Origin of the sequence: Micromonospora sp. NPDC005206, from assembly GCF_040608175.1 — a bacterium.
Taxonomy (GTDB): domain Bacteria; phylum Actinomycetota; class Actinomycetes; order Mycobacteriales; family Micromonosporaceae; genus Micromonospora.
Map to the genome: position 1 here is coordinate 1 of NZ_JBEXHU010000004.1, position 113,770 is coordinate 113,770.

Sequence of the window (113,770 nt, forward strand, 5' to 3'; positions counted from 1 at the left end):
ACGCCCGGTCACATTCCGAACCCGGAAGCTAAGCCCTCCAGCGCCGATGGTACTGCACTCGTGAGGGTGTGGGAGAGTAGGACGCCGCCGGACAAACATTGGTCAGGGCCACCCCGAAGGGGTGGCCCTGACGCATTTCCGCACCCAAATCTGCCGATCACCATTCGCTATCCGATCCGGGAGAGAGCCGCCTGGGCCCGCGGGCACTGCCAGCAGGCGACACCGTCGACCACAGCCGCGGTCGGCGGATGGGTGTCGCCGGCCGCACAGCCGGGCCAGACCGTGTCACCCTCGTCGAACTCCTTCTCCTGCAACAGGTCTGCCAACTCGACGACGGCCCGCTCGACGTCGCTCGTCACCGGGAGGCTGCCCAGGAGGGCATCGCCCGGCTGTCCCCGCCAGCGGTAACGGACCAGCAGGTTGTCGAGATCCCCCAGGTCCACGTCCAGCGGCTCCACGACGGCACCGCGCCGGGCAAAGTCGTCCGCCACCCGCCGTACCGCGCGCTGGTAGCACTCCAGCGCGCCGAGTACGCGCTCGACGTAGTCGTCGGGTTCCGACATGGCGCCCAGGCTACTCACGGGTGAGCGTGCTGGCCGTGGTCACGGCGGTGCGCAGCAGCACCCGGGTCCTGCGGTGGATCAGCGACGCTCAGGACGGCTTCGGGCCGCAGACGTAGCGGGGCTCCGCGTCGTAGCGCCAGGTGAACTTCTCCCGCTTGACCACCGCCCCGCCCTTCTTGATGACCCGGAAGGCGTCCTGGGTGAAGCCGTTGATGCCGTTGCTCGGGATGCACGTCGGGCCGGGTTCGAGGTGGATGAGCTTCGGCGTGGTGGTGTTGCGGCGTGGCCCGTACTCCGTCTTCACGCTGTCGTAGATCTTCGTGCTCCAGATCGACACGGTGATCGTGCTCGACGTGTAGGACGTGTCGATGAGCAGGCCGTACTGGGTGTTGTTGCGGAACTTGAAGTCCAGGTTCGGCCAGAAGATGGTCGACTCGATGACCGCCGGGTACCGGTCGAACCAGTACGAGTGCGGCTTGTGCTCGACGTCCTCCAGCCCCGCGTAGTAGGTGGCGTTGAACAGCGTGGTGGTGAACTGTGAGGTGCCGCCCCCGACACCGGGCACCAGCTTGCCGTCCAGGATCACCGGCGCGTCCCGGTAGCCCTGCGCGTAGCCGCGTTCGCCGGTGTGGCCGTTCAGCGAGAACGTCTTTCCCGGCAGCACGACCGTGCCGTCCACCTCCCTGGCGATCGTGGCGATGTTCTGGCTGCGCGACGAGGCCATGCCCCCGGTGAACCGGGTGGTGAAGGTGGAAACCCGCTCCTTGATGCCGAGACCGGCCAGCTTCTCCGCGGTCAGCTCGGGCGGTGTCGGCTTCAGTTCGCCGGTCACCTCGCGGCCGTCCGGCTTCGGCAGCACGGCGAGCAGATCACGGCCCAGGGTGGCGGTGTCCAGCTGCTGCCCGGGTCGCCCGTCGGTGACCTTCGGTCGGCCACCGGAAATGGTCATCGTCGCGTTCTTCGGCGGCACCTCGATGGCGTCCAGGTCGTCGCCGAGCGCCGAGCGCAGCCGCTTGACGTCCACCGTCGGGGTCAGCTTGCCGGCCTTGTCGGCGGTGAACCGCAGGCCCTTCGCGATGGCCGCGGGCGGGATCTTCAGCGAGCCGCGATCGGTGCGCAGGGTGACCGGTGCGGAGACGGCCGGCTTCGCCAGCTCGGCGACCAGCCGGTCCAAGTCCTCGGCGGTGGTCGCCGGCTGGCTCTCCACCAGCGGCACGGTGACCTGGGTGCCGGTCAGCCAGCCGGCGCGGACCGCGTCGGCGGAACGCTGCGGGTCGAACGCCAGCCCCGGCTTGGGCTGGACCACCTTCGGCGTGGTGCCCTTGTAGGTGATCGCCGGCATCGTCATCGGGCGGGCCTGGTCGCCGAGCACCTTGCGGAGCGCGACGTCCAGCCGATCCACGTCGACGGTGACGACCGGGTCGACGGTGCGGGAGCCGACCAGTCGGCTGACCGGGTGCGCGTCGGCCTCGGCTGCGGCCGCCACGGTGCCCTCGACGTCGACGTTCAGCCCCACGTTGGTGGGGTTGATCTCGGCCGTGCGCTCCCCGACGCTGACCCGCAGGGGCGCGGCGAGGGCCGCCGCCCGCCGGTCCAGCTCCGCGCGCAGCTCCCGGTGGGCGTCGGTACGGCTCCGGCCACCCAGCTCGGCGCCGAGCACACTGGTGCCACGGGGAACATCCCCGGCGTACGCCCAGGCGCCAGCGCCCGCCACGGCGGCGAGCACGCCGCCGGTGACGCCGGCGGCGAGGAGCATCCGTAGCCGGCGGGGGCTACGCCGGCCGCCCTCCGGCTCGCCGATGGGAGGTGGCGTGACCTGCCCCGGCCCGTTGTCGGGCCAGGTGACCGCGGTGACCTGCACGGTGGGCCGGTCGTCGGCGGGTGGACTTGTTTCGCCGTACAGCGTCACTGCAACCTCGATCGCCAGGTGCCGCGGGAGGTCCTCCCTCCCGGAGGCACCTACGGTAACGAATGCCCGGCCGTCCTCGTCGGCTGCACGCCCACCGGTGCCGATACCGCGTGTCGTCCCGGCGTGTCGCGCGGGGCGGGGGCGATGTCCGCGTGGGACCGCGCACGTGGCACGGTGGCGCTGTGAACACTGCGGAGCGGGTGTTGGCGTACGGCGGTGGGTGGCTGGACCGGGCGGGTGAGTTGCGCACCGATCCGGCCCGGCTGAGCGCACTGCTCACCGACGCGACCACCGTGGTGCTGCCGCTGTGGCGGGACCGCTGTCTCGTCGACGGGAACGGCCCGGTTCGGTTGACCGCGGAGCTGGCGTCTCTCGTCCGGTCCGCCGCGGGCGAGTCCGTATTCCTGGGGCTCGACGGGGACGCCGCCGTGTTCGCCGCGGACCTCTCCGCGCTCGGCGAGCAGTCCGCCGTCGAGATGGCCGGTGCGGCGCGGGCCGTCGACGTACGCGCACTGGTCGGCCGGCTGGACCCGGCCGAGGCGGCCGTCCAGGCGTACGCGCGGGGGTTGCTGCACTGGCACCGGCAGCAGCGGTACTGCGGCGCGTGCGGAGCGCCTGCTGTGGCTGGCGGCGGCGGGCACGTGCGGACGTGCACCGGCGGGGAGTGCGGGCGGCTGCTGTTCCCCCGGATCGAACCGGCGATCATCGTGCTGGTGGTGGCACCCGACGAACCGGGTGTGCCGGAGCGCTGCCTGCTGGCCCGGCACGCGGGCGCGGCGCAGGACGCGTACTCGACGCTGGCCGGCTTCGTCGAGGTGGGCGAGAGTCTGGAGGACGCGGTCCGGCGGGAGATGGCCGAGGAGGCCGGGATCACCGTGACGGACGTGGCCTATCAGGGGTCGCAGGCGTGGCCGTTCCCGGCCGGGCTGATGGTGGGCTTCCGGGCCAGCGCCGGATCGGACGAGGTCCGGGTGGACGGTGTGGAACTGCTGGAGGCCCGCTGGTTCACGCGGGCGGAGCTGCGGGAGCGGGTCTCCGCCGGTCGTCCGCTCGGCCGGGTCGACTCGATCGATCACCAGCTGCTGGGCGCCTGGCTGGCCGACGGCGACTGACCCTCGGCCACCGGTGGCCGGCCTTCCGGGGTCCGCCGCGGGTACGGCGAACGGTCAGCCAGATCATCACGGCGGCGGTCAGCGCGGCGGTGACCAGCGCGCAGCTGAGCACGCCCTCGACCGTGCGCGGCGCCACCAGCAGGGCCGCCCCGACCAGGCCGGCGGTGGCCACCCAGAGCGGCGCGGCCGGCCATCGGGCACCGGTCGCCACCCGGTCGTTGACCAGCATGAACACCACCGCGTAGAGAGCGCCGGTGGCGGCGAAGAGCGGGGCCGCGCCGGCCAGGTGCAGGTAGTCCGCGCCGCCCACCAGCCGGAAGGCCAGCCCACCGGCGAGGGTGGCGGCGGTCACCAGCACCGCACCGCAGGCCACGATCAGCGCCAACGCGAGCGCGCGAGCCCTCCGGTCGCCCCACGCCAACCTCGGCAGCACCAGCAGCGTGACCACCTGCGGCGCCCAGAGCGCGCCCTTGGTGAGCACCGACCCGACCGCGTAGCCGCCGGAGCCGGTGGCCGGTAGGAGTTGGCGGGCGAGGATCAGGTCGGCGTACGAGATGACGAGCATCGCCAGGGTGGCGCCGCACGCTGTCAGCACCTGCCGGCCGCTCAGTGTGCGGTCCTGCTCGCCGGCAGGGGTGGGCGCGACCCTCGGCTCAGGGGCGGCACCGCTGACGGCCGTGCTGCCGGGGGCGGCGAGCCGGGCCAGCAGCGGCAGGACGAGGAAGCCGGCGAGCATGCCGAGCAGCAGGGAGCCGACCGGTCCCCACCCGAGGGTGAGCCCGACGATGAGCCCGCCGTAACGCCCGGCGGCGAGCCCGGTCATCGCGCCCGAGAGCCGCAGGAACCGCTGGTCACCTTGAAGCTCGCCGAGCCAGCGACCGGCCAGCACAGTGGCGAAGGTGGTCGGGGCGAGCAGCAGGGTCAGTGCGACCGGAAGCCGGAGCGCCAGGGTGAGCACCGGTGCCGCGGCGAGGGTCACCCCGGCGGTGAACGCGGCGGTACGCAGCGCCAGTCGTGTCGTCCCGCTGGACCCCCACCTGGCGCGGTGGGCCGCCACCGCGATCTGCAGGCCGAACCCGGGCACTGCCGCGATGGCGCCGAGCGCGAGCACCGTGGCCAGCGCGCCGAGGTCGGAGGCGGTCAGCTGCCGGGCACCGAGCATGGGGACCAGGTAGGCCAGGCCGTTGGTCAGCATGGTGGCGGCGGTGACGGCCGCGCCCGCGACACCGAGCCGTACGACCCCCTTGTCGCGGGCCGGGCGCTTCGCCGCGTCGGGCCGGGTCACCTCCGCCACCAGCCGGGGCTCTTCGGTGGTCACTCGGGCTTCGGCACCAGGTCGCCGATGGTGATCTCGTTCGTGCAGAGCGTCAGGTCCGAGCCGGTCACCGTCAGCTCCACCGCGTCGTCACCGCCGGTGATTTCGAAGAAGCGCTGGTTCAGGCCCCTCTTGACCGGGAACGTGTGGCTGCCCTGCCCGAACCGCAGCACGGCCATGCCATCGGTCGAGCTCAGGTAGCCGATACGGACGATCCAGTCCCAGTGGTGCCGTGGCTTGTCCAGCGGCATCCGGACGGTCTGGCCGGGCGTCACCAGGTAACCGCAGCCCTCCTGCGGACCCGGAACGATGCTGCTGCCCTGAATGGTGGCCACCTGCACCCGCCCGAGGCCGTCCAGGATCGAGGCGTTCTCCGTCTCGGTCACGAACTCCGGACGCGAGCCGGCGGCCGCGAAGAACCGGGACTGGTAGTTGTACGGCCAGGAGAGATTCGACAGGACTTCGCTCGGGAGCGGCGTGTCGAAGAAGACGGTGCCGGGCGGGGCGCTGGCCAGCTCGATCCGGGCCGTGTCGAGGTAGGACCGGCCGTACTTCTTCGCCCACTCGTCGCCGTAGCGCGACGTGGTCCAGACCGTGCCGAACATCGCGGCCACCAGCAGCAGCGCCAGACCAGCCGTCACCACCTCGCGGTACCGCTCGGGCACCGGCCCCAGCCAGTCCGGCGGTGGGGGCGTCGACGGCCGCCGCTCGCCTCGACTGGCAGGGGACGCCGCGGTGGTTTCCGGCGCGCGCTCCGCCGGGGGCCTCGGCCCTGCCGTCGGCCGGGGCTCCGCTGCCTGCTCCGGGTCGAGTGGGGTGTCCGGCTCGGTCGTCGGTTCGCCGGCCGGGCCGGGGTCCGGGTCGTCCGGGGCCTCGGCGTGGATCACACCGGCCCGGGACGAGTGGGCCGCGACCACGGAGCGCGGTGCGGCCGGCGACGGCTCCGAGCGCGGCGCCCTGGGCGCCACCCCGCTCAGCGCCGCGGCCGGCTCCGCGTCGGCGGGCGGTGCCGGAGACCCCGCGGGCGGAGTTGACTCGTTGTCGGTCGGCTCGCCGCCGGAGGGCGTTGATCGGGCGATCCCGACGAGGGCCACGCCGACGCAGAGGGCGGCCACCACCACGGCGTCGCTGACGTAGCGGGGTACCCCGCCCGCGACGCCGGAGAAGACCGAGCCGAGCCGGGTGGCCGCCAGCAGCGCCGTGACGAGGATCAGGTAGCTGCCGAGCAGCACCCAGGCCCGGGTGGCCCGGCGGTCCCGCTTCACGGTCAGCACGATCAGCGCGGCGAAGACCGCCCAGGCGATCCAGCGACCGAGGTCGGGCGGTGCGACCACCGGCGACCCGTCTCCCGCGCCAAGCCAGCCCCAGGGGCCGCCCAACAGTCCGGGCACGAGCGTGGAACCGAAGAGTTGGGTGAAGAACGACAGCACCTCCTCCACCGACTCCGGCCGGCGTACGGACGACTCGGCGCGCCCCAGGTAGACCGCGGCGAACGCGCCGACCAGCGCGGTCAGCACCAGCCAGGACGGCCACCAGCGGCGCAGCGCCGTCAGCACCGAGCGGACCGGACCGCCGTCGGTGAAGAAGCAGACGGTGAAGAGGAAGACCAGGGGTACGGCCAGCAGCGCCTTCTCGAAGAACAGCAGACCCAGCAGCACGGAGAGGACCAGCGACAGCAGGTGGCGCTTGCGACCGGTGCGGACGTACCTGAGCTGGGCACCGAGGGCGAGCACCATGCTCAGCTCCATGGGCAGCATGTTCGCGCCCACCGCCCACCACGAGGTGGCCTCCAGAGTCAGCGGGCTGAACAGGAACATCCCGAGCGGGACGAGCAGCAGGCGGCTCGGTCGCAGCAGGTCCCGCAGCAGTCGGTAGAACGCGACGGAGAGCACCGCCTGACCGGCGGCCATCAACAGCACGTACGGCCAGTAGGTGAGCCCGAAGGCGTCGGTGACCAGCCAGGTGAGCAGCCGTCCGCCCGGCATGAAGTGGTTGTTGTAGAGGCTGAGCAGGAAATCCGGGGTGAGGGCCGATTCGGTGGACTGCGTGACCAGCACGTAGTCGTCGGCCGCGAGGTAGCCGCGGGAGGCGATCTGCGCCCGCCACAGCACGCTGACCACGATCATCGTGACGGCCAGGGGTCGGATCGGATCGACGCGTACCCGTCCGCCGGCCTCGCCGGTCTCGCCACGCGCCGCGTCCACCTCGGATCCGGTCAATGCCATGGCGGGAAGACTGCCACACCGGTGACGGGTGGCCCCATCAGGTCAACGGATGGTTCAGGGGCCGACGGCGGTCCGCGTACAGTGGCCGCCACCAGCGCGACGGGTGCTCGCGCCGGACCGGGGTGGGGTCGACGAAATGCGCGAACGGTTGGTGCCGCACGGTGTCGCCGCCGCCGTCACGGCGGTGGTCCTCGCGCCGCTGCTGCTCCCCGGATACGTGCTCCGCTACGACATGGTCTTCGTGCCCCGGCAGGCGCTTGGCTGGGAGGTGATCGCTCCGGCCTCGGCGCTGCCCCGGGCCGTCCCGCAGGACGCCGTGGTGGCGCTGGCCAACCAGCTGGTGCCGGGCTGGTTGCTGCAACGGCTGGTGCTGGTCGCGATCCTCTACCTCGCGGCCCTCGGCGCGGCCCGGCTGGTGCCGACCGAACGGGTCGCGGTGCGGGTGGTGGCCGCCCTCGGGTACGCCTGGACGCCGTACCTGGCCGAGCGGCTGCTCGTCGGCCAGTGGGGGCTGCTGGTCGCGTACGCCGCGCTGCCCTGGCTGGTCCGGGCGGCGATCGGGGTACGGACCGGCCGGCCCGGCGCGCTGCCGCGGCTGCTGCTCGCCGCGGCGGCGTCCGCGCTCACCCCGAGCGGCGGCGTGATCGCGCTGGTGGCGATCGCGGTGCTGCTGCCCGGCCGGTATCCGGGGGCGGCCCGGGCGGCCTCGACCGCGCTGGGCGCGACGGTGCTGCTCAACGCGCCGTGGCTGGTCGCCGGGTTCGCGAGCACCGGCAGCGGGAAATCCGACCCGGCGGGCGTGCTGGCCTTCGCGGCGCGGGCGGAGAACTGGGCCGGGCCGCTGGTGGCGCTCGCCGGTACCGGCGGCATCTGGAACGGGCAGACCACGCCCGCCTCCCGGGGCGCGCTGCTGGTGCCACTGGTCACCGTGCTGGTGCTGGCCGTCGCCGGGTTCGGCGTACCGCTGCTGCGCCGGCGCTGGCCCGCCCCGGTGACCGGCCGGCTCGGCCTGCTCGCCGTCGGTTCCTGGCTCGTGGCGGCGCTCGGCGCGCTGCCCGGCGGCGCGGACCTGCTCGGCTGGCTGGTCGCGACCCTGCCCGGAGCGGGGCTGGTCCGGGACGGCCAGAAGCTGCTCATCCCGTACGCGCTGGCCCTGGCGGTGGCCGCCGCGGTCGGCGCGGAACGCCTCGCCGACCGGCTGGCCGCCCGTTTCGACCCGGCCACCGGGCGGGTGCTGCTGGTCGGTGCCGCGCTGCTGCCGGTGGCGCTCCTGCCCGACCTGGCGTTCGGTGCGGCGGGTCGGCTCCGACCGGTGGCCTGGCCGGCGGACTGGACCACGGTGGCCCGGCTGGTCGAGCAGCGGCCCGGTGAGGTGATCTCGCTGCCGTTCCAGGAGTACCAGCGCTACGGGTGGAACCGGGACCAGGTGGTGATCGATCCGGCGCCCCGGTACCTCGGTGTGCCGGTGCTGATCGACGACACACTGCGGGTGGGTGGGCTGGCGGTGGCCGGCGAGGACCCGCGCGCCGAGCGGGTGCGGGAACTCCTCGACGCCGGGACGCCGGTTTCGGCGGCCGGCGCCCGCTGGGTGCTGGTCCAGCGGGCGGCGGGACCGCCGCCGCCGCCTCCGACGTCCCTGGCCGGACTGCGGATCGTCCACGATGGACCGGAGCTGACCCTGTACGAGAATCCGCGCTGGTCTCCGCCGCCTGCGCCGACCCGGCCCGGGCCGGTCGGGCTGGCCCACCTGCTCGCCGGAACGGTGGTGCTGGCCATCGGTTTTTCGGGCGCTGCGCGGGCACGCTACCGCGTGGTAGCGTCCCGGCACGCGAGTCCCGCGGAAGGAGAAGGTGGATGAGGAACCTGCCCGCGTTCGTCGCCGTCGGGGTGCTCGGGGTCGTGCTCGGCCTGCTCGGTAGCGTCGGTCTGGCGAATGTGCTCAGCCCGTCCGCCAAGGAGGCTGCCACCACCAACGTCAATGGTGAGCAGGGCGCCGAGCCTCCGCTGTACGGCACGCGCTAAGTCAGACCACGAAAGGGCGCCCGCTGGTCGCGGGCGCCCTTTCGTGGTGCTCGGGTCAGCCGGCCCGGCCCGTCGCCTGGGCCACCAGTTGGGCGAAGCGGGCCCCGGTCGCCGTCCAGGTGAAGCGGGACGCGTGGTGCAGCGCCGCCTCACCCATCGCCTTGCGCCGCACGTCGTCGGCGAGCAGTTCGCGGACCTGGGCGGTGAACTCCGCCTCGTCGTCGGCGAGCAGGCCGGTTTCGGTGTCGACCATCGCCTCGGCGACGCCGCCGGCGTAGCGGAAGGCCACCGTCGGGGTGCTGCGCGCGGCGGCCTCGACGATGGTGAGCCCCCAGCCCTCCTTCAGCGACGGGGTGAGCGCCACCCAGGCCGAGGAGAGCACGGCGTGCTTCTCCTCCTCGCTGATGAAGCCGGTGAACCGGACGCGGTCGGCGATGCCGAGCGAGTCGCACAACTCCCGCAGCGGCTGCTCCCACCAGCCCTGACCGGCCACCACCAGCTCCAGGTCGGGCAGCTCACCGACGAGTTCGGCGACGGCGCGCAGGGCGATCTCCACCCGCTTGTGCGGGACCAGGCGGCCGAGCACCAGCAGCGACGGGTGTGGCGTGCGCGGCAACGGCGGTCCGGTCACCGGCGGCGTGCCGTTGGGCACCACGTCGATCCGCTCGGCGGCGACCCCGAGCGCGGCCAACTCGGAGCGGCTGGCCTCGGAGACGGTGACGTACCGGCAGCGCCGGTAGAGCCGGACGGCCAGCCACGACTCGATCCACCAGCCGAGCCGGGCCATCCACGGGCCGAAGACGACCGGCCACTGCTCCCGGTGCACGTGGTGCACCAGCGCGATCACCGGTCGGCCGGCGTACAGGGGGGCGAAGAACGGCACGCCGTTGCAGACGTCGATCACCAGGTCGGGCCGGCCGAGACCGCGCCGGCCGAGCGGGCCCAGGCCGAACCGACCGGCGAGACAGGTCAGCGCGGCCCGAGCGTAGACGGTGTGCCGGGAACCGCGCCGCAGCACGCGTACACCCTCGGCGGTGGTGTCCGTCGGGCCGGCGTTGCCGTGCGCGGCGCAGAGCAGGGTCACCCGGTGGCCCATGGCGACCAGTTCGGCGGCGATCCGCTCGAGGTAGACCTCGGAGCCGCCGCCTTCCGGGTTGGTGGTGTCGCGCCAGTTGAGGAACAAGACGTGGCGTGTGGGGGTGCCGGAGGGGTCCACGCTGCTCCTACCGATGAGTAAGTGAGCACGATCGCGCCACCCTAGGGCGGCCCGGCCCGTGGGCGCAATGGGTCGCACCGGCAGCGAAGATCGGATAACCGCTCGTCGATCGGGGGTTTGCCGGCGGCGGAAAAGCTTGGCAGGGTGTGCAGCGCAACCGCGCGTGACGGCCGGCGTCCAGGTGACGCCGCCCGGCGGGCGCGATGGATTCCGACCTGCGCACGACGCGCCGGTACGTGACGAGGAGGTGGCCGGCGGTGTTGCGCGACGGGCTCGCGCCGGTGCGCTCCCTCTTCCGCCGATCCCCGGTGGTGCTGCTCAGCGCCGCCCTGGTGCTGCTGCTGACCGGTTGGGCCGCCGTGGCCTACGTGCGAGCAGACCGGGGTGTGCCGGAGTGCGCCGAGCGGGTCCAGCTGCGGGTGGCCGCCGCGCCGGTGATCGCCCCGGCCCTGGACCGGATCGTACGGGCCAGCGTCGGTCGGCAACCGTGCGTGTCGATCGCCGTGCAGGCCCGGGAGTCCGCAGCCGTGGCCGGGGAACTGGCCAACGCGGCGGACGTCGCCGACGCCTGGCTGCCGGAGTCCACGTTCTGGCTGCGCCGGGCCCGGGCCGGGGGCGCCTTCGAGGTGCCGGGCGAGGGCACCTCGGTGGCGAGCACCCCCGTGGTGCTCGCGGTGACCGAGCCGGCCGCGCGTCGACTGGGATGGCCGGCGAAGGCGGTGCCCTGGGCGTCGCTGATCGGACCGAAGGCCCGCCCGGCCCCGGTGGGAGTGCCGGACCCGGCCGCCGATCCGGCCGGGGTCGCGGCGCTGCTCGGCGTGCGCGCCCTGGTCGCCGGTGAGCGGCAACCGGCCGCCGCGATGGCGGCGGTGCTGCGCCGGCTCGCGGGTGAGACGTTCCCCGCCGGCGAGGGCGGGGGCGTGCTGGCACCCGGGGGCGGGCTGGCCGGTAAGGCCCAGGCGGTAGCGGCCAGCGAGAAGGCCGTGCTCGACCACAACGCGCTGGCCGGCTCCAACAAGCTGGTTGTCGCGTACCCGGAGATCGGCGTCCCGTCGCTGGACCTGCCGTACGTGGTGCTGCCCGCCGCCCGCGGCCAGGTCCGGGAGGCGGCCGCGGGCTTCCTGGCCAACCTGCTGACGGTCGAGTCCCGGGACGCGCTGCTCGGGTTCGGCTTCCGGACGGCGGCGGGCTTCCCGCCGGCCATCCCCGACGACCGCCGATTGCGGGCGGAGGAGCGCCGACCGGTGCCGTTGCCCGCCGAGGAGGCGGTCACCGAGGTGCTGAACGGCTGGAGCGGCGTGCAGCGCAGCGCCCGGATCCTCACCGTCATCGACGTCTCCGGCTCGATGGCCGCTCCGGTGCCCGGCACCGGCGAGACCCGGCTCGGGGCGACCGTCAAGGCCGCCCAGGAGGGCGCCGGTCTGCTGTTGGACAACAGCGAGCTGGGGATCTGGGTCTTCTCCACCAAGGTGGACGGGGACCGGGACTACCGGGAGATCCTGCCCGTCGCCCCGCTGCGCGCCCAGCGGGCCCGGCTGGCCGATCGGCTCGCCGCCGTCCGGGTCAAGACCGGCGGTGGCACCGGGCTGTACGACACGACGCTGGCCGCGTACCGGGACGCCCGGCAGCACTGGACGCCCGGCCGGATCAACCTGGTGCTGGTCATGACCGACGGGCGGAACGAGGACGAGGACAGCATCGGCCGGTCGAAGTTCCTCGCCGAGCTGACCCGGTTGCAGGACCCCCGCAAGCCGTTGCCGATCATCTTCATCGGGCTGGGCCGGGACGTCGACCCGGACGAGCTGACCGCGATCGTCAAGGTGGCCGGCGGGCGGGTGTTCCGTACCGAGCAGCCCAGCGGCATCCGGCAGATCTTCTTCTCCGCGCTCGCCGACCTGAGCTGCCTGCCCCCGGAGTGCCGCCGATGATCCGGCCGCGCGTCCCCCGGCCGGTGCGCTCGGCGCCCTGGACCGCGCTGTCGCTGCTGCTGCTCACCGCGATCGCCTTCGGGCAGCGGCCCGGCCAGGTCACCTTCGACACCAAGCTCGACCTGGCCGCGAACCCGATCCACTTCCTGACCCGCGCGCTGCACCTGTGGAACCCGGAGGCGACCTCCGGCGAACTGCAGAACCAGGCGTACGGCTACCTCTTCCCGATGGGGCCGTTCTTCGCGGGCGGGCAGCTGCTGGGCGTACCGTCGTGGATCACGCAGCGGGCCTGGACCGCGCTCCTGCTGGCGGTCGCGTTCTACGGGCTGCTCCGGCTCGCCCGGGCGTTGAACATCGGCACCGAACCGACCCGGTACGCGGCCGCGCTCGGCTACGCGCTGGCGCCCCGGATGCTCACCGAGATCGGCGCGCTCTCCTCGGAGACGCTCGCCGCGGCGCTCCTGCCGTGGGTGCTGCTGCCGCTCGTGCTGGTCCGCCGCATCGGCTCGCCACGCCAGGCCGCGGCGCTCTCCGCGCTGGCCGTGCTCGGCATGGGTGGCATCAACGCGGCGGTGGTCGTGCTGGCCCTGCTGCTGCCCGGGATCTGGCTGCTCACCCGACGCTGGGACCGAGCCCACCTGCGCCTGGTCGGCTGGTGGTGCCTGAGCGTCGCCGCGGTCTGCCTGTGGTGGATCGTGCCGCTGCTGCTGCTCGGCGAGTACAGCCTGCCGTTCCTGGACTACATCGAGTCGTCCACCACGACCACGGCGGTGGCGTCGCTCTTCCAGGCCGTTCGGGGCACCAACCAGTGGGTGGCGTACATCGTCCAGGGGGATCCGTGGTGGCCGGCCGGCTGGCTGCTGATCGACCACCCGGCGCTGATGGCGCTGACCGCGCTGGTCGCGTTGATCGGGCTGGCCGGGCTGGCCGGCAACCTGCTGCCCGAGCGGCGTTTCCTGGTGCTCGGCTTCCTGACCGGGCTGACCCTGCTCACCATGGGCTACGTCGGCAGCCTGGACAGCCCGCTCTCGGGGCCGGTCCGGGAGCTGCTGGACGGTCCGCTGGCCCCGTTGCGCAACGTGCACAAGTTGGACCCGATGTTGCGGCTGCCGCTGATGCTCGGGTTCGCGCACGGTGTGGACGCGGTGGTCACCCGGCTGCACAACGCCGCCGCTCGGCGCCGCCCCGGTGTCCGGCTGCGGCCGCTGGCGCTCGTACCGGTGCTGCTGCTGGTGCTGGGCGCGGCCGCGCCGGCCTGGCTGGGCCAGCTGCGGCCCGGGCCGGGCTGGTCGGACCTGCCGCCGCACTGGCGGTCCGCGGCCACCTGGCTGGCCGACCGGGACGCGCTGGCCCGGACGCTGATGGTGCCCGGGTCCGGCTTCGGCCAGTACGAGTGGGGGCGGACGGTCGACGAGCCGCTCCAGGCGCTCGCCGGAGCGCCCTGGGCGGTGCGGAACCAGATCCCGCTCGGCTCGGCCGGCAACACCCGGGTGATGGACACCGTCGAGACCGTCCTGGCCGGCGGCCGGGGGTCGGCCGGGCTGGCCGACTTCCTGGCCCGTGCCGGCTTCCGGCACGTGCTGCTGCGCAACGACATCGACCGGAGCCAGGTGGACGCCCCACCGGTCGCGGTGCTGCGCCGTGCGCTGACCGGATCGCCGGGCATCGCCCGGGTGGCGACCTTCGGGACCACCACCGCTCCCGGTCGCACGCCGGGCAGCCCGGTGGACGACGACGCCGGCCCGGTGCCGGCCATCGAGGTGTACGAGGTGCAGCGACCGGTGCCGGTCGCCTCGGCGGTGCTCACCGACGACGTGCCGACGGTCAGCGGCGGGCCGGAGTCCCTGCTGCCCCTGCTCGAACAGGGGCTGGTGGAGCGGGACCGGCCGGTGGTGCTGGCCGGGGACCGCGCCGAGGTCGGTGACGAGCGGTGGATCGTCACCGACGGGCTGCGCCGCCGGGAACGCGACATCGGCCGGGTGCGGGACAACGTCAGCCAGACGCTGACCGCCACCGAGGCCGGCCGGCAGGGCCGGGTCGCCCTCGACCTGCTGCCGTTCCTCGGCAAGCGACACCAGACCATCGCCACCTACCAGGGGGTGCGGGAGGTCAGCGCGAGCACCGCGACCAGCTTCGTGGACAACCTCGCCGCCGCCGACCCCTCGCACCTGCCGTTCGCGGCCGTGGACGGCGAGTACGCCACCGCGTGGCACTCGGCGCCGCTGGCCGGGCCGGTCGGCCAGTGGCTCCAGGTGGACCTGGACACCCCGCGTGCGGTGGAGACCGTGTCGTTGGCGTTCGTCGACGACCTCGGGGTCGGCTGGCCGGTGACCCGGTTCCGGATCACCACCGACCGGGGCTCGGTGGACCACGAGGTGGCCGACACGCTGGGCGGCCACTCGTACTACACGTTGCCCGGATCGACCAGCCGGGTACGGGTCACGATGCTGGCCGTCGCCGGGGAACGGCGCGACGGCGGGGTCGGCATCCGGGAACTCGCCATCCCCGGCACCACCGCCCGTCGGGCGCTCAGGGCGCCGAACGACCTGCCCAACGGGTTCGGTGGTCCGGTGGCCTGGTCGTTCAGCCGCGGCTCGGGCGACCGGCCCGCCTGCTTCCCGACCTCCGCTCCCGGCGCCGGTTCGGACGCGGCGGGGACGGGGAACGGGTCGGCGGGTGGCACCGGGACCCGGCCGGCCGGAGCGGTCGTACGGTGCGACCGCTTCCTGGCCCGCGCCGGCGAGGAACCGCTCGGCGTCGACCGGGTGTTCCGCAGCACCACCCCCGGCAGCTACCGGCTGGCGCTCACCGCCGTGCCACGGCCGGCCGGTCAGCTCACCCTGACCGGGGTGCCGGTGGTGGCCACCGTCTCCTCGTACCTGACCGGCGATCCGGCCGTCGCCGGCTACGCCGCCGTCGACGGCGATCCGGGGACGGCCTGGCTGGCGGACACCGGCGACCTGCGCCCCACGCTGCGGCTGCGGTGGCCCGGGCAGCGACGCCTCGCCGAGGTGCGGCTGCGGCCCGCGGAGTTGCCGGTCGGCTCGCTGCCCACCCAGGTCGAGGTACGGACCCCGGGCCGCAGCCTGGTGCTGCCGGTCGGCGCGGACGGAACGGTCCGCTTCCCGGCGGTCCGGACGGACCGGATCGAGATCGTGGTCCGGGAGACCGCCGCGCGGACCGCCGACCGGCGCGGTAACGGCTGGACCGCCACCGCCGGGATCGCCGAGGTGGAGATTCCGGCGCTGGACGACCTGCTCCGCCCGCTTTCCGGCGGCACCCGGGTCACCGAGAGGTGCGGCACCGGCCCGGCCGTGGAACTGGACGGCTACCGCTACGAGACGTCCGTGACCACCACGCTCGCCGACGTGCTGGCCGGGCGGCCGGCACCGGTGACGATCTGCGGCTCCACGGGGGCGGTGGTGGACCTCCCGGCCGGAGGGCACCAGCTCGCGACCGCACCGTCGGCCGGTTTCCTGGTGCAGGACGCCACGCTGCGCCCGGAGGCGGCGGTGCCGGCACCCCGTCACCGTGCGGTGACCACGCTCGACTGGGACCCGACCGACCGCCGGGTGCGGGTGGCCGCCGGCGGTGCGGCGCTGCTGGTGGTGCCGGAGAACGCCAACGCCGGCTGGACGGCCACGCTGGACGGTCGAAAACTGACCACGACCCGGGTGGACGGCTGGCAGCAGGCATGGGTGCTGCCGGCCGGTGACGCCGCGGAGGTCCGGCTGGTCTTCGCGCCGGACCGGACGTACCGCGGCGCTCTGGCGGCGGGCGCGTTCGCCGCGCTGGTGGTGCTCCTGCTGGCCGCATGGCCGGTCCGCCGCCGCGCCGGGGTGGACCGGACGATTCCGGCCGAGGGCCCGGCGTGGGCGATCGGCGTCCTGCTGGTGGTGCTGCTCGCCGCCCTGGGCGGGGTGCTGCCGGTGGCCATCGTGCTGGCCGCGATGCTGCTGCGGCAGCTCGCCATCCGGGCGTTGCCGGTGGTGGTGCTCGGCGGGCTGACGGTCGCCACGGTGACCGCGGTAACGGGCCGGTTGCAGGGCCACGGGCAGGAGTGGGCGTACGGCCCGTGGATACAGGCGGCGATGCTGGTCGCGGTCGCCGCGGTCACCGCGGCGGTGATCCCGGCTCCCGGCACGCCCGCCGAGCGACTCGTACCTGCGGGAGCGGGCGAGGCGGCGACGGACCCGTCTCCGCAGACGAACGACGGTGGGCCGGACGCGGCCGGCCCCACGGATCAGGACGAGGACGGGACGGTGGCGCGATGACCACAGCAGACGGGGTCGCTGGCCCGGCGGACCGCCGCCGGTTCGCCACGCTGGGCCGCTCGGTGACGCTGTTCCGGGCGTTCCTGGTCGAGCAGACCGACCCGGACCACTTCTACGGCCTGCTGGCCGGGGACTCGGTACGTCAGGTGTCCGGCTACACCGCGCTCGCCGGGCGGACCGTGCTCGACGTCGGCGGCGGTCCCGGCTACTTCGCCTCCGCCTTCCGGGACGCCGGTGCCCGTTACGTGGGCCTCGACCCGGACGTCGGCGACTTCTCCGCCGCCGGGGAGTCCGTCGCCGGCATGCTGCGGGGCAGCGGCACCGCCCTGCCGGTCCGGTCCGCCAGCGTGGACGTGACGTTCTCCTCGAACGTGCTGGAACACGTCTCCGAGCCGGCCCGAATGCTGGACGAGATGGCCCGGGTGACCCGTCCCGGTGGTGTGCTCTTCGTGTCGTTCACCCCGTGGCTGTCACCGTGGGGCGGACACGAGACGGCCCCCTGGCACTACCTCGGCGGCGACCGGGCCCGGCGGCGCTACCAGCGGAAAACTGGCCGACCGCCGAAGAACCGCTACCTTGAGACGCTCTTCCCGGTGTCCATCTCGGACGCCCTGCGCTGGGCCCGCGGCAGCCGCGACGTCGAGGTGCTCGAGGCGCTACCGCGCTACCACCCGTGGTGGGCCCGCTGGGTGATCCGCGTGCCCGGCGTACGGGAGATCGTGGCCTGGAACTTCGTGCTCGTCCTGCGGCGCACCGGTCCGGAACCGGGCGGCGCGGCGGAAAAACAGAGCTGACCGGGGGTCGCGTTGCGATGTGACCAGGTAGTAACCTCGCGGCCACATCACTGATCGATAGCGGCGAAATTAGCTCCTCCAGGGAGGAAACATGAAGCACCGCGCCATAGGTGCCGTGCTGTTCGGTGGCGGCGTACTGCTCTTGGCGTTGGCCGCCGGATTGGTGTTCGTCGTCAAGCCCGCGATGACCAAGCTGCCCTACGATTTGGAGGCGTCGACGTCCGTCGCCGAGGCGAAGGGTGCGACCTTCCTTCAAATCGCCAACGGCGCCATCGCCATCAACCAGGGTGACCTCAAGTCCACCGTCCTGGTCACGCCCAACCGCGAGCAGACCGCCAACCTCAGTGGCGACCTCGAAGGCGACACGGTGGTCTGGACGGTCGGTCAGACGGTCGACCGGACGGACACCAAGGAACTGGTCAACGCGTACGGCGCCACGCTGGCGCTGGACCGGGTCTCCGGTGCCGCCGTGGACTGGGACGGTCAGTACCTGGACGACACCGGCACGCGGGAGAAGGTGACGTTCGCCGGCCAGGTCTACAAGTTCCCGTTCAACACCGAGAAGCGGAGCTACGACGTCTTCGACCGTGATCTGCGGAAGGCGCTGCCGGCCGAGTTTAAGGGCACGGAGGACGTCAACGGGCTCGAGGCGTACCGGTTCGAGCAGGTGATCACCGACCAGCAGCTGAACCTGGCCGCCGACCGGATCGGCCTGCTGCTGGGGGCCCTCGCCCCCGGCGCGACCCAGGGCACGATGACCTACAGCAACACCCGGACGCTCTGGGTCGACCCGGTCACCGGGTCGTACGTCAAGGTGCGGGAGGTGCAGAGCAAGGCCCTGGTGCCGGACGTCGGCACCCCGATCTCGCTGCTCAAGGCCGACTTCACCTACAACGACGCCACCATCGAGGCTTCGGTGGAGCGGGCCGACGAGAGCCGCGGTCAGCTCACCATCCTCGGCGTGTGGGCCCCGATCGGCGTGGCCGTGCTGGCTCTGCTGCTGATCGTCGCCGGTCTGCTGGTGGCCCGTCGAGGCGGGGCTGTGCCGGCGGGCGAGGCGCGCCACCGGGCCGACCCGGTGCCCGTGGAGGACCCGACGCCGACCCGGGTGGACCAGCCGGCGGTGCGGGACGACGAGTCCGAGCGGGAGGGCGGTCCACTGACCGACGAGATTCCGCCGGCATCGACGAACTGGAAGTCCGAGGACCCGACGGTGCCGACCCAGCGCCCGGCTCCCGGCGAGGTGGAGCAGCGCTGACGCGCGTACGACCGGAAGTACGACGAAGGGGTGGACCGCAATGCGGTCCACCCCTTCGTCGCGTGACGGGGGTACCACTCGCACGTCCGCGACCTGCGTACTTTACATCTGTTACCTGATTGTAATCGGTCGATGTGACTGTGACTCTCCGTCGCCCTGTAGTGGGCATATGCCGGCTTTGTCGGCACTTCAGACCACTCTGCACGTGGAGGGCTCGACACTTCGTGACGCCCTGCCACCGTTCGATCGCCCGTCTGTTACCGCCGGGTAATCAGGGGGTTGTGAGCCGCGCCGCAACGGGTGCACGATCAGGCTCGATCGTTACCCGCCGGTAACAGGTGACGGGCCCGGTGCGGGCCGCCAGTCCGGGACCGGCCACCCGCGCGCATCCGCCCGAGGAGGAACCCGTGCAGGATCGGTTTGACAATCAGGGTCGTACCCGGTGGCGGCGGTTCGCCGCCATGATGGTGCCCGCCACGGCCGCCGCTGGCGCCATCCTGTTCGGGATGTCGACCGGTGCGATCGCCTCCGACATCACCGTGTCCGGGCAGACGTTCAAGATCGGCGCCGAGCGCCTCGAAGGCGACGGCTTCAAGCAGTACGGCGGCATCGTCCAGGAGAAGGGCAAGGACGGTAAAGCCGGCGAGGTCCACCCGGTCGCCCTCTCCGAGATCAGCAGCGCCGAGCTGTACAGCCTCTGCCAGTCGGTCCGCGCCGACCTGCCCGGACTGCCGGTGGTACTAACCATCAACGCCGGTGAGGGCAAGGAACCCGCCCGGGCCAAGGACCTGCTGATCGCGATGGACACGCTGAACGGCAACGCGACGTTCACCAACATCAAGATCGGCCGGGACGCGACCGACCTGAACCCGACGGCGAAGGCCGGTTCGTTCGGTCAGAACTCCGACCACGTCACCATCACCAACCTCCAGCAGGTGTCCCGGTACACCACGGCGGCCACCTTCAACCTGGTCGGACTCCGGCTGAAGGTCAACGTGGGCGACGACGCCAAGGGCAAGGAGTGCTTCTGAGGTGAGCCGTGGCCCGCGGTGGCCGGCCGCCGCGGGCCACGTCCGTGTCCCCGTCCCCGCTCCGCCAGGAGGAGTACGTGACAAGCGACAACCCGTCCCACGCCCGGCCCGGCGATCCGGCTCAGGCGTGGCGGATCTTCCGCCGTTGGCAGCGGAGCCGACCGTTCTGGGGAGGCCTGTTCATCGTCCTGGCCGGGGTGGAGATGTTCGCCTCCACCCGGATGACGCTGAACGGCCTGAGCCTCCACAGCGGAGCCACCGGCCTGCTCTCGCTGTTGATCCCGGTCATCCTGGTGACCTGTGGCCTGCTGCTCTGGCTCAGCCCGGCGCAGCGGCTGTTCTACTCGATCGTCGCAGCGGTCACCGCCGTCTACGCACTCATCGGGCTCAACCTCGGGGGCTTCTTCGTCGGCCTGCTGCTCGGCATGGTCGGGAGCGCACCCGCCTTCGCCTGGACGCCCACCCGCCCCGCCCCACCCACCGCCGAGCCGGCCGACACCGAGCAGTCCGACACCGAGCAGTCCGACGCTGAGCGGTCCGACGCTGAGCGGTCCGACGCTGAGCGGTCCGACGCTGAGCAGGTCGAAGCCGAGCAGCCCGGCGTGGTTGATGACCCCACGGTCGAGATCGCCGACGCGGGCGCGCCGCCCGAATTGCCGGGACGCTCCGCTGATCCGCGTACCTTCGCCATCGTCCTGGTGGTGCTCGGTGTCGCGGCCGCTGGACTGGCCACCCAACCCCGACCCGTGCAGGCCGCCCCCGGCCGGCCCGCCGCGACTGCCTGTCCCACCTCGCCCAGCGTGGTCACCCCGTCGCCCAGCCGGAGCGCGCCCACCGCGACGCCGACGGCCAGCCCGAGCCCGACGCCGGAGCGCGACCCGGACGGCAACCTGATCACCGACATCCTGGACGGGATCGGCGACCTGTTCACCGGTGGACGCCGCGACGACACCGCGACGCCGTCGGCGAACCCGACCGCGACACCGTCAGCGAAGCCGACCGGCACGCCGACCCGGCCACCGGCCAGCCGCCAAGAGCCCACGGACTGCCCGTCGCCGACCCCGACCCGTCCCGCCAAGCCGGGCGAGGCGGAGCCGGGTAAGCCGCTGCCGCGCCTCGCCGCCGACCCGACCCTGCCGAAGGTCGCGCAGACGCCGTCCAAGCTCACCGGCTCCAAGGTCATCATGACGGGGCTGCGGTTCGAGGGCACCACCGAGCTGCGGTCCGAGAAGGGCGACCTCAAGGTGCTGAAGTTCAGCATGCGCGAGGCGGTGACCGACGACTTCCTGCTCCGCGCGGACGGCCCCGAGGGACGCAGCCAGCGGTACGCGACCGACCGGCTGACCATTCGCGGTGACGTGGCCTTCTACGCCACCCGTTTCGTCGGCCGGCTGCTCGGCATCAAGGTCACTCTCACCCCGGACCTGCCGTTGCCGGACGGCATACCGGTCACCCTGCCCATCCCGGTCACGTTCACCGAGCCGGTCATCGACCTGGCGTACGTCACCAGTGACACGCTGACCGCCCGGCCGTCGTTGGCGCTGACGCTCGGTTAGGCCCTGGACTCACACGGCGACGGACGCCGGCGGTACGGGGCGTACCGCCGGCGTCCGTCGCCGTCGTGATCGGTGCCGGGACGGCTCAGAGCCGGGCCAGCGCCTTGCGCAACGGGTCGAGGCCCAGCGCACCCAGGTCCAACGCCTGCCGGTGGAACTCCCGCAGGTCGAAGTCCGCGCCCTTACGGGCCTTGGCATCCTCGCGGGCCTGGAGCCAGATCCGCTCACCGACCTTGTACGAGGGCGCCTGCCCCGGCCAGCCCAGGTAGCGGTTCAGCTCGAAGCGCAGGTTCTCGTCCGGCACCCGGCAGTGCGCCCGCATGAACTCCCAGCCCAGCTCGGGCGTCCACCGCTCGCCCGGATGGAAGCCGAACGGGTTGTCCTTCGGGATCTCCAGCTCCAGGTGCATGCCGATGTCGACGATCACCCGCGCCGCGCGCATCGCCTGGCCGTCGAGCATGCCCAGCTTGTCGCCCGGGTCCTCCAGGTAGCCCAGCTCGTCCATCAGCCGCTCCGAGTAGAGCGCCCAACCCTCGCCGTGCCCGGAGACCCAGCAGAGCAGGCGCTGCCAGCGGTTGAGCAGGTCGGCGCGGACCGCGGTCTGCGCCACCTGGAGGTGATGACCCGGCACGCCCTCGTGGTAGACCGTGGTCACCTCCCGCCAGGTGGAGAAGTCGGTGATGCCCTGCGGCACCGCCCACCACATGCGACCCGGGCGGGAGAAGTCCTCGCTCGGCCCGGTGTAGTAGATGGCGCCGTCACTGGTCGGGGCCAGGCAGCACTCGATCCGGCGAACCTGCTCCGGGATGTCGAAGTGGGTGCCGTGCAGCTCGCTGATCGCCTTGTCCGCGAGCGCCTGCATCCAGTCCCGGAACGCCTCCTTGCCCTGGATGGTCCGCGCCGGGTCGGCGTCGAGCGCGGCCACGGCCTCGTCGACACTGGCGCCGGGGCCCGCGATGCGCCCGGCGACGACCCGCATCTCCGCCTCCAGGCGGGCCAGCTCCGCGAACCCCCAGGCGTACGTCTCGTCCAGGTCGACCTTGGCGCCGAGGAAGTACTGCGAGGCGAGCTCGTAGCGTTCCCGGCCGGCGGCCTGCTTGTCCCGCCCGTGCGGTGCCAGCTCGGCGCGCAGGAACTGGCCGAACTCCGCGGTCGCCGCGGTGGCCGCCGCCGCGCCCCGGCGCAGCTCGGCGCCGAGCGTGCCGTCCGCGCCCAGCCGCTCGACCAGCCCGTGGAAGAAGTTGTCCCCGGTCGGGTCGACCCAGACGTCGCACTGCTTGGCCACCTCGACCAGCTGCACCTTCGAGCTGATCTGGCCGGCGGCGAGCGCCTCCCGCAGCGTGGTCTTGTAGCCCTCCAGCGCGCCGGGGAAGCCGTTGAGTCGGGCAGCGATGTTGGCCTGAGCGTCGGCCGTCGCGGTCGGCATCAGGTCGAACACCATGCGGATGTCGTGCAGCCCGCTGGCGATCACATTGACCTCGCTGGTGGCCTCGCCGGCGTCGTACCGGGCCAGGTCCAGGCCGAGCCGTTCCTGCATGGCCTCCTTGGCGGTCCGTTCCGCCTCGGTGTCCGGGTCGGTCACCTCCAGCTCCGAGAGCGTCCGGCGGGTCAGGTCCGCCCGCGCCCGGTAACCCTCGGGCGAGAGATCGTCCAGCTGGTCGTCATGGCCGGCGATGCCGACGTAGGTGGCGCCGGTCGGGCTCAAGGGCGCCCACTCGGCCACGTAGCGGTTGGCGAGTTCATCAATTCGTCCCACGGTGCGACCCTACGTGACCACCCCGCCCCGGTGTCGACGACGTTTGTCGTGTTCAGCTGGCAGTTGGCGGCACCGTGGTGGTCAGAGATGGTGTCCGAAAGTCGTGCGACTTTGTCGTACGCCTCGGGCAGAGTGTCAGGGGTGAACACCGACATCACTCCTGACAAGGCAGCGCTGCGCGCCTGGCTGCCGGGATTCATCGCCCTCGCCGCCATCTGGGGCTCCAGCTTCCTGTTCATCAAGGTCGGGGTGGCCGAGCTGCACCCGGTCCAGCTCACCCTCTACCGGGTCCTCGCCGGCGCGCTGACCCTGCTGGTGGTGCTCGCGGTGCTGCGCGACCGGCTGCCCTCCGAGCCCCGGGTCTGGGCGCATCTCTTCGTGGTCGCCGCGTTCGGCGTGGCCGTGCCGTTCACCCTCTTCGGCTACGGCGAGCAGCGGGTCGAGTCGATGCTCGCCGGCATCTGGAACGCCACCACGCCACTGATCGTGCTGCCGCTGGCGGTGTTGGTCTTCCGCACCGAGCGGCTGACCGTACGCCGCGCGGTCGGGCTCGGGCTGGGCTTCCTGGGCGTGCTCGTGGTGCTCGGGGTCTGGGAGGGCATTGGCGGGGCGCACTTCATCGGGCAGCTGATGTGCTTCGGCGCGGCCGCCTGCTACGGCCTCGCCATCCCGTACCAGAAGCGGTTCGTCGCGGGCAGCAGCCACTCCGGCCTGTCGCTCTCCGCGGCGCAGTTGCTGCTCGCCGCCGGCCAGTTGGCCATCGTCACCCCGTTCGTCGCGGGCGCGCCACCGCTGCCCACCGACCTGTCGCCGAAGGTGGTGGCCAGCGTGCTGGCCCTCGGCGCGCTCGGCACCGGGCTCGCCTTCGTGATCAACATGCGCAACATCCGGGTGGCCGGGGCGAGCACCGCCTCCACCGTCACCTACCTGATCCCGATCTTCGCGGTGCTGATCGGGGCCGTGGCGCTCGATGAGCGGCTCAACTGGCACCAGCCGGTCGGCGCGCTGATCGTGCTGCTGGGGGTCGCGGTCTCGCAGGGCGTCTTCGGCCGGCGGCGGCCGCGGCCGCTGGTTGGCGTCGGCGCGCCCGCCGCCCCCGCTGCCGAGCCCGCCGCCCAGCGCTGACCCACGGCGGCCGCCGATCCGTCAGGGCCGGTCGGCGGCCCACTTCACGAGTTGTTTCGCAGACCAGGTGTTGACCACCCGGTCGGCGGGGACGCCGCAGCGGGCCGCCCGCTCGCAGCCGAACCGCTGCCAGTCGAGCTGGCCGGGCGCGTGCGCGTCCGTGTTGATCGCGAACCGGCAGCCGGCCTCCAGGGCGCGGCGGATCAGCCGCTTCGGCGGGTCCTGCCGCTCCGGCCGCGAGTTGATCTCGACGGCGGTGTCGTGCTCCGTGCAGGCGGCGAAGACGGCGTCCGCGTCGAAGTCGCTCTCCGCCCGGGTCCGGGCCCGGTGCCCCCGGTCGCCCGGCCCGGTCACCCCGGCCGGGCGCGACGACACCATCCGGCCGGTGCAGTGACCGAGGATGTCCAGATGGGGGTTGGCGACCGCGGTCAGCATTCGCCGGGTCATCTTCGCCCGCTCGTCGTTCAGGCCGCTGTGCACCGATCCGACCACCACGTCCAGCCGGGCCAGCAGCTCCTCGTCCTGGTCCAGTGAGCCGTCGGCGAGGATGTCCACCTCGATCCCGGTCAGGATCCGGAAACCCTCCGGCAGCGCCGCGTTGACCTGCGCCACATGGTCGAGCTGACGGCGCAGCCGATCGGCGGTCAGCCCCCGGGCCACCTTCAACCGTGGCGAGTGGTCGGTCAGCACCATGTACTCGTGACCCATCTCCACCGCGGCCAGCGCCATCTCCTCGATCGGGGAGCCGCCGTCGGACCAGTCCGAGTGGGTGTGACAGTCGCCGCGCAGGGCGGTGCGCAGCGCCGTCGCCTCGGCGTCCAGGTCGCTGCCCTCGGTCGCCACCAGCCGGCGCAGGTAGACCGGCTCCTCACCGGCCAGCGACTCCGCCACACAGCGGGCCGTGACGTCACCGACCCCGGCCAGCTTGGTGAGCGTGCCGTTGCCGGCCCGCTCGGCCACCTCGGCCGCAGGCAGACCGGCCAGTGCCTTGGCCGCCGACCGGAACGCCCGTACCCGATAGGTGGCCTCGTTCGCCCGCTCCAGCAGGAACGCGATCCGGCGCAGGTCGGCGATGGGGTCCCGGGCCTTCATCCCACCGAACCTAGCCGTTGCGGGGCCCGTCAGGGAGCCTTCGGGCAGCCGTGTTTACGCTGCCACGCCGTCACCTCGGCGGCCGGTTCCCGATTGCCGCCACGCCGCCAGGAGTCCAGGTAGCGCGCCGGCCAGAGCACCCCGCGCCGGATCCACCAGCCGTCCCGGCCCGTACACGGCGGCGAGATGCCGAAGTGCACGTGGCAGACGTTGTTCGCGTTGCCGGTGCGACCCACCTTGCCGAGCTGCTGCCCGGCGCGCACCCGGGCCCCGGGGTCGACGCCGCTGGTCACCACGCTCAGGTGCGAGCCGTAGTAGCGCACCCCGTCATCGCCGAGCAGGGCGACCGACAGGCCCCCGTTGTCCGGACCCTGCGGCCCGCGCTTGTCGTACCGGTCGGTGCGACTCACCTCGAGCACCGTCCCGTCGGTCACCGCGACGAACCGCTCACCACAGTCGGCGAAGATGTCCGTCGCCGGGTAGGCGCCGTGCGTCGGGTGGTACGCCACGTCGTCGGCGCGTACCGGGAAGACATGTCGCAGCTCGGCGCGGGGTGCGGCTGTCGACGGCCGGGCCGACGACGGCGCCGTGCTGGCCGGACCGGTCGCCGTCGGCGTGGCGGATGGCGCCCCGGGCTGGTCGGCCGTCGCCCAGACCGCCGGCGGCGTCGGGGCGGCGCCATCCGCTGGCACTCCCGGCCGGGTCGTCGCGCAGCCGGCGGCCAGCACCGGGGCGAGCAGCAGCAGGATCGGGTACGCCGGACGCGTGCGGCGGCCGATCGTCGGCGAGGGCATCCGGTCATCCTGGCAGACCGGTACCGTGGGCACGAGCGACGCGTGTAGGGGAGGGCAGCGACGGTGACCATCGCCCGGCCCGATCCCGGCCCGGATCCCGACGCCGTCGCGCGCCCGGCCGCGCGTACCCCCTCGGGGCTCTTTCCGGCCGGGCCACCGACCCGCCCCACCTACCGCGAACCGCACCCGGTCACCGGCGGCGGTGTCGCCGCCGGCGGCGGTGCGGCAGCCGCCTGGCTGGTGCTCTTCGGTCTGCTCGGCACCGGCGTGGCCAGCTACGCGTGGTGGACGGTGGTGGCCGGTCTGCTGGCCTGGACGACAGCCCTGGTCCTCGTGCGCCTCGGCGACCGTGGGGTGGCCGCCGGGGTGGCCATCGTCACCGCCGGTGGCTGGAGCATCGCCGCCGCCGTGGTGGCGGTCAAGTGGGCGACCGGTGGTGACTGGCCGCTCTGGTGAACGGGCCGGCGGGCCTCGGTTCGGGTCGACGGTGACTGCGCCGCGTGCCCGGTTGGCTGCACAGCGAACGCCGTCTTGACGTGGCCGCCGAGACTGGGCACGCTCGGCACTATGGCCTGGACCACCCAGCGGCAGGACCCCGATCGAAGCCGCCGCCGCCTGCAGCTGCTCGCCGAACTGGCGGGGGCCCGGCAGGTACGTCAGCGCACCCGGCCCCAGCGGCTGCGCACCGAGCGTCTGCGCCAGCTCATCGCCACCCGCCGTCGGGTAGCCGGCTGATCCGACTTTGTCAGGAATGACCGGCCCTTCGGGGCGTTGACCGGTCGCCTGCCGACCCGACCGGCTAACGTGCACGCGTAACGAGTCGGCGCTGTGCCGAGGGCTATTGGGGGGACCGTGTCGTACTTCGCTGCGGCCGTGGTGCGCGACGACAGCGGCTGGACCGCCGCAGAGGTCAACCTGCGCGGCGCCACCGACATCGACGAGGTCGCCGACCGGCTGCGTGACGTCGACCAGGAGGCCGACATCTCGCTGCTCTTCGTCGAGGCGGACGACGCCTACCTGGTGATCCTGCGGCTCGACGAGGGCGAGGACCTGCGGGTGTTCGGATCGGACTCCGCGTACGCCGAGGAGTCGCGGCTGGGTTCGCTGCTGGTCGGTGATCTGAAGACCTCGGTCACCGGGCTCGACGGCGACGACGAGCCGCGCCCGGCGGCCAGCGGCGACGAGGAGAGCGAGCAGCCCGTCGTCGACCCGGAGGCCGACCCGGTGGGCGACGCCGACCTGCTCGCCAACCTGGGCATCCCCGCGCAGAAACTGCTGGCCCTGTGCACGCACGAGGGGATGATGCCGGCCGACGTCACCGCCGAGATCTGCGAGGTGCTCGGCTGCGCCGACGAGGTCGAGGACCTGCGTGAGGTCTGATCCCACCGGGTCTGACGGTGGGATGCCGCCGGTGGGCGGCGGGGAGCCCGCCGACGCCACCGATCCCCTGCTCGAGACGATCCGGCCGGGGCAGCCGACCCCCCGCGCGGTCGGCCGCGCCGGACCGGGCGCCCACGAGGGGCTGGCCGACCCGGGTGAGGTCGGCCGGCGCCAGCGGCACGAGCTGTGGATGCGGCGTGCGCTGGAGGTCGCCGTCACCGGCCCCGCCGTGGACGACGCGGGCGCTGTCGACGTGGACGACGTGCCGGTGGGTGCGGTGCTCTACGGCCCCGACGGGACCGAGCTGGCAATCGGGCGCAACGAGCGGGAGCTGACCGGCGACCCCACCGCGCACGCCGAGGTGCTGGCGCTGCGCAGGGGCGCCGAGCGGGCCGGCCGGTGGCGGCTGGACGACTGCACCCTCGTGGTCACCCTGGAGCCGTGCACCATGTGCGCGGGAGCGCTCGTGCTGGCCCGGGTCTCCACCGTCGTCTTCGGTGCCTGGGAGCCGAAGACCGGGGCGGCGGGCTCACTGTGGGACGTGCTGCGCGACCGCCGACTCAACCACCGCCCCGAGGTCTACGGCGGCGTGCTGGAGGCCGAGACCGCGGCCGTGCTGCGCGCCTTCTTCCGCTGACCCGCAGCGCGTCAGGCGGAGGTGGCGGTGGTACGGAGGAGGGTGGCGGCCACCGCCCGGGCGGCCTCGGTCCACGGCGCGGGCCGCAGCGTCGCCGGGTCGAGGCGGACGATCGCCCGCCGCCCCTCGGCGTGCACGGTGTCGCCGTCGACGGAGCGGAACTGGAAGGCGTACTCGGCGCTGCTGGTGCCGAAGTGTTCGAGCCAGAAGTGCACGGCCACCGGGCCCGTGGCGGCGATCGGCGCCCGGTAGGTGATGGTGAACTCGCGGACCGCGTGGAACAGGTCCGGCGGGGTGGCGCTGCCCCGGTAGGCCAGCCCCCGCTCGGTCCAGTACGGCGTCAGGGCCCGTTCCAGCAGCACCGCGTAACGCGCGTTGTGCAGGATGCCCATCGCGTCGAGGTCGTCGAAGTGCACCGTGACGTGCTCGACGTGCCCGAACTCGGCGGTGGGCTGGTCGGCGACGGCGTGGGTCATGAGGTGCCTTCCGTTAGCAGGGTGGGGTTGGGGCAGAGCGCCCGCAGGCGGTCCAGCAGGCCGGCGCGGGCGTAGCGGTAGGCGGCGTCCGGGTCGAGCAGCCGGGACTGCATCGCGGCACCCATCCCGAGCGCGTCGATTTCGTACGCCAGCTGTGGGACGTTCAGGTCGGTGGGGAGTTCGCCGGCGTCGACCGCCTGCTGGACGAGGAGTTCGAGGAACGCCGTCCACTGGCTGTACGTCTCGGCGAGCCGGTCCCGGACCGGGCCGGGGCGGGCGTTGAACTCGAACTGGGTGTTGGCGAAGAAGCAGCCACCGGGGAGCACCCGGCTGGCGTAGAAGTCGATCCGTGCCTCGTGCAGGGCGCGAAGCCTCCGTACGCCCCGGGGGGCGAGCAGCGCCGGCGCGACGATCCGGTCCTGCCAGAGCGTCACCGCACGGTCGATCGCGGCGAGCTGGAGCGCCTCCTTCGACCGCCAGTGCGCGAAGAGGCCCGACTTGCTCACGCCGAGCGTGTCGGCGAGCTGGGCGAGGCTGAGACCGTCCAGGCCGGACTGGGTGGCGAGCACCACGGCCGCGTCCAGCGCGGCGTTCCGGCTGCGCTCGCCCCGAGCGAGGCGTCCGTCGACGGTCATGGGGACACCGTACTAATAAAGCACGACCGGTCGTGTTGTTTTCTGTCGTGATCGTCATCACCCCGCCACCCGACCGACAGCACACCGCCCCGCCGTCCAGACGGACGACGGGGCGGCGGGTGCGCCAAAGGGTCAGGCGATGATGGTGTCCAAGGCGATCTCGACCATCTGGCTGAAGGTCTGCTCCCGCTCCTCGGAGGTGGTCTTCTCGCCGGTCTTGATGTGGTCGCTGACGGTCAGCACGGTCAGCGCGCGGGCCTTGAACCGGGCGGCGATCGTGTAGAGCGCCGCCGACTCCATCTCCACCGCCAGCACGCCGTAGTCGGCGAGGGTGTCGTAGAGGTCCGGCCGGTCCGTGTAGAAGGCGTCCGCGGCCAGGATCGGCCCGACGTGCATGCTGATGCCGCGCCGCTCGGCCACCTCGACCGAGGTACGCAGCAGCCCGAAATCGGCCACCGGGGCGTAGTCGATCAGACCGTCGAAGCGCATCCGGTTCATGTTCGAGTCGGTGGACGACCCGATCGCGGCGACCACGTCGCGCAGTTGGAGGTCGGTGCTGAGGGCACCGCAGGAGCCGACCCGGATCAGCGTCTTCACGCCGTACTCGTTGATCAGCTCATGGGCGTAGATGGAGGCGGACGGCATGCCCATGCCGGAGCCCTGGACGGAGACCTCGACGCCGTTCCAGCGGCCGGTGAAGCCCAGCATGCCCCGGACCGTCGAGTAGCAGGTGGCGCTCTCGAGGTAGGTCTCCGCGATCCACTTGGCCCGCAGCGGGTCGCCCGGCATCAGGACCCGCTCGGCGATCTCTCCCGGCTTCGCGCCGATGTGCGTACTCATGGCAAAGATCCTGCCAGGCCGCTGCCGGTGATACCGGTTCGGCGTCGGAACCAGCGGTCCTGTACCCTCGTCGGCGGTGGCGTGTCCGAGCGGCCTAAGGAGCACGCCTCGAAAGCGTGTGAGGGTTAACGCCCTCCGAGGGTTCAAATCCCTCCGCCACCGCTCCTGAAATGCAGAAACGCCCGGACGATCCGTGAGGATCGGCCGGGCGCTTTCGTTTCTGATTCCGGGCAGGCGTCAGGACTGCGGCAGGATGCCGACGTCCACCGGGGTCTCCGCGCCGTCACGAACCTCGACGAGGGCGCTGAGCCCGTACGGGTAGTAGCCGCCGACGTAACTGACGATGTCCGAGTCGGTGGCGTCGTCGCCCAGGTCGGGCGTGCTGAACTGGGTGCTGCTGCCGTCCGGCAGGATGACCTTGACGGTGTACCGGCCCGGCTTCAGCCGTCCGCCCCAGTACGTCCCGCTGACCGTGTTGGTGTAGATGCCCTGCCAGTCCCACGGCAGCGAGCCCGTCTCCGGTACGACGGTCAGTCCGGCAATCTTGTCGAAGGCCATCGGCTCCCCGGCGTCACGCTGGCCGTCCCGGTCGAGGTCGAGCCAGACGCGGCCGGTGACGGCGCCCTCGGCGACGTAGGTGACGGTGTCCGAGGCGGTGTTGTTCTCCGTCGACGACTCCGGCGTGCTGGCGGACCCGGTCACGGTGAAGGTCAGCTGGCCGGCCGGCGTGCGGGGCTGCGCCCGCAGCTTCACCCGCACGTTGAGCCCGTCGGTGGCGATGTCCCAGTGGTCACGGGTGCACTCGACGACCCGCTCAGTCGTCTCCTCCAGCCGGCAGGCCCAGGCGGGGCCGCCAGCGTCGACCGAGAGGAACTCGACGGTTGGCGGGAGCGGGAGCCGGACCACGACGTCCTCCGACGGGCTGCCACCCTCGGTGTACACGTACGCCGACACCTCGAACTCCTGGTTCGCCCGCAGCTCATCCGTGGCGACCACGTCGAGCCCGTAGACGTTCAGATCGCCCGGAAGCGGCACGGCGTACGTGAAGGTGGTCGTGTCGCTGTTGTTGGCCAGCGACCGCTCGATCGCCGGGGTCGACACCGAGCCGGTCACCGTCCGGGTGTCGCCCGCCGTACCGGCCGGGAAGTACGGGTAGAGGTTGAACTGGGCCGCCTCGCCCGGGCGGATCTCCTGGTCGTTCTCACAGACCCAGGTGGAGGTGGAGAAGTCGCACGTCCACGATGGGTCGCTCTGGGTCCAGGCGCCGGCGAAGGCGCCCGGTGGCATCTGGAAGGTGAAGCGGGCACCGGGGGCGCTGACGGTGCCCTCGTTGACCGCCCGGGCCCCCACGGAACCCCGCGAGCCGTTGCCGCCGAGGGTGGAGATCTCGCCCCCGTCCCATTCAACGAAAGAGAAGCTGAGGTCCGGCTTCACCACGTACTCCACCGTGGCCGTGCCGGTGTTGTTGGTGGTGGACGACTCGCGGCTTTCGGTGGTGGCGGTGGCGGAGACCGTCACCTTCCGGCCGTCGGTGCCGGGAGGCAGGGTCGCCCAGACGTCGAGCTCGGCGGTGGCGCCCGCGGCGAGGTCGCCCCACTTGCACTTGGCGGCGGCCGCGTCGCACCTCCAGCCATTGAGTCCATCGCCCCAACCGAGGGTGGCGTCGGCCGGCAACTTCAGTTTCACGGTGATGTCGGTGGCCTCGGCGCCCCCCGCGTTGCGTACCGAGACGTGGAGGCGGACGCGGCCGCCGTCCGGGCCGACCTCGCCGGGGTCGGCGACCAGGCCGAGGACGACGTCGGCGGGGCTGGGTGCGGCCACCGCCGCGCCCGGGAGGGTGGTGAGCATCGACGCGACGACGGCGGCCGCGAGCGAGCCGGTCCGCAGCGCGCGGCGGAGCGTTGGTCGGAACAGGTGGTTGACCATGGGTTCCTATCGTGGTCGGGATGGGACGTGGGGCCGGGACCCGCGCTGGAGACGGTCACCGGCCCGGCCGGCATCTGGCCCGGTCGATAGGTCAGGCGTCCCTCCGGCCGAAAGGGTTACATCGCTCACGAACAGGCGACACGCCCGGTTGATCCGCACGGATCGGCCGGGCGTTCATCGTTCGAGCAGAGCCGCCACCCCGTCGAGCAGCCGTTGCAGACCGAATTCGAAGAGGCTCTCGACGTTGAGGTCGACCGCGGACCGGGTGAGCCGGGCCAGGTGGGGAAACTCGCCCGCCGTGAGCAGCGCGGTCAACACCTCGGCCTGGGCCGCCATCCACTCGTCGTCGGTCAGGCCGGTGTCCTGTTCCGCCTCGGCCTCCCGCTCCAGGCTCACGGCGGTGCCGCGTACGTGGTTGGCCAGCGCGGCCACCAGGTGGAGCTGGGTGTGCTGGTCCAGGCCGTGCCCGGCCAGGGCGCGCAGGGCCCATTCGGTGTGTGCGACGGCGTGCGGCGCCATGAGTGGGCGGGTCAGCGAGATGACCTGGGCCAGCCAGGGATGCCGCCGATAGATCGACCACTGGAGCCGGCAGAGCAGTTCCAGTTGGGCTCGCCACCCGGGCGGGAGGGTGTGGGGCAGTCGATGCGCGGCGAAGGCCGCGTCCGCCATCAGCAGTAGTAGCTGCTCCTTGCCGCGGACCTGCCGGTACAGCGACATGGTCGGCACGTCGAGTTCGGCCGCGATGCGCCGCATGCTCAGCGCCGCCAACCCCTCGGAGTCGGCGATGCCGGTGGCGGTCCGCACCACCTGATCGCGGGTCACGCCGCGGGCGGAGCCCCGCCGGGCGTCGACCCGGGCACCCCGCGCGGCCGAGGTCGGCTCCGGGCCGGTCACCACCATGCCCACACCGGGTAGCGCCCGGACCAGGTCCTCCTGGCGGAGCACGGTGAGCGCCCGGCTGGCGGTCGCCATCGCGACCCCCCATTCCCGGACGATCTGCCGGGTGGACGGCAACCGGTCGCCGGGGCCCAACTCGCCTGCGGCGATGCGCCGCCGCAGCTCCCCGACGATGCGCAGGTACGGGGGTGTCGACTCGTCGATCTCCGTCACGGTCGGCCTCCCGCCGGTAGGGCTGTGACGGTAGCGCACTAGAGCACCGACAGTCGGCCCGTCGGTGTTCGTCGGCCCCGGCGGTCGGGCGTACTAGAGCTCCCTGGTCGCGTGGTTGCCAGGTCGGCATGCTCGCCGCAGCACGGTGCGTACGCCGTACCGGCTTCGACGAATGGAGGAAACATGGCCAGCATCCCGTACCTCGGAACGGGTTCTCCGAAGCGGTGGGTCGCCGCGCTGGGTGCCGTCGCGCTGCTCGTGCCGATGGTGGCCGTCGGCCCGGGCGCCTCGGCAGCCACCGGCCGGAGCGCGGCCGTCGTGCGGACCGACCAGGGCGCGGTGCGAGGGACCGTGGCGGCGGACCACCGCTCTTTCCAGGGCATCCCGTACGCCCGCCCGCCGCTGGGCGCGCTGCGCTGGGCCCCGCCGCTGCCGGGTGCCGCCTGGACGGGCGTACGCGACGCGACCCGACCGGGCGACGCGTGCGCCCAACTCCAGGGTCTGCCGATGGACGATCCGTCGGAGTCCGAGGACTGCCTCTACCTCAACGTCACCACGCCCCGTGCCGCCGCGCGGACGCCCCGCCCGGTGCTGGTGTGGCTGCACGGTGGCGACTTCCGGTTCGGCAGCGGGGACGTGTACGGCGGGCGGCGGCTGGCGACCGGCGGTGACGTCATCGTCGTCACGCTGAACTACCGGCTCGGTGCGCTCGGCTTCCTGGCGCATCCTGCGCTGGCCGACGGGGGCGGGTCCGTCGGCAACTACGGCCTCCAGGACCAGCAGGCGGCGCTGCGGTGGGTGCGACGCAACGCGGCGGCCTTCGGCGGGGACCCCGGCAACGTCACCCTGTTCGGCCAGTCCGCCGGGGCGACCAGTGTCTGCGCGCAGCTGGCCGCGCCGGCCTCCGCCGGCCTGTTCCACCGGGCGGTCATGCAGAGCAACTCGTGCGCCAACCCGGTGCAGACGCGGGCCGGCGCGACCGAGGCGGCCGAGGAGTTCGCGCGCGGGGTCGGCTGCGTCGATCCGGGTACGGTCGCCGCCTGCCTGCGCGGGCGTGACCCCTCCAGTCTCATCGAGGCGGCCGGCTACCCGGGTGCGGGTGTCGACCTCGGTCCGGTCGTCGACGGCCGCACGCTCCCGGTGGACCCGGCGGACGCGCTGGCCACCGGGCGACTGCATCCGATGCCGGTGTTGACGGGGATGAACCGGGACGAGTCCCGACTCCTGGTGTGGGGGATGGAACGCAGTGGGATGAACTGCCCGACGCCACCGGAGCCGGGTGAGCAGCCCGAGTCGTGCCCGCTCACCGACGAGCAGTACCGCGAGCAGGTGCGGGCCGCCTTCGGTGACCGGGCGGGGGAGGTGCTGGCCCGCTATCCGCGCGACGCCGCGCGATCGGCGAGCGAGACGTTGGCCGCCGTGCTCACCGACCGCGACTACGCGGAGCCGGTCTACTCCGCCGCGCTGGAGTTCGCCCGGCGGGTGCCGACGTACGCCTACGAGTTCGCCGACGACGACGCGCCGTTCTTCGCCGACGGGCCGGAGTCGACCTACCCGACCGGCGCGTACCACTGCGCCGAGCTGCCGTACCTGTTCACGGTCGACTACGCCGAGGCGCTGACGCCGCCCCAGCGGCGGCTGTCCGACGAGATGGTCCGCGCCTGGAGCGACTTCGCGCGGACGGGCCGGGCGGACTGGCCTCGACTGCGCAGCGGTTCGCCGTACGTGCGGGTGCTGGGCGGCGGCGGGTCGGGCACGAAGGGTTTCGGGGAGGCCCACTCGTACGACTTCTGGCGGTCGTTCCGCGGCTCAGCAGGGGCCGGTGCCCTCGTCGAACATGCGGCGGGCCCAGTCGGCGTACCCGGCGATGGTCTTGCGGACCGTGCGCCCGTCGTGCAGGAAGAGGTACGCGCGGTCCCCGCTGCGGGCGAGCAGCCCATCGAGCCGGTACGTCCCCTGTGGAGCTCGCAACCGGGTGACCGACGGATAGCGGGACCAGACCTGGTCGACGGGTGAGCCTGCCGTGATGCCCTCCGGTGTCCGCATCGGGTCGCCGACCCAGAGCAGCACCATTTTGTCCCCGGCGAAGACCGGGCTGACCGTGTCGTGGCCGGCGAGCATCGGCCCGCAGGCGTCCAGGTCGGTACGCAGGATGCCCCGGCGGGTCAGCTCGTCCTCGGTGTCGCCGAACTCGATGTTGCGCAGGCCGTTCAGGTCGATGATCTCCACGCTGCTGGCGGGCCGGCCGTCCGGGACCGGCCCCGGTGGTGGCACGCCGCTGCCGGCGATCGAGGCAGCCGTCAGCAACGCGGAAATAAAAGCAAATTGTCGCAATTTCATGGAATCCCCCAGTCCACAACGGAACCAGGGCGTCCAAGTTGCTGCCGGTCACCGGATTTCTGGTGGGCTGATCCTCGGCGGGCCGTCGTCAACCCTGCCCGTTCGCCTCATTTCGGTGATCCGACCGTCCGCCTACGGTGTCCAGGCGCCCAACGGAAGCGGGGTATCTATGCAGCGAGCTGCACCAATCTTAGTAGTTTCGACCGTTCTGGCCAGCCTGGCGCTCAGCGTCCCGGCACAGGCTGCGGGAGGCGTCCGGACCATCACCCGTGAGGGCATCGTTCTCCAGCACCACAGGGTCGCGGTGCCAAGGACGATCACCCCGGTACGGGGCAAGGGCGCCGGCCGCTCCGACTTCGACGGCGACGGCATCGACGACATCGCGGCCACCGGCGACCCGTTCAACTACAACCTGCCCCTGACCCCGGCTGGTGTGGTCACCGTGCGCTACTCGTCGGCCGCGCAGGTCGATTACCTCCTAGGCGTCGTGCCGCCGGACGGCGGCTGCGTCTGTTTCGGGATGGCTCTCGTGGCGGGAGACTTCAACGGCGACCGTTACGACGACCTGGCCATCGGCAACAGTGACGAGGTGAATCCCCGGACCAAGACCCGCGCCGGCGGGGTCTGGGTCATCCCGGGCAGCCGTACGGGCCTGGTGGTCGACTCGGCGATCCACTTCAACCAGGATTCGCCGGGCGTTCCGGACGACCCGGAGAGCTTCGACCAGTTCGGTGCTGCCCTCGCGGCCGGTGACATCAACGGCGATGGCCGCGAGGACCTCGCCATCGGCGCGTACGGAGAGTCGATCGGGAGCAAGAGTTTCGCCGGCGCGGTCACCGTCCTCTTCGGCGGGTCGACGGGCCTCACGGCCACCGGAGCGCAGCACCTCCACCAGGACCAGGCTGCGGTGCCCGGCGGGGCCGAGGGCAACGACCAGTTCGGCTTCTCACTCGCGATCGGGAAGGTCGACAACAACGGTTACAACGACCTGGTGATCGGCGCTCCTCGCGAGAACGACGGCGTGGCCTCGGACGGCAGCGGCATGGTCACCCTGATGTGGGGCTCGGCGAGTGGTGTGTCGTCCACCGGCGCCACCGCGGTCACAGGTGCGGCGGTGCGGCCGAAGGATCAGAGCGGCACCATCGCGTGGTACCTGGGTGACACGCTCGCGATCGGCGACGTGAACGGCGACGGGCTGGGCGAGGTGGTCGCCGGGGCGCCCGGCGCGCAGACCCCGCACATCAACGGCGGCCTCGTCGCGGTCTTCACCGGCCGCTCCGGCGGCCTGTCCAGCGGCGCGGCAAGAATCATCACGCAGAGCACGGCCGGCGTACCGGGAGATCCTGAGGACGACGACCGCTTCGGTGGTGCGCTGGCGGTCGGCGACGTGACCGGCGACGGCAGGGCGGACGTGCTGATCGGCGCCCCTGGCGAGGGCATCGGCTCGCAGACCGAGGCGGGCGGCGTCACCCTGCTCAAGGGCTCCGCCGCCGGGCTGACGGGGAGCGGTGCCCAGGCGTTCGACCAGAACCACCCGACCGTCCCGGGCGGGTCCGAGAGCCGAGACGTGTTCGGCGCGTCCGTCGCCCTGCTGAACCTCAACGGCGTCGGCGGGCTCGACGCCGTCGTGGCGGCGACCGGGGAAGAGGTGAGCGGTGACCTTGCCGGATATCCGTCCGGGACCATCATCCCGTTCCACGGGGCCGCCGGCGGGCTCGAACCGCTCAACAGGTCGTGGAGTGGGCTGACCCTGCGCACCCAGGTCGTCTGGCCCCAGCGCTACGGCCTCCGGATCGCCGGGCCGCAGAGTGGTGGCCCGCTGTTCTGAGCTGAACACGGCGACGCCCGGCCGGTCCGTCACGGACCGGCCGGGCGTTGTGCGCGGGTGCCGGGCCGTCAGGCCCCGTCGGCGACGGTCGATGCCGCTCGGCGGATCACCGGTTCTCCCACTGCTCGACCAGCTCATCCCAGTAGTCGGCGCTGAGGCGGCGCCGCCCGTGCGCAAGCCAACCGTCGGTGTTGCTCTCCAGGTGCAACCCCAGCTCGGCGAACGGGTCGATCCAATTGCCCGGCTCGACACCGAGCCGGGTGAGCGCCATGTTGATCGGCCACTGTCCACGCGGCGCGTCGAGCACGTCGTCGAACCGTGGCCCCCAGGAGAGCGCGCCGCCCAGCCATACCGCCGCCGACTGGTAGCCGGCGCCGCCGCCGAACTCCGCCTCCAGGTACGCCACCGGCCCGGACCGCGACCAGCGGGCCAACAGCTCGACCAGTGCCGGCGACAACACCAGGTCGAACGGGTGCTCGGCACTCCGGTCGTCCAGCGCGAAATCCGGCAGCGACCCGGTCAGCTCCACCACCAACTGAGGGGTGACCGGCAGCAGCGCGAAATCCTGGCGCAACTCGCCGAGGACCGCGTGATCCAGCTCGGCGGTCTGCTCGCGGAGCAGTTCCGCGTCCGCGACCACCGCGCTGAGCTGGTAACCCATCGAACCCTCCGCCGTCCACAGCCTGTGGATAGAACATGTGTACGACGGATTCCGGGCCGGCCGCCGTCGATCCCCGGACCGTACCCGCCGGCCGGGCCGGACAACTGCCGTGGCCGCCGTTCGGGCAGAATCTGCCGGTGGTGGGGAGGTGCGATGAGCTGGGGTACGGCCAGGGTGCTGACCAACCGCGACGCCGGCCGCTATCTCGGCGGGGTGCTGGTGTCCGGCTTCGGCACCGCGGCGATGCTGCTGGTGGCCGGCATCTGGGTGAAGGAGCTGAGCGGGTCGAGCGGCCTCGCCGCCCTGGTGACCCTGGGGGTGTGGGCGCCGACGCTGGTCGGGCCACTGCTGGGGCTGCTCGCCGACCGGTTCCGCCGCCGGCCGCTGCTGATCGTCCTGCACGCGGTGATGGCGGCGCTGCTGCCGGTGCTGCTGCTGGTCGACTCGGCGACCCGGGTGTGGTTGATCTTCGTGGTGATGACCGCGTACGGGATCAGCTTCGTACTGAGCGACGCGGCCGAGGCCGCGCTGGTACCGGCGGTGGTGTCCGGCCCGCTGCTCGGCGACTTCAACGGGCTGCGGACCACGATCAACGAGGGGATGAAGCTGCTCGCCCCACTCGCCGGAGCGGGGCTGTTCGCCGCGTACGGCGCGCACCCCGTGGTGCTGCTGGACGCGGCCACCTTCATGCTGGCCGGCCTCGTCTTCTGGTCGCTCCGGGTCCGCGAGCAGCCGCCGGGGCGCCCCGAGCGCTGGAGCCGGCAGCTCGCCGACGGGTGGGGACACCTGCGTCGGCATCGGGCGCTACGGCACGTGGTCGGCTGCGCCGCGCTGACCATGGTGCTGATGGGGCTCAACGGCGCCGTCGCGTACGCCGTGGTGGACGCCGGCCTGGGGCGGCCGCCCGAGTTCAACGGCGTGCTCGCCACCGTGCAGGGCGTCGGGTCCCTTCTCGGCGGCCTGGCCGCCGGGTCACTGCTGCGCCGCTTCGGTGACCGGCGGGTGGTGGCCGGGGCGGTCGCGGTCTTCGCCGTCGGGCTGGCCCTGCGGGCCACGACCTCGGTCGGACTCGTGGTCGCCGGCGGGGTTGCGGTGGGGCTCGGCGTGCCGCTGGTGCTGGTCACCGTCTGGACGGCGGTGCAGCGGGAGACGCCGGGCGAACTGGTCGGGCGGGTGGCGTCGACGGTCAACACGCTGACCTTCGGCCCGTCCACTGTGGCCCTGATGGCCGGCGCGAGCCTGCTCGAACTCGTCGACCATCGCCTGATCCTGCTGACCGCCGCGGTCGCCGCCGTGCCCCTTGCGCTCTGGTCCCTCCGGGCCACGCCTGCCCCGGCGGACGGACCGGACGCGTCGGTCCCGGTCAGGGCCGCCGAGCGAGCTGGGTGACGAACGCGCGCCAGGCCGCTGGCGCGAAGGTGAGGGCCGGCCCTGCCGGGTCCTTGGAGTCCCGCACGGCCACGACGCCGGAACGGTTGTCGGCGACCTCGACACATGCGCCGCCGTTGCCGCTGCTGCGGCTGCTCTTGCGCCACCGGGCGCCGTTCAGCTCCATGTCTCCGCCACTTCCGTGATGAGTTCAACCGACTGCCAGTGGGACAGCGCCTCGCCGCGCACGTTCTCCCACGCCGCCATCATGGCCGCGATGTCCTCCGGGTCGCTAGCGAGATGTCCCTGGAGTTGGTTGTCCAGGTAGCCGGCGACCCGGTGGTCGTGGCTGTGGGCGATCACGAACGGCCCGTTGAGACCGGCGTAGGCGCCGACCGAGGCGGGCACCACGTGCACCCGGACGTGCGGCTCGGCGCAGGCCGCGACCACAGCCAGCAGTTGCTCGCGCATGGTGGACCGGCCTCCGACCGGCCGGCGAAGGATGGCCTCGTCGATGACCGCCGTGAACTGCGGCGGGTCGTCCCGTTTGAGTACGCCCTGCCGGGTCAGCCGGACCGTGAGGTGCCGCTCGATGTCGGCCGTGGGGATCAGGCCCGCGCCGCTGAGCACGGCACGGGCGTACGCCTCGGTTTGAAGCAGTCCCGGCAGGACGGTTGACTCGTACCAGCGCAGCGACACCGCCTCGCGCTCGATTTCCTGCCAGGGACGGAACCAGATGGGGTCCCGACGTCTCGAAGTGTCCGGCCAGATGTCCGACACGTCCCGATGAAGGGCTTCCGCTGCCGCGAACCGGTGCCGAGGATGCGGGATGCGACCCTCGGTCAGCCAGCGCGCCACGGTCTTCGGGTCGACACCGACGGTCTCGGCGAGGGACTCGGTGGTGTGCCCGGTGTCGCTGAGCGCCACCCGCAGCGCGTCGTTCACGGCCCCTCCATCGGATGTCTCGAATATCTGACGACCATATCGCTACGGGATGTATCTGTCTGGTGACGCGCGCAAGGGTGGTCCACAGAAGACGGCGCGGCCGGTGGAGGCAAAGGAGCCCGGCGGTCGGCGTCAGTCGGGGGACCGCCCGGACGGGGAGGCCGGGCGGCCCCCCTCCACCGTGAAGGAGGCCCGCCCATGCCCCGCCGATCCCGGAACCATTTGCCGACCCGTCCCACCTGGCGGTGCGGGACGTGCGGCATCGCCTGGCCCTGCTCGGCGGCGAAGCTGCGGCTGCTCGCCGAGTACCGGCACGACCGCGTGGCGTTGATGGTCTACCTGGCGACGCTCCAGGCCGAGGCCGGCGAACAGCTCACCAGCGTGGATCCGACTCGCCTGGCCGAGCGCTTCCTGTACTGGGCACGCGCTCGTGGGTGACCGGCGGGGTTGGCAATCCACACGGCCGCTGTGGTGGTCAGAAGCCGTTCGACGCGGTGCATGCGGTGTGGGAAGGTCGCCTGGTGCCTGCATCCGGTGGTGATCTGCTGCGTTGGCAGTTAGAACTGACCTGGTCGCTGTTCGAATATCACCTCGTTCCGACGATCGGGTGGATCACCTGGCACATCGGCTGGTGGTGGACCGTCGCTATCGATCACCTTCAGGGGCGGCCGGCGCGGGAGCGTACCGAGGTCAACTGGCCCGGTGATGGCGACAAGACGGTGGCGTGGCTGCGTGATCTCCGTACCGAATGGTTGGCGGTGTTCGACCGGCTCAGCGAGACCGACCTTGACGGTACGGCGCCGTTCCCGTGGCAGGACGACCCCGAGCACACCGTCGCCCACATGATCGCCTGGGTGAACGCCGAGCTGATGAAGAATGTCGCCGAGGTCGGCCAGCTTCGGTTGCTGCGGCACGCAGGCGGGTAGCCAGGTCAGGGGTGCCAGATGACGACGTCGATCCCTCGTCTCCGCTCAGCGAAGCGGCCGTCGCGCGCCGCTTCGGACAGGAGGCGACGCAGGTCCGCCTCGAAGGCGGGGAGTCGATCGGCGAACAGGTGCGGTGCCGAGCTGGACAGGGAGAACACCGCGGAGGCGATCTCGTCGACACCGCGTTCCACGACCATGCCTTGATCGACCGTGAGACGGGTGGGGCCGGTGAAGCCGGCCTGCCGCATGATCTCTTCCTCCCCGCCGGGGGTGCCGGCGGGTAACCATCCCTGACTGCCCCGGCGGACCGGTCCCAGGTAGCTGGCGACCAGGTCGTCGATCTGCCGCCACGGCGGCCGGGGGTACGGCAGCGTCTCGTCGTCGGCCACGCCCTGGTGCGTGTTGGCGCTGACGTGGACCCACGCCCCGCCCGGCGCGAGCATGTCGCGGACCCGACGGGTGACGAGAGGCCGGTCCATCCAGTGGAACGACTGGGCGAACGTGGCTACCCGGAACGTGCCCAGATCTGCGGGCAGGGCCTCGGCGCGCAGGTGCCGCCACTCGACGTTTGTGGCTCCGACCTCGCTGGCTCTGCGCCGCGCCTCGGTGAGCATGTCCGGGTCGGCGTCGACGCCCACCGCCGCCTGGAACAAGGGCGCGAGCAGGAGCGTCACCGATCCGGGCCCGCAGCCGACGTCCAGCAGTCGGCCGGTGCCGTCGAGGCCGAGTGCCTCCCCGACAACCTCGGCGAGCCGGGACGGGTAGGGCATGCGTCCAGAGCTGTAGTGGCTCGCGCTGCCCGCGTACAACGTCTCGTCCCATTGGCACGTCGTGTCCGCCACGACGTCGATGAGACCACAAGATCAACGCCCGGCGGACCGATTATGGTCTGCCGGGCGTCTGTGCTGCTCAAGCGAGCGGAGGATACGAGATTCGAACTCGTGAGGGTGTAAACCCAACACGCTTTCCAAGCGTGCGCCCTAGGCCTCTAGGCGAATCCTCCGCGAGCCAGGATACAGGCCCCCGCCAGCCCGGCCACCCCACCACCCCCTGAAGATCGACGAGCGGTCGGGTAGGCTTGGCGGCACCTCCCGTGCGGCGGTATCTCGTGAACCTCCCCAGGGCCGGAAGGCAGCAAGGATAAGCGAGCTCTGCCGGGTGCACGGGAGGCCTTTTCGTCTGTGGCCGGTTGATCCACTCGACATCCGTGATGTCGGGACATCCCGGGCGTAGGGACACCGCGACTTCCAGGAAGCCGAGTCGATCAAGCGGGGCAACCCGTGGCAACCCGGCGTCGGGCCGGGGTGGTGGGTGGTCACCCGCGCCCGAGCGGCGCAGAATGGCTCGGTCGAGAGGAGGCGGGACGAGTGACGCTGGCGCTCTACCGCAAGTACCGGCCGCGTACCTTCGCCGAGATGATCGGCCAGGAGCAGGTCACCGAGCCGCTGTCACAGGCGCTGCGCAGCGGGCGGCTCAACCACGCCTATCTCTTCTCCGGCCCGCGCGGCTGCGGCAAGACCTCCAGCGCCCGGATCCTGGCCCGTTCGCTCAACTGTGAGCAGGGCCCCACTCCCGAGCCGTGCGGCAAGTGTGAGTCCTGCCGCTCGCTGACCACCGACGGCGCCGGCTCGATCGACGTCATCGAGATCGACGCGGCCAGCCACGGTGGTGTCGACGACGCCCGCGAGCTGCGCGAAAAGGCGTTCTTCGCGCCGGCCCGCAGCCGCTTCAAGATCTACATCATCGACGAGGCGCACATGGTGTCGACGCAGGGCTTCAACGCCCTGCTCAAGCTGGTCGAGGAGCCGCCGGAGTACGTCAAGTTCATCTTCGCCACCACCGAGCCGGAGAAGGTCCTCGGCACGATCAGGTCGCGGACCCACCACTACCCGTTCCGGCTGTTCCCGCCGAAGGTGCTTCGGCCGTACCTGGAGCAGCTCACCGAGGCGGAGGGGGTGACCGTCGAGCCGGCGGTCTTCCCGCTGGTGGTGCGCGCCGGTGGGGGCAGCATGCGGGACAGCCTCTCGGTGCTCGACCAGCTCATCGCCGGTGCCGGGCCGGAGGGGGTCACCTACGCCCGGGCCGCCGCGCTGCTCGGGGTCACCGACGCCGCGCTGATCGACGAGATGTGCGACGCGCTGGCCGCCGGGGACGGCGCCGCCGCGTACGCCACCGTCGACCGGGTCGCCGAGGCCGGGCACGACCTGCGCCGGTTCGCCTCCGACCTGCTGGAACGGCTGCGCGATCTGATCGTGCTCCAGCAGGTGCCGGACGCCGCCGCGAAGGGCCTCATCGACGGCCCGGCCGACCAGATCGAGCGGATGGCCGCGCAGGCCTCCCAGCTCGGTCCGGGCACGCTCTCCCGCTGCGCCGACATCGTGCACGACGGCCTGGTGGAGATGCGCGGCACCACCGCGCCCCGGCTGCTGCTGGAGCTGATCTGCGCCCGGATGCTGCTGCCCGGCGCGGACGACTCCACCGGCGGCCTGCTCCAGCGCTTGGAGCGGATGGAACGCCGGCTCACCCTGAGCGGCGCCGACGCGCCGTCGGCCGCCGCCGGCTCCGCCCCGGCGACCCACCCGGCGGTACGCGCACAGCAGGCCTCCCCGTCCCCGGCACCCGCTGCCGCCCCGACCTCCGCACCCCCGTGGGCGGTCGACCCGGCCCCGAACACCCCGTCATCGGCCCCGAGCACTCCCGCCTCGGCCGCTGACACGCCGATCCCGGCGTCCCCCGGTGCGTCGGCGACCGTCGATCGGGCCGTACCCGTCTCGCCAGCCGGGCCCGGCTCGCCCGGTGGGTCGCCGGCCCCCCGCCGCGCGGTGCCGTCGTCGGCGGTGCTTCCCGACCCGGCGACGCCGGCGCCGCCCCGACCCGGTGCGCCGGCCGCGGCGCTGGACGCCGTCGCGGTCCGCCGGGTCTGGCCCGACGTGGTCGGCAAGGTCAACCGGACCAACAAGCGGATCGCGGCCCTGATGCGCGACGCGGTGGTGCGCGACCTCGACGGCGACACGCTGGTGCTGACGGTCAAGTCCACCGTGCTGGCCAAGATGATGGCCGACCACTCGGCGGTGCTCACCGACGCGCTCTACGAGGAGTTGGGCGGACGCTGGCAGATTCGTTGCGAGGTGGCCGGCGAGCGGGGCGGCGTCTCGCTGTCCGGCCCGCCGCGTTCGCAGGCCGCCGCGCCGGCCCGACCCGCTTCCTCGCCGACGCAGGCGGACGCCTCACCCACACCGACGAATGCGACCGCCGCCCCCGGCCCGACCGGCGGTCCGGATTCCCGCGCTGGTCTGCCCGGGGGCGCGTCCGGTGCGCCGGGCGTTTCCGGTGTCTCCTCCGGCGCCGGTGCCAACGGAAACGCCCCCAACGGTCGCGCCACGGGTCGGCAGCCCGGCGGGCAGCGGTCCGGGTCGGCTCCGCCGGCCGAAGCCGAGGACGACTGGCCGGAGGCGGCCCGCCCCGGTGGCAGCGCCCCCGCCGCCGCGCCGACGGATGACGAGGACTGGCCGGAGGCCGCCCGACCGGGCGGCGTCGTCGCCGACACCGCGCCGGCCGGCGCCAGCTCGGCACCCGCCGGCGCGAACGGCACGGACCAGGGCGGCCCCGACGCGACGGCCGCCGGTGCGACCAGCACCGACCTGGGCCGCGCGGGTGAAAGCGGCACCGGCGCGACCGGCGGCGGTAAGCCGAACGCGCGGGCCAACCCCACACCGGCGGCCCGCCAGCCCGCCGCTGGCGGCGCACCGGTGAGCAGCGCCATCGCCGCCGCCCGCGCGGCAGCGGCGGGGCGCGGTCCGCGTACCGGAGCGACGGCCCGGCCCACGGCGGACGCCGAATGGGCCGGCGAACCGCCCTACGACCCGGACTTCGACGGTCCGTTGCGCGGTGCCAAGCCGGGTGCCGCGGCACCGGCGGCCACCCCGACCTACGAGGGGTTCGACCCGGGCGACGAGCCGCTGGACGAGGTCATCGACGAGAAGACCGCCCGGGAGTCCAGCGAGGAGCAGGCGGTACGGCTGCTCCGCGAGACGTTCGGGGCCGAGAAGATCGACGAGGTCGACGCCCGCTAGCGGCGCTGCCAGCGATGATCATTGGACGGTCGGCGCTGCCGACCGGGTGCGCTGCGCCCGCCGCCGGGTGGCTCGGCGAGCAGGACACCGAGGCAGCAGGCCCAGAGCGGGAAGGGCAGCACGGCGACCCGTTCCATGCCGCCCACCCCGATCCCGAGACCCTGCTGGGCGAAGAACAGCACCGTCCCGACCAGCGCGGTCAGCCCGGCGGTGAGGGTGAGCCGGCGCCACCGGCCGAGCATCGTGGTGCCCGGTGCCAGCCCGGCGAGGAGCAGGCCGAGGTTGCCCACTCCCATGATCAGGACAGCGCCGAGGACGTGCCGGTTCTCGTCGACGTCCGCTGGGTAGACGGCTGCCAGCGCGTACCCGCCGGTGGCCAGCAACAGCAGCGTCTGGGCCGACCGCACCACGCCGCCGCGACCGAGGATCCGCCCGGTCAGCAGGAGCCCGGCGGCGAGCAGAACGGCGGTGGCCAGCGTGGCGGTGTTCATCAGTGGGTGCCAGGGCGAGCAGACGTAGCGGGGTCGGCTGCTGTCCCAGATCCCGCAGTGGACGTTGCCGAGGTCGCTGATGTTGTGGGTGGCCCAGCTGTAGGACGGGTGGCGCCAACGAAGGCCGGTGACCAGGTTGGCGGCGAGGAAGATTGGTACGGCCGCCACCCAGCACAGCGCGCCGACCCGGGTGGTGCGGTTGAGGTTCATGCCGACGAGCAGACCAAACCGGCGGGTGTTGCCGCACTACGCGTAGGTGGCCGGTTCCGGGTAGTGACAGGTGTACTCCTTCCGGCTCCGGCGTGGGCGGACGCACCGGGCGGGGCGGGGTCGGTCCCAGCGGATAGGCTGGGCGGCGGCCGAGCAGACGAGTGCGAGAAGGAGCCATCCGTGCGCCCAGGTGGACAGCCGAACATGCAGCAGATGCTGAAGCAGGCGCAGAAGATGCAGCAGCAGATCGCCGCCGCCCAGGCCGAGCTGGCCGAGGCCGAGCTGACCGGCACCGCCGGCGGTGGGCTGGTCACCGCGACCGTCTCCGGTTCCGGGGAGCTCAAGGCCATCAAGATCGACCCGAAGGCCGTCGACCCGGACGACGTGGAGACGCTGGAGGACCTGGTCGTCGCGGCCGTGCACAACGCCGCCGAGGCGGCGCGTGAGCTGACCGAGCGCAAGATGGGTCCGGTCACCGGTGGCATGGGCGGCCTCGGCCTGCCCGGTTTCTGAGCCGGCAGATGTACGAAGGTGCCATCCAGGATCTGATCGACGAGCTGGGTCGGCTGCCGGGCGTGGGCCCGAAGAGCGCCCAGCGGATCGCGTTCCACGTCCTGTCGGCGGATCCGGCCGACGTCAACCGGCTGGCCGGCGCGCTGCGCAAGGTCAAGGAGCTGGTGCGGTTCTGCACGACCTGCTACAACGTGGCCGAGTCCGAGCAGTGCCGGATCTGCCGCGACCCACGCCGTACCGACGAGGTGCTGTGTGTGGTGGAGGAGCCCAAGGACGTGGTGGCCATCGAGCGGACCGGTGAGTTCCGCGGCCGCTACCACGTGCTCGGCGGCGCGATCAATCCGCTGGAGGGGATCGGTCCGGACAACCTGCGCATCCGGGAGCTGATGACCCGGCTGAGTGGCGGCAAGGTGCGCGAGCTGATCCTGGCGACCGACCCGAACACCGAGGGCGAGGCGACCGCCACCTACCTGGCGCTGATGGTGAAGCCGATGGGGATCGCGGTGACCCGGCTGGCGAGCGGGCTGCCGGTCGGCGGTGACCTGGAGTACGCCGACGAGATCACCCTCGGCCGGGCTTTCGAGGGGCGCCGGGCCGTCTGATTCGTACCCCCGGGGGTGGTGTCGTCCCTGACGATGCCACCCCCGTCGCGGTGCCCCGCCCCGCGCGGATCGATGTGTCGCCCCATGTGTTCGTCGTGCCGTCGACTGTCAGACCCCCGCGCAAGGTGTCGGCTTGATAGCGATTGCCTGACGCCAGTTCCGCTTCGCGTGTGACATGTCATAGCCTCCCGCACACGGACCGAGCCACAACTCGGCGTGGTCATGCGCATGACAGAGGTGAGAGATGCAGGCGAGAAGGCTTAAAACGGCTGTGGCCATCGCGGCCGTTGCCGCTCTGGCGGTCGGCGCGGCCGGCTGCGCGGAGAGCGAGCGCGACGGCGACAGTGGCGAGGCCAAGACTGGCGGCACCTTCATCTTCGCGGGTGCCGGTGACCCGAAGAACTTCGATCCGATCTTCAACGATGACGGTGAGTCGTTCCGGCCGGTCCGGCAGATGTTCGACACCCTGGTGAGCCACAAGCCGGGCACCGCGGAGCTGCAGGGCGGCCTGGCTGAGAGCTGGGAGCACGACCCGGACGGCAAGGTCTGGACGTTCAAGCTCCACCAGGGCGTGAAGTTCCACGACGGTACGCCGTTCAACGCCGCTGCGGTCTGCTTCAACTTCGACCGCTGGTACAACATGAAGGGCGCTGCCGCCCAGTCCCAGATGATCTACTACATGGACACCTTCGGCGGGTTCGCGAAGAACGAGGCCGAGGGCGCCGGCGAGTCGATCTACAACAAGTGCGAGGCCAAGGACGACGGGACCGCCGTCCTGACCCTGAACAAGTACAAGGGCGCCTTCCCGGGCGCCTTCGCGCTGACCTCGCTCTCGATCGCGAGCCCCGAGGCGCTGGGGAAGTACGACGCCAACACGGTGAAGCAGAACGGCGACTCGTTCGAGTACAGCGCCTTCGCCACCACCAACCCGGTGGGCACCGGCCCGTTCACCTTCGGTGGCTGGGACAAGGCCAAGAACGAGATCACCCTGAACCGGAACCCGGACTACTTTGGCGAGAAGGCCAAGGTGGACAAGATGATCATCAAGGTCATCAAGGACGAGAGCACCCGCAAGCAGGAGCTCCGTGCCGGCACCGTCCAGGGCATCGACTTCCCGGCCCCGGCCGACCGCACGGCGCTCGAGGGTGAGGGCTTCCAGGTCATCAACCGCCCGGCGTTCAACGTCCTCTACCTGGGCATCAACCAGAAGAACCCGAAGCTGAAGGACCTGCGGGTGCGCCAGGCCATCGCCTACGCGCTCAACCGCCAGCAGCTGGTGCAGACCAAGGGCCCGGGTGGCGCCAAGGTCGCCGACGAGTTCATGCCGGACACCGTGCTCGGCTACGCCCCGGACGTGCAGAAGTACGAGTACAACCCGGACAAGGCGAAGCAGCTGCTCAAGGAGGCCGGCGCCGAGGGTCTGACGCTGAACTTCTACTACCCGCCGGACGTCTCCCGGCCGTACATGCCGAACCCGCAGGAGATCTTCACCGTCCTGGCCAACGACCTGCAGGCCGTGGGCATCAAGGTCAACGGTGTGCCTCGCCCGTGGAACGGTGGCTTCAAGGACGACGTGCAGCAGTTCGGCAAGCACGACCTGCACATCCTCGGCTGGACCGGTGACTACAACGACCCGGGCAACTTCGTCGGCACGTTCTTCGGCCGCGGCAAGGCCGAGTTCGGCGACCAGTCGATGACCGAGATGTTCGAGGCCATCACCAAGGCCGACGCCACCGTCGACGAGGCGGGCAAGAAGGCGGCTTGGGAGCAGGTCAACAAGGACATCGCCGCCAAGTGGCTGCCGGCCGTGCCGGTCTGGCACGCGCCGCCGGCCATCGTCGTCACCAAGGATGTCAAGGGCCTGGTGGCCAGCCCGCTGACCGACGAGCGGTTCAACACGGTCAGCGTCGCCAAGTGACGTACGTCGGCTGACGCCGTAGGCGCGAATCGGCCCGGTCCGGGGCTCCTTCCCCGGTCCGGGCCGATTCCGCGATCATCGAGAGTCTGGTGTGTGAGAGATGTTGCGAGTCATAGTCCGCCGCCTGCTACAGCTGGTGGTGACGCTGATAGCGCTGTCGGCGCTGATCTTCATCTGGCTGCGGAATCTGCCCGGCGGCCCGGTGGAGGCGCTCCTCGGCGAGCGGGGCACGCCCGAACGCCGCGCCCTGCTGACCAAGGCCCTCGGCTACGACCAGCCGGTCCTGGTGCAGTACGGCAAGTTCATGCAGCGGGTCGTCACCGGCGACTTCGGCAACTCGATCCGGACCGGTGACCCGGTCACCGAGGTCATCAGCCGTGCGTTCCCGGCCACGATCGAGCTGGCTCTCGCCGCGATGATCATCGCGGTCGGCCTCGGGGTGCCGCTCGGCTACCTCGCTGCCCGCTGGCGGGGACGTTCCCTGGACAATCTCACCATTGCCGGCACCCTGCTCGGCATCTCGATCCCGATCTTCTTCCTGGGTTACCTGCTCAAGGATGTCTTCACGCAGAACATCCACTGGTTCCCGCCGTCCGGACGGCTCACCACGGGTCTGGACAACACCAACGTCACCGGCTTCTTCGTGCTCGACGGCCTGCTCACCCGGGAGTTCGACGCGAGCGCCGACGCGCTGTGGCACCTGATCCTGCCGGCGATCACGCTCGCCACGATCCCGCTCGCGGTGATCGTGCGGATCACCCGTGCCAGCGTGCTGGACGTGCTCAACGAGGACTACGTGCGGACCGCCGAGGCGAAGGGCCTGCGGCACCGCACCATCCGCGGCCGGCACATCCTGCGCAACGCGCTGCTGCCGGTGGTCACCACCATCGGCCTGCAGACCGGTGCGCTGCTCTCCGGCGCGGTGCTCACCGAGAAGGTCTACAACTGGGGCGGCCTCGGCACGCTGATCACCGACTCGATCAGCGGCGGCCGGGACTATCCGGTGCTCCAGGCGATCATCCTGCTCGCCGCGATGGTCTTCGTGGTGGTCAACCTGCTGGTCGACCTCTCCTACGCCTTCATCGACCCGAGGGTGCGTGTGCGATGAGTGACCCGATCACCCAGGCCGGCACGCCGGCTCCCCGCAGTGGGGACGACAAGCCACGCCCCGGCATGAGCGAGCGCAGCATCGGCCTGCTCGGCGACCGCAAGAAGGCCCGCCTGGATGAGCTGGCCCAGGCGAGCGCGGCCGACCGGGGCGGAATCAGCCTCGTCCGCGATGCCGTGCGCCGGCTGCGACGCAACCCGGTGGCGATCGTCGGAGCCAGCATCGTGGGTCTGTTCGTCCTGGTGGCGATCTTCGCTCCGCTGATCGCCCCACACGACCCGGTGCAGCGCTTCGACGAGCTGACCAGGAACCTCACCGTGGATTCCATCCCGGGCGCCAGCGGCGAGTTCCCGTTCGGCTCCGACCCGCTCGGCCGGGACTTCCTGTCCCGGATGATCTACGGTGCCCGGCAGACGCTCTTCGTCGGCGTCCTCGCCACCCTCATCGGTCTCGCGCTCGGCGTGCTGCTCGGCGCGATGGCCGGTGCCTTCGGCGGTTGGGTCGACGTGGTCCTGATGCGGCTGACCGACGTGATGCTGGCCCTGCCCAGCCTGCTGCTCGCGATCACCCTGGTCGCGATGGCCAGCCGGTCGAGCCAGTGGACGGTCATCTTCGCGGTGGCCATCGTGAACGTGCCGATCTTCGCCCGACTGCTGCGCGGCGCGATGCTGGCCCAGCGGGAGAGCGACCACGTGCTCGCCGCCCGCGCGCTCGGCGTCAAGCAGCGCAACATCGTGCTGCGGCACATGCTGCCCAACTCGCTGACCGCGGTGATCGTGCAGGCCACCCTGACCTTCGCGGTGGCCATCCTGGACGCCGCGGCGCTCTCCTTCCTGGGCCTCGGTGACCCGGACATCAACCGGGCCGAGTGGGGCCTGATGCTCGGCGTGGACGGTCAGCGCTACTTCGAGGTCCGCCCGGAGCTGGCGTACTACCCGGCGCTCGCGATCATCGTGGTCGCGCTCGGCTTCACCCTGCTGGGCGAGGCGATGCGCGAGGCGATCGACCCGAAGAACCGGCGGTGACGGCGGTGCGAGTGAACAGCACGACCAACGAGCGCCAGTGGCGAGCGCGAGGAGTGAGCTTGCGGGACCCGCAGTCGCGAGCGCCGCGCCAGTGCAGTGAGGAAGTGACCCGATGAGCCTGCTCGACGTCCGTGACCTGAGCGTGGTGTTCCAGCGACGCGGCGAGCGGCCCTTCACCGCCGTCGACAAGGTCAGCTTCACCGTGGAGCCGGGCCAGACCGTCGGCCTGGTCGGCGAATCCGGCTGTGGCAAGAGCGTGACCAGCCTGGCGATCATGGGCCTGCTGCCCAAGCGGGGCAACAAGGTCACCGGGGAGGTGCTCTTCGAGGGCGCCGACCTGCTGAAGCTGCGGCCGGACGACATGCGCGACCGGCGCGGCCGGGAGATCAGCATGATCTTCCAGGACCCACTGTCGTCGTTGAACCCGGTCATCCCGATCGGGATCCAGGTCGCCGAGGTGCTGGAGCGCCACCAGGGTCGGGACCGCAAGCAGGCGTTGCGGGAGGCGCGGGAGCTGCTCGACGCGGTCGGGATTCCGGATCCGCAGCGGCGGCTCAGCGAGTACCCGCACCAGATCTCCGGCGGGATGCGCCAGCGCGCGTTGATCGCCATCGCGTTGGCCTGCAAGCCTCGGCTGCTGATCGCCGACGAGCCGACCACCGCGCTCGACGTGACCATCCAGGCGCAGATCCTCACCCTGCTCAAGCAGCTGGTCGATGAGACCGGCACCGCGCTCGTCATGATCACGCACGATCTGGGCGTGGTGGCCGGCCTCTGCGACACGGTCAACGTGCTCTACGGCGGCAAGGTGGTCGAGCGGGCACGACGGCACGAGCTGTTCGCGCACGCCCGGCACCCGTACACGCACGGGCTGCTCAACTCGGTGCCCCGGCTCGACTCACCGCGTGGTGAGCGGCTCCACGCGATCCGCGGGTCGGTCTCCGACAACATCCCGTGGGCCGAGGGGTGCGCCTTCGCGCCGCGCTGCGACAACGTCGTGGACGCGTGCCTGGAAGGGCCTCCGCCGCTCGAACCCACCGCCACCGGCGGCGACATCCGCTGCAACAACCCCGTCTCCGAGGAGGTGGCGGTCCGATGACCGAACAGACCGGACCTCTGGTCGAACTGCGCGACGTCAAGGTCCACTTCCCGATCAAGAGCGGCCTGCTCTTCGACCGCACCGTCGGGTACGTCTACGCGGTGGACGGCGTCTCGCTGAGCATTCAGGCGGGTGAGACGTACGGCCTGGTCGGCGAGTCGGGCTGCGGCAAGTCGACGCTGGGCCGGGGCCTGCTGCGACTGGTCGAGCCGACCGACGGCGAGATCGTTTTCGACGGCACCGACGTACGTTCGCTCAAGGGCGAGTCGATGCGTCAGGCCCGGCGCCGGATGCAGATGATCTTCCAGGATCCGCTGTCCAGTCTCGACCCCCGCCAGTCGGTGGAATCGCTGCTGGTCGAGGGGCTCAAGGCGCACGGCCTGGCCGGTGACAAGGCCGAGACGAACCGGCGGCTGCGCGAGACGCTGGAGGCGGTCGGCCTGCCCGCGTCGGCGCTGAGCAAGTACCCGCACGAGTTCTCCGGCGGTCAACGCCAGCGAATCGGCATCGCCCGGGCGCTGGTGCTCGACCCGGACCTGATCGTCGCCGACGAGCCCGTCTCCGCACTGGACGTGTCGATCCAGGCCCAGGTGCTCAACCTGCTGGAGGACCTGCAGAACGAGCGCGGCCTGACGTACCTGATCATCGCTCACGACCTGGCGGTGGTCCGGCACATCGCCGACACGGTGGGCGTCATGTACCTCGGCGGGCTGGTGGAGGAGGCGTCCAGCGACGACCTGTACCGCGAGCCGATGCACCCGTACACGCGGGCGCTGATGTCCGCGGTGCCGGTACCGGACCCGGTGGTCGAGGATCGTCGGGAGCGGATCCTCCTCGCCGGCGACCTGCCCTCGCCGACCAACCCGCCGTCGGGCTGCCGGTTCCACACCCGGTGCCCGTGGGCGCAGCCGACCCGCTGCGCGGACGAGCGGCCGGCTCTACGCGACGTGGTCGGCGGGCACCGGGTGGCCTGCCACTTCGCCGAGGACATCGCCGCCGGCCGGATCCGGCCGCACGAGGTCGAGGTGGAGCTGGTCCGCCCGACCGAGGGCACCGGCCCGGTCGACCCGCCGGGCGAGCTGATCCCGACCCCGTGACGCAGCCAGGGGCCGTCCTGTCACAGGACGGCCCCTGGGCACTGCGGCCTGGCGTGCCCCGGCGTGGGGCTCAGCCCTCCGGACGGTGCAGCAGGGCCACCGCGACGCCGTGCACCGCGTCGAGACCCGCCGGGTCGGGCAGCGGCACCGAGCCGCCGGTCACCGCGTACCACTCGTCCGCGTCCTTGTACTGCACGTTCAGCGTGACCCGGCCGTCGGCGTAGCTGGTGCGCAGTGTCAGCTCCCCGGTCACCACACCCACCTCGTCGGTCATCACTCCGCCCGGCCCGGGGACGATGTCCGCGGTACGCGTGGCGCCGCTGGCCGCGTCCGCATCCATGCCGGCGCCCGGCGTCGCGGTGTCGGGCGGGTTGGGGCCGTCCGCGTTCATCCCCGCACCGGGCACCGTGCCGGCGGTGCCGGTGCTGCCGTCCACGGTCATGCCCGCGGTCGCCGGTCCGGCCGGCGCGCTGCCGGCCGCAGCCGCGTCGTCGCCGCCCGCGTCCGGCGTCTGCTCCGGGGCGGGGGTTCCCCCAGCGCCCGTCACGGCTTGTTCGCCCATGTGCAGCCCTCCAACATCTCGGTCAGGGCGGTCTTCTCGGCGCTGGTCACCGTCAGCCGCCAGTGGTGCTTGACCGTCACCCAGCTCTCGGCGTACTGGCACCAGTACGACCGGTTCGCCGGTTTCCACTGGGACGGGTCCTGGTCACCCTTTGCCCGGTTGGAGGACGCGGAAACCGCGAGGAGCTGAGGCCGCGTCGTGTCGTTGGCGAAATCGCCGCGCTTCGCGTCGTTCCACTCGTCGGCACCCGAACGCCACGCGTTGGCCAGCGGCACCATGTGGTCGATGTCCACGTCGGAGGGATCGGTGGCGCTGCGACCGTCGTACACGCTCTCCCAGCGCCCGCCGACCACATTGCAGCCGGAGAGCTTCACGTCCTTGCCGTCGCGCTGCAGGATGGTGTCCCGCACGTCGCAGTTCTTGCCGGTGTTCCGCCAGTGCGGGAAGTGCTCACGGCTGTAGCCCTTCATCGAGCCGGCGCTGGCGACCGTCAGCTGGCCCAACTGCTCAACGGCGTTGCTGCCGCCACCCGGTGGCGCGGTGTCCGGCTCATCGGGCGGGACGCAACCGGCCACGCCGAGCGCCAGCGACGCGACGAGCGCGGCCACCGCCGCGCGCGGTCCTGATCTGGTACGCACAGACGACACCTCTCCAGCTTGCGGTCTCCCGGCGATTGCGCACAGTACCCGGGGATGGTTTCGGCGTTTCGTGGCGTCTCCCACATGCTGCAAGGCAGATTGGTGGGATGACCGCACCCGTACCGGCGCCGGCACTGCGGATGGGGACCGCCGCCGGCCGGGGGACCCTGCTCGCCACCGTGCTCGCCTCCGGCATGGTCTTCCTGGACAGCACGGTCGTCAACGTGGCGCTGCCGAAGCTCGGCCAGGACCTCGGCGCAAACGTGGCGGATCTGCAATGGACCGTCAACGGCTACCTGCTGATGCTGGCGGCGTTCGTGCTGCTCGGCGGCGCGCTCGGGGACCGCTTCGGCCGGCGACGGGTCTTCCTGACCGGGGTGGTCTGGTTCACCGCCGCCTCGGTGCTCTGTGGGCTTGCCCAGGGCACCAGCTGGCTGATCGCGGCCCGGTTCCTCCAGGGCGCCGGCGGGGCCCTGCTCACCCCCGGATCGCTGTCGGTGCTCCAGGCCAGCTTCCACCCGGACGACCGGGGTCGGGCGATCGGCGCCTGGGCCGGGCTGTCCGGCGTGTCCACCGCACTGGGTCCGTTCATCGGCGGCTGGTTGATCGACACGCTGTCCTGGCGGTGGATCTTCTTCCTCAACCTGCCGATCGCCGTGCTGGTACTGCTGGCGGCCCTGCGCTGGGTGCCGGAGAGCCGGGACGAGAAAGCATCCCGGACCGTGGGACCGGGCCGGACCCGACGCCGGTTCGACGTGGCCGGGGCGCTGCTCGGCGCGCTCGCGCTCGCCGGCGTCACGTACGCCCTGATCGACGCGCCGGCGCGCGGCTTCGACTCGGCCGTGGTGGTGGTCGCGGCACTGGTCGGTGTGCTAGCCGCGGTGGCCTTCGTGCTGCTGGAACGGCGGCGCGCAGACACCGCGATGCTGCCCACCGGGCTGTTCAGCAGCCGGCTCTTCTCGGTGCTGAACATCTTCACCGTGGTGGTCTACGCCGCGCTCAGCGGCTTCACCTTTTTCTTCGCCGTCTACCTGCAGAACGTGGTCGAGTGGTCGGCCTTCCGCACCGGGATCGCGCTGCTGCCGATGACGGTGCTGCTGCTGATCGGCTCCGCCCGGGCCGGCGCGCTGTCGGCGCGGATCGGCCCGCGGCTGCCGCTGGCCGTCGGACCGGCGGTGGCGGCCGTCGGTCTGCTGTTGCTGCGCGGCGTCGGCCCGGGCGCGTCGTACTGGCGGGACGTGCTGCCCGGGGTGCTGCTCTTCGGTCTCGGGCTGACCCTGGTGGTGGCGCCGTTGACCGCGTCGGTGCTGGCCGCCCTGGAGGACCGGTTCTCCGGGGTGGCCAGCGGTTTCAACAACGCCGCGTCCCGGGCGGGCGGCCTGCTCGCGGTGGCCGCGCTGCCGCTGCTGGTCGGCCTCTCCGGCGGCGGGTACGAGCAGAAGGCCGACCTGACGCACGCGTTCCGGGGCGCGATGACCTGGTGCGCCGGCCTGCTGCTGACCGGCGCGGTGCTGGCCCTCGTCCTGGTCCACCGGCCGCCCCGCGCGGCCCCGCCGTCGCAGCCCTGCCACTCGCTGCCCGCCGCCACACCCCCGAAGTAAGGAAGGGCCCCTTATTAACGCCAGGCGTTAATAAGGGGCCCTTCCTTACACTTCGACGTCCGGAGGGTGCGTTCAGCCGCGGGCGCGGTTGACGGCGCTGGTGACCGCCTTGATCGAGGCGGTGACGATGTTGGCGTCGGTGCCCACGCCCCAGACCGCCCGGCCGTCCACCTCGCACTCCACGTACGCGGCGGCCTGCGCGTCCCCGCCGGAGGAGAGCGCGTGCTCGTGGTAGTCGAGCACCCGGACGCCCACCCCGACCGACTGGAGCGCGTTGACGTACGCGTCGATCGGGCCGTTGCCGACCGCGGCGAGCGAACGCTGCTCGGCGCCCACGCCGACCTGAGCCTCGATCTCGACCTTGCCGTCGGTGGTGCTGATCGTGTAGCCGGCCAGGCGTACGGCCGGGTCGGGCTGGTGGTCGAGCAGGTAGTGCGTCGCGAAGATCTCCCACATGGCGGCCGGGTCGACCTCGCCGCCGTCGTGGTCGGTGACCTGCTGCACCACGCCGGAGAACTCGATCTGGAGCCGGCGGGGCAGGTCCAGCTGGTGCTCGCTCTTCATGATGTACGCGACGCCGCCCTTGCCGGACTGCGAGTTGACCCGGATGACCGCCTCGTAGGTGCGGCCCAGGTCCTTCGGGTCGATCGGCAGGTAGGGGACCGCCCAGGTGTGCTCGTCCACCGGTACGCCGGCAGCCGCCGCGTCGGCGGTGAGGGCGTCGAAGCCCTTCTTGATCGCGTCCTGGTGGGAGCCGGAGAAGGCGGTGTAGACCAGGTCGCCGGCGTACGGGTGGCGTTCGTGCACCGGCAGCTGGTTGCAGTACTCCACGGCCCGCCGGACCTCGTCGATGTTCGAGAAGTCGATCATCGGGTCGATGCCCTGGGAGAAGAGGTTGAGCCCCAGCGTCACCAGGTCCACGTTGCCGGTGCGCTCGCCGTTGCCGAACAGGCAGCCCTCGATCCGGTCCGCGCCGGCGAGCAGGCCCAGCTCGGCGGCGGCCACGCCGGTGCCCCGGTCGTTGTGCGGGTGCAGGCTGAGCACCAGGCTGTCCCGGCGCGGCAGGTGCCGGTGCATCCACTCGATCGAGTCGGCGTACACGTTCGGCGTCGCCATCTCGACGGTGGCCGGCAGGTTGATGATCAGCTTCCGGTCGGGCGTCGGGTCGATCACGTCGATGACCCGGGCGCAGACCTCCACCGCGTACTCCAGCTCGGTGCCCGTGTACGACTCCGGCGAGTACTCGTAGTGGATGTCCGTGTCCGGGGTGTGGATTTCGGCGTACTTCTGGCAGAGCCGGGCGCCGGAGGTGGCGATGTCGGTGATGCCGTCCCGGTCCAGGCCGAAGACCACCCGACGCTGGAGGGTGGAGGTCGAGTTGTAGAAGTGCACGATCGCCCGCTTCGCACCGCGCAGCGACTCGAACGTGCGCTCGATCAGGTGCTCCCGGCACTGGGTGAGCACCTGGATGGTGACGTCGTCCGGGATCATGTCCTGCTCGATGAGCTGCCGGACGAAGTCGAAGTCGGTCTGGCTGGCCGACGGGAAGCCGACCTCGATCTCCTTGTAGCCCATCTGGACCAGCAGCTGGAACATCCGGCGCTTGCGCTCGGGCGACATCGGGTCGATCAGGGCCTGGTTGCCGTCCCGCAGGTCCACGGCGCACCAGCGCGGCGCGGCGTCGACGTGCCGGGTGGGCCAGGTGCGGTCCGGCAGGTCGACCCGGAACTGCTCGCGGTAGGGCTGGTAGCGGTGGTACGGCATCCGGCTCGGGCTTTGCCGGGCGATCGGATCGGTCTCAGCGTCGGTGACAGGTTGAGCCATCTCAGAGTGCTCCCTGGAACATGTGGCGTCAGCAGATCGGAAGGTGTCGGCGAGATGCCGGGCGACGGTGCGCGGCGGTGCCGAGAAGAAGTTCGGATGTGCTGGACGGCGCGATGCGACTCCGCGACGAGGTGCCGGCCGGTCAGGCCTCGTCGCGGCGGCTAAGGAGGAGAAGCGCCCGCCACATGACCAAGTAACCGTACGTGATGCGGCGAGGAGCGGGAAGGTAGGTCCGGATTATGGGACCGGGGTCATGACCTGCTCGGGGGCCACGGCACTCAGTCGCGGCGTCCGTTCGGCCCAGCCCACCACGGGTACGATCGCCAGCCCGACCAGCGCGAAGATCGCTGCCGCCGGTATCCAGCCCCACCCGCCGGTCGTCACCCCGAGCGCGGTCAACCCCGCCGGCGCGATCAGGTACTGCACCTGCGTGCCGAGCCGGAACGCCCCCACGTACGCGCCGCGCTGTGCGGCCGGCGGCAGGGTGGCGGTGAGCCCCCAGGTGCCCGCCGACTCGATCAGCTCGGCCAGGATCAGTAGCGTCGCGGCCGACACCAATACGACCAGGGTGAGCGCGCCCCGGGTCACCCCGGAGATCGGCAGGACCAGACAGAACAGGGCTATCAGTAGGGCACCCCGGCGGGAGGCCCGGGCCGCGCCCGGCGCAGTGTCGGCGTCCCGGCTGGCGCGTACCTGGAGCAGCACGATCAGGACCGTGTTGAGCAGGACCAGCCCGGCGATCACCGTCTTCGGGGCGTCGGTGTGGGTGAGGATCCAGAGCGGCAGCACCGTCAGGTAGAGCGTCTGGTGCGCGGTGAGCAGCCCGGAGAGCAGGGACACCGCCATGAACGGGCGGTCCCGGAGCACGGCGAGCCGGCCCATCGGCTCCACCGGCCGAGTCGTCTGGGGCAGCCGGGGCAGTCGCCGTACGAAGAGAGCTGTCACCAGGAACACCGCCGCGATGAACCAGACCATCCCCCGGTACGTCGCCATCGTGTCCACCGCCAGCACCAGGCCGCTGATCACCGCACCCAGCCCGAATCCGACGTTCAGCGACGAGCGCTGGTACGCCATCGCGGTGACCCGTTCGGCCGGGGGGAGTGCGTTGATCGAGTAAACCTGCCGGGCCACCCCGGTCGCGGCGTCCACGGCGGCCAGCGCCATCACCACGGCGAGAAAACCGGCGAAGCCGCCCACGAACGGGTAGGTCGCGAAGAGCGCCGCGTCCAGCACCAGCCCGAAAATCCAGACCCGCTGCGGTCCGTACCTGTCGGTGAGTCCGCCCAGCGGCACCGTACCCAGCAGCGACACCCCCGCCGCGATGGACAGCCCCAGCCCGACCTGGGCGGCGCTGAGCCCGAGCGCCCGGGTGAAGAAGACGGCGCTGCCGGCCTGGAACAGGCCGCCGCCGACGGCGCCGACCATGGCCTGCACCGCCAGGGCGCGGGTCAGCCCAGCCGGCGGTACGACGTTTCGGACGGCGGTGCGGATGGTGTCTCTGGCCCCCATGACCGGTGAGTGAAGCGTGCCCCCACGGGCCCGGTCGAGTCTTTTAGGCTGGACCGAATCCTGAGCCCGGGGGTGCGTGTGTCCGAGTTGCGGTTCAGCCTGGCCGACGTCGCGGGAGTGCGGCTCGCCGTGTCGCCGGCCAACGAGACGGTCATGAGCATGTGGGCACTGGCCAGCCCGGTCCGCTACGCGGTGCACCTGCCCTGGATCGACCGGGCCCGGGTGACGTTGCGTCGTCCAGAGGTGGCCCGCCGGGTCCGACCGCTGGTGGAGCTGACCCGGCCGCGTTGCTGGCTGCCCGACTTCCTCACCCCGGCGGCCCGGCCGAACATGGAGATGGCCGAGCAACTCGACCAGATCGCGGCGACGCCGCCGGACGTGGTGGTCCGGGATCTGCTGGCGACCACCCCGAGCCGACCGTTGAGCCCGTTCGGGCGGGCGCTGCTCGCCGATCCTCGTGGGCTGCTGCCGCAGCTCATCGGCGCGGTGCGGGTCTGGTACGACGAGGCGATCGCCCCGGACTGGCTGCGGATGCGCGCGCTGCTCGACGCCGACGTGGCGTACCGTGCCGCTCAGCTCGCCGAAGGCGGTGCCGGTCGGCTGTTCGAGCAGCTCCACCCGAGCCTGCGCTGGCTCGGCGACCGGGTGGTCACCGACGACCCGTTCAAGCGGGACTTCGACCTCCGCGATCGCGGGCTGGCGCTGAATCCGGGCGTGTTCACCGACCGGAGGGTGCTGTGGAACCTGCTGGAGGACTCGGTGCCGGCCGGGGCGTACCCGGTCCGGGCGGTCGGGACGCTCTGGGAGGCGACCGCGACGCCGCCCGGTGACCCGCTGGCACGCGTGGTCGGCCCCGGCCGGGCCGCGCTGCTGCACCTGCTCGACATGGCGACGACCACCACCGACCTGGCCCGACTCACCGGGATGTCCGCCGGAAACGTCTCCCAGCACCTGGCCGCCCTGCACGCCGCCGGCCTGGTCTCCCGGTCCCGACAGGGTCGGCACGTCCTCTATCGCCACACTGATGCCGCGAAGGTCCTGCTCCGGGCCAGCCGCGGCGGGTGACCCGATCAGGCGAGTAACAGGTCGACGACCGGGCGGCGGTGACGCAGGCCGGTCTCCCGCGCGCGCAGGTCGGCCGGGAGAGCGAACGGGTCCCCGAGCCGGCCGACAGCGGCGACCACCAGCGGGCGGACGCCGCCGGGCAGGTCGAGTTCGGTGGCGAGGCCGGTCTTGTCGAAGCGGGTGAGCTGGCGCACGTGCAGGCCGAGGGCGGTTGCCTGCAAAGTCAGGTGGGCCATCGCCTGACCGAGGTCGTATGCCGCCCGCTCGGCGTCGCCGCCGATGTGCGCGCCGACCACCAGGGTCGCGGCGTGCCGGACCCAGCCCTGGTCGCTGTCCGGGAGGTTGATCAGGATCCGTTTCCAGTTGTCGTCGTCCCGGTGGCCGAGGGCGAACCGCCAGGGCTGCCCGTTGTCCGCCGACGGCGCCCAGCGCGCCGCCTCCAGCAGCGAGGCCGCCTCGTCCGGAGTCAGGTCGGCACTCGGGTCGAAGGCCCGAGGGCTCCAGCGGAAAGCGAGCAGCGGGGTCAGGTCAGCCATGTCAAAAATCGTCCTTTACGGGTGATTCGCCACTCAGGGCGGCCTCTCGAAATGTGGTTAAACGCACCCGTAACGGAACGAAGATCAGAGCGTTCCCGCGCCCGGGCTGTCGGACGGGTCGGGCGTTGGCGGAGCCGCGGTGCCGAGCGGCTCCTCGTCCGCCACCGGACCGGCGAGCTGCACGGTGGCCGGAGCCGGACCGGGCGGAGCGGCGAGCTTCAGCGTCCCGGTCGCCGTCCGGACGCCGGTCGGCGTGCCGTCCCGGTCGTAGCAGTAGATGCCGACGTCCAACGGGGCGTTGAGCGAGGCGGAGGTGGAGTCCACCGAGTAGCAGGTGCCGGTGAGGCCCTCGGGCGTGTCGGCCGGGGCGACCGCGAGCGGCGCGCGCCGGTCGGTGAGCACGTCCAGCCAGTCGGTGAGCGGGTGCTGGACCTGCGGGTCCAGCCGACGCGGAAGCGCGTCGTCACGCTCGCCGAGGCGTACGCAGCGCGCCGGCTCCGGCCACCCCGTTGACGGCAGGGCGCACTGGAACAGCCCGTCGGCGGTGGCCGCCAGCGAGACGTCGGCGGTGCCCCCCAGCGCGCCACCCGGCACGTCCACCCGCCAACTGCCGTCATTCGCGCTGGTGAACACGATGGTGCGGTCCGGTTGACCGGCCCGGCTGAATGCGTACCGCGCCACCAGGTGGCGGTCCTGGGCGGCAGCTGCGAGCGCGGCCAATTCGTCCCGGGCCGCGTCCACCTCCACCGGCCCGGGATCGATGGGCGGCGGGGGCGAGGGCTGCTCGCTGGTGCAGGCGACCAGGAGCGCCGGCAGGGCGAACAGGAGCGGCCCGAGCACGCGGCCGGCCGAGCGGGTGAGGACGGGCACCGGCCCATTCTGGTGGGTCCCGGCGGCCGGTGGGGGCCGTCGCGTACGCGGCTCGCCCCGGCGTGTCGGGCCGGACCGCGCCCGCGTACCGCCCGAGCCCGCGGACCGGGCCGCCCGCGCCGCCCCCGGCCCGGTCGGGCCGGATGGTGGGATCACCCGACCCGGCGTGGCGGCCCGCCCGATACCCTCAAGGGGTCTGACACGCGCCGCCGGCCCCGGTTCCGGCGGCGTCGGCACGCTCAGGGTCACTGGGAGGGAGTGCACCGTCGTGGCACTCGTGGTGCAGAAGTACGGCGGGTCCTCCGTCGGCAACGCCGAGCGGATCAAGCGGGTGGCCGAGCGCATCGTCGCCGCCCGCAAGGCCGGCGACGACGTGGTGGTGGTGGTCTCCGCGATGGGTGACACCACCGACGAGCTCCTCGATCTGGCCAACCAGGTCAGCCCGCTGCCACCGGGCCGCGAGCTGGACATGCTGCTCACCGCCGGGGAACGGATCTCCATGGCGCTGCTGGCCATGGCCATCCACAACCTGGGGTACGAGGCACGCTCGTTCACCGGCTCGCAGGCTGGCGTGATCACCACTTCGGTGCACGGCCGCGCGCGGATCATCGACGTCACCCCCGGGCGGCTCAAGGGCGCGCTCGACGAGGGCGCGGTGGTCATCGTGGCCGGCTTCCAGGGCGTCTCGCAGGACACCAAGGACGTCACGACGCTGGGCCGAGGCGGTTCCGACACCACGGCCGTCGCGCTCGCCGCCGCGCTGCGCGCCGATGTCTGCGAGATCTACACCGACGTCGACGGCATCTTCACCGCCGACCCGCGGATCGTGCCCAACGCCCGGCACATCCGCCACATCACGTACGAGGAAATGCTGGAACTGGCCGCGTGCGGCGCGAAGGTTCTGCACCTGCGTAGCGTGGAGTACGCCCGGCGGGCGGGGTTGCCGATCCACGTCCGTTCGTCATACTCGACCAACACCGGCACGATGGTCACCGGATCGATGGAGGACCTTTCCGTGGAGCAGGCACTGATCACCGGGGTCGCGCACGACCGCAGCGAGGCCAAGATCACAATCGTCGGGGTGCCCGACGAGCCGGGTGCCGCCGCGCGGATCTTCGACACCGTCGCCGGCGCCGAGATCAACATCGACATGATCGTGCAGAACGTCTCCACCGAGGGCACCGGCCGGACGGACATCTCGTTCACCCTGCCCAAGACCGACGGTCCGACCGCGATGGCCGCGCTCAGCAAGATCCAGGAGCCGGTCAAGTTCAAGGGCCTGCTCTACGACGACCACGTCGGCAAGGTCTCGCTGATCGGCGCCGGCATGCGCTCGCACCCCGGTGTGGCCGCCGGCTTCTTCGCGGCCCTCGGCGCGGCCGGGGTCAACATCGAGATGATCTCCACTTCCGAGATCCGGGTCTCCGTGGTCTGCCGGGACACCGACCTCGACGCCGCCGTCCGCGCCATTCACGACGCGTTCGAGCTGGGCGGCGACACCGAAGCCGTGGTCTACGCGGGGACGGGTAGGTAGCGCCGATGACGGCGCTGCCCACCCTCGCCGTGGTCGGAGCGACCGGTGCCGTCGGCACCGTGATGTGTGAGCTGCTCACCGGGCGTCGCAACGTCTGGGGCGAGATCCGGCTGCTCGCCTCGGAGCGTTCGGTCGGGCGGCGGGTGCGCTGCCGGGGCGAGGAGCTCGTCGTCCAGGCGCTGACCCCGGAGGCGTTCGACGGCGTCGACGTGGCGATGTTCGACGTACCCGACGAGGTCTCCACCGAATGGGCGCCGGTCGCCGTCGCCCGTGGCGCGGTCGTGGTCGACAACTCCGGTGCCTTCCGGATGGACCGGGACGTTCCGCTGGTGGTTCCGGAGATCAACCCGGAGCAGGTCCGCAACCGGCCCCGGGGCATCATCGCGAACGCCAACTGCACCACCCTCGCGATGATCGTCGCGGTCGCCCCGCTGCACCGCGAGTACGGCCTGCGGGAGTTGGTGCTCGCCTCCTACCAGGCGGTGTCCGGGTCCGGTCAGGCCGGCGTGGACATCCTCCACGACCAGCTCGTCAAGGTCGCCGGGGATCGCTCGCTCGGATCCCGCACCGGCGACGTACGGCAGGCGGTCGGCGACGACGTGGGTCCGTTCCCGGCGCCACTGGCGCTCAACGTGGTGCCCTGGGCCGGCTCACCGGCCGACGGCGGCTGGTCGTCCGAGGAGATGAAGATGCGCAACGAGTCGCGCAAGATCCTCGGGCTGCCCGACCTGAAGGTCTCCGCCACCTGCGTCCGGGTGCCGGTGGTGACCGGCCACTCGGTGGCCGTGCACGCGGTCTTCGCCACCGAGGTGGACGCCGAAGGTGCCCGCGAGGCGCTGCGCAACGCCCCCGGGGTGATCCTGGTCGACGACCCCGCCGCCGGTGAGTTCCCGATGCCGATCGACGCCGTCGGCACCGACCCGTCCTGGGTCGGCCGGATCCGCCGCGCCCTCGACGACCCGCGCGCCCTCGACCTCTTCATCACCGGCGACAACCTGCGCAAGGGTTCGGCCCTGAACACCGCCCAGATCGCCGAACTCCTGGCCAAGGAACTGACCGCCTGAGCCGGCCCGTCCGGCCCTCCCGCCCGGACGAGCCGGGAGCCGGGTCAGGCGGCGGCCAGGTGGACGCCGTCTCTTCCCTGGCGCTTGACGGCGTAGAGGGCCTGGTCGGCGCGGCGGAGGGTGAGATCGGGCGACTCGCCGGGGCGGGGTAGTGCCACGCCCACGCTGATCGTGCGGCCGGTCCGCCGAGCCGCCTCGGTCAGCCGCTCGGCGATCCGGACTGCCTCCTCCGGGCGGCTCACCTCGATCACCGCGACGAACTCGTCACCGCCGATCCGGTACAGCTCGTCGCCGTGCCGCAGCGCCCCCTCCAGCGCCCGGGCCAGGCCGACCAGCACCCGGTCGCCGGCCTGGTGGCCGTACGTGTCGTTGACCGTCTTGAAACCGTCCACGTCGATCGCGAGCAGGGCCGTACGGCCAGGGGTGGCGGCCGCGATCCGCTGCCCGAACGGGCCGGTGTGCCGCAGCCCGGTCAGCGGGTCGGAGCTGGCCTGTTCCAGTAGCCGGGCCAGCGTGCGCAGCCGGTCCAGGCTGGTCCAGGCCTGCCGGGCGAGCAGCTCCATCAGACTGACCGTGGTCGGGTCGGGGCGCAGCAACCGCTCGTCGGCGACCAGCAGTAGCCCGCCCGCGTCCGTCGGCCCGACGGGAACGGCGACCAGCGTGCGCACCCCGGCCCGGGTCAACGGCCGGTAGTCCTCGGTCGGTGGCTGACCCGCCTCGCCCAGCGTGTACCCGGCGCCGTACCGGTGCGCCCGGTCGACCATCCGACCGAGCGCGGCCGGACCCGCCTCGGTCAGCTCGGCCCGGATCCGGGTCTCCAACTCGCCCGGGACCAGCGGCGACGGCCGCAGGAGGGCACCCTCCGGCCCGGCGATCAGCAGCACCGCGGTGGAGAGGGTGGAGACCTCCCGGGCGGCGCAGCTCGCCGCGCCCATCAGCTCCCGTTCGGTCGGCGCGGACGAGAGCGCGGCGGCGTGCCGGAGCAGCTTCTCGCTGCGGCTCTCCGCTGGCGGGCCGCCGAGCGCGACGATGCGCGCACCGAGCCGGGCGGCCAGCCGCTGCGCGGTCTCCCGCCACGGCTCCAGGTCGACCGGCCCGCTCCACTGCAGGTCGAGCACGCCGATCGCCCGGCCGGACGGATCAAGCACCGGCACGCACAGCTCCGCGGTCACGTCCGGGCGTACCGGCAGGTAGTCCGGGTCGGCGGTGACGTCCGGGACGACGGCCGCGACGCCGGTCGCGTACACCCGGCCGACGATCCCGGTCCCCGGCGGCACGGTGGCGAAGACCTGCCAGGCGCCGGTCGCCGCGACGCAGCGCAGCCGGTCGTGGACCTGGAGCAGCACGGAGATGGTCGCCGGGGTGTAGCGGGACAGCGCGGTGACCGTCCACCGGCAGGCCTCTTGCGCGCTCGACGCCATCGGCAGGCGGACGGTGACGTCACGGATGACTCGCTGATGATCCACTCGCACGTCGTTCCAGGTCGGGGAGGGGCCGGCCGGCGCCAAGCCACACGATCAAGCGTACCCACGGTCGCCCGGAGCCGGCCGAGCTTCGTACACATGTGCCATCCACAGGCTGTGGACGCAGCCTGTGGGCGGCGCGGGCCCCCGGACGGCGCCGGGCGGCGATAGCGTGGAGCCTCCGGCACCGAGGAGGCGGGCCATGCTCATCGCCCAGCTCAGTGACCCCCATCTGACCACCGGCGTGCTCGCCGCCGAGCGGGCCGCCGGGCTGCACAGCGCGCTCGGGCGGGTGCTCGCGCTGCGGCCTCGACCGGACTGCGTGGTGATCACCGGCGACCTGGTCGACCACGGCCGACCCGACGAGTACGCGGTGCTCCGCGAGCTGATCGGCCGGTTCCCGCTGCCGGTGCACCTGGTCGCCGGCAATCACGACGATCGGGAGTCCCTGCTCGACGCCTTCGGCGGCACGCCCTGGCTCGGCGGCGGATTCTCCGCCTACTACCACGTCGACCATGCGGCGGCGACCGTCGTGGTGCTCGACTCGCTCATCCCCGGCAGCGACGGCGGCCAGCTCGGCGAGGAGCAGCTCGGCTGGCTCGACGGCGTGCTGGCCGGCCGGCCCGAGGTGCCCGCGGTGGTCTGCCTGCACCACCCGCCGGTCGCGGTCGGCATTCCGGCGGCCGACGCCGTCCGGCTCGCCGACGGGGACGCGTTGGCCGAGGTGATCGGCCGGCACCGGCACGTCGTGCGGGTCGCCGCCGGGCACCTGCACCGCCCGGTCACCACGGGGTACGCCGGCACCGTGCTCACCGTGGCGCCCAGCACCTGGCGGCAGAGCACGCTCACCATGAGCGCCGACGAGCTGATCGGCTGGGTCGCCGAGCCGACCGCCTTCCTGCTGCACGCGGTAGAGCCGGGCGGCTGCGTGACGCACACTGTGCAGGTGAGCCACTCCGCCGGCCAGACGTGCGGCTTCTGAGGACGCCCGTCGTGGTCGACGCCGAAGAGCGGCTGGTCTGGTACGTCGCCTACGGCTCGAACATGCACGCCGCCCGGCTGGCGTGGTACATCGACGGTGGCTGCCCACCCGGTGGGCGCCGAACCTACCCGGGCTGCCGGGACCGCCGTCCACCGAGCCGGTCGGTGCCGGTGTCGCTGCCCGGCGGGATCTACTTCGCCGGGGAGTCCGGCGCCTGGACCGGCGGGATGGCGTTCTACGACCCGCAGCTGCCGGGCGTGGCCGCCGCCCGCGCCTACCTGGTCACCCTCAATCAGTTCACCGACATCGCGGCGCAGGAGATGTACCGGCCAGCAGGTGACGCCGCCGACCTGACCCCGGCGACCGGTGCGGCGATCGACGCGGCCGTCGCCGACGGGCGAGCCACGCTCGGCCCGGGGCGCTACGAGACGCTGGTCTGCCCGGGCCACCGCGCTGGGGCCCCGATGCTCACCTTCACCGCGCCGGAGCCGGCGTCCGCCGTGCGCTGCCGTCCACCGGCGCCGGTCTACCTCGGCATGATCGCCCGTGGGCTGCACGAGTCGCACGGCTGGCCGGCCGAGCGGATCGTCGGCTACCTGGCACGGCGCCCCGGGGTCGCGGACGGCTGGCCGCCCGACGCCGTGGCGGCGCTGGTAACCGAGGCACTCGCCGTCGGGTGACCGCCGCGCGTCGTGGACCGCGTCCTTTCTGGATTGCGGCGTCGTCAAGGGACGCTCAGGTCGGTCCCGCCCGGCCGCCCCTCCGGGCCGTCCGGTGTATTCGCAGCTCCGATGTGCTCGCCGGGTCGACCGGTGGGCTTCTGGATGAGAGGCTGTCCGGGCGGGCGGCGATCCCCACCGCCGGCATCCGCGATCGACCCTTCCGACGGCGTCGGTCGGCGGCCCGGTCGACCCACAGTCCGGGCACCGTACGCGCCGATTCTCACGAGGAGTTCCATGTCCATCCCCGGGATGCGTCGGGCCGCCGTCGGCCTGACCGCGCTCGCGCTGGCCGCGTTCGGCGCGGTCGCCACAACCCCCGAGCAGGCGGACGCGAGGCCGAAGCCGGTCGACGTCACCCTGCTGGCCCTCAACGACTTCCACGGCAACCTCGAACCGCCGAGCGGCTCCAGCGGCACCATCGCCGGGCAGGCCGCGGGCGGCGTCGAGTTCCTGGCCACCCACCTGGCCGAGCTGCGCGCCGCCGCCGAGAAGAAGAACACCATCACGGTCGCCGCCGGTGACCTGATCGGCGCGTCCCCGCTGCTCTCCGCGGCGTTCCACGACGAGCCGACCATCGAGGCGCTGAGCATGGCCGGCCTGGACTACGCCAGCGTCGGCAACCACGAGTTCGACGAGGGCGCGGCCGAGCTGCTGCGGATCCAGAACGGCGGCTGCCACCCGGTGGACGGCTGCGCCGACGGCACCCCGTACCGGGGCGCCAGCTTCAAGTACCTGTCCGCGAACGCCTTCAAGACCGCGACCGGCAAGCCGCTGATGGCGCCGTACGCGATCCACAAGGTGCAGGGCGTCAAGGTCGGCTTCATCGGGATGACCCTGGAGGGCACCCCGGAGATCGTCAGCCAGCAGGGCGTCGCCGGCCTCACGTTCGCCGACGAGGCGGTCACCGCCAACCGGTACGCCCGCGAGCTGCGCCGCAAGGGCGTGGAGACGATCGTCGTCCTGCTGCACGAGGGTGGCACCCAGGCCGCGACCGGCGGTATCAACGACTGCGTCGGCATGACCGGCCCCATCGTGGACATCGCCAACCGGATGGACCCGTCGATCGACGTGGTGGTCAGCGGGCACACCCACCAGGCGTACAACTGCGACATCAACGGCAAGCTGGTCACCAGTGCCAGCTCGTTCGGCCGCCTGGTCACCGACATCGACCTCAAGATCGACCGTCGAAGCGGGGACGTGATCTCCGCCGCGGCGAACAACGTCGTGGTCAGCCGGGACGTCGCCAAGGACCCGAAGCAGACCGCTCTGATCGACCGGTACAAGACGGTGCTCGGCCCGGTCGCCGACCGTCAGGTCGGCGAGACCACCCAGGCGATCACCCGCGCCCAGGAGACCCTCTTCGGTACGACCATGGGCGAGTCCGCGCTGGGCAACGTGATCGCCGACGCGCAGCTCGCCGCCACCGACGACGAGCAGAGCGCGGTCGCCGCGTTCATGAACCCGGGCGGGGTGCGAGCCGACCTCGACGCCGGACCGGTCACCTATGAGGAGGCGTTCACGGTGCAGCCGTTCGCCAACAACCTGGTGACGCTCGACCTGACCGGCGCACAGCTCTACTGCGTACTCGAGCAGCAGTTCGTCACCGGCCGCACGCTGTACCCGTCCGCGACGGTCGGCTACGTGGTCGACCCGAACGGCACCACCGGCACCGCCGCCGACCCGTGCGTCGGCACCCGCGTCGTCCGGGGCAGCCTCACCTTCGGTGGCACCGCGGTCGACGCCGCCGCCACCTACCGGGTGACGGTGAACAACTTCCTGGCCGGCGGTGGCGACGGGTTCAGCGCCCTCACCGGCGGCACGAATCTGGTCACCGGGCAGATCGACCTGGACGCGTTCGTGGCGTACCTGACCGCGCGGTCGCCGGTCTCCGCTCCGACGCTGGACCGGATCCGCACCACCGCCGAGGTTCCCGCCGCCTGACGGGCGACCCCGCGACGATCGGGCCCCGGAGCATCCGCTCCGGGGCCCGACCCGTTCCGGAGTACGACGCCACGGTCGCGGGCGTGGTCAGGCGGTGGCGGGTGTCGGCTCGGGGGAGGTTGCGCCGGTCGTGACGCGGCCGTCCTGCTCGGGGGTGAGCAGCCGGCGCAGCGAGAGCGCCACCAGGGAGGCCACCAGGCAGCCGCCGACCACCACCGCCACCCAGACCATGCCGTTCGCGGCACCGATGAGCGGGCCGGCGGTCACTGGACCGATCACGCCGCTGACTCCGAAGATCATCGAGCTCATGGCGTTGTACCGGCCGCGCAGCTCATCGGTGGCCAGCGCGTTGGTCAGCGCCGGCATCACCGGCGACAGCATCGTCTCGCCGAAGCCGAAGATCGCCGAGCAGGCCACCACGCACAGGGCGGCCACCAGGGCGTTTCCGGTGCTGACCAGGCCGGCCGCGCCGAGAACCAACCAGGCGGTGGCGAACACCGCGCCGACCACCGCGAGCGCGGCGGTGCGGCTGCGCCCCTCGATCCGGCGGATCACCAGCAGCTGGGCGAGCACGATCATCACGGTGTTGGCCGCGAGCGCCCAGGCCACCACCCGGGGGCTGACCTCGGCGACCCGCACGGCGTACGCGGCGAAGCCCACCTCGATCTGGGCGTACCCGCATGTGGTGAGGACCAGTCCGAAGATCACCAGCCGGCGGAACGGGCGGTCGCGGAGCACGGTCAGGTAGCCGCCGGCCGACGGCTCGCCGCCCGTCCGACGTTTGCCGAGGCGGTGGCCGACGCCCGGCAGGGTGAGCAGGATCAGCGCCGGCATCAGGTAGCTCACCGCGTCCAGCAGGTAGATCACCTGGAAGGTGCCCGGCCGGGCGGTGTCGATGATCGCGCCGGAGGTCATGCCGCCGATACCGATGCCGAGGTTGAGCAGGGCGAAGTTCAGACCGAAGACCCGCTGCCGCTCGCCGTCGTCGGTCAGCGAGGCGAGGATCGTGTTCTGCCCGGACCAGATCGCCGAGCTGCCGATCGCGATCACCGTCATCACCAGCAGGGCCGAGCCGGTCGAGTGGACCAGCGCCAGTGAGCCGGTGCCCACCGCCTCGACCAGCAGGCACGGCACCACCACCCGGCGGGCGCCGAACCGGTCGATCAGTGTCCCGCCCAGCGGCGACAGGGCCAGGGTGACCGCGCCGTACCAGCCGATCACCAGGCCGGCGCGGGTGTCGGTGAGCCCGCGCACGTCGGTCAGGTAGATGAACAGGAACGGCAGGGTCAGCCCGCGCCCGATCGCCGACAGCAGGGTGCCGAGGAGGATCCGGCGAGCTTCCGAACGGCGGGGCAGGGAGCGACGCAGCATGTCCGGCATTCTGTTCGCCGGGTGTGACGGTTGGCGAACCGATTACGGCGCTTCCCGCGCACGAGGCGGTGGGTCCGTGACGGAGCCCACGCCCCGGTCCGTCCAGCCCGGCGGCACGCACGGTCGGTGCGGATGCCAGCCGTCGGTGTGCTCTGCCATGCTGGCGCCGTGAGTGTGACCTGGCGACATCTGCCCGCACCGGCCCGTGAGATCGCCGTCGCCGCCGGCGAGGCCGTCGCCGCCGCACAACAGCGCGACCCCACGGCGTACGAGGCGGCCGTGCAGCGGCTCACCGGTGCCGACCGGTCCGGCCTGGTGCTCGGCGCGGCGGTCCGGCTGCTGTTGGAGGAGACACATCCGGACGGGCTGGACGGCGACGACGTCCGCCAGGTGCTGGAGGCCTGCGTTCGCTCGGCCGCCGGCTGGCTACCGGAGGTCGACCCGCACGTGGTGCTGGTGCTGCTCGCCGGGGCGCTCGGCGTGTACGACCCGGGCGACGACGACAACCCGCCGGGCCCGATGGCGGTCGCCCGGCACGCCCCGCTGCTCGTCGCCGACCTGCTGTCGACCGCCGGCCGGCCGCTCGACGGCTACCTGGCCACCGCGTTCGCCGAGATCGAGCGCACCGAGCGGCAGGACTGACGCCACGCCCGATCCGGCTACCCCCGGGTCATGCCGGCTCGGGTGCCCGCTGCGCCACCACCTCCAGGTACTCCGCCGGGATCCGTACCGTGCCGTCGCTGGCGCGGTTGTGCGTCCGGGCAAGTTCCACCAGGTCGGCGTGCAGTTGCGGGCGCCGCTCCTCGGGCAGCGCCTCGAACGCCTTCAGCGTCGGCCCGTAGTTGGCCCGGAAGAAGTCCGCGAACTCCTCCGGGGTGCCGAAGCGGAAGACGAACTCATGGCGTACCGCCCGCAGTTCGCCCACGGACCCGCCCAGCAGCTCGCGGACCCGGCCCTCGTCGCCCCACTGGACCGGCGGGCGTAGCCCGGCCGGCGGCGGCACGTGCCGCCCGACCGTGCGGAACAGTTCGCCGATGAATCCCTGGGGCGTCCACGACGCCAACGCCACCGTGCCGCCGGGTCGGCAGACCCGGAGCAGCTCCGCCGCTGCCCGCTCCTGGTCCGGCGCGAACATCACGCCGACGACGGAGAGCACCGCGTCGAAGGAACCGTCGGGGTACGCCAGCCGCTCCGCGTCGCCGGTCACGAAGGTGACCGGCAGCCGCTCCGCCGCCGCCCGGGCGTGGCCACGCTCCAGCAGTTCGGGTACGTAGTCGACGCCGGTCACCACGCAGCCGCAGCGGGCGGCGGCGATGGCGGCGTTGCCGGTGCCGGTCGCCACGTCCAGCACCCGGGCGCCGGCCGGCAGGTCGGCTGCCGCCACCAGCCACTCGGCGATCGGGTGGATGAGCGCGGCGACCGCGCCGTAGTCGCCGCTGGCCCAGGTCACCTGCTGGCGTGCCTTCACAGCGCTGAGATCGAGTGCGGTGGTCATGTGGTCCCCCCTCGGACGGATCGTTGTGCCACCGACGCTAGGTGGGGCGCTGCCCTGGGGGATCGGCAGAAACACCTATTTTGGCGGCACCAGGCCCTGCCGGCGGGCCGCCGCGGCCGCCTGACCGCGGCTGGGCACGGCGAGCTTGTCCAACACCGCCGACACGTGGTGACCGACGGTCCGGGTGGAGAGCGACAGCCGGGCCGCGATCTCGGCGTTGCTCAGCCCCTCGGCGAGCAGCGCGAGCACCTCCCGCTGCCGGGCGGTCAGGCCCGTCGGGTGTGCGGCCGTCGCCGGGCGCGGCCCCCGTGGCACCCGAGCCATCCCGCGTCCGCGCAGCTCGGCCCGGAACCGCCGGGCCACGGCGACCGCACCAAGCCCGTCCAGGATCCGCAGCGCCTCGCCGGCCGCCAGGTCGTCGCCACAGGCCAGCGCCTCGGCCCTGGAGTACGGGCAGCCGAGCTGGTGCCACTCCTCGGCCGCACCGGCCCAGTCGCCCTCGATCAGCCGCCGGTACGGGGACGCCAGCGCCCCGGTGTCCCCGACCGGCTCCCCGGCCCGCCACAGCCAGTACGCCAGCTCCCCGGCGAACCACGGTTGCCCGGCCTCGACCGCCAGCCCGTGGACCCGGAGCAGCTCGGCGGCTGCCCGTGTCGGCTCGCCGGCCAGCCAGTGCCGTTCCGCCAGCGCCGCGGCCACCGGCACGACGAACTGGAGTTCGCGGCTCTGCGCGGCCCAGCGGGTCGCGCCGTCCAAGTGGTGTGGCCCGGCCCGGCCGCCGCACCGGGCGTCCAGCCGGCTCAGCGTGACCAGTGCCGGGGCCAGACTCGCGCCGGGCTGCTCGGTGCCGCTCAACGCCTGCTCGGCGTCGGCGCGGGCGCCGGACCAGTCTCCGGTGGCCAGCCGCAGCCGGGCGCGGTAGCCGAGCAGATGGCGGGAATACCCGTCGAGGTCCCGGGTGGTGGTGAAGCGCAGCGCGCGATCGAGCGCCTCGGCAGCCGGCGTCAGCCGGTGCCAGTCCACCGACACGGTCGCGAGATTGACCAGCGCGCGGGCCGCGTGGTCGTCGAGGTGGTGGGCGGCGGCCAGCGTGTGCCCGCGTTCCAGCTCGATGACCCCGGCGACGTCGCCGCGTTGAAGGCGCGCCGAGCCGACGTTGACCAGCGCGTGGGCCTCGGTCTCCACGTCGCCGAGCCGCCGGGCCAGCTCCCGGGCCCGGCCACCCCAGTCGATGGCCCGGTCGATGTCGTCACCGAGCATGAGCAGCTGCGACATGTTGCTGTACGCCATGGCCAACTGCACGCCGGGGGGCGTGGACTCCAGCACCTGGACGGCGCGGGTGCCCGCCGCCCGGGCTGCCGTGCTGTCCCCGGTCCACCAGGAGAGCCGGGACACCCAGCGCAGGTTCTCACCGATCCGCAGCGGCTCGCCCTCGGCCTCCCGCAGGGCCAGCGCGTCCCGCCGTGCGGCGAGCGCCTGCGCGCCCAGCCCGGCCAGATATGCCGCGGTCCCGTACGCCTCCAGCAACGCGGCACGACGTGGCGGCGGCAGACCCGCGGCGTGCGGGAGCGCGACGGTGTAGTGGTCCGCCGCCTGCCGGTGCGCCCCCGCCCGGCTCGCCCGCTGCGCCGCCACGGGCGCCCAGCGCAGAACCGCCGTGGGATCGTCAGCGTGGTGCGCGTGGTGCACCAGCCGGGCGGCGTCGACGTCGGCCCGTGGCGTGAGCCGGGCCAGCACGGCCGCGTGCAGCGCGGCCCGGCGCACCGGGGACAGTGACTCGCGCACCGCCCGGCCCAGCAGCTCGTGCCGGAACGCCACCCCGTTGCCCGCCGGCACCAGCACGCCCCGGTCCAGGCTCTCCTGCACGGCAGCCGGCGGATGATCGACCAGCAGGTACGGCTCGGCCCGGGACGGGACCACCGAGACCAGGGCGGCGACCTCCCGCGCTGGCGGCGACAGCGCGGCCAGCCGGGCCAGCACCAGATCGCGTACGGTCGGCGGCACACCCGGACCGGTCGCGGCCAGCACCTCGGTGACCAGCAGCGGGTTGCCCCCGGTGGCCTGGTACAACCCGGCCGGGGCGCGGCCGGCGCGGCGGGCCAACGCCGCGACGGCGTCCGTGGACAGGGCGGGCAGCGGCAGCCGGTGGACCAGCGGCCGGGGCAGGCCGGCGAGCACGCCGTGCAGCGGATGCTCCGCTCCGACCTCGTCGTCGCGCAGGGTGAGTACGAGTAGCGCCGGGTGGCGTGCCAACCGTCGCCCCAGGTACGCGATCAGGTCCAGAGTGGCCCCGTCCGCCCAGTGCGCGTCCTCCACCACCATCACCGCCCGGCGCCCGGGCCGGGGACCGGTCAGCTCGTCGAGGAGCGCGTCGAACACCGTGCCGCGGCGTTCGGCCTCCGCCGCCGCGTGCAGCGCGGTCAGTCGCTCCGCGAGTACGCCGCCGACCTGACGGGCGATGTCGTGCAGTGGGCCGAGTGCCCGGGGCGTCAGCAGCGGGTCGCAGCTGCCCCAGAGCACCCGGGCACGTGGCTCGGCCGTCGCCGCGAACGCGTTGACCAGGGCGGACTTGCCGGCACCCGCCTCGCCGGCGACGAGCGCGATCGCGCCGCCGGGGGAGGCCAGCAGCCTGTCCAGGGTGGCGAGCGCGTTCGCGCGCTCCAGCAGCTCCATCAGGGTCGATGCTAGTCAGCAGGGCGCCCGGCCGGTGTGCGGCGGAGACGCTCGACGTGCTCAACCGACACCTCGGCGCAGGCCTGCTCGACGACGGTTGGCTCCGGACGGGGGCTGAACCCCTCGTCCGGCAGCGGCTCACTGCTGCCGCGCGCCTGCGGGGGAGCCGAGCGCCTGGGGCGCGTTCGAAGATGTAGTAGACGGGGACGGCGGCGATGATGACCAGCGCCACCAGCGGACTGATGATCCGCGACCTGATGCACCCGGACGGGCCGTGGGCGTTCAACACGGGTCACAACGGCTGTCCCCGCTCAGTCGGCCAACCGCATGTCGCCGTGACGTCGTCAGCCGAGCACGTCCGTGTAACCCCGTTCCAGGTACACGGTCGACCATGACATACCGCCCGCTGCGGAGTTGGCACCGTAGCCCCTGGCCAGCAACTCCCCGGTCTGCGGGTCGAAAAGCAGATATTCCCTGCCCCAATCGCCGGGGCTCGGCTGGGGGCCTCGGCCGAGGTCGGCTGACACCACGATCCCGGTCCGTCCTGCCGGGTCAGTCTGCTCATCGCGACAGGTCACCCCCTCCGTTCCGGCAAGGAACCGCAGCAGCGCAACCCGATGGGCAAAGTCCACGACCCGCTCGTTGTTCAGCTCCGCGACGCTGACAAGCACGTGCGATGGCCCGTTCTCCCGCGCCTGGTACAGCGCCTGACCCATTGCCGCGGGTTCCGCCGCCGGCAGTGGCAGGACGCTGAAGTCTCCCGGGCGCAGGTCGTCCGTTTCGGAACCCTCCTTCGGGATCATTTCTGGGTGCTCAGCGTAGAAGTTCCGCGATGCGTCGTCCGGATAGGTCGGTGCTCCTCGCACGGTGCGCAGGCGTCCCGAGCCGTCGGCCGCGAGCCACCGCGACGTCTCCTCGCTGAACAGCACACTCACCGACTGAGTGCGGCTACCCGGTCGCAGTCCCGAGCTGCCGCTCTGCCCCCTCCGGTGCAGGTATTCATACCGTCCGGCCTTTCCGTCGTACGACGTGGCCCGCATCCGGTCCGCGATCGTGCTCAGGCAGTGGGCCGGGACGCCAGCGGCACCCGGAACAGTCGAAGGCTGGGATGATCCGAAGGGTCCGGCGGTGGGGCGGAGGACCGTGACCGTCATTGCCGCAACGGCGACCACGGCGAAGGCCGCCCCGACGGCAACGAGTCGCCGCGCCCGCCGAGCAGGTACCACCTGGTCGTAGGACGTGACGTCATTGCTGGCGAGCCGCAACACTTCCTCGACGTCACCGGCCCCCACCTCGATTCCACGTGCCGGGTCAGCGGCCTCCAGCAGCTCCCGCACTCGCTTGTTCATCGCGCTCCTCCCAGCTGGCCGTCGAGTAAGGGGGTCTGTTCGGGCTGCTCCCGGAGCATCTCGGTCAGTCGCCGTCGAGCCCGGTGCAGCCGCACTTTGGCCGTGGCCGCACCGCAGCCCAGGACCAGCGCCGCCTCGCTCAACGACGACTGCTCCCAGCCGACCAGCCGCAGGATCTCCTGGTCGTCGTCCGACAGCCGGCTGAGCGCCGCGCGCACATCGACCAGCCGCAGGACGCCGTCATGACGGTCCAACGCGGCAGCTTCGGTCAGCTCCACGGGCGGCGGTACGGCCCGGTGGGCACGCCAATGGTTGGCCAACAGCCGACGAGCGACCCCATACAGCCAGGGCAACGTCCGCGACGGCAGTTCCGACCGGCGCCGCCAGGCCACCAGGAACACCTCCTGGGCAAGTTCCTCCGCCGCCGTCAGACCGCCGAGTCGCCGCAGTCCGTAGCGCACGACGTCCGGATAGTGCCGTGCGTAGATCCCGCGGAACCAGTCGGCTCCCCGGGCGTCGACTTCCCTCATACCCCTACTTGTGTCGGTCGGCGGCCGGGGGTTACAGGACCGGACCGTATCCGCTTGCCCGCGTCGCTTGCTGCCTTCTGGCTGCTTCCGGCAGGACAGTGAGCGCCGGAAACGAATCAAGGCCCCTCGGTGGAGGGGCCTTGACCTTTACCTCTGGTCGGGGTGGCCGGATTCGAACCGACGACCTCTTCGTCCCGAACGAAGCGCGCTACCAAGCTGCGCCACACCCCGAGGCGTGCCGACAAATAGTAGCCCACCCGCCCCGATGGTCAAACTCGGTACCCCCGGGGGTCGGACCCCGCCCGGAGCACCCAAGATCCGCGCAACTTCAGGGATGTTGCGGCCTCGCGGCGCAATGAGGCAGCAGTTTCCCTGAAGTTGCGCGGATCTTGACGCCGGGACGCCGGGACGGCGCGGGCGCGCGGGTCAGCGGGGGATCAGGGTGAGGATGGTCGCCTCTGGGGGGCAGGCGAAGCGGACCGGAGCGGTCGGGTGGGTGCCCAGGCCCGCGGAGACGTGCAGCCAGGAGTCCGAGCCCGGCCACCGGTGCAGCCCGCGCGCCATCGAGCGGGGCAGCCCGCAGTTGGTCACCAACGCCCCGACGCCCGGTACGCAGACCTGCCCGCCGTGGGTGTGCCCGGCCAGCAGCAGCCCGAAGCCGTCCGCGGCCATCCGGTCCAGCACCCGTGGTTCGGGGGAGTGCGCCAGCGCGATGGACAGGTCCGCCGAGGATGAGACCCGGCCGTCCACGGCGCCGTAGTCGTCCCGCTCGATGTGCGGGTCGTCCACGCCCACCAGGTCGATCTGCCGGCCGCCGGCCTTGAGCATGGTGCGGGCGTTGTTCAGGTCCAACCAGCCGGCGCCGGTGAACACCTGGCGCAGCTCCTCGTAGGGCAGGTCGACGCCGTCGGTGTACTCCCGGTCGGGCAGGAAGTAGGTGAACGGGTTCTTCCACACCGGCCCGGTGTAGTCGTTGGAGCCGAACACGAAGGCGCCCGGGTAGTCCAGCAGCGGTTGCAGCGCCCGCAGCACCCCGGGCACCGCGCCCGGGTGCGCCATGTTGTCGCCGGTCACCACGACCAGGTCCGGGTCGAGGGCGGCCAGCGACGCCACCCAGCGCTGCTTGCGCGCCTGGTCGGGCATCATGTGCAGGTCCGACAGGTGCAGCACGCGCAGCGGCTCCGCGTCGGCCGGCAGCATCGGTACGTCGTACCGCCGCAGGGTGAACATGTTGCGCTCGACGAGTGACGCGTACGCGAGGGTGGCCGCTCCAACCGCGGCGGTTCCGGCGGCGAGCCGGAATAGTGTGCGCTTTCGCATGCCGTTCAGGGTAGTTTGACCGTCCATGAGCACGCTGAAGGACCGCCTCACCGCCGACATGCGTTCCGCGCTCAAGGCGCGCGACGAGCTGACCACCTCCACGCTACGGATGGCCCTGGCCGCCGTCGGCACCGCCGAGGTCGCCGGCAAGGCCAAGCGCGAGCTCACCGACGACGAGGTGCTCGTGGTGCTGACCAAGGAGGCGAAGAAGCGCCGGGAGGCGGCCACCGCCTTCGCCGACGCGGGCCGCGCCGAGCAGGCGGCGAAGGAGACCGCCGAGGGTGAGGTGCTGGACCGTTACCTGCCCAAGCAGCTCTCGGACGCCGAGTTGACCGAGCTGGTGTCTGGGGCGCTCGCCGCGGGCGGCATCACCGGGAAGGCCCAGATGGGCCCGGCGATGAAGGCGGCCCAGGCCGCGGTGGCCGGCCAGGCCGAGGGTGGTCGGGTGGCCGCTGAGGTACGCCGCCAGCTCGGCCTCTGACCGGCGGCACCCAGACCAACGGGGTTCCGACACCGCGCGGTCCGGACACCGCGCGGTCCGGACACCGCGCGGTCCGGACACTGCACGGCCCTGAAACCCGCCGACGCAGTCCGGGCAGACGAAACGGGCGGGCACTCGAAGGTGCCCGCCCGTTTCGTGCGTCCTGCTCGTCGGCTCAGCCGCCCGGGCGGCCCGTGCCGGGTCGACCCGGGGTGCCGGGCTGGTTCGGCTTGTTCGGCGTGGTGTTGCCCGGCGGGGGAGCGCCGCCGCCGCTGCTGACCTGGATGGTGACCACGCCGCCCTTGATGGTGCGCCCGTCCGGGCTGGTGCCGGCGGCGGTGCCAGCCGGGCACGTCGAAGTCACCTTCGTGTCGGAGACGACCGGGTCGAAGTCGGCGTCCTTGAGCCGGGACTTCGCGCTGTCCAACGACGCGCACTTCACATTGGGGATGCTGCGCTGGTCACCCTGGGAGATCTTCTGGCCCGGCGGCTCGAACGGGATATCCGGTTTGCCCTTCATCGCGTCCCGCAGCGTCTCCCACACCGGCGGGTTGATGCCGTCCTTCTCGCCGTGCTTCATCTTGACGTTGGTCTGCGGCCAGTCCGGGTCGGCCATGATGCCGGCCACCGCGTACTGCTTGGTCATCGCGACCAGGGCTGCGGTCTTCTCCGAGTCGGTGGTGCCGGACTTGCCGGCCACCGGCGCACCGACGTCCCTCCGCACGTTGCCGGCGGTGGCTCCCGTGCACCTGGAGGTCGTCGACCGGTCACCGACCGGGCAACGGGCCGCGTCCACAGCGGCGCGGGCCACCTCGGTGCTGAACCGCTTCTCGCAGCGCGGGTTGGCGATGTCCAGCTTTTTGCCCTCCGGGTCCCGAATCTCCTGCACCGGGATCGGCTCGCAGAATTTGCCGTCCGCGGCCAGGGTGGCGTAGGCATTGGCAAGGTCCAGCGGGGTGGTCTGCGAGACGCCCAGGGTGAACGCGCCCCACTGGTGCGCCCCCCGTTCCAGGTCCAGGTCCTCCTGGGCTCGGAAGTTGATGCCCAGCCTCTTCGCGGCCTTGACCACGTTCTCCGCGCCGACCTGCTGCTGGAGTGGCACGAAGTAGGTGTTCACCGACCGGCCGAACGCGCCCCACATGGTGTGCACGCCGGCCATGCTGTCGGTCGAGTTGGTGGGGCAGTAGAAGTGGGTCCCGGCGCAGGCTGCTGGGCCTGGTCGGATGATGTACTCCGACTTGAACTGCTTCGGCGCGTTGATGGTGTAGCTGAGGGGGATGCCCTTCTCCAGCGCCGCCACGACGGTGAACATCTTGAACGTCGAGCCGGCCTGGTAGCCGGTGATGCCGTCGCCGCCGGTGAGCAGCGGGTTGACCGTCGCCGGGTAGTTGCCCCGGATGCCCTTCCTCTTCTTCGCGGGATCGCTGGAGATCCTGTTCTTCGGGTTCTTCGGGTCGTCCAGCTTGAACTGGCGGTTGACCGCGAGCGCCCGAACCCGCCCGCTGCCCGGTTCCACCACGGCGACCATGGCGGCCTCCTTGGAGGTCTCCTTCTTGGCCCTGCGAACCGCGGCGTCGGCGCCCTTCTGGGCCTGCACGTCGAGCGAGGTGATGATGGTGTAGCCGCCGCTCTTCAGCCGCCGCTCACGGTCGTACGACGTCGAGCCGAACGTCTCCTGCTGCATCCACCAGCGGTAGAAGTAGTCGCAGAAGAAGCCCCAGCTGTTGACGTTGGCGGCGACGCAGCCGTTGGGGGTGCGCTTGTCCTTCACCACCAGCTTGGTCGCCTTGGCGGCGTCGGCCTCCTGCTGGGTGATGGCCTTGATGTCGACCATGTTCTGGATGACGTAGTTGCGTCGGTCCAGTGCGAGCGGGAAGCCGGCCTTGGTGGTCGGGTCGTTGGTGGTCGGCGCCTTCACCATGCCGGCCAGCAGCGCCGCTTCCTCGATCTTGAGCTTGCTCGGCGGCTTGCCGAAGTAGACCTGGCTGGCGGCGTACACGCCGTACGCGCCGTTGCCGAACGAGGCGAGGTTGAGGTAGCGGGTGAGGATCTCGTCCTTGGAGAACTCCTTGTCGACCTGCAGGGCCAGCCGCATCTCGCGGAGCTTGCGGGCGCTGGTGTCCTCGGTCGCCGCGACCACGTCGGCCGGGTGGGTGGCCGAGTACGCGATGGCCAGCCGGACGTACTGCATGGTCAGCGTCGAGGCGCCCTGCCGGCCGGCGCTCTCGTTCTGGTTGTTGACGAACGCGCGGGCGACACCGTTGATGTCGACGCCGTTGTGCTTGTAGAAGTCGTGGTCTTCGGCCGCGATGATGGCCTTCTGCATGTCCGGCGAGATGTCGGCGAGCTTCACGTCCCGCCGGTTCTCGTCGTACATGATCGCCAGCGGTGTCTTGCCGTCCGAGGCGTACAGGTAGCCGAGCTGTGGCGCGCGGGCCACCGTCAGCTCCGTGGGCAGGGCGCCGAATGTCTCGGCGCCGGCCTTTGCGGCCAAGCCGGACATCGCCACTGCGGGGAAGGCCGCCGCGGCGACCACCACGCCGGCCAGCAGGCCACATACGAGCAGCGATGCGGCGTTGGTCAGCACATTGTGGTCACGTTTCCGCATCCAGGTCACCTCAGCAGGGTACGCGAGTAGGGAACGAGGGGGCGCTGGGGCGTTCTTCCCCATTTCCTGCGCGCGCTGCCCTCGTTGTGCTAAACGCACGACCCCCGGTGCGTGGTTGCGTCTGACCTGGCGTGAGTCTCCTCCGATCGAAGGAAGCGGCGCAGCGTTTTCGCCGACCTCGACGGGGTAACCGGCGGTCGAGCGCCCGGGAAGCCGGGAGTGTCCGGAATGATGGATTTCGCCGACAACGTTGCGTAATCAGTCGACTACAGAGCATGATGGGGGGCGGCGACAGCGCCACATGTCGTTCGCGCCGCCTTGGGGAAGGCGAGCCGGGCGATCGGGGGGAATTGCCGGCTGACGTGCAACGAGGTCGGTAGGTACTGCAAGGGGGGACGTGTACACATGGGCATGATCACTGACTGGCCGTCGCTGGCGGCGTGTCAGAACGGGGACCCGGACGCGTTGTTCGTACAGGGCGCCGAACAGAACGTGGCGAAGCGGATCTGCCGGAGCTGCCCAGTTCGGTACGAGTGCCTGGCCGACGCGCTGGACAACCGGATCGAGTTCGGTGTGTGGGGTGGCATGACCGAACGCGAACGCCGAGCGCTGCTGCGTCGTCACCCGCAGGTGACGAGCTGGCGCAAGATGTTCGAGGCCGCGATGAAGAAGAACAGCAAGGACAAGGCCGGCAAGGACAAGATTCTCGTCAGCGCGGCCACCTGACGCCGGTCACGGCCGGCTGATCGCCGCGCCGATCGTCCGCAGCCCGTCGACGTCGTGCACGTCGGCGGGTTGCGCCGTCACCGACACCGCGGGCACCGCCGGGAACGCCTCGGTGAACCGCGCGGCCACCTGCTGCTCGCGTACCGCTTGGCGGGCCAGCGCGGCGTGCGCCCGCAGCACGTCGGCGGTGGCCTCGTGCCCACCCAGCTCGGCCAGCCGCTCCGCGGCGGCCCGGCTCCGCTCGGCGTCCAGCTCCGGAACCGCAGGCCGGTGCACCCGGTTGAGCACCAGACCGGCCAGCGGCATGTTCTCCTCCCGCAGTCGGCCGGCGAAGTAGGCGGCCTCCCGGACAGCGTCCGGCTCCGGCGCCGCGACCAGCACGAAGGCCGTCTCCCGTGCCTGGAGGATGCGGTACGTCTGCTCGGCCCGCTGCCGGAAACCGCCGAACATCGAATCCAGCCCGGCCACGAAGCCGGACAGGTCGGTGAGCAGCTGCGCGCCGAGCACCTTCTGCACCACCTTCGAGAACATCCCGAACGAGGCGGTGACCAGGCTGAACATGCTCCGCCCACCGCTGCGGGCCGGTGCCAGCAGCAGTCGCAGCATGCGGCCGTCGAGGAAGCGGGAGAGCCGGGCCGGCGCGTCCAGGAAGTCGAGCGCCGAGCGGGACGGCGGGGTGTCCACGACGATCAGGTCCCACTCGCCCCGGGCGTGCAACTGGCCGAGCTTCTCCATCGCCATGTATTCCTGCGTGCCGGCGAAGGTCGAGCTCATCGCCTGGTAGAAGGGGTTGGCGAAGATCTCCGCCGCCTTCGCCGGATCGGTGTGCTGCAGCACCACGTCGTCGAAGGTGCGTTTCATGTCCAGCATCATGGCGTGCAGCTCGCCGCCGCTGGCCTCGACGTCGATCCCCTTGACCTGCCGGGGCGTGTTGTCCAGCTCGGTCAGGCCCAGCGACTGGGCCAACCGGCGGGCCGGGTCGATGGTGAGCACCACCGTGCGGCGGCCGTGGTGCTCGGCGGCCCGCAGCGCCAGCGCGGCGGCCGTGGTCGTCTTTCCCACCCCGCCGGCACCGCAACACACGACGATCCGCACGCCCGGGTCGGCGAGGATCTTGTCGACGTCCAGCTGCGGCGCCGCGTCTTCGGAAGGCACCAATCGAGCGTATCGGGCCGGGTGGGTCCGTGCGCCCGTGCCGACCTCAGGTGTGAGTCAATCCGCCCGGAGGAGGGCCTGAGCCAGCGTCGCGAGCCCCGCCCGGTCCACCCCGTCGGCCAGCAACGGCAGCTCGGTCATCGGCAGCCCCAGCTCCACCAGCTCGGCCCGCAGTGAATCCTCCAACTCGCGCCGGATGAGCTGGTCACGCGCCTCGTCGTGCAGGCCGGCGACGGTTTCCCGGTCGGCCGGCAGCCCGGCGGCGACCAGCCCACGCTTCAGCTCGGTCGCGGTGACCGCCCGACCGGAGGGCACCGGTGGCCGCGTGCCGTTGACGATCACCCGCCCGATCCCGAAGCCGAGCGAGGTCAGGTCGGCGATGGCGTCCACCGTCTCCTGCACCGGCATCTCCTCCAGCAGCGTGACCACGTGCACCGCGGTTATCGGGGACCGCAGCAGTGCCGCGACCCCCTCGCTCTGAGTCTTGATCGGGCCCACCTTGGCCAGCCGGGCCGTCTCGGCCGTGACGTTGAGGAACCGGCCGATCCGCCCGGTCGGCGGGCCGTCCAGCACCACCGCGTCGTACACGCGCCGCTGCCCGGACGTGCGGGTGGTGGCCTCCTTCGCCTTACCGGTGAGCAGCACGTCACGCAGGCCCGGGGCGATGGTGGTGGCGAAGTCGATGGCGCCGAGCTTGCGCAGCGCCCGGCCGGCGGCACCCAACTTGTAGAACATGTCGAGGTATTCGAGCAACGCCTCCTCGGCGTCCACGGCCAGCGCGCGCACCTCACCGCCGCCCGGGGCGTCAGCGAGGTGCCGCTCCTCGTACGGCAGCGGGTCGATGCCGAAGAGCTGGGCGATGCCCTGCCGCCCCTCGACCTCCACCAGCAGGGTGCGCCGGCCGCCGGCGGCCAGCGCCAGGGCCAGCGCCGCCGCCACGCTGGTCTTGCCGGTGCCGCCCTTGCCGGTCACCACGTGGAGACGGGCCGACCATCCGGTACCGGCCGGGTCGGTCGGCCGCTCAGCTGCACGCACCCGTCGAGCCTATCCAGGCCTGCCGGTCACGCGACCTCGCAGACCCACCAACCCGACTTCTGCACCACCGTGAAGCGCAGGTCCTGGTCGGCCACCTTCTCGTCGGAGGTGGTCATGGTGACCCGGGTGGAGACGGTCGCCCGTGCCCCGGTCTGGTTGTCCACCTTCGGGCTGGTCCACCGGAAGCGGGGGTTCTTGTACTCGGCGGCGTACTTCTGCACCTCTGCGACCTTCGCGGCGATCTTCTCGTCGTCCCGGGCGGCCGCGCAGACGCGGCTGGCCGCCTTGGTCGCGTCGCGGTCCTTGTAGACCGCGGTGAGAAACTCGTCGACGGCGACCGCGGGTTCCTTGGCGCCCTCGCCGGTCTCGGCGTTGCGCAGGGTCAGGAACGCCACCACGCCGCCGCCCACGCAGAGCACCATGATCACGACGAGCGCGATCGCCGCGATCAGCAGGCCGCGCTTCTTCTTGGGTTCGGCGGCGCCCTGGTACGGGGGGTAGCCGGGCGGGGGTGACGGGATCGCCGACGGGTCCTGGGCACCCGATGCCGGTGCCGAGCCGCCGGGACCCTCGGGCGGGGCAGGCAGGGCGAGCGGCCCGGGCTGCGCCGCGGGGGCCGGCTGGTCGGGAACAGCCGGACCGGCGGGATCCCGGTGGGCCTGCGGGAGTGCGGGCGGCCCGGCCTGGTCGCCGCTGGGCGGTTGGGTCATGTCTTTCCCCCGGGGGGTGCGGGCGCCCGCCGCCACCCCTGGCGCCGAGCGTGATCGAGCGGGTGGCCGGCGCTGCGCGACCGTCCGACCGGAAGGGTAGCGGTCAATCATCGAACCGGTGTCGCCCCTGCCGGGCCGGGCGGGCGACGGATCCGGCCGACGGGATCTCCGACGCGGTGCCCCGTAGGGCCTCCCACCTGCGATGTGTCGCATATGTGACTAGGGGTTACCGGCCGTGCGCGTCCTGTTGGCGGGACTGCGGCCACGGACCTTACCTTCGATCCCGGGTGCGGGGGCCGGGACGGATGGATGGTCCGATCGGAGGCGTGATCCGACAGGTACGACCGGAGGCAGTGCATGCGCGACGTGGACAACATCCCTCGCACCCAGTTCCCAACCAACGACCGGCTGCGCCGGTCCGGGTCCCGGGGCGAAGCTGACGGGCCGGTCGGCAGCCTGCCGGTCAACGAGCGGTCGTACCGCCGGGTGCCGGAGCCGACGGAGGTGGTCCTCGCGTCGGGTCGCCCCGCCGAGCGGGGCCGGGACGACGAGGAGCCGGGCTTCGTCATCCACCTGCCGATCCGGGTGCCCGACCTGGCGGCGGCGACCGCGCTGGCCGGTCGGGTCGCGGTGTCCCTGGGTTTCCTGCCGGAGCTGGACGCCGGTGAGACCACCGTTTCCAACGCCGACGGCCAGAACAACCGGCATCGGGTCTTCTGCGACCTGCTGCTGCCCGACCGCTCCCGCTGCCCCCAGGGGTACGAGCACGAGGGGCCCTGCGGTGAGCTGCCGGCCGCGCCGGAGCAGCGTCCCGCACCTCGCCCCGCCAGCGGACCGTAGGCTGTGCCTCGAATACGTCCGCACCGAGAGGGAGCCCTCCAGCGATGCAGAAGTGGGAATACTCCACGGTCCCGCTGCTGGTCCATGCGACCAAGCAGATCCTCGACAACTGGGGCGAGGACGGGTGGGAACTCGTCGCCGTGGTCCCCGGGCCGAACCCGGACCAGCTGGTCGCGTACCTGAAGCGGCCCAAGGCATGAGCAACGGTCCGCACGCGAAGCTCGCCGAGCTGGGTCTCGAACTGCCCGAGGTGGTGCCGCCGGTGGCCAGCTACGTACCGGCCGTGCAGTCCGGCCAGCACGTGTACGTCTCCGGGCAGCTGCCGATGGCCGAGGGCAAGCTGCTGGCCACCGGCAAGGTCGGCGCCGGTATCTCCGGCGAGCAGGCGAAGGATCTGGCCCAGCGGTGCGCGCTCAACGCGCTGGCGGCGGTCGACTCGCTGGTCGGTCTGGAGAACGTGGTCAAGGTGGTCAAGCTGACCGGGTTCGTGGCCTCCGCGCCCGGCTTCACCGGCCAGCCCGCGGTGATCAACGGCGCCTCCGATCTGCTGGGCACCGTCTTCGGTGAGGCCGGCCGCCACGCCCGCAGCGCCGTCGGGGTGGCCGAGCTTCCCTTGGACGCGCCGGTGGAGGTCGAGCTGATCCTCGAGGTCGCCTGACGCGTCGCCGGCCCCGCGGTCGTGCGCTTCCTGGCCGATGAAAGCCCCGAACGGGGACGAATCAGGGACCGCAAGTGCAAGATCGCGGGGTGTGGCGCGCGGGGCCGTACGATCGCAGCCATGAGCGGGCACGTGACGGCGCCGGCGGCGGCGCTCGCCGACGAGCTGCCGAGCTGGGTGACGCTGCTGTGTGCGCCGAACCCGGGTCCGATGACCCTCGACGGCACCAACACCTGGGTGCTGCGCGCCCCGACGGCGGAGTACGGCGTCGTGGTCGACCCGGGGCCGGCGGACGAGGGGCACCTGGCCCGGATCGCCGAACACGGCCCGATCGGGCTGATCCTGATCACCCACGGCCATCCCGACCACACCGAGGGTTCCGCCCGCCTGAGTGAGCTCCTCGGCGGCGTGCACGTCCTCGCCGTCGACGCGGCGCACACCATCGGCGGTGAGCCGTTGACCGATTCGGGCGAGCACCTGGACGGCTTCGGCCTGGAGATTCGCCTGCTGGACACCCCGGGGCACACCGGCGACTCGGTCTGCTTCCTGGTCGAGTGCGGCGACGAGCGGGTGGTGCTCACCGGTGACACCATCCTCGGCCGGGGCACCACCGTGGTGGCGCACCCCGACGGGCACCTCGGCGACTACCTGACCAGCATGGAGCTGCTCTCCGCGTACCGCGGGGTCCCGGCGCTGCCCGGGCACGGCCCGGCGCTGGCCGACTGCGCCGCCGCCGCCGAGTTCTACCTCGCCCACCGCCGGGCCCGTCTCGACCAGGTCCGGGCGGCCGTCGCCGCGGGCGCCCACACCCCCGCTGAGGTGGTCGCCGCGGTCTACGCGGACGTGGACCGCTCCCTCTGGTGGGCCGCCGAGTGGTCGGTCCGCGCCCAGCTTGAGTACCTGGGGGTCGGCACCGGGGAATCCGAGCCCCGGGTCAGTGGGTTGGAGCAGACGTGACCTGCCCCGTGTGCGGAACCGTCGCCGTCCCCGGCGCGCGGTTCTGCCACAACTGCGGGGCGGCGCTGCCGGCCGCCGCGACGTTGCCGGCGGCCGAGCGCCGGGTGGTCACCGTGCTCTTCGGCGACCTCTCCGAATTCACCTCCTGGTCGGAGGACCTCGACCCGGAACGCGTCGGGGCGGTCACCGACCGGGTGCTCGCCGCCCTCGCCGGCGCGGTGAAGACCTTCGGCGGGCACGTCGACAAGCTGACCGGTGACGGGATCATGGCTGTCTTCGGTGCTCCGGTGGCGCACGAGGACGACGCGGAACGTGCCGTCCGGGCCGCCCTTTCGATGCAGCGGGCTGTCCGCCGGGTGCTCGACGACGAGCGGGGCGGCGGCGCGCCGCTCGGGCTGCGGGTCGGGCTGAACACCGGCGACGTCATCGCGGGCATCCAGGCCGCCATCGAGTACACGGTCATCGGGGACACGGTGAACACCGCCGCCCGGCTGGCTGACGCCGCGGCGGTCGGCGCGGTCTACGCCGGCGGGCGGACCTCCGCCGCCACCCGGCACGTGGCCTCGTGGCGGGCGCTGCGCCCGCTGCGGCTCAAGGGCAAGCGCGAACCGGTCGAGGCGTACGAGCTGCTGGGTCTGCTGGACGCGCCGGGCACCCGGTCGGGGCTCGGCGACGAGGCGCCCTACGTGGGTCGGGAGACCGAGATCGGTCGGGTCGCCGGCCGGCTCGCCGAGGTGATCGACCAGGGTGACCCGCGGGTGCTGCTGATGACCGCCGAGGCGGGCATCGGCAAGTCCCGCTTCGCCGCCGAGGTGGAACGGCTCGCCGCCGGATACGACGTCGGCGCCGGCCGGTACGCCGCGCACACCGGCGCCCGGGTGCTCTCGGTGCGCTGCGCCGCCTTCGGTGAGCGGCGCCGGCTCGCGCCGCTGGCCGATCTGGTCCGCGCCGCGGTCGGTTTGCCCAGTGACGCGGCCACCGCGCTGACCCGGCCGGCGGTCGAGGAACGGTTTCGCCGGCTCAGCCAGCGGCTCGCCCGCGCCGGTGGAGAGACCGCACCGATCGCCACCGACCAGCTGCTCGCGTTGCTTGGCTACGCCGAACTTCCCGCGCACGGCGGCACCGACAACGGCGAGTGGGGCGCGGGCGCGCCAGCGGCCGACGCCGAGGCGGTGCCGAACGCGGTCGCCGACCTGCTCAGCGGGCTCGCCGCCGAGGCGCCGCTGGTGATCGTGGTGGACGACCTGCACGACGCCACCGCCGAGACGATCCGCGCCCTCGGGCTGACCCTGTCCCGGCTCACCGGCCCGGTGCTGGTGCTGCTGCTCGGCCGCCCCGAGCTGGTCCGTACCGCCGGCGCGCTGACCCGGGTCGCGGACGCCGAGGTGCACTCCCTGCCGCCGCTGCGCGGTGCCGACGCGGCCCGGCTGCTCACCAGCTACCTCGGTGGTGGCAAGCTGCCGCCGGCCGACACGGACCGGCTGCTCGCCACCGCCCAGGGCAACCCGTTCTACCTGGCCGAGCTGGTCACCCTGCTGATCGAGCGCGGGGCGCTGACCACGGTGGAGCCAGCCCGCGGTGTCCGCGCCGGGTCCGGCGAGCGGGACCAGGGCTCGACGGCCGGCTGGCGGCTGGTGCCCGGCTCGCTGGGCAGCCGGCTGCTCTCCCGGGACCTCGCCGCAGTGCTCGCCGCCCGGATCGACGCGCTGCCACCGGACGCCCGCTCGGTGCTGCGCGACGCCGCGGTCATCGGTGACGCGGTGCCCACCGGTGCGTTGGAGGCGCTGCGTGAGCAGCACGGCGGCCGCGATGGCCGGCCCTCGGCCGTGGCCGCGGTGGAACTCGACCGGGCCGTCGATGAGCTGCTGCAACGCCGGATGCTGCACCGCACCCGCCTCGGCTACGCGTTCGCCACTCCGCTGATGCGGGAAGCCGCGTACGCCGGGGTGAGCAAGGCGGAGCTGGCCGAGCGGCACGCCGCGCTGGCCCGCTGGGCGGCGCCGCGGGACGAGGTCGCCGTCGGCACGCCGGGCGGGTTCACCGACGAGGCCCGGGACGACTTCGTGGCCACCCATGTGGAGCGGGCCGCCAGGCTCGCGGACGCGGTGAAGCTGCGCCCGGACGCGCCGGCCCGCGCCGTGGCCCCGCTCGGGGTCGCCGCGCTGGGCCGGGCCGCCCGCCGGTCGTTGTCGGCCGGCGAGCCGGCGCTGGCCGTGGAGTACGCCGAGCGCGCCACCGAACTGGCCCGCGACGGGGTGCCGGCGGCGGACCGGGTGGTGCACGCTCGGGCGCTGCTTCAGATCGGCCGGGTCGTCGACGCGCTCGCCTACGCCGAGAAGATCGCCGCGAACGCGGGGGACGAAGCCGTTCGGGCCAGCGCCCTGCTGCTCGCCGGGCAGGCCCAGCAGACCCTCGGCGACCAGGGCCGGGCGGTGGCCGCCTGGCAGGAGGCGTTGCAGGTGGCCACGGACGGCGGCCTGCCCACCCTGCGCGCCTCGGCGATGCGGCGGCTCGGCATGGCCGACTTCGTGACCGGGCGGCTGAGCCAGGCGAGCAGCCGGTTGGCCGCCGCCTACCAGGTGAGCCTCGGCGCACAGGACCGGCGCGGGCAGGCCTGGTCGTTGCAAAACCTGGCCTGGGTGACCACCACCCGGGGCGACTTCGCCGGCACCGACGCGGTGCTCGGCCGGGCCGCACGGCTCTTCGCCGAGTTGAAGGATCCGTACGGGCGGGCCTGGCTGCGGGGCACGACGGCGTTCGCCCGGCTGCTGGCGGGCCGGCTGCGCGAGGCGGGCCGGCTGGCGCGGGTCTTCCTGCCCTTCGGCGAGCGGGTCGGTGAGGCGTGGGCGGTGGGCACCCTGCGGGCGGTGGCAGCGTTCGCCACCGCCGAGCTGGGCGACCTGGCCGAGGCGGACCGGGAGGCCCGGCGCGCCTACCGGGAGTTCGCCGCTGCCTCCGACGACTGGGGGCGCGGGTTCGCGCTGGTGGTCCGGGCCGTGGTGGCGCGCGGGCTGGGGGAGCCGGAACACGCGGCCGACCTGCTCACCGACGCCCTGGCGTACGCCGACCGGACCTCGCACCCGCTGCTCACCGGGATGGCCGGCACGCTGCGGGGCTTCGTGGCGCTGGACATGGGTGACTGCGAGACCGCCGAGCAGTCCGCCCGCGCGGTGCTGACCGCTGTGGAGCCGCACAACCCGCAGGCCCCGGCGCAGGTCGCGCCCCGGGTGCTGCTGGCGACCGCCCGGCTGGCGGCTGGCGACTCGGCGACCGCGGTCGGGCTGCTCGCCCCGGTGGCCACCGCCGCCGCGAACGCGCCATCGCTGCTCTTCTCCCGCCGCCAGACGATGGCCCGGTACGCGTCGGCGCTGCTCGCCCACGGTCAGCGGGACCAGGCGCTGGACTGGGCACGGCGGGCGGTCACCGCACCGGCCGAGGACGTACGCAGCCAGGTGATCGCGGCCAGCGTGCTGGCCGAGGCGCTGGCCGCCTGCGGTCGCCCGGCTGAGGCCCTGTCCTGTGCGGACGAGGCGGTGCGCCTGGCGTACGCCACCGAGCAGCGCAGCGAACGCGCCGAGGCGGATGCCCTGCGCGCCCGCCTCACCGCCACCCCCTGACCCGGCGCTCTCCCCGCGGCCCGCGCCGATCGGGGGGCTGGCGTGGTGGGGGTGGGTTATTGACGGTTTCGGGGATGTGGTGGTCGGGGTGAGCGGCTAGCGTGTCAACACCGTGCGGGGTCCACAGTGGTGACCGTCGCCGTGCCTGGGGAGGCTCTCCATGAAGCTGCCGCGTTCCGTCGCGGGCTGGACCATCGCGGTCTTCGGTGTGCTGGCGCTGCTGATGGGTGCGCTCGGGCTGCTCTGGCCGGAGGCGCTGCTGCGCATGCTCGGGTTCGACGTGCCGGCCAGCCGTGCCGTCGGTGACCACACCGGCACCTTCCTGCTGGCGTCCTCGATGGCGTCGTTCAACATGGGCGTCTACTACCTGCTCGCCACGGTGACCGAGTGGCGGGCGTTCTACCGGTTCACGGTGGTCTTCCGGCTGGTCACGTTCACCGTGTTCAGCATCGCGGTGCTGGCCGAGATCGCTCCGGACCGGTTCTTCGGGGTGGCTGCCTGGGAGGGCCTTGGCGCGCTGGCCACCGCCGTCGGCCTGCGCCTGGACGCCCGTAGGAGTGCGCCGGCCGGCGCTGGCGCGACGGAGGAACGCACCGCTGCGACGGCTGATGGCACCGACGTGGCCGGCGATGTCGGAGAGGGGCCCGGCGCGGCCGGTGCCGCTCCGGCGGACGCGGTGCGTTGAGCCACCGGCAGGGTTGGGTATTTTCGAGCAGTGACCGACACCCCGACCGGCGGCTTGCCGGTGCCGAATGTGCCCGGTCTGACCGACTTGCGGGTCTTTGCCCGGGGTGGTTACGCGACCGTCTACCAGGCCACCCAGATCTCGGTGGGCCGCGAGGTCGCCGTCAAGGTGGAGAACCGCACGCTGGACAGCGAGCGTGACCAGGCCCGCTTCCTGCGCGAGGCGCGGGCGGCGGGGCGGATGTCGTCACACCCGCACGTGGTCGACCTCTTCGACGTCGGGGTCACCGTCGACCAACACCCCTACCTGATCATGGAACTCTGCGACGGCTCGTACGCCGAACGGATGCGCACCTCGCCGCTCGGCCCGGTCGAGGCCCGCGACCTCGGCCTGAAGATCGCTGACGCGCTGGCCCACTCGCACGCGGCCGGGGTGCTGCACCGCGACGTCAAGCCGGCCAACATCCTCTACTCGGGCTTCAACTCGGCGGTGCTCGCCGACTTCGGGCTGGCCGTGCTCGCGGAGCACCGCGACGCCTCGGTCACCCTGGAGGTGCTCACCCCGGCGTACGCGCCGCCGGAGATGTTCAACCACAGCCCACCGTCGCCGGCCGTCGACGTGTACGCGCTCTGCGCCACCCTCTACGCGGTGATGCACGGTCGGCCGCCACGCTGGCAGTCCGAGCGAAACCCCAGCCTCGTCACCGTGCTGGAGATGTTCAACCAGCCGCTTCCCCGCCTGCCCGGCGTGCCGGACGAGCTGATCGACGTACTCCGCGCCGGCATGGCCAACGACCCCGCCGATCGGCCCTCCGCTCTCGAACTGCACGAGCTGCTCGCCAGCCTGCCGCTCGGCCCGCCGTCCACGCCGGTCAGCGGTGCCCCGGTCAGCGGCGGAACGGGCTACGCCGCCGGCCAGCCGGCGCCGCGCCCCCCGGTTGAGGACGTCCACCCGACGGTCCCCGCCGGTCGGCGCTGGCGGCGCTGGTTCCTCGGCGGTGCCGGGGCGCTCGCGCTCGCCGCCTCGGCCAGCGCCGGCGCCTGGATGGCCGGCAGCGGCCCACCGCCCGAGCCGTCCCCCTCGGTCAGCCGGGTCGCCGCGCCAGCGACCGGGCCGCTGCCCGGCTGCACGACCGGCACCGGCGCGCCGACCGCTCTGCCCGAGGGCGCCCACTGCCTGCCCGAGCTGGAGTGCTTCGGCCCGGTGCGGATCCGCGGCACCCGCGCCGAGGCGGCCCGCGTCCCCTGCACCGGACGGCACACCTGGGAGACGTACGCCGAGGGCGTCCTGCCGGTGTCCCTGGTCGGCGCCGAATACGACGACGTGGTCACGGCCGAGCCGGTGCGCCAGGTGTGCAGCACGACCACCTTCCGACTGACCACGGCGATCAGCGACCCGGTCGGCTGGCACCTGGAGGTGCTCCCGCCGGTGGACGGCAGCGTCGACCGGACCTACCGGTGCCTGGCCGGGCGGGGCGTCGACGCGCTCACCGCGCCCACACTCACCGGTCGCTGAGCCCGCCCAACCCGCGCCGCCGGTCACGCACCGCACGCAACGCGTCCCGGCTGTCCAGAGCTTCGAGCGTGTCCGCGTCGATCCCGTACGGCCTCAACTCCGGCGGCCCGGCGGCGAACGGACGGTCCACCGGCTCCGGGTCGTCGCCCTGCCGAGCGGCGGACACGGACACCCCGGCCACCATGGTCAGCAGGACGCAGAGCAACGCGAGGGCCACGCCGAGAAGATCCTGGCGGCGCCAGACGACCAGCGTGACCAGCACCGCAAGGGCTCCCAGCGCCGCGACCACCGCTACCGTCCGCGCGTCGGACCTGGACAATCGACTCACCCCTCCAGCATGTCGTCACAGGGCCTGCTGTCAACCACAGAGCCGTCCGACGTGCCGGTCGACGCCACCAGCCGGCCCCACCGACCAGACCGATCGGCGCGCACACGGAGTGGACCGAAATCGCTACTCTCGGTGTCCCGCAGGCCGGTTCCGTCAGCGAGGTCGCCCATGAACACACGTACTGCCCAGTCCCGGCTCCGCTCGGTCGCGACGACACTGGCGGTCGCCCTGACCCTCACCCTGGCCGCCGCCGCCGGCTGCGACAGCCGGCAGCAGCCGGACCTGCCGTCCGTGCAGGAGAAGCTGCGTGAGACGCACATCTACGGCCAGTCTCCATGACGGAGGACCGCAAGAAGCTGGTCAGCTTCGCCGGGCCGTACTTCGTCACCACTCAGGAGGTCATGGTGCCGACCCGGCTCAAGGACCGGATCCGCACCATTGAGGACCTCCGCGACCCGGCCTACAAGATCTGCACCAGCGGCGGCTCCACCACCGAGGCCGAGCTGGAGAAGCACCAGGTCAAGACGTTCGTGGTGAAGGACGTCGGTGACTGCGTCGACGGCATCCGGAAGGGCCGGTACGACGCGGTCAGCTCCGACGAGGCGATCCTCGCCGGTTTCCTGGCCAGCTTCCCCAAGGAGTTCGAGATCGTGGACATGCCGTTCGGCACCAGCGAGCTGCTGGGCATCGGCGTCCCGATCGGCGACCCCGCCCTGCGCGACCTGGTCGCGTTCTTCCTTCAGAAGAGCTACCAGCAGGGCCGGGACGAGCAGGCGAGCCCGTGGCAGACCGCGTACAACCGGACGCTCGGCCCGTGGCTCCGGGCCGAGAAGCGGCAGCCACAACCGCTGGACGTGCCGAAGCTGGTCGACTTCGACGACAAGGCGCCCCGGCGGTGAGCACGGCGCCGACCGCGACCAGCGGAGCGGGCGCGGATGACCCGGTACCGCCACCCCGGGCGTCCGCGCCCACCGGCACCGCCGTGACGCCCGTTGCCGACGGTCCGCCCGGCGTCGAGGTGGACGGTCCCGGCTGGCCGGCGGGCGTACCGGTCGCCGAACCCGCCGAACCGGTCGTCGCCAACGTCGAGCCCGGGCGGGTGCGGTGGGATCCGGCCGAGCGGCGAGCCCGGGCCAGCCAGTCGTTCTGGACCGCGGTGGTGGGCGTACCGGCGATCTTCTCGGTGCTCCGGCTCGGCGTGGAGGCGGGCGGCGAACTCCAGACCACGCTGCTGCTGGTGGCCAACGTCGGGCCGGTCAACCTGCTCGCCGGATTCCTGACCACCGCGGCCCGACTGCTCTCCACCGGGCTGGTCGCCGTCTTCGCGCTCGGCGCGGTGCTCGCCGTCAGTGTGGACCGGTTGCCGCCGGGCACCCGCCGCCGCCCGCTGTTCGCCCGCTGGGCCGATCTCACTCCGGCCTGGCTCGTGCTGGCCAGCTTCCTGCTCGCCCTTCTCACCTGGCCGCTGCTCTATCTGCCGCTGCTCCTGCCTGCGTTCGTGGCCGCCTTCCAGCTCCGCCCCGGGCGGCTGCACGAGCGGGTCGTGCCACGGCTGCTGCTGGTCGTCGCGCTGCTCGCCGGGTACGGCTGGCTGGTGCTGCCCACGCTGCGCGACGCCGCACAGCAGGGCGAGCTGCTGGTGCTGGCGCTCATCGTGGTGCCGCCGGTGCTGGCCCTCTTCATCGCCTGGCCGCTGCCCGGCGTGGTGATCCGGCCGCTGGCGTCGGTGACCGAGGTGGCGGTGCTGGCCATGCTGGTCTGGGCCGCGCTGCCGGTGATCAGCACGCCCGTGCTGCCGCTGACCGTCACCACGGTGGGCGTGGAGAACGGGCCCACCGAGGACGTACGGGGGCACGTGGTGACCACCGACGACGTCAACATGGTGATCCTGCAGGAACGAGGCGGCGTGCGGTACGTGCCGGTCGACCTGGTCCGCGCGCAGGTGCTCTGCCCGAGCGAGGAGGAGCTGCCCCGGCACCGGCTGCGGGTTCACGACTTCCACGTCGAGGACTCGCTGCTGGAAGGGCTGGGCCGCCGGGTCCGACCGGTGCACCGGATCGACGCCGCCTGTCGCACCCCAGCCTGACTGTCACCCGCGATCCGCACGGACACGCCCAACTGCCTGTCGTATATACAGTCGACCGGTATATGCTGTGATCATGGCGAGTGCTTCCATGCAAGAGTCGACCTATCTGATCCTTACCGCGCTCGTCGAGGCCCCACGGCACGGGTACGCAGTCCTCGATGAGGTCCGCCGGATCTCCGACGGGCGCGTTGACCTGCGCGCCGGCACCCTCTATGCGGCCCTGGATCGGCTGCGAACCGAGGGCCTCATCGACATTGATCGCGAGGAGCAGGTGCAGTCCAGGTTGCGCCGGTACTACCGACTCACCGCGCCCGGCGCGCGACGCTTGGCCGAGGAGTCGGCGCGCCTGCGGAGCAACGCCGAGGCGGCGAACGTGCGACTTCGCCGTGCCGGCCTCATCTTCGAAGGCGGCGCGGCGTGAGATTGGACCAGGTCTACCGGTGGCTGTTGGCCTGCTATCCCCGTGAGTACCGCCAACAGTACGAGGACGAGATGCTCGGGGTGCTGCTGGACGACGCGGCGCCCGACCAGCGAAGGCCCGCGGCGCGCGACGTGCTCGCCCTGCTCGGCGGGGCGTTCCGTGCGCACGTCCGCCAACTGGATGCCCGACTCTCGGTCGATGCCTGGCGGGAAGCCGCAGCGGTACTGGGTCTGATCGCCTCGCTGGTGCTGTTCGCGCGCGCCGCGCGCCTTCCGGTGTTGCACCTCGCCCTGCTCGCGGACGGCCATCCGTTTGGGCTCGGTCAGGAGGTCGTCTCCTGGCCGTCGTGGCTCGGCTCCGGGGTGTGGCTCGTCGTGGCGATGTTGGCAGCATTGCGGTGGAGCCGGACAGCAGCCGCGACCGCCGTATGCGCTGCGGCGTTCGAGGTGGTGCGGGTCGCCGGGGAGTATGGGCAATATTCCACGGTGTTCAATCTCTGGCCGGCGGTGCTGGCCGGGATGGTCCCCGTGGCGCTTGTCGTCCGCGCTCCCGGCTCCGGCACAGCTGGCATCGCACGCTGGCGGCTTGGCCTGCTGGCTGCGGCGACGCTGGTCAGCGTCGGTGCCCCGAGCATCGCCACCGTTGCATTTGCCGACCGCTGGACGGAACCCGTTCGAACCTCCTGGATATTCACCGTCGGCGTCGGCCAGATCGAAGCGATTCTGCTGAGTGTGGGATACCTGCTCTTCGCCCTCGTCATCCTGTCCACGCCGGCGGTGCTGCGACGGCGCCTCCTCGCGCTGGTTGTCCCGGTGGGCGTCACGCTGCTGCTCACCCGACTGGGGCTTGGGACCACGGGGACGTTTCTCGAGCGTGGAACCCACGATGGCGTCCTCGATGCGCTCACCCCTGCGCAGGGGCTGACATTGGTGCTGGTGCCCGCGCTGCTCTTCGCAGTGGCCGTGGCCGTACTCCACTACCGGGAACGGCCGGGCTCCCAAGGCGCGTAACCGCGAAGTGGGCCGGTCAGTACGACTTCTCCTGACCGAGGACGTGCTGGGCCACGAAGTTGAGGATCATTTCCCGGCTGACCGGGGCGATCCGGCCGGCCCGGACCGCTCCGAGCAGGGTGGCCACCCCGTACTCGGTGGTCATGCCGGCGCCGCCGAGCACCTGGACGGCGGTGTCCACGGCGAGCGCGGCGGCCTCCCCGGCTGCGTACTTGGCCATGTTGCCGGCCACCCCGGCCTCCAGGTCGCGGCCGGCGTCGTACAGGATGGCCGCCTTCTGGATCATCAAGCGGGCCAGCTCGACCTGCACCGCCGCGTGCGCGAGCGGGTGCGACACTCCCTGGTGTGAGCCGATGCTGCGGCCGCCCCAGACCTTGCGGGTGGCGGTGTAGTCACTGGCCCGCTCGATGGCGTACCGGCCGGTGCCGGCGCCCATCGCGGCGACGGTGATCCGCTCCGGGTTGAGCCCGGCGAAGAGGGCCGGCAGCCCGGCGTCCAGCGACTCGCCGACCAGCGCGTCGGCGGGCACCCGCACGTCGTCCAGGTAGAGCAGGAACTGGTTCTCCGGGGACAGGATCTCCATGTCCAGCTTGGACCGGGTCAGACCGGCCGCGTCGGTCGGCACGAGGAACAGCGCCGGCTTGAGCTTTCCGGTGGACGAATCCTCGGTGCGGGCCACGACCAGCACATGGCCGGCCTCGTCGACCCCGGAGATGTAGCACTTGCGGCCGGAGATCAGCCAGCCGTCACCGTCGCGGCGGGCCACCGTGCCCAGCCGGTGGAAGTTGGAGCCGGCCTCCGGCTCGGTGATCGCGAAAACGATCTTCTGGGAGCCGTCGGCGAGGCCCGGCAGGTGCCGCTTGCGCTGCTCCTCGGTGCCGTGCCGGTTGATGACGGTGGCCGCGATGGCGGGGGAGACGACCAGCAGCAGCAGCGGGCAGCCGGCCGCCGCCAGCTCCTCGCAGACGATGGCCAGCTCGGTGATGCCGCCGCCCCCGCCGCCGTACTCGGTGGGGATGTTGACCCCCAGGTAGCCGAGCTGGCCGGCCTCGGCCCACAGCTCGGTGGTGTGTTCCCCCGATTTCGCTTTCGCTACGAAATAGGAATGACCATAGCGGCGGCCAAGTGCCCGCACGGCGTCGCGCAGCTGGTCCTGCTCGGGGGTGAGGTCGAAGGTCATCAGGGGTCCTCCTCGGGATTGACCACGGCCAGCACCGCGCCGGTGCGGACCTGACCGCCGGCCGGCACCGGCAGTTCGGCGACGACGCCGTCGGTCGGGGCGAGCACGGGATGTTCCAGCTTCATCGCTTCCAGCGTGAGCAGCGGATCGCCGGCCGTGACCCGCTGGCCGACCTGCACGTGCACCCGGGTCACCGCGCCGGGCAGCGGCGCGAGCAGCGACCCGGCGGCCAGCTCCGCGGTGGGCAGCGGGAAACGCGGCAGCTCGGCAAGGCTCGCCGGCCCGTCCGGGCCGTCCACGAAGACCGCCGACCCCACCCGGTGTACGCGGTACGCGCACCGCACCCCGTCGACGTCGAGCACCACCCGGCCCGGGGTGGCCTCGATCAGCGCCACAGCGGGGTCGGCGGCGCTGGGCTCGGCGGCGCCGGGGTCGGGGTCGGGGTCGGCGGACCATTCCGCCAGCCCGCCCGTGCGGTCCAGCCGGTAGCGGACCTCGATCTCGCCGTCGGGACCGGTGAACCGGGTGACCTGCGGGACGGCCGGCACGTTGCGCCAGCCCGACGGCAGCCCGGCCAGCACCCGAGCATCGGCGCGACGACCGGCGGCGGAGGCGAGAGCCGCCGCGAGCGTGGCCAGCGGGAGCCGGTCGGCGGGGAGCAGCGGGGCGAAGACCTCCGCGTGCCGGTCCAGGAACCCGGTGTCGATCTCCACGGCGGCGAACGCGGGGCTGCGCAGCACCCGGACCAGCAGGTCCCGGTTGGTGGTCACCCCGTGCAGCTCGGCGCGGGACAGCGCGGTGGCCAGCAGCCGGGTCGCCTCGGCCCGGGTCCGGCCCCAGGCGACCAGCTTCGCCAGCATCGAGTCGTAGTGCACGCCGACGGTCGAACCGGCCACCACGCCCGAGTCGAGCCGCAGCCCGGGGGCGGCCAGCGCGCCGAACTCGGAGGCCACCCCGGGGACCGTGAACCGGTGCAGGGTGCCGGTGGCCGGCCGCCAGCTCGCGGCCGCGTCCTCGGCGCAGAGGCGTACCTCGATCGCGTGCCCGGTGCTGCCCGGCAGCGTCGCCGGCAGCGGCTCCCCCTCCGCGACGAGCAGTTGCAGCCCGACCAGGTCCAGCCCGGTGCACAGCTCGGTGACCGGATGCTCCACCTGGAGTCGGGTGTTCATCTCCAGGAAGAAGAACTCCCCGTTCGGGGCGAGCAGGAACTCCACCGTGCCGGCGCCCAGGTAGTCGACCGCGCGACCGGCGGCGACCGCCGCCTCGTGCAACGCCGTCCGCACCCGCTCCGGGACGACCGCCGGCGCCTCCTCGACGATCTTCTGGTGCCGGCGCTGGATCGAGCAGTCCCGGTCGCCGATGGACACCACCCGACCGTGGGCGTCACCGAGGATCTGCACCTCGACGTGCCGGCCGCGCTCGACGTACCGCTCGATGAAGACCGTGCCGTCGCCGAACGCCGCGGCCGCCTCGCGCCGCGCCGAGGCGACGGCCTCGGCAAGCTCCCCGGCGTCCCGGACGATCCGCATCCCGCGCCCGCCGCCGCCGGCGGCCGCCTTGACCAGCACCGGGAAGTCGCTGATCTCGTCGGTGTCGGTCCAGCTGGGCAGCATCGGCACGCCCGCCTCGGCGAGCAGCGCCTTCGCCGCCAGCTTTTCGCCCATCGCGGCGATCACCTTGGCCGGCGGCCCCACCCAGGTCAGCCCGGCGTCGGTCACCGCCGCCGCGAACTCGGCGTTCTCGGCCAGGAAGCCGTAGCCCGGATGGACGGCGTCCGCGCCGCTGCGGCGGGCGGCATCCAGGATCTTCTCGACCCGCAGGTACGTCTCGGCCGGCGTGTTTCCCGGCAGCCTCACCGCTTGGTCGGCCTCGGCGACGAACGGCGCGGCGGCGTCCGCGTCCGAGTGCACGGCGACCGTCTCCACGCCGAGCGCCCGGCAGGTCGCGAAGACACGGCGGGCGATCTCACCCCGGTTGGCCACGAGCAGTCTGCGAATCATGAGCGAGCCCCTCACATCCGGAAGACACCGAAGCCGTCGGCGCCCTTCACCGGTCCGTTGTGGATCGCCGAGAGGCAGAGCCCGAGGACGGTCCGGGTGTCCCGGGGATCGATCACCCCGTCGTCGTAGAGCCGGCCGGAGAGGAACAGCGCCCCGGACTGCGACTCGATCTGCTGCTCGACCATCATCCGCATCGCCGCGTCGGACTCCTCGTCGTAGTCGCGCCCGCGTGCGGCGGCGGCCTGCCGGGCCACGATGGACAGCACGCCGGCGAGCTGCGCCGGGCCCATCACCGCAGACTTCGCGTTCGGCCAGGTGAACAGGAACCTCGGCTCGTACGCCCGGCCGCACATGCCGTAGTTGCCGGCCCCGTAGGAGGCGCCCAGGTTCACCGTCAGGTGCGGCACCGTGGAGTTGGACACCGCGTTGATCATCAGGGCGCCGTGCTTGATGATTCCGCGCTGCTCGTACTCGGTGCCGACCATGTAGCCGGTGGTGTTCTGAAGGAAGACCAGCGGGGTGTCTGCGGCGTTGGCGAGCTGGATGAACTGCGCCGCCTTCTGCGCCTCCTCGCTGAACAACACCCCCCGGGCGTTGGCCAGGACGCCCACCGGATACCCGTGCAGCTCGCCCCAGCCGGTGACCAGCGCGTCACCGTACGCCGGCTTGAACTCGTCGAAGTCGCTGCCGTCCAGGATCCGGGCCAGCACCTCGCGCGGGTCGAACGGCACCTTGAGGTCTGCGCTGGCGATGCCGAGCAGCTCCTCCGGGTCGTACTTCGGCGGCTGCGGGACAGCCGTGCGCGGTGGCGGGCCCTGCTTGCGCCAGTTCAGCCGGCGGACGCACTGCCGGGCCAGTCGGACGCCGTCCCGCTCGTCCTCGGCCAGGTAGTCGGCGAGCCCGGACGTGCCCGCGTGCATCGCCGCGCCGCCCAGTGACTCGTCGTCGGTGACCTCGCCGGTCGCCATCTTCACCAGCGGTGGCCCGGCCAGGTAGACCTGCGACCGGTCCCGGATCATGATCACGTGGTCTGACATCCCCGGCACGTACGCCCCACCGGCCGTGGCGTTGCCGAAGACCACGCTGACCGTGGGGATGCCCGCCGCGGAGAGCCGGGTGAGGTCGCGGAACACCCGGCCGCCCGGAATGAAGATCTCCGCCTGGGTGGGCAGGTCCGCCCCGGCTGACTCGACCAGATTGACCATCGGCAGCCGGTTGGCCAGCGCGATCTCCCCGGCCCGCCGGGTCTTGGCGAGGGACCACGGGTTGACCGCGCCGCCGCGGACCGTCGGGTCGTTGGCGATGATCAGGCACTCGACGCCCTCGACCACGCCGATGCCGGTGACCACGCTGGCCCCGACCGGGAAGTCCGTGCCGTAGGCGGCGACCGGCGACAGCTCCAGGAACGGGCTTTCGGCGTCCACCAGCAGCTCGATCCGCTCCCGGGGGAGCAGCTTGCCGCGGGCGTGGTGCCGGGTCACGTACTTCTCGCCGCCGCCGGCCCGGGCCTGGTCCAGCGCGGCGTCCAGCTCGGCCAGCCGGTCCAGCAACGCCGCCCGGTTCGCCGCGTACCCGGGTGCTGACGGGTCGATCGCGCTGTCCAAGGTGCTCAATGCATCTCCTTCGCTCGCGACTGCGGGGCTCGCAAACCCGGCTCACTCCTCGCGCTCATAGGCCCATGCCCTTCGCGATGATCTCGTTCATGATCTCGGTGGTGCCGCCGCCGATGCCGAGGATCCGGGCGTCCCGGTAGTGCCGTTCCACCTCGGCGTCGCGCAGGTAGCCGAAGCCGCCGTGCAGCTGCAACGCCTGGTCGACGACGTGGTCGCAGGCCGCCACGGCGACGTTCTTCGCCATCGCCACCTCGGTCACCACCGGCTCGCCGGCCGCCACCCGGCCGGCCACCTCGTGCACGTACGACCGGGCCGCCTCGGCCCGGGTGTGCATCTCGGCCAGCCGGTGCCGGACCAGCTGCCGGCTGGCCAGCGGACGGCCGAAGGTCTCCCGATCCCGGCACCAGCGCACCGCCAGCTCGACGCAGCGCTGCGCCGTGGCGTACGCCTGGGTGGCCAGCGAGAGCCGCTCCGCGGCGAAGTGCTGCATGATCGCCAGGAAGCCGGTGTTCTCCGCGCCGATCCTGTTGGCCACCGGCACCCGTACGTCGACGAAGGAGAGCTCGGCCGTGTCCGAGCAGTGCCAGCCCAGCTTCTCGAGCCGGCGCCCCACGGTGAACCCGGGGCTGCCCTTGTCAATGACCAGCAGGCTGAGCTCGCCGCTGCCCGGGAAGTCGGTGCAGACCGCGGTGGTCACGAAGTCCGCCCGGTGCCCGCTGGTGATGTAGGTCTTCGACCCGTTGACCACGTAGTGGTCGCCGTCCCGACGGGCGGTGGTACGGATGCCGGCCACGTCCGAACCGCCGTCCGGCTCGGTGATCGCCAGCGCTCCGATCATCGTGCCCGCCAGGGTGGGCCGGACGTACCGCTCGATCAGGTCGTCGTCCCCCGGCTTCGACACGCCGCCGAGCCGGCCGCCCAGCGACCCGCCGGTACGCGCACCGGACGCCGCGACCATGTGCGGCAGCGCGATGCCGTGCGTGAACAGGGCCGCGACCAGGCCGGACGAGCCGCCGGAGCGGATCAGCTCCTCGGTCACGAGGATCGAGTCGAGCAGGTCGCCGCCGCTGCCGCCCACGGACTCGGGGAAGCCGATGCCGAGCAGGCCGAGCTTCGCGGCGGTGGCGTGCAGCGCCCGGGGGACCTCGCCGGCCCGCTCCCACTCGTCCAGGTGCGGCAGCACCTCCCGGGTCACGAAGGCCCGGGTCAGCTCGCGCAGCTGTCGCCGCTCCGGGGTGTCCACGATGCTCACGCCGCCTCCCCGCCCGAAGTCGTGGGCCCGATCGGCACGTCGACCGGCAGGTCGACGGTCCGCGAGCGCAGCAGCTCGCCGAGCGCCTTGGCCTGCGGGTCGAACCGGGTGGACGCGGCCACCCCGGCCCCGAGCAGGCCCTCGATCACGAAGTTGACCGCACGCAGGTTCGGCAGCTCGTACCGCTGCACCGCCAGCGGCGCCGTCTCCGGCAGCAGCTCGGCCAGCCGTTCGACGGTCAACCAGTGGCGCAACCAGGCGTACCCGGCGTCGGAGCGCGCCCAGACACCGAGGTTGGCGTCGCCGCCCTTGTCGCCGGAGCGCGCACCGACCAGCTCGCCGAGCGGCCCGCGTCGGGTCCGCGATAAGGAAGGGCCCCTTCTTATCGGATTTTGTTGTACAGGGGGCCCCTGCAAACACGTGTTCGGCGGTGGCGCGATCGGCACCCGCTCGCCGGAGGGCAGCACCGCGACGTGCGCAACCGCGTCCTGCGGCACCGTGTCGGCGGTGAAGACGCCGTACGGGGTGGCGTCGCCCGGCAGGGTGGTCAGCGTGCAACCCGGGTACGAGGCGAGCGCCAACTCCACCGCGGCGGCCGAGAACGCCCGGCCCGCTCGCATCCGGTCGCTGTCGCGCAGGTGGACGTGGAGCAGCGCGCTGGCCGCCTCGGTGTCGACGGCGTCCGGATGGTCGGTCCGGGCCAGCACGAACTCCAGCCCGTCCTTGCCCACCGCCTCCTCGACCTGCCCCCGGACCAGTGCCGCCTTCGCCTCGATGTCCAGCCCGCAGAGCACGAACGTCATCGAGTTGCGGAAGCCACCGAGGTTGTTGACGCCCACCTTGAGGGTGGCCGGCGGCGGCGTGCCCCGGACGCCGGAGACCCGGACACTGTCCGGCCCGTCCGGGCGCAGCGTCACGCTGTCCAACCGGGTCACCACGTCCGGCCCCAGGTACGCCGGCCCACCGACCTCGTAGAGCAACTGGGCGGTGACCGTCTCCACCGTCACCGCACCGCCGGTGCCCGGATGCTTGGTGACCACCGTGGAGCCGTCCGGGTGCACCTCGGCGATCGGGAAGCCAGGCCGGTGCCCGCTGTCGGGCAGCTCGGTGAAGAAGCTGAAGTTGCCGCCGGTGACCTGCGCGCCGCACTCGACGAGGTGCCCCGCCACGGTCGCCCCGGCGAGCTCGTCCAGGTCGTCTCGATCCCACCCGTAGTGGGCGATGGCCGGGCCGACCACCAGCGACGCGTCGGTCACCCGCCCGGTGACCACCACGTCCGCCCCGCCGTCGAGGCAGGCGGCGATCCCGAACGCGCCCAGGTAGGCGTTCGCCGTCAGCGCGTCGGGCCGTTGGATGGCGTCGCCCTCGACGTACCCGACCCGCACCGGCAGGTCCAGCCGACCGGCGAGCCGATCGATGGCGGCGGCCAGGCCGGCCGGGTTCAACCCACCGGCGTTCGTCACGATCCGCGTCCCCCGGTCGAGGGCGGTGCCGAGGCAGGTTTCCATCTGGCGCAGGAACGTCTTCGCGTAGCCCAGATCGGGGTCGCGCAGCCGGTCCCGGCCGAGGATCAGCATGGTCAGCTCGGCCAGGTAGTCGCCGGTCAGCACGTCCAGCTCGCCGCCGTCGAGCATCTCCCGCCAGGCGGTGAACCGGTCACCGTAGAAGCCGGAGGCGTTGCCGATGCGGATCACGCTCGTACTCCGTGCCCACCGGCCGGCGTCGCGGACGGCTCCCGGCCGACGCCCGGCGGGCCGGCGAAGGCCTGCGCGACGTCGAGCCATTCGTCGGCGACCGGCCCGGTGGCCAGCAGGGCGAGGTCCGCGCGGTGCCGGCGCTGGGTGACCAGCAGGCAGAAGTCCCGGGCCGGGCCGGTCAGCCGGTCGGCGGCGTCCGCCGGACCCCAACTCCAGGTGTCGCCGCCGGGCCCGGTCAACTCGACCCGGACCGGCGCCGTCGGTGCCGGTCGGCCGTGCGCGGCGAAGCCGTGCCCGAGGGTACGCACGCCGAGGTGCGCCACGTGTCGGAGCCGGTCGCTGGCGGGGCGGGCGACGCCGAGCGCGTCGGCCACGTCCTCGCCGTGCGCCCAGGTTTCCATGATCCGGGCGGTCGCCATGGAGGTGGCCGACATCCGGGTGCCGTACCAGGGCAGTTTCTCGCCGGCCGGGACGGCGGCCAGCGCGGCGGCGAGCGCCGTCCGGCCGGCGCGCCAGCGGGTCAGCAGCTCCGCCGGCGGGGCGAGGAACTGCTCGGCGCCGTGGTCGACCATGCGGGCCGGGTCGGGTGCGGCGCTCACCGTCGCGAAGAAGGCCGCCGCATCGGTGGCGGCCAGCAGCGCCACGTGGTCGGTCCAGGCGAGGTGGGCGACCTGGTGCCCGATGCTCCAGCCCGGCGCGAGGGTCGGCCGAGCCCAGTCGGCCGCCGGTAGCGGAGCCACCAGGGCGTCCAGCTGGGCGGACTCGTCGGCCAGGTCCGTGAGCAGGTCGCTGAGGTCGACCATGGTGCCTCCGGTTGGTGCGGGCCGGTGCGGCCGGCGGTCAGGGCGTGAGCAGAGTGGCGAGCTGGCGCTTCCAGGTGGTCAACAGGGCGGTGCGCCGAGCCGAGTCGTCGTTGAGCAGGTTCGCCACGCCCAGCCCACGAAGCAGGTCGAGGGTGGCCTGCACCGCTTCCCGGACGCCGGGGCGGCGCTCGTCGACGCCGAGCAGGGCGACGGTGAGTCGGTGCATCTCCCGGCCGACCGTCGCCTCCAGGGGGACGAGGGCGTCCCGAAGCTCCCGGTCGGTGCGGGCGGCGACCCAGAGTTCGAGCGCGGCCACGAAGAGCGGCCCGGTGAAGGCCACGCCGAGCAGGTCGATGACCCGGTCCAGCCGCTGCGGCCCGGCCGGCAACGCCTCCGCCTCGGTGCGCAGCTCGTCGGCTCGACGCTCGGCCAGGTGGGCGACGGCGGCCGTGACCAGCGCGGCCTTGGTGGGGTAGTGGTGCAGCTGAGCGCCTCGCGAGACGCCGGCCCGGGCTGCGACGACGGTCGTGGTGGTGCCGGACCAGCCGTGCTCGACCAGACAGTCGACGGTCGCCTCCAGCAGCCGGGCCTGGGTGGCCCGACTGCGCTCCTGCTGAGGGACACGCGTCGATGCGGTGGACACGGGCATAGCCTGCGGCCTCCGAAACAAACAGTCAAGACTGACTTTTTCTAGGCTTCCGCGACGACGGATGCTGCCTCTGGAGGAGGCCGGTCGGTGACGGCGCTCCGTGAGCCTGTAGAGCTGCCCCAGGAATGGGACGCCCTCCAGGTCACCCGCGGCAGGTCGGGGCGCCTGCCAGGTCGGTGTGCCGGGCTGGCCGGGGGACACGCGCGGCCGTCCCAGATCTGGGGCAGCTCTACAGGCGCAGAGGAAACCTCCAAGCCCGAGCCGGCTGCGGGTTCGCCCCGGGCGCGGTAGGCGGGACCGATGTCAGCGACCGTCGCGGGGAGCGAAGACCGCCAGCGCCTCCGCATCGCTGTACTGGGAGCGCAGGTACTCGTCGACCCAGGCGACGGCATCGGGGAAAGTGGATTCAGCGGCCACCCGAGCGCAGGCCGCGTCCACGTCGAACGCGGTGCGGCGCAGTTGCGCCCCCGGCCCGAGCAGTGCCCACCACGCGCCCGCTCCGCCGTACGGCATGCCGACGCTGCCCGCGTTGACCACCAGGCGGCGGTCGACCAGGCGGGTGAAAGGCATGTGGGTGTGGCCGCAGACCACCGTTCCGATCTCCGGCGGGAGGCCGGCGAACACCTCCGACCAGCGTGCCATCCGGGAGTCGACGAGCACGACCTCCTCGTCGTCGCGGGGCGTCGCGTGACAGAACAGCGTCGGGCCGAGGCCGTCGATCTCCAGGGTCACCGTCGTCGGCAACGCGGCGAGCCGAGCGACCTGGTCCTCACGCAACTCCCCGGCGGCCCAGTTCGACACCTCGATCGAGGCGGGCCGGCCGGCGCGGGCCTCGACCAGCTCGCGGTCGGCGTTGCCCCCGACCCAGCAGATCCGGTCGCCGAGGCCGGCGAGCAGGTCGAGCACCTCGACCGGTTGCGGGCCGGCGGCGATGTCGCCGGTGAGCACGATCAGGTCGGCGGCGGCGACGTCCGGCTCGGCCAGCACCGCCTCCAGTGCGGGCAGCACCCCGTGGATGTCGGACAGGACAGCGACTCGGCTCAGCATCGCTCCACCCTCCGGCCGGACCGGCGTCCCGTCCAGCGATTCTGCGCCGGGCAGACGAGGAAGCGGTGAGCATCAGGCGCAACGAAAGTCCCCGCCTGCCGTCATCGACGGCGGGCGGGGACGGACGTGCTGCTCAGACGCGGGCGCGGCGGGCCAGACGCTCCGGGTCCAGGATGATGATGCTCTTGCCGTCCAGCCGCAGCCAGCCGCGGGAGGCGAAGTCGGCCAGCGCCTTGTTGACCGTCTCCCGGGAGGCGCCGACGAGCTGGGCGATCTCCTCCTGGGTGAGGTCGTGGGTTACCCGCAGCACGCCACCGTCGCGGGTGCCGAACCGGCCGGCCATCTGGAGCAGGTTCTTGGCGACCCGACCCGGCACGTCCGTGAAGATCAGGTCGGCGAGTGAGTCGTTGGTCCGGCGCAGCCGCCGGGCGAGCACCCGGAGCAGCTGCTCGGCGATCTCCGGACGGTTGTTCAGCCACGGTCGCAGCGCCTGCTTGCGCAGCCGCACCAGCCGGGTGTCGGTCACCGCGGTGGCGGTCGCCGTACGCGGACCGGGGTCGAAGAGCGACAGCTCACCGACCATGTCCGACGGGCCCATCACCGCGATCAGGTTCTGCCGGCCGTCCGCCGCGCGGCGGCCAACCTTGATCTTCCCAGACAGCAGGATATAGAGGCTGTCACCGGGCTCGCCCTCATTGAAGACGACCTCGCCCTTGCGGACCTCGATCGTCTCCATCTCCTTGGCGAGCGCCTCGGCAGCCTCCGGGTCTACACCCTGGAAGATCCCGCTGCGGGCCAGTACCTCGTCCATCGCCCACCTCCGGTTGCGCGTGCCGTCCGTCGGCCGGGTCCGCCGTCCGCTGATCCCCTCGCGCGCCGCCAAGTCTAGGCGCACGTGAGCACGAATCAGAGGTCGCCCCTGGAATCTTGATCGGTGGGCGTAACCTGCCCGACGTGCTGAGCGAGCCGACTCTGACCAGCCGCACCGAGGACGGGCGGGACATCCCGCTGCTCGTCTGGCGCGCGGACGGGCCCCTGCGTGCCGTCAGCAGCGGCCCGCTGGGCGGTGGGATCGGCGTCCGGCGCTGGGTGCTCAACGCCACCGTGCCCATGTCGTACGACCGGGACGACCCGGCCGCGCACCTGGCCTCGCTCGCCGCCGACCTGGCCCTCGACGGGCCCGGGGTGGGGCTGCTGACCGGCGTCGATGTGGCTGAGGTGGTGACCCGGACCGACACCGGCGTTCGGGCCTGGGCGACGGTCGGGCTCGGCATTCCGGTGCCGGCCGCCGCGCCGGCTCCGGCCGCGCTCACCCAACGGGTCGGCACGGTCAACATCGTGGTGTACGTGCCGGCCCGGCTCGCCGATTCAGCTCTGGTCAACGCGGTGGCCACCGCGACCGAGGCCAAAACCCAGGCGATCAGGGAGCTGGGGTTGCCGGGAACCGGCACGCCGACCGACTCGGTCACCGTGCTCTGCCCGGTGGACGGGCCGGAGGCCGCGTACGGCGGGCCACGCTCCGCCTGGGGCGCCCCGCTGGCCCGAGCGGTGCACGCCGCGGTGTTCGCCGGCGGCGACCGGCCGGTCGTGCCCTGGTCCGAACGCCTGACCGGCTGAACTTCCGGCCGATCGGCCCTCGTCGGCGCGTTTGACGACCGGTAGGGTCGCCAGCGATGTATGCTCCCGCGCCCCTCACCCCCCGCCCGCGCCGCCGCGTCGCCCTCGGGCTCGCCGCGCTGCTGGCCGCCCTGCTCGTCGCCGGCTGTGCGGACTCCGCGGAGGCGCCCGTCTGGCAGCCGGGCGCCGGCGGCGGTGGCACCGGCGCGCCGGTCGCGACGGCCGGGCCGAAGGGCAGCGACGGCCCGACGACGTCCGGCCGCGCCATCTCGCTCTCCGCCACCGGCGACATCATCATGGGCAACGCGCCGAACCGGCTGCCCGCCGCCGGCGGAAAGGGCTTCTTCAACTCGGTCACCGAGGCGCTCAAGGCCGACTTGGTGATGGGCAACCTGGAGGAGCCGTTGACGGTGGACACCGGCACCGGCAAGTGCGGGGCCAACTCCACACGCTGCTTCCAGTTCCGGGCCCCACCGGAGTACGCCGCGCACCTGCGGGACGCCGGCTTCGACGTGCTCAACCAGGCCAACAACCACGGCTACGACTACGGGCCGAAGGGCTACCGGAACACCCAGCAGGCGCTGGAGAAGCACGACCTGGAGCACACCGGGGCCCCCGACCAGATCACCGTGGTCGACGTCAAGGGCGTCAAGGTCGCCGTGGCGGGCTTCTCGTCGTACGTCTGGTCCAACAGCCTCGTCGACATCACCAAGGCGAAGGCGGTGGTCGCCAAGGCCGCCACGATGGCGGACCTGGTCGTGGTGCAGGTGCACATGGGTGGCGAGGGCGTGGAGAAGACCCGGGTGAAGCCGGGCACCGAGATGTTCCTGGGCGAGAACCGGGGCGACCCGGTCAAGTTCTCGCACGCCATGATCGACGCTGGCGCGGATCTGATCGTCGGACACGGACCGCACGTGCTGCGCGGCATGGAGTTCTACCGGGGTCGGCTGATCGCGTACAGCCTGGGCAACTTCGCCGGTGGGGGCAACTCGCTGAGCAACGACGGCCGGCTCGGCTGGGGCGGTGTGCTAAAGGTTTCGCTGAAGCCGGACGGCACGTGGGCCGGTGGCTCGTTCACCTCGACGTACATGAACTCCGCCGGCAAGCCGACGATGGACCCGGACGACCGGGGCCTGGGCCTGGTCACCGAGTTGAGCCGCAGCGACTTCCCGAAGGGTGGCGCCCGGTTGGACGGGCAGGGCAAGATCTCCGCACCGACGGGCGGTTGACCCGGCGGGAACGTCCGGGGCGCGACGTAGGCTGACCGTCGTGACCAGTAGCCCTCCCGGTGCCAGCGAGACCGACCTCGGGCGCAAACGCCGTGCCCGCAAGATCGGCCGGGTGCTGGCCGAGACACACCCTGACGCGCACTGTGAGCTGGATCATTCGACTCCGCTGGAGCTGGCCGTCGCCACCATCCTCTCCGCGCAGTGCACGGACAAGAAGGTCAACGAGGTCACCCCGAAGCTCTTCGCCCGCTACCCGACCGCAGCGGCCTACGCCGGCGCCGACCGGGGCGAGATGGAGGAGCTGATCCGGCCCACCGGCTTCTACCGCAACAAGACCGACTCGCTGCTCAAGCTCGGACAGGCCCTCCTCGACCGGTACGACGGCCAGGTCCCCGGCCGGCTCGTCGACCTGGTGACGCTGCCCGGGATCGGCCGCAAGACCGCCAACGTCATCCTGGGTAACGCCTTCGACGTCCCCGGCATCACCGTCGACACGCACTTCCAGCGGCTGGTCCACCGGTGGCGGCTGACCACCGAGACCGACCCGGTCAAGATCGAGCACGCGGTCGGCGCGCTGTACGACAAGCGCGACTGGACGATGCTGTCGCACCGGATCATCTTCCACGGGCGACGGGTCTGCCATGCCCGCAAGCCGGCCTGCGGCGCGTGCACGCTGGCCAAGCTCTGCCCCTCGTACGGCACCGGTCCCACCGAGCCGGCCGCCGCCGCCAAGCTGCTCAAGGGGCCTCGGGCGCGCGACCTCGCGGCGGCCGCCGGCGTCGACCCGGAGTTGGTGCCCGCCCAGGCGGTTGCCGCGGAGGTGCCGTGAACCGGCGCCTCGCCCTGCTGGTCCTGCCGCTGCTGCTGCTCGTCGTCACCGGGTGCACCGCCGGCGCGGACGACGCCCCCGCGCCCCGGGCGACCGCCGCCCAGCGTCCGTCGCCGTTCCGGGACTGCGCCGCGCTGAGCACGGCACCGACGGCCGGCGCGGGCACGGCGGCACCCACGATCGGCGGGGAGGAGCTGCCGGAGCTGACCCTGGCCTGCTTCACCGGCGGAGCCCCGGTCACGTTGCGGGATGTGGCGGGGCCGGCGGTGATCAACGTGTGGGCGTCCTGGTGCCCGCCGTGCCGCAAGGAACTGCCCGCCTTCCAGCGGCTCAGCGAGCGGGCCGCCGGCCGGCTCCAGGTGGTCGGGGTGAACAGTCGGGACAGCCGCGACGGCGCCCAGTCCATCGGCGACGATTTCGGCGTCCGGTTCCCGATCCTGGTGGACCAGGGCGAGGCGCTGCAACGGGCGCTGAACCGCAACGCCATCCCGCTGACCCTCTTCGTCGACGGCCAGGGTCGGATCCGGCACATCGACGCCACCGGCGCGCTCGACGACGCCCAGCTCGACAAGCTGGTCCGCCAGCACCTCGGCCTGGCGGTGCCGGCGTGACCCGTCGACCCCCCGAGTGGATCGAGCCGTTGCTGAGCCGGCTGGGCACCGCCCGCGCGGAGGACTTCACCCGACTGATCACCCCGGCCCAGGGCGGCCGGGAGAGCGCCGTGCTGGTGCTGCTCGGCGAGCAGCCCGGCGCCGGCCCCGACGTGCTCGTGCTGCAGCGCGCCGCCAACCTGCGCAACCACGCTGGTCAGCCGGCCTTTCCCGGCGGCGCTGCCGACCCCGAGGACATCGACGTCCGCGCCACCGCGCTGCGCGAGGCGAACGAGGAGGTCGGCCTCGACCCGGCGAGCGTGACCGTGCTGGCCGAGCTGCCGAAGCTGTGGATCCCGGTCAGCGACTTCGTGGTCACCCCGGTCCTGGCCTGGTGGCACGACCCGCACCCGGTGCACCCCCGGGAGCCCGCCGAGGTGGCGCACGTGGCCCGGCTGCCGGTCAGCGAGCTGGTCGACCCGGCCAACCGGCTGCGGGTCCGCCACCCCAGCGGCTGGATCGGGCCTGCGTTCTCGGCGCGCGGCATGCTGGTCTGGGGGTTCACCGCCGGGGTGCTGGCCACCCTGCTGGAGATGGGCGGCTGGGCCCGCCCGTGGCCGCATGGCCGGGTTGTCGAGCTGCCGCCCACCGGGGCGACGCCGGCACCCTCGGCCGGCACCGACGACGCCGACGAGACCGCCCTGCGCTGACCCCGCGGTCACCTTCCGCAAGCGATGGTCATCTGCCGGGCGCCCTGCCCGTACGCTGGACCCGTGTCCGTCGTGGATCTCGTCCTGCTGCTGCTCATGCTCGTGTTCGCGATCAGCGGATACCGCCAGGGCTTCGTCATCGGAATCCTGTCGCTCTCCGGCTTCTTCCTCGGGCTGCTGCTGGGCCTCCAGCTCGGGCCGCTGTTCGCCCGGCAGTTCGTGGACCCCGGCATCCGGGTGCTGATCTCGCTCGTGGCGGTCTTCGGGCTGGCCGTGGTCGGGCAGGCGCTCGCCGGCTGGCTCGGCTCGCACCTGCGCAAGACGATCACCAGTGAGGTCGGCAAGCAGGTCGACGACGTCGGCGGGGCGTTCGTCTCGCTATTCGCGGTGCTCCTGCTCGCCTGGCTGGTCGCCGTGCCGCTCGGCTCGTCCTCGGTGCCCTGGCTCGCCGCCTCGGTGCGCAACAGCGCGCTGATCACCGTGGTGAACCAGGTCCTGCCGGAGCAGGCCCACGAGCTCTCCACCGCGCTGCGGGACACCGTCGACACCGATGGTTTCCCGGACGTCTTCGGTGACCTCGCACCAACCCGTGCCCGGCAGGTCGAACCTCCCGACCCGGCGTTGGCCGGCTCCCAGGTGGTGGTCAACGGCCAGCGGTCGGTGGTCAAGGTGCTCGGCTCCGCGCCCGGCTGCTCGCGCCGGATCGAGGGTTCCGGCTTCGTGTACGCCGACGACCGGGTCATGACCAACGCGCACGTGGTTGCCGGCACCCGCTCGGTGTCGGTGGAGCTGGGTGGCGACCGGTACGACGGCGAGGTGGTGGTCTACGACCCGGACCGGGACCTGGCCGTGCTGCTCGTACCCGGGCTGCCCGGCCCGTCGCTGCGGTTCGCGGCCGGCAACGCGGGCAGCGGTACGGACGCCATCGTGCTCGGCTTCCCGCTCGACGGCCCGTACAACGCGCAGTCGGCGCGTGTGCGCGACGTCGACCGGATCACGGGGCCGGACATCTACGCCTCCGGAGACGTCACTCGGGAGATCTATACGATCCGGGCGTTGGTCCGCAGCGGAAACTCCGGCGGTCCGCTGGTCTCCGCCAACGGCCTGGTGCTCGGCGTCATCTTCGCGGCGGCGGCCGACGACCCGAACACCGGCTTCGCGGTGACCGCCGCCGAGGCGCGTCCGGTGGCGCTGGCCGGCGCGGAACGCAACCGGCGCGTCGGCACCGGCGAGTGCACCTGAGCGGCGCCCTGGTCAACTCCGGGCTGGTGCGGCGGGCCTGCGGCCGCTGGGCAGCTTCGCCCGTCCCCACCGCACCCCTCGATCGAGCACGCTGCGCGCCATGATCGCCACGCAGGTGCCGCCGTTGAGGAAGGAAGCCACCACGTCGCTCGGGTGGTGCATCCCCCGGTACATCCGGGTCAGCGCCACGCCCAACGGCACCACCAGCAGCAGCGTCCACCAGGCCACCTTCGCCCCCGTGCTACGGGTCCGC

General features: G+C 72.5%; 101 protein-coding genes, 3 tRNA genes, 1 rRNA gene, 1 other RNA gene and 1 pseudogene (1 of these 107 cut by a window edge). 58 read left to right on the plus strand and 49 right to left on the minus strand.

The window, feature by feature from the left end; translation table 11 throughout:
* Positions 1-93, plus strand: a 5S ribosomal RNA gene (gene rrf, locus ABZU69_RS06125); the annotation flags it as partial.
* Positions 94-167: 74 nt separating this feature from the next.
* Here the strand turns inward: rrf and ABZU69_RS06130 are convergent.
* A complete protein-coding gene (locus ABZU69_RS06130; protein ID WP_354963324.1) occupies positions 168-563 on the minus strand; it encodes a hypothetical protein in 396 nt (131 codons plus the stop codon).
* An 88-nt stretch (positions 564-651) separates the two neighbouring features.
* The gene (locus ABZU69_RS06135) at positions 652-2,472 is read right to left on the minus strand and encodes a VanW family protein (RefSeq protein ID WP_354963325.1); all 1,821 of its coding nucleotides are present in this window, start codon (positions 2,470-2,472) and stop codon (positions 652-654) included.
* Positions 2,473-2,654: 182 nt separating this feature from the next.
* Here ABZU69_RS06135 and nudC point away from each other — a divergent pair, with 182 nt between their 5' ends.
* Entirely contained in the window at positions 2,655-3,584 is a 930-nt protein-coding gene (gene nudC, locus ABZU69_RS06140; RefSeq protein ID WP_354963326.1) for an NAD(+) diphosphatase, read from the plus strand.
* On the opposite strand, the gene ABZU69_RS06145 is transcribed toward nudC, so the two are convergent.
* Entirely contained in the window at positions 3,478-4,869 is a 1,392-nt protein-coding gene (locus ABZU69_RS06145) for a polysaccharide biosynthesis protein (RefSeq protein ID WP_354963653.1), read from the minus strand. The genes nudC and ABZU69_RS06145 overlap by 107 nt on opposite strands.
* Positions 4,870-4,898: 29 nt before the next feature.
* On the minus strand, positions 4,899-7,124 hold the full coding sequence (locus ABZU69_RS06150; protein WP_354963327.1) for a hypothetical protein: 2,226 nt from the start codon (positions 7,122-7,124) through the stop codon (positions 4,899-4,901).
* 136 nt (positions 7,125-7,260) lie between these two features.
* Between ABZU69_RS06150 and ABZU69_RS06155 the strand changes: the two genes are divergently transcribed.
* Positions 7,261-8,982, plus strand: a complete 1,722-nt coding sequence (locus tag ABZU69_RS06155) for a hypothetical protein (RefSeq protein WP_354963328.1) — start codon at positions 7,261-7,263, stop codon at positions 8,980-8,982.
* The gene (locus ABZU69_RS06160; RefSeq protein ID WP_158609830.1) at positions 8,979-9,146 is read left to right on the plus strand and encodes a hypothetical protein; all 168 of its coding nucleotides are present in this window, start codon (positions 8,979-8,981) and stop codon (positions 9,144-9,146) included. Before ABZU69_RS06155 ends, ABZU69_RS06160 begins: the two co-directional genes overlap by 4 nt.
* 55 nt (positions 9,147-9,201) lie before the next feature.
* Here ABZU69_RS06160 and ABZU69_RS06165 read toward each other — a convergent pair whose 3' ends face one another.
* Positions 9,202-10,362 carry a glycosyltransferase family 4 protein gene (locus ABZU69_RS06165; RefSeq protein WP_354963329.1) on the minus strand — a complete coding sequence of 387 codons (1,161 nt, stop codon included), beginning with the start codon at positions 10,360-10,362 and terminating at the stop codon, positions 9,202-9,204.
* A 257-nt stretch (positions 10,363-10,619) separates the two neighbouring features.
* On the opposite strand from ABZU69_RS06165, the gene ABZU69_RS06170 reads away from it, so the two are divergent.
* The 6 genes from ABZU69_RS06170 to ABZU69_RS06195 all read left to right on the plus strand — a co-directional run bounded on the left by ABZU69_RS06170 (position 10,620) and on the right by ABZU69_RS06195 (position 21,203).
* Positions 10,620-12,290 carry a substrate-binding domain-containing protein gene (locus ABZU69_RS06170; protein ID WP_354963330.1) on the plus strand — a complete coding sequence of 557 codons (1,671 nt, stop codon included), beginning with the start codon at positions 10,620-10,622 and terminating at the stop codon, positions 12,288-12,290.
* Complete coding sequence (locus ABZU69_RS06175; RefSeq protein ID WP_354963331.1) at positions 12,287-16,564, plus strand: alpha-(1->3)-arabinofuranosyltransferase; 4,278 nt, start codon at positions 12,287-12,289, stop codon at positions 16,562-16,564. The genes ABZU69_RS06170 and ABZU69_RS06175 overlap by 4 nt, the downstream gene beginning before the upstream one ends.
* Positions 16,561-17,358 (plus strand): class I SAM-dependent methyltransferase, encoded by a 798-nt coding sequence (locus ABZU69_RS06180; protein WP_354963332.1) that lies wholly within the window; start codon positions 16,561-16,563, stop codon positions 17,356-17,358. Before ABZU69_RS06175 ends, ABZU69_RS06180 begins: the two co-directional genes overlap by 4 nt.
* A gap of 91 nt (positions 17,359-17,449) precedes the next feature.
* Positions 17,450-18,616 (plus strand): DUF3068 domain-containing protein, encoded by a 1,167-nt coding sequence (locus ABZU69_RS06185; RefSeq protein ID WP_354963333.1) that lies wholly within the window; start codon positions 17,450-17,452, stop codon positions 18,614-18,616.
* Positions 18,617-19,023: 407 nt separating this feature from the next.
* Positions 19,024-19,647 (plus strand): DUF6230 family protein, encoded by a 624-nt coding sequence (locus ABZU69_RS06190; RefSeq protein WP_354963334.1) that lies wholly within the window; start codon positions 19,024-19,026, stop codon positions 19,645-19,647.
* A gap of 77 nt (positions 19,648-19,724) precedes the next feature.
* Positions 19,725-21,203, plus strand: coding sequence for a DUF6114 domain-containing protein (locus tag ABZU69_RS06195; RefSeq protein ID WP_354963335.1), 1,479 nt, complete (start codon positions 19,725-19,727; stop codon positions 21,201-21,203).
* A gap of 85 nt (positions 21,204-21,288) precedes the next feature.
* Here ABZU69_RS06195 and ABZU69_RS06200 read toward each other — a convergent pair whose 3' ends face one another.
* Positions 21,289-22,959, minus strand: a complete 1,671-nt coding sequence (locus ABZU69_RS06200; RefSeq protein ID WP_354963336.1) for a DUF885 domain-containing protein — start codon at positions 22,957-22,959, stop codon at positions 21,289-21,291.
* A 141-nt stretch (positions 22,960-23,100) separates the two neighbouring features.
* On the opposite strand from ABZU69_RS06200, the gene ABZU69_RS06205 reads away from it, so the two are divergent.
* Entirely contained in the window at positions 23,101-24,084 is a 984-nt protein-coding gene (locus ABZU69_RS06205) for a DMT family transporter (RefSeq protein ID WP_354963337.1), read from the plus strand.
* A gap of 21 nt (positions 24,085-24,105) precedes the next feature.
* Here ABZU69_RS06205 and ABZU69_RS06210 read toward each other — a convergent pair whose 3' ends face one another.
* Complete coding sequence (locus ABZU69_RS06210) at positions 24,106-25,176, minus strand: PHP domain-containing protein (protein WP_354963338.1); 1,071 nt, start codon at positions 25,174-25,176, stop codon at positions 24,106-24,108.
* Positions 25,177-25,205: 29 nt separating this feature from the next.
* Complete coding sequence (locus ABZU69_RS06215) at positions 25,206-25,970, minus strand: peptidoglycan DD-metalloendopeptidase family protein (RefSeq protein WP_354963339.1); 765 nt, start codon at positions 25,968-25,970, stop codon at positions 25,206-25,208.
* 69 nt (positions 25,971-26,039) lie between these two features.
* On the opposite strand from ABZU69_RS06215, the gene ABZU69_RS06220 reads away from it, so the two are divergent.
* The 4 genes from ABZU69_RS06220 (at position 26,040) to ABZU69_RS06235 (ending at position 27,987) form a co-directional block, all read left to right on the plus strand.
* A complete protein-coding gene (locus tag ABZU69_RS06220; protein ID WP_354963654.1) occupies positions 26,040-26,426 on the plus strand; it encodes a hypothetical protein in 387 nt (128 codons plus the stop codon).
* A gap of 111 nt (positions 26,427-26,537) precedes the next feature.
* A complete protein-coding gene (locus tag ABZU69_RS06225; protein WP_354963340.1) occupies positions 26,538-26,705 on the plus strand; it encodes a hypothetical protein in 168 nt (55 codons plus the stop codon).
* A 117-nt stretch (positions 26,706-26,822) separates the two neighbouring features.
* Positions 26,823-27,350: a tRNA adenosine deaminase-associated protein gene (locus ABZU69_RS06230; RefSeq protein WP_354963341.1), complete on the plus strand. Its 528-nt coding sequence runs from the start codon at positions 26,823-26,825 to the stop codon at positions 27,348-27,350.
* Positions 27,351-27,540: 190 nt separating this feature from the next.
* A complete protein-coding gene (locus tag ABZU69_RS06235) occupies positions 27,541-27,987 on the plus strand; it encodes a nucleoside deaminase (RefSeq protein WP_328426144.1) in 447 nt (148 codons plus the stop codon).
* A gap of 11 nt (positions 27,988-27,998) precedes the next feature.
* Here ABZU69_RS06235 and ABZU69_RS06240 read toward each other — a convergent pair whose 3' ends face one another.
* From ABZU69_RS06240 to deoD, 3 genes are all read right to left on the minus strand, one after another.
* The gene (locus ABZU69_RS06240) at positions 27,999-28,463 is read right to left on the minus strand and encodes a thioesterase family protein (RefSeq protein WP_354963342.1); all 465 of its coding nucleotides are present in this window, start codon (positions 28,461-28,463) and stop codon (positions 27,999-28,001) included.
* Positions 28,460-29,098 carry a TetR/AcrR family transcriptional regulator gene (locus ABZU69_RS06245; RefSeq protein WP_354963343.1) on the minus strand — a complete coding sequence of 213 codons (639 nt, stop codon included), beginning with the start codon at positions 29,096-29,098 and terminating at the stop codon, positions 28,460-28,462. The genes ABZU69_RS06240 and ABZU69_RS06245 overlap by 4 nt, the downstream gene beginning before the upstream one ends.
* A 132-nt stretch (positions 29,099-29,230) precedes the next feature.
* Entirely contained in the window at positions 29,231-29,938 is a 708-nt protein-coding gene (deoD, locus tag ABZU69_RS06250) for a purine-nucleoside phosphorylase (RefSeq protein ID WP_354963344.1), read from the minus strand.
* 75 nt (positions 29,939-30,013) lie between these two features.
* Between deoD and ABZU69_RS06255 the strand changes: the two genes are divergently transcribed.
* A tRNA-Ser gene (locus ABZU69_RS06255) sits at positions 30,014-30,100 on the plus strand.
* A gap of 75 nt (positions 30,101-30,175) precedes the next feature.
* Here the strand turns inward: ABZU69_RS06255 and ABZU69_RS06260 are convergent.
* Both ABZU69_RS06260 and ABZU69_RS06265 read right to left on the minus strand, forming a co-directional pair.
* Positions 30,176-31,864, minus strand: a complete 1,689-nt coding sequence (locus tag ABZU69_RS06260; protein ID WP_354963345.1) for an SdrD B-like domain-containing protein — start codon at positions 31,862-31,864, stop codon at positions 30,176-30,178.
* 174 nt (positions 31,865-32,038) lie between these two features.
* Positions 32,039-32,974: a TetR/AcrR family transcriptional regulator C-terminal domain-containing protein gene (locus tag ABZU69_RS06265; protein WP_354963346.1), complete on the minus strand. Its 936-nt coding sequence runs from the start codon at positions 32,972-32,974 to the stop codon at positions 32,039-32,041.
* A gap of 264 nt (positions 32,975-33,238) precedes the next feature.
* Between ABZU69_RS06265 and ABZU69_RS06270 the strand changes: the two are divergent.
* A pseudogene (locus ABZU69_RS06270) lies at positions 33,239-34,651 on the plus strand (carboxylesterase family protein); the annotation flags it as partial.
* Positions 34,652-34,783: 132 nt separating this feature from the next.
* Here the strand turns inward: ABZU69_RS06270 and ABZU69_RS06275 are convergent.
* Positions 34,784-35,278: a hypothetical protein gene (locus tag ABZU69_RS06275; protein WP_354963655.1), complete on the minus strand. Its 495-nt coding sequence runs from the start codon at positions 35,276-35,278 to the stop codon at positions 34,784-34,786.
* 556 nt (positions 35,279-35,834) lie between these two features.
* On the opposite strand from ABZU69_RS06275, the gene ABZU69_RS06280 reads away from it, so the two are divergent.
* Positions 35,835-37,142: a hypothetical protein gene (locus ABZU69_RS06280; RefSeq protein ID WP_354963656.1), complete on the plus strand. Its 1,308-nt coding sequence runs from the start codon at positions 35,835-35,837 to the stop codon at positions 37,140-37,142.
* A 106-nt stretch (positions 37,143-37,248) separates the two neighbouring features.
* Here ABZU69_RS06280 and ABZU69_RS06285 read toward each other — a convergent pair whose 3' ends face one another.
* A complete protein-coding gene (locus ABZU69_RS06285) occupies positions 37,249-37,803 on the minus strand; it encodes a hypothetical protein (protein WP_354963347.1) in 555 nt (184 codons plus the stop codon).
* Between the two features lie 153 nt (positions 37,804-37,956).
* Here ABZU69_RS06285 and ABZU69_RS06290 point away from each other — a divergent pair, with 153 nt between their 5' ends.
* Complete coding sequence (locus ABZU69_RS06290; RefSeq protein ID WP_354963348.1) at positions 37,957-39,192, plus strand: MFS transporter; 1,236 nt, start codon at positions 37,957-37,959, stop codon at positions 39,190-39,192.
* Here ABZU69_RS06290 and ABZU69_RS06295 read toward each other — a convergent pair.
* A complete protein-coding gene (locus ABZU69_RS06295; protein ID WP_354963349.1) occupies positions 39,167-39,358 on the minus strand; it encodes a DUF397 domain-containing protein in 192 nt (63 codons plus the stop codon). The genes ABZU69_RS06290 and ABZU69_RS06295 overlap by 26 nt on opposite strands.
* Entirely contained in the window at positions 39,349-40,116 is a 768-nt protein-coding gene (locus ABZU69_RS06300; RefSeq protein ID WP_354963350.1) for a helix-turn-helix transcriptional regulator, read from the minus strand. Before ABZU69_RS06300 ends, ABZU69_RS06295 begins: the two co-directional genes overlap by 10 nt.
* Before the next feature lie 198 nt (positions 40,117-40,314).
* Here ABZU69_RS06300 and ABZU69_RS06305 point away from each other — a divergent pair, with 198 nt between their 5' ends.
* Together ABZU69_RS06305 and ABZU69_RS06310 are read left to right on the plus strand one after the other, a co-directional pair.
* Positions 40,315-40,554 carry a flavin reductase gene (locus ABZU69_RS06305; protein WP_354963351.1) on the plus strand — a complete coding sequence of 80 codons (240 nt, stop codon included), beginning with the start codon at positions 40,315-40,317 and terminating at the stop codon, positions 40,552-40,554.
* On the plus strand, positions 40,551-41,042 hold the full coding sequence (locus ABZU69_RS06310; protein WP_354963352.1) for a DinB family protein: 492 nt from the start codon (positions 40,551-40,553) through the stop codon (positions 41,040-41,042). The genes ABZU69_RS06305 and ABZU69_RS06310 overlap by 4 nt, the downstream gene beginning before the upstream one ends.
* A gap of 5 nt (positions 41,043-41,047) precedes the next feature.
* Here the strand turns inward: ABZU69_RS06310 and ABZU69_RS06315 are convergent, their stop codons facing one another.
* Together ABZU69_RS06315 and ABZU69_RS06320 are read right to left on the minus strand one after the other, a co-directional pair.
* Positions 41,048-41,884, minus strand: a complete 837-nt coding sequence (locus ABZU69_RS06315) for a class I SAM-dependent methyltransferase (RefSeq protein WP_354963353.1) — start codon at positions 41,882-41,884, stop codon at positions 41,048-41,050.
* A gap of 76 nt (positions 41,885-41,960) precedes the next feature.
* Positions 41,961-42,045, minus strand: a tRNA-Ser gene (locus ABZU69_RS06320).
* 82 nt (positions 42,046-42,127) lie between these two features.
* On the opposite strand from ABZU69_RS06320, the gene ffs reads away from it, so the two are divergent.
* Together ffs and ABZU69_RS06330 are read left to right on the plus strand one after the other, a co-directional pair.
* An RNA gene (gene ffs, locus ABZU69_RS06325) (signal recognition particle sRNA small type) lies at positions 42,128-42,217 on the plus strand.
* A 192-nt stretch (positions 42,218-42,409) separates the two neighbouring features.
* Positions 42,410-45,115 (plus strand): DNA polymerase III subunit gamma and tau, encoded by a 2,706-nt coding sequence (locus tag ABZU69_RS06330; protein WP_354963354.1) that lies wholly within the window; start codon positions 42,410-42,412, stop codon positions 45,113-45,115.
* On the opposite strand, the gene ABZU69_RS06335 is transcribed toward ABZU69_RS06330, so the two are convergent.
* Positions 45,112-45,816 carry a DUF998 domain-containing protein gene (locus ABZU69_RS06335; RefSeq protein ID WP_354963355.1) on the minus strand — a complete coding sequence of 235 codons (705 nt, stop codon included), beginning with the start codon at positions 45,814-45,816 and terminating at the stop codon, positions 45,112-45,114. The genes ABZU69_RS06330 and ABZU69_RS06335 overlap by 4 nt on opposite strands.
* A gap of 204 nt (positions 45,817-46,020) precedes the next feature.
* On the opposite strand from ABZU69_RS06335, the gene ABZU69_RS06340 reads away from it, so the two are divergent.
* The 7 genes from ABZU69_RS06340 (at position 46,021) to ABZU69_RS06370 (ending at position 53,178) form a co-directional block, all read left to right on the plus strand.
* Positions 46,021-46,329 carry a YbaB/EbfC family nucleoid-associated protein gene (locus ABZU69_RS06340; protein WP_231931157.1) on the plus strand — a complete coding sequence of 103 codons (309 nt, stop codon included), beginning with the start codon at positions 46,021-46,023 and terminating at the stop codon, positions 46,327-46,329.
* Positions 46,330-46,337: 8 nt separating this feature from the next.
* Entirely contained in the window at positions 46,338-46,931 is a 594-nt protein-coding gene (recR, locus tag ABZU69_RS06345) for a recombination mediator RecR (RefSeq protein ID WP_354963356.1), read from the plus strand.
* 244 nt (positions 46,932-47,175) lie between these two features.
* Positions 47,176-48,849 carry an ABC transporter substrate-binding protein gene (locus tag ABZU69_RS06350; protein ID WP_354963357.1) on the plus strand — a complete coding sequence of 558 codons (1,674 nt, stop codon included), beginning with the start codon at positions 47,176-47,178 and terminating at the stop codon, positions 48,847-48,849.
* Between the two features lie 100 nt (positions 48,850-48,949).
* Positions 48,950-49,957, plus strand: a complete 1,008-nt coding sequence (locus ABZU69_RS06355) for an ABC transporter permease (RefSeq protein ID WP_354963358.1) — start codon at positions 48,950-48,952, stop codon at positions 49,955-49,957.
* 65 nt (positions 49,958-50,022) lie between these two features.
* On the plus strand, positions 50,023-50,982 hold the full coding sequence (locus tag ABZU69_RS06360) for an ABC transporter permease (protein ID WP_354963657.1): 960 nt from the start codon (positions 50,023-50,025) through the stop codon (positions 50,980-50,982).
* A 112-nt stretch (positions 50,983-51,094) separates the two neighbouring features.
* A complete protein-coding gene (locus ABZU69_RS06365; protein ID WP_354963359.1) occupies positions 51,095-52,081 on the plus strand; it encodes an ABC transporter ATP-binding protein in 987 nt (328 codons plus the stop codon).
* On the plus strand, positions 52,078-53,178 hold the full coding sequence (locus tag ABZU69_RS06370) for an oligopeptide/dipeptide ABC transporter ATP-binding protein (protein WP_354963360.1): 1,101 nt from the start codon (positions 52,078-52,080) through the stop codon (positions 53,176-53,178). The genes ABZU69_RS06365 and ABZU69_RS06370 overlap by 4 nt, the downstream gene beginning before the upstream one ends.
* Positions 53,179-53,248: 70 nt before the next feature.
* Here the strand turns inward: ABZU69_RS06370 and ABZU69_RS06375 are convergent, their stop codons facing one another.
* Complete coding sequence (locus tag ABZU69_RS06375; RefSeq protein ID WP_354963361.1) at positions 53,249-53,740, minus strand: hypothetical protein; 492 nt, start codon at positions 53,738-53,740, stop codon at positions 53,249-53,251.
* The gene (locus ABZU69_RS06380) at positions 53,722-54,378 is read right to left on the minus strand and encodes an HNH endonuclease family protein (protein WP_354963362.1); all 657 of its coding nucleotides are present in this window, start codon (positions 54,376-54,378) and stop codon (positions 53,722-53,724) included. The genes ABZU69_RS06375 and ABZU69_RS06380 overlap by 19 nt, the downstream gene beginning before the upstream one ends.
* A 107-nt stretch (positions 54,379-54,485) precedes the next feature.
* On the opposite strand from ABZU69_RS06380, the gene ABZU69_RS06385 reads away from it, so the two are divergent.
* Positions 54,486-55,979 carry an MFS transporter gene (locus ABZU69_RS06385; protein ID WP_354963363.1) on the plus strand — a complete coding sequence of 498 codons (1,494 nt, stop codon included), beginning with the start codon at positions 54,486-54,488 and terminating at the stop codon, positions 55,977-55,979.
* A 72-nt stretch (positions 55,980-56,051) separates the two neighbouring features.
* Here the strand turns inward: ABZU69_RS06385 and leuA are convergent, their stop codons facing one another.
* Positions 56,052-57,803: a 2-isopropylmalate synthase gene (leuA, locus tag ABZU69_RS06390; protein ID WP_354963364.1), complete on the minus strand. Its 1,752-nt coding sequence runs from the start codon at positions 57,801-57,803 to the stop codon at positions 56,052-56,054.
* A 237-nt stretch (positions 57,804-58,040) separates the two neighbouring features.
* Positions 58,041-59,312 carry an MFS transporter gene (locus ABZU69_RS06395; protein ID WP_354963365.1) on the minus strand — a complete coding sequence of 424 codons (1,272 nt, stop codon included), beginning with the start codon at positions 59,310-59,312 and terminating at the stop codon, positions 58,041-58,043.
* A 78-nt stretch (positions 59,313-59,390) separates the two neighbouring features.
* Between ABZU69_RS06395 and ABZU69_RS06400 the strand changes: the two genes are divergently transcribed.
* Positions 59,391-60,377 carry an ArsR family transcriptional regulator gene (locus ABZU69_RS06400; protein ID WP_354963366.1) on the plus strand — a complete coding sequence of 329 codons (987 nt, stop codon included), beginning with the start codon at positions 59,391-59,393 and terminating at the stop codon, positions 60,375-60,377.
* Between the two features lie 5 nt (positions 60,378-60,382).
* Here the strand turns inward: ABZU69_RS06400 and ABZU69_RS06405 are convergent, their stop codons facing one another.
* The gene (locus ABZU69_RS06405; protein ID WP_354963367.1) at positions 60,383-60,913 is read right to left on the minus strand and encodes a nitroreductase family protein; all 531 of its coding nucleotides are present in this window, start codon (positions 60,911-60,913) and stop codon (positions 60,383-60,385) included.
* A gap of 84 nt (positions 60,914-60,997) precedes the next feature.
* Positions 60,998-61,783: a hypothetical protein gene (locus tag ABZU69_RS06410; protein WP_354963368.1), complete on the minus strand. Its 786-nt coding sequence runs from the start codon at positions 61,781-61,783 to the stop codon at positions 60,998-61,000.
* A gap of 268 nt (positions 61,784-62,051) precedes the next feature.
* Here ABZU69_RS06410 and ABZU69_RS06415 point away from each other — a divergent pair, with 268 nt between their 5' ends.
* Together ABZU69_RS06415 and ABZU69_RS06420 are read left to right on the plus strand one after the other, a co-directional pair.
* The gene (locus ABZU69_RS06415; protein ID WP_354963369.1) at positions 62,052-63,317 is read left to right on the plus strand and encodes an aspartate kinase; all 1,266 of its coding nucleotides are present in this window, start codon (positions 62,052-62,054) and stop codon (positions 63,315-63,317) included.
* 5 nt (positions 63,318-63,322) lie between these two features.
* Complete coding sequence (locus tag ABZU69_RS06420) at positions 63,323-64,381, plus strand: aspartate-semialdehyde dehydrogenase (protein ID WP_354963370.1); 1,059 nt, start codon at positions 63,323-63,325, stop codon at positions 64,379-64,381.
* 44 nt (positions 64,382-64,425) lie between these two features.
* On the opposite strand, the gene ABZU69_RS06425 is transcribed toward ABZU69_RS06420, so the two are convergent.
* Complete coding sequence (locus ABZU69_RS06425) at positions 64,426-65,847, minus strand: sensor domain-containing diguanylate cyclase (protein ID WP_354963371.1); 1,422 nt, start codon at positions 65,845-65,847, stop codon at positions 64,426-64,428.
* A gap of 199 nt (positions 65,848-66,046) precedes the next feature.
* Here ABZU69_RS06425 and ABZU69_RS06430 point away from each other — a divergent pair, with 199 nt between their 5' ends.
* The 3 genes from ABZU69_RS06430 (at position 66,047) to ABZU69_RS06440 (ending at position 69,489) form a co-directional block, all read left to right on the plus strand.
* Entirely contained in the window at positions 66,047-66,826 is a 780-nt protein-coding gene (locus ABZU69_RS06430) for a phosphodiesterase (RefSeq protein WP_354963372.1), read from the plus strand.
* 11 nt (positions 66,827-66,837) lie between these two features.
* The gene (locus tag ABZU69_RS06435) at positions 66,838-67,506 is read left to right on the plus strand and encodes a histone deacetylase (RefSeq protein ID WP_354963373.1); all 669 of its coding nucleotides are present in this window, start codon (positions 66,838-66,840) and stop codon (positions 67,504-67,506) included.
* A gap of 276 nt (positions 67,507-67,782) precedes the next feature.
* Positions 67,783-69,489 (plus strand): bifunctional metallophosphatase/5'-nucleotidase, encoded by a 1,707-nt coding sequence (locus tag ABZU69_RS06440; RefSeq protein ID WP_354963374.1) that lies wholly within the window; start codon positions 67,783-67,785, stop codon positions 69,487-69,489.
* 87 nt (positions 69,490-69,576) lie between these two features.
* On the opposite strand, the gene ABZU69_RS06445 is transcribed toward ABZU69_RS06440, so the two are convergent.
* Positions 69,577-70,860, minus strand: a complete 1,284-nt coding sequence (locus tag ABZU69_RS06445) for an MFS transporter (protein ID WP_354963375.1) — start codon at positions 70,858-70,860, stop codon at positions 69,577-69,579.
* 168 nt (positions 70,861-71,028) lie between these two features.
* Between ABZU69_RS06445 and ABZU69_RS06450 the strand changes: the two genes are divergently transcribed.
* Entirely contained in the window at positions 71,029-71,502 is a 474-nt protein-coding gene (locus ABZU69_RS06450; RefSeq protein ID WP_354963376.1) for a hypothetical protein, read from the plus strand.
* A 28-nt stretch (positions 71,503-71,530) separates the two neighbouring features.
* Here the strand turns inward: ABZU69_RS06450 and ABZU69_RS06455 are convergent, their stop codons facing one another.
* From ABZU69_RS06455 to ABZU69_RS06480, 6 genes are all read right to left on the minus strand, one after another.
* A complete protein-coding gene (locus ABZU69_RS06455; RefSeq protein ID WP_354963377.1) occupies positions 71,531-72,355 on the minus strand; it encodes a class I SAM-dependent methyltransferase in 825 nt (274 codons plus the stop codon).
* Between the two features lie 75 nt (positions 72,356-72,430).
* Entirely contained in the window at positions 72,431-75,028 is a 2,598-nt protein-coding gene (locus ABZU69_RS06460) for an AAA family ATPase (protein WP_354963378.1), read from the minus strand.
* A gap of 344 nt (positions 75,029-75,372) precedes the next feature.
* Positions 75,373-76,365: a CU044_5270 family protein gene (locus ABZU69_RS06465; RefSeq protein WP_354963379.1), complete on the minus strand. Its 993-nt coding sequence runs from the start codon at positions 76,363-76,365 to the stop codon at positions 75,373-75,375.
* Positions 76,366-76,373: 8 nt separating this feature from the next.
* Positions 76,374-76,907, minus strand: a complete 534-nt coding sequence (locus tag ABZU69_RS06470) for an RNA polymerase sigma factor (RefSeq protein ID WP_354963380.1) — start codon at positions 76,905-76,907, stop codon at positions 76,374-76,376.
* Between the two features lie 154 nt (positions 76,908-77,061).
* Positions 77,062-77,138, minus strand: a tRNA-Pro gene (locus tag ABZU69_RS06475).
* A gap of 195 nt (positions 77,139-77,333) precedes the next feature.
* Positions 77,334-78,227, minus strand: a complete 894-nt coding sequence (locus ABZU69_RS06480) for a metallophosphoesterase (RefSeq protein WP_354963381.1) — start codon at positions 78,225-78,227, stop codon at positions 77,334-77,336.
* 25 nt (positions 78,228-78,252) lie between these two features.
* Between ABZU69_RS06480 and ABZU69_RS06485 the strand changes: the two genes are divergently transcribed.
* On the plus strand, positions 78,253-78,708 hold the full coding sequence (locus tag ABZU69_RS06485) for a GatB/YqeY domain-containing protein (RefSeq protein ID WP_354963382.1): 456 nt from the start codon (positions 78,253-78,255) through the stop codon (positions 78,706-78,708).
* Positions 78,709-78,883: 175 nt separating this feature from the next.
* On the opposite strand, the gene ABZU69_RS06490 is transcribed toward ABZU69_RS06485, so the two are convergent.
* Positions 78,884-81,316 (minus strand): transglycosylase domain-containing protein, encoded by a 2,433-nt coding sequence (locus ABZU69_RS06490; protein WP_354963383.1) that lies wholly within the window; start codon positions 81,314-81,316, stop codon positions 78,884-78,886.
* Between the two features lie 405 nt (positions 81,317-81,721).
* On the opposite strand from ABZU69_RS06490, the gene ABZU69_RS06495 reads away from it, so the two are divergent.
* On the plus strand, positions 81,722-82,042 hold the full coding sequence (locus ABZU69_RS06495; protein WP_007466209.1) for a WhiB family transcriptional regulator: 321 nt from the start codon (positions 81,722-81,724) through the stop codon (positions 82,040-82,042).
* A gap of 6 nt (positions 82,043-82,048) precedes the next feature.
* Here the strand turns inward: ABZU69_RS06495 and ABZU69_RS06500 are convergent, their stop codons facing one another.
* The 3 genes from ABZU69_RS06500 to ABZU69_RS06510 are packed head-to-tail and all read right to left on the minus strand — an operon-like array spanning position 82,049 to position 84,942.
* The gene (locus tag ABZU69_RS06500; protein WP_354963384.1) at positions 82,049-83,200 is read right to left on the minus strand and encodes an ArsA-related P-loop ATPase; all 1,152 of its coding nucleotides are present in this window, start codon (positions 83,198-83,200) and stop codon (positions 82,049-82,051) included.
* Positions 83,201-83,254: 54 nt separating this feature from the next.
* Positions 83,255-84,232 carry an ArsA-related P-loop ATPase gene (locus ABZU69_RS06505; protein WP_354963385.1) on the minus strand — a complete coding sequence of 326 codons (978 nt, stop codon included), beginning with the start codon at positions 84,230-84,232 and terminating at the stop codon, positions 83,255-83,257.
* 26 nt (positions 84,233-84,258) lie between these two features.
* Positions 84,259-84,942, minus strand: coding sequence for a hypothetical protein (locus ABZU69_RS06510; protein ID WP_354963386.1), 684 nt, complete (start codon positions 84,940-84,942; stop codon positions 84,259-84,261).
* A gap of 357 nt (positions 84,943-85,299) precedes the next feature.
* On the opposite strand from ABZU69_RS06510, the gene ABZU69_RS06515 reads away from it, so the two are divergent.
* The 7 genes from ABZU69_RS06515 (at position 85,300) to ABZU69_RS06545 (ending at position 93,214) form a co-directional block, all read left to right on the plus strand.
* Positions 85,300-85,782, plus strand: coding sequence for a hypothetical protein (locus tag ABZU69_RS06515; RefSeq protein ID WP_354963387.1), 483 nt, complete (start codon positions 85,300-85,302; stop codon positions 85,780-85,782).
* A 44-nt stretch (positions 85,783-85,826) separates the two neighbouring features.
* Positions 85,827-85,982: a DUF4177 domain-containing protein gene (locus ABZU69_RS06520; RefSeq protein ID WP_007466198.1), complete on the plus strand. Its 156-nt coding sequence runs from the start codon at positions 85,827-85,829 to the stop codon at positions 85,980-85,982.
* Positions 85,979-86,440, plus strand: coding sequence for a RidA family protein (locus ABZU69_RS06525; protein ID WP_354963388.1), 462 nt, complete (start codon positions 85,979-85,981; stop codon positions 86,438-86,440). Before ABZU69_RS06520 ends, ABZU69_RS06525 begins: the two co-directional genes overlap by 4 nt.
* A gap of 120 nt (positions 86,441-86,560) precedes the next feature.
* Positions 86,561-87,397, plus strand: coding sequence for an MBL fold metallo-hydrolase (locus tag ABZU69_RS06530; protein ID WP_354963389.1), 837 nt, complete (start codon positions 86,561-86,563; stop codon positions 87,395-87,397).
* Entirely contained in the window at positions 87,394-91,014 is a 3,621-nt protein-coding gene (locus tag ABZU69_RS06535) for an adenylate/guanylate cyclase domain-containing protein (RefSeq protein WP_354963390.1), read from the plus strand. The genes ABZU69_RS06530 and ABZU69_RS06535 overlap by 4 nt, the downstream gene beginning before the upstream one ends.
* Positions 91,015-91,174: 160 nt before the next feature.
* The gene (locus ABZU69_RS06540; protein WP_354963391.1) at positions 91,175-91,699 is read left to right on the plus strand and encodes a hypothetical protein; all 525 of its coding nucleotides are present in this window, start codon (positions 91,175-91,177) and stop codon (positions 91,697-91,699) included.
* A 30-nt stretch (positions 91,700-91,729) separates the two neighbouring features.
* Positions 91,730-93,214 (plus strand): serine/threonine-protein kinase, encoded by a 1,485-nt coding sequence (locus tag ABZU69_RS06545; protein ID WP_354963392.1) that lies wholly within the window; start codon positions 91,730-91,732, stop codon positions 93,212-93,214.
* Here the strand turns inward: ABZU69_RS06545 and ABZU69_RS06550 are convergent.
* The gene (locus tag ABZU69_RS06550; RefSeq protein WP_354963393.1) at positions 93,201-93,542 is read right to left on the minus strand and encodes a hypothetical protein; all 342 of its coding nucleotides are present in this window, start codon (positions 93,540-93,542) and stop codon (positions 93,201-93,203) included. The two genes, ABZU69_RS06545 and ABZU69_RS06550, sit on opposite strands and share 14 nt — an antisense overlap.
* 168 nt (positions 93,543-93,710) lie before the next feature.
* Here ABZU69_RS06550 and ABZU69_RS06555 point away from each other — a divergent pair, with 168 nt between their 5' ends.
* The 5 genes from ABZU69_RS06555 to ABZU69_RS06575 all read left to right on the plus strand — a co-directional run bounded on the left by ABZU69_RS06555 (position 93,711) and on the right by ABZU69_RS06575 (position 97,059).
* Positions 93,711-93,881, plus strand: coding sequence for a hypothetical protein (locus ABZU69_RS06555; protein WP_354963394.1), 171 nt, complete (start codon positions 93,711-93,713; stop codon positions 93,879-93,881).
* Positions 93,878-94,441 (plus strand): transporter substrate-binding domain-containing protein, encoded by a 564-nt coding sequence (locus ABZU69_RS06560; protein WP_354963395.1) that lies wholly within the window; start codon positions 93,878-93,880, stop codon positions 94,439-94,441. Before ABZU69_RS06555 ends, ABZU69_RS06560 begins: the two co-directional genes overlap by 4 nt.
* Positions 94,438-95,628: a hypothetical protein gene (locus ABZU69_RS06565; protein WP_354963396.1), complete on the plus strand. Its 1,191-nt coding sequence runs from the start codon at positions 94,438-94,440 to the stop codon at positions 95,626-95,628. Before ABZU69_RS06560 ends, ABZU69_RS06565 begins: the two co-directional genes overlap by 4 nt.
* 73 nt (positions 95,629-95,701) lie before the next feature.
* Positions 95,702-96,049, plus strand: a complete 348-nt coding sequence (locus ABZU69_RS06570; protein WP_354963397.1) for a PadR family transcriptional regulator — start codon at positions 95,702-95,704, stop codon at positions 96,047-96,049.
* Positions 96,046-97,059 (plus strand): hypothetical protein, encoded by a 1,014-nt coding sequence (locus ABZU69_RS06575; protein WP_354963398.1) that lies wholly within the window; start codon positions 96,046-96,048, stop codon positions 97,057-97,059. The genes ABZU69_RS06570 and ABZU69_RS06575 overlap by 4 nt, the downstream gene beginning before the upstream one ends.
* Before the next feature lie 16 nt (positions 97,060-97,075).
* On the opposite strand, the gene ABZU69_RS06580 is transcribed toward ABZU69_RS06575, so the two are convergent.
* The 9 genes from ABZU69_RS06580 to ABZU69_RS06620 form a co-directional block, all read right to left on the minus strand.
* Positions 97,076-98,239, minus strand: coding sequence for an acyl-CoA dehydrogenase (locus ABZU69_RS06580; protein ID WP_354963399.1), 1,164 nt, complete (start codon positions 98,237-98,239; stop codon positions 97,076-97,078).
* Entirely contained in the window at positions 98,239-100,239 is a 2,001-nt protein-coding gene (locus ABZU69_RS06585) for a biotin carboxylase N-terminal domain-containing protein (protein WP_354963400.1), read from the minus strand. Before ABZU69_RS06585 ends, ABZU69_RS06580 begins: the two co-directional genes overlap by 1 nt.
* Positions 100,240-100,250: 11 nt before the next feature.
* Entirely contained in the window at positions 100,251-101,852 is a 1,602-nt protein-coding gene (locus tag ABZU69_RS06590; RefSeq protein ID WP_354963401.1) for a carboxyl transferase domain-containing protein, read from the minus strand.
* Positions 101,853-101,907: 55 nt separating this feature from the next.
* Complete coding sequence (locus ABZU69_RS06595) at positions 101,908-103,104, minus strand: acyl-CoA dehydrogenase family protein (protein WP_354963402.1); 1,197 nt, start codon at positions 103,102-103,104, stop codon at positions 101,908-101,910.
* A complete protein-coding gene (locus ABZU69_RS06600; RefSeq protein WP_354963403.1) occupies positions 103,101-104,798 on the minus strand; it encodes an acyclic terpene utilization AtuA family protein in 1,698 nt (565 codons plus the stop codon). The genes ABZU69_RS06595 and ABZU69_RS06600 overlap by 4 nt, the downstream gene beginning before the upstream one ends.
* Positions 104,795-105,604, minus strand: a complete 810-nt coding sequence (locus ABZU69_RS06605) for a TIGR03084 family metal-binding protein (RefSeq protein ID WP_354963404.1) — start codon at positions 105,602-105,604, stop codon at positions 104,795-104,797. The genes ABZU69_RS06600 and ABZU69_RS06605 overlap by 4 nt, the downstream gene beginning before the upstream one ends.
* Positions 105,605-105,641: 37 nt before the next feature.
* Positions 105,642-106,247, minus strand: a complete 606-nt coding sequence (locus ABZU69_RS06610; protein ID WP_074318993.1) for a TetR/AcrR family transcriptional regulator — start codon at positions 106,245-106,247, stop codon at positions 105,642-105,644.
* 309 nt (positions 106,248-106,556) lie between these two features.
* Positions 106,557-107,300, minus strand: coding sequence for a metallophosphoesterase family protein (locus ABZU69_RS06615; RefSeq protein WP_354963405.1), 744 nt, complete (start codon positions 107,298-107,300; stop codon positions 106,557-106,559).
* Positions 107,301-107,433: 133 nt separating this feature from the next.
* Positions 107,434-108,111 carry a Crp/Fnr family transcriptional regulator gene (locus ABZU69_RS06620; protein WP_007073398.1) on the minus strand — a complete coding sequence of 226 codons (678 nt, stop codon included), beginning with the start codon at positions 108,109-108,111 and terminating at the stop codon, positions 107,434-107,436.
* Between the two features lie 143 nt (positions 108,112-108,254).
* Between ABZU69_RS06620 and ABZU69_RS06625 the strand changes: the two genes are divergently transcribed.
* The 6 genes from ABZU69_RS06625 to ABZU69_RS06650 all read left to right on the plus strand — a co-directional run bounded on the left by ABZU69_RS06625 (position 108,255) and on the right by ABZU69_RS06650 (position 113,517).
* Positions 108,255-108,917 carry an adenosylcobinamide amidohydrolase gene (locus tag ABZU69_RS06625; protein ID WP_354963406.1) on the plus strand — a complete coding sequence of 221 codons (663 nt, stop codon included), beginning with the start codon at positions 108,255-108,257 and terminating at the stop codon, positions 108,915-108,917.
* A gap of 56 nt (positions 108,918-108,973) precedes the next feature.
* Positions 108,974-110,146 (plus strand): CapA family protein, encoded by a 1,173-nt coding sequence (locus ABZU69_RS06630; protein ID WP_354963407.1) that lies wholly within the window; start codon positions 108,974-108,976, stop codon positions 110,144-110,146.
* A gap of 40 nt (positions 110,147-110,186) precedes the next feature.
* A complete protein-coding gene (gene nth / locus ABZU69_RS06635; protein ID WP_354963408.1) occupies positions 110,187-110,975 on the plus strand; it encodes an endonuclease III in 789 nt (262 codons plus the stop codon).
* Positions 110,972-111,586, plus strand: a complete 615-nt coding sequence (locus ABZU69_RS06640; protein ID WP_354963409.1) for a TlpA disulfide reductase family protein — start codon at positions 110,972-110,974, stop codon at positions 111,584-111,586. Before nth ends, ABZU69_RS06640 begins: the two co-directional genes overlap by 4 nt.
* Positions 111,583-112,275, plus strand: coding sequence for a CoA pyrophosphatase (locus ABZU69_RS06645; protein WP_354963410.1), 693 nt, complete (start codon positions 111,583-111,585; stop codon positions 112,273-112,275). The genes ABZU69_RS06640 and ABZU69_RS06645 overlap by 4 nt, the downstream gene beginning before the upstream one ends.
* A gap of 63 nt (positions 112,276-112,338) precedes the next feature.
* Entirely contained in the window at positions 112,339-113,517 is a 1,179-nt protein-coding gene (locus tag ABZU69_RS06650) for a MarP family serine protease (RefSeq protein ID WP_354963411.1), read from the plus strand.
* Positions 113,518-113,529: 12 nt separating this feature from the next.
* Here ABZU69_RS06650 and ABZU69_RS06655 read toward each other — a convergent pair whose 3' ends face one another.
* A protein-coding gene (locus ABZU69_RS06655; RefSeq protein ID WP_354963412.1) for a phosphatase PAP2 family protein crosses the window boundary here: on the minus strand, positions 113,530-113,770 show its 3' portion. Its footprint extends 467 nt past the window's final position; 241 of the gene's 708 nt are visible here — the last part of the coding sequence; the start codon falls outside the window, past its right edge; it ends in the stop codon at positions 113,530-113,532.

Bases quoted from the DNA above. Each gene is read 5' to 3' on its own strand.
- ABZU69_RS06130 (WP_354963324.1), bottom strand. From the start codon at position 563: ATGTCGGAACCCGACGACTACGTCGAGCGCGTACTCGGCGCGCTGGAG.
- ABZU69_RS06150 (WP_354963327.1), bottom strand. From the start codon at position 7,124: ATGGCATTGACCGGATCCGAGGTGGACGCGGCGCGTGGCGAGACCGGC.
- ABZU69_RS06155 (WP_354963328.1), top strand. From the start codon at position 7,261: ATGCGCGAACGGTTGGTGCCGCACGGTGTCGCCGCCGCCGTCACGGCG.
- ABZU69_RS06160 (WP_158609830.1), top strand. From the start codon at position 8,979: ATGAGGAACCTGCCCGCGTTCGTCGCCGTCGGGGTGCTCGGGGTCGTG.
- ABZU69_RS06175 (WP_354963331.1), top strand. From the start codon at position 12,287: ATGATCCGGCCGCGCGTCCCCCGGCCGGTGCGCTCGGCGCCCTGGACC.
- ABZU69_RS06180 (WP_354963332.1), top strand. From the start codon at position 16,561: ATGACCACAGCAGACGGGGTCGCTGGCCCGGCGGACCGCCGCCGGTTC.
- ABZU69_RS06185 (WP_354963333.1), top strand. From the start codon at position 17,450: ATGAAGCACCGCGCCATAGGTGCCGTGCTGTTCGGTGGCGGCGTACTG.
- ABZU69_RS06210 (WP_354963338.1), bottom strand. From the start codon at position 25,176: ATGAAGGCCCGGGACCCCATCGCCGACCTGCGCCGGATCGCGTTCCTG.
- ABZU69_RS06215 (WP_354963339.1), bottom strand. From the start codon at position 25,970: ATGCCCTCGCCGACGATCGGCCGCCGCACGCGTCCGGCGTACCCGATC.
- ABZU69_RS06225 (WP_354963340.1), top strand. From the start codon at position 26,538: ATGGCCTGGACCACCCAGCGGCAGGACCCCGATCGAAGCCGCCGCCGC.
- ABZU69_RS06235 (WP_328426144.1), top strand. From the start codon at position 27,541: ATGCGGCGTGCGCTGGAGGTCGCCGTCACCGGCCCCGCCGTGGACGAC.
- ABZU69_RS06240 (WP_354963342.1), bottom strand. From the start codon at position 28,463: ATGACCCACGCCGTCGCCGACCAGCCCACCGCCGAGTTCGGGCACGTC.
- ABZU69_RS06245 (WP_354963343.1), bottom strand. From the start codon at position 29,098: ATGACCGTCGACGGACGCCTCGCTCGGGGCGAGCGCAGCCGGAACGCC.
- deoD (WP_354963344.1), bottom strand. From the start codon at position 29,938: ATGAGTACGCACATCGGCGCGAAGCCGGGAGAGATCGCCGAGCGGGTC.
- ABZU69_RS06260 (WP_354963345.1), bottom strand. From the start codon at position 31,864: ATGGTCAACCACCTGTTCCGACCAACGCTCCGCCGCGCGCTGCGGACC.
- ABZU69_RS06280 (WP_354963656.1), top strand. From the start codon at position 35,835: ATGGCTCTCGTGGCGGGAGACTTCAACGGCGACCGTTACGACGACCTG.
- ABZU69_RS06285 (WP_354963347.1), bottom strand. From the start codon at position 37,803: ATGGGTTACCAGCTCAGCGCGGTGGTCGCGGACGCGGAACTGCTCCGC.
- ABZU69_RS06290 (WP_354963348.1), top strand. From the start codon at position 37,957: ATGAGCTGGGGTACGGCCAGGGTGCTGACCAACCGCGACGCCGGCCGC.
- ABZU69_RS06295 (WP_354963349.1), bottom strand. From the start codon at position 39,358: ATGGAGCTGAACGGCGCCCGGTGGCGCAAGAGCAGCCGCAGCAGCGGC.
- ABZU69_RS06305 (WP_354963351.1), top strand. From the start codon at position 40,315: ATGCCCCGCCGATCCCGGAACCATTTGCCGACCCGTCCCACCTGGCGG.
- ABZU69_RS06335 (WP_354963355.1), bottom strand. From the start codon at position 45,816: ATGAACCTCAACCGCACCACCCGGGTCGGCGCGCTGTGCTGGGTGGCG.
- ABZU69_RS06340 (WP_231931157.1), top strand. From the start codon at position 46,021: ATGCAGCAGATGCTGAAGCAGGCGCAGAAGATGCAGCAGCAGATCGCC.
- recR (WP_354963356.1), top strand. From the start codon at position 46,338: ATGTACGAAGGTGCCATCCAGGATCTGATCGACGAGCTGGGTCGGCTG.
- ABZU69_RS06350 (WP_354963357.1), top strand. From the start codon at position 47,176: ATGCAGGCGAGAAGGCTTAAAACGGCTGTGGCCATCGCGGCCGTTGCC.
- ABZU69_RS06355 (WP_354963358.1), top strand. From the start codon at position 48,950: ATGTTGCGAGTCATAGTCCGCCGCCTGCTACAGCTGGTGGTGACGCTG.
- ABZU69_RS06360 (WP_354963657.1), top strand. From the start codon at position 50,023: ATGAGCGAGCGCAGCATCGGCCTGCTCGGCGACCGCAAGAAGGCCCGC.
- ABZU69_RS06365 (WP_354963359.1), top strand. From the start codon at position 51,095: ATGAGCCTGCTCGACGTCCGTGACCTGAGCGTGGTGTTCCAGCGACGC.
- ABZU69_RS06370 (WP_354963360.1), top strand. From the start codon at position 52,078: ATGACCGAACAGACCGGACCTCTGGTCGAACTGCGCGACGTCAAGGTC.
- ABZU69_RS06375 (WP_354963361.1), bottom strand. From the start codon at position 53,740: ATGGGCGAACAAGCCGTGACGGGCGCTGGGGGAACCCCCGCCCCGGAG.
- ABZU69_RS06385 (WP_354963363.1), top strand. From the start codon at position 54,486: ATGACCGCACCCGTACCGGCGCCGGCACTGCGGATGGGGACCGCCGCC.
- leuA (WP_354963364.1), bottom strand. From the start codon at position 57,803: ATGGCTCAACCTGTCACCGACGCTGAGACCGATCCGATCGCCCGGCAA.
- ABZU69_RS06395 (WP_354963365.1), bottom strand. From the start codon at position 59,312: ATGGGGGCCAGAGACACCATCCGCACCGCCGTCCGAAACGTCGTACCG.
- ABZU69_RS06405 (WP_354963367.1), bottom strand. From the start codon at position 60,913: ATGGCTGACCTGACCCCGCTGCTCGCTTTCCGCTGGAGCCCTCGGGCC.
- ABZU69_RS06420 (WP_354963370.1), top strand. From the start codon at position 63,323: ATGACGGCGCTGCCCACCCTCGCCGTGGTCGGAGCGACCGGTGCCGTC.
- ABZU69_RS06430 (WP_354963372.1), top strand. From the start codon at position 66,047: ATGCTCATCGCCCAGCTCAGTGACCCCCATCTGACCACCGGCGTGCTC.
- ABZU69_RS06440 (WP_354963374.1), top strand. From the start codon at position 67,783: ATGTCCATCCCCGGGATGCGTCGGGCCGCCGTCGGCCTGACCGCGCTC.
- ABZU69_RS06445 (WP_354963375.1), bottom strand. From the start codon at position 70,860: ATGCTGCGTCGCTCCCTGCCCCGCCGTTCGGAAGCTCGCCGGATCCTC.
- ABZU69_RS06455 (WP_354963377.1), bottom strand. From the start codon at position 72,355: ATGACCACCGCACTCGATCTCAGCGCTGTGAAGGCACGCCAGCAGGTG.
- ABZU69_RS06460 (WP_354963378.1), bottom strand. From the start codon at position 75,028: ATGGAGCTGCTGGAGCGCGCGAACGCGCTCGCCACCCTGGACAGGCTG.
- ABZU69_RS06470 (WP_354963380.1), bottom strand. From the start codon at position 76,907: ATGAGGGAAGTCGACGCCCGGGGAGCCGACTGGTTCCGCGGGATCTAC.
- ABZU69_RS06480 (WP_354963381.1), bottom strand. From the start codon at position 78,227: ATGCGAAAGCGCACACTATTCCGGCTCGCCGCCGGAACCGCCGCGGTT.
- ABZU69_RS06485 (WP_354963382.1), top strand. From the start codon at position 78,253: ATGAGCACGCTGAAGGACCGCCTCACCGCCGACATGCGTTCCGCGCTC.
- ABZU69_RS06490 (WP_354963383.1), bottom strand. From the start codon at position 81,316: ATGCGGAAACGTGACCACAATGTGCTGACCAACGCCGCATCGCTGCTC.
- ABZU69_RS06495 (WP_007466209.1), top strand. From the start codon at position 81,722: ATGGGCATGATCACTGACTGGCCGTCGCTGGCGGCGTGTCAGAACGGG.
- ABZU69_RS06510 (WP_354963386.1), bottom strand. From the start codon at position 84,942: ATGACCCAACCGCCCAGCGGCGACCAGGCCGGGCCGCCCGCACTCCCG.
- ABZU69_RS06515 (WP_354963387.1), top strand. From the start codon at position 85,300: ATGCGCGACGTGGACAACATCCCTCGCACCCAGTTCCCAACCAACGAC.
- ABZU69_RS06520 (WP_007466198.1), top strand. From the start codon at position 85,827: ATGCAGAAGTGGGAATACTCCACGGTCCCGCTGCTGGTCCATGCGACC.
- ABZU69_RS06525 (WP_354963388.1), top strand. From the start codon at position 85,979: ATGAGCAACGGTCCGCACGCGAAGCTCGCCGAGCTGGGTCTCGAACTG.
- ABZU69_RS06530 (WP_354963389.1), top strand. From the start codon at position 86,561: ATGAGCGGGCACGTGACGGCGCCGGCGGCGGCGCTCGCCGACGAGCTG.
- ABZU69_RS06540 (WP_354963391.1), top strand. From the start codon at position 91,175: ATGAAGCTGCCGCGTTCCGTCGCGGGCTGGACCATCGCGGTCTTCGGT.
- ABZU69_RS06555 (WP_354963394.1), top strand. From the start codon at position 93,711: ATGAACACACGTACTGCCCAGTCCCGGCTCCGCTCGGTCGCGACGACA.
- ABZU69_RS06560 (WP_354963395.1), top strand. From the start codon at position 93,878: ATGACGGAGGACCGCAAGAAGCTGGTCAGCTTCGCCGGGCCGTACTTC.
- ABZU69_RS06570 (WP_354963397.1), top strand. From the start codon at position 95,702: ATGGCGAGTGCTTCCATGCAAGAGTCGACCTATCTGATCCTTACCGCG.
- ABZU69_RS06580 (WP_354963399.1), bottom strand. From the start codon at position 98,239: ATGACCTTCGACCTCACCCCCGAGCAGGACCAGCTGCGCGACGCCGTG.
- ABZU69_RS06585 (WP_354963400.1), bottom strand. From the start codon at position 100,239: ATGATTCGCAGACTGCTCGTGGCCAACCGGGGTGAGATCGCCCGCCGT.
- ABZU69_RS06605 (WP_354963404.1), bottom strand. From the start codon at position 105,604: ATGGTCGACCTCAGCGACCTGCTCACGGACCTGGCCGACGAGTCCGCC.
- ABZU69_RS06615 (WP_354963405.1), bottom strand. From the start codon at position 107,300: ATGCTGAGCCGAGTCGCTGTCCTGTCCGACATCCACGGGGTGCTGCCC.
- ABZU69_RS06620 (WP_007073398.1), bottom strand. From the start codon at position 108,111: ATGGACGAGGTACTGGCCCGCAGCGGGATCTTCCAGGGTGTAGACCCG.
- ABZU69_RS06630 (WP_354963407.1), top strand. From the start codon at position 108,974: ATGTATGCTCCCGCGCCCCTCACCCCCCGCCCGCGCCGCCGCGTCGCC.